Below are 112,737 nucleotides of genomic sequence, written 5' to 3' on the forward strand. Positions count from 1 at the left end.
ATCTGAGCCGGCTGGGGCTGCTTGACGGTCAGCGCGTTCGGGTTCGCTCGCGGGTCGGCATGATCGAAGTTGAAGTGGCTGTCAGCGACGAGATGATGCCCGGTGTGGTCAGCCTGCCGCACGGCTGGGGCCATGGTCGTCCCGGTGCGCAGCTGGAGATTGCCAATCGCCAGCCGGGTGCCAGTGCCAACGACCTCACCGACGAGCGCCAGCTCGATGCCTTGTCGGGAAACGCAGCACTCAATGGCGTACCGGTGGAGGTAGAGGCGGCATAACTGCAGATGCGGGGATGGCGAGTGGTTTGCCATCCCCCAAGCTTCCAATATTTCCGAACAAGACCGAGCTGGGATAGCGATCTGCTATTTGCGTGGACGCTCCTTGTACGCAGAAGGTCATGTCGGCGGTCGATCAATGTTGGCTCACGCCGGTGTGCAACACCCGGTCACCGAATTCTCGGTAAACACCATCCAGGCCGAGCAAAGTCACCGAAACAGTCTGTACTGAAGGATGTCCAAAAACGCATCCCCTGCAGTCGAGGTTTCCATGACCCAGCTCTTCCAGCCGCTCACCTTGCGCCAGCTGACCCTGCCCAATCGCATTGCCGTATCGCCCATGTGTCAGTACTCGGCCAAGGCCGGTATGGCCAACGATTGGCATCTGGTGCACCTGGGTAGCCGCGCAGTGGGCGGGGCAGGGCTGGTGATCATCGAGGCGACCGCTGTTTCGGCCAATGGACGGATTTCGCCTGAGGACCTGGGGATATGGTCTGACGAACATATCGAGCCGCTTCGGCGAATCACACGCTTCATCGAGGCTCAGGGCTCCGTCGCTGGGATTCAGCTGGCTCATGCCGGCCGCAAGGCGAGCACCTGGCAGCCCTGGCTTGGGCGGCATGGCAGCGTCCCCATCGCTGCCGGAGGCTGGACGCCGGTAGGTCCGTCGACTATTGCCTTCGACCCGGAACATGCGGTTCCAACCGCGCTCGACGAGGCGGGAATTCAGGATGTCATTCAGGCGTTTATTCGCGCCGCCGAGCGGTCACTCGCGGCTGGCTTCAAGATTGCCGAAATACACGCCGCCCACGGCTACTTGCTGCATCAGTTCCTTTCACCGCTGTCCAACCAGCGCCAGGATGCCTATGGCGGCTCGTTTGAAAACCGCATCCGGCTGCTTTTGGAAGTGACCGAGGCGGTACGGGCGGTATGGCCGGAAGAGTTGCCGCTGTTCGTTCGCCTGTCCGCAACCGACTGGGTCCAGGACGGATGGAACTCGGAAGAAACCGTCGAACTGGCGCGCCGGCTGAAGACGCTGGGCGTCGACATGATCGATGTCTCGTCGGGCGGCACGGCGGTCAACGCGGAGATCCCGGTTGGACCGGGCTACCAGACCCAGTTCGCCGAGCAGGTCCGGCGCGAGGCGGGTATCGCCACCGGCACCGTCGGCATGATCACCGAGGCGGTTCAGGCCGAACACATTCTGCGTACCGGCCAGGCCGACCTGATCCTGCTGGCCCGTGAGCTGTTGCGTGATCCGTACTGGCCGCTACATGCCGCCGAAGATCTTCGTGACTGCTCGGTGCCCTGGCCTGCCCAGTATGTGCGTGCGGCCCACCGCAATACGCCGATCCGACAGGTTCCCGATTCGCTTGATTAATCCATCACTTCGTATACAGGTATTTTCATGAAAACCTCCGGTTTGCTCGATCAACTGCTCAAATCCGGGCAGGATCTTCTACAGAAGCAGCAGGGCTCGGTTACGCGCCCCGGTAATACCAATAGCAGCAGCGGCGGCTCGCTCGGCGACATGCTCTCCGGCGCAGGTGGGCCTCTGGGTAGCCTGCTTGGAGGCGCTGGCGGGCGTGGAAAGGGTGCGCTGGCGACCGGCGCGCTCGGCATGTTGCTGGGCAGCCGAAGCGGACGTCGCATGGGTGGCAAGGCTGTCACCTATGGTGGTCTGGCCGCACTCGGCATGCTGGCCTACAAAGCCTATGGCAACTGGCAGGCGCAGCAGGCTCAACAGGGTGCCGCAGCAGCTGCGAGCGCACCGCGCACTGAGCCGAAGACGGTCGACCGGCTTCCGCCAGACCAGGTTGAAGAGCACAGTCGTGGCATCCTCAAGGCGCTAGTCGCTGCGGCTAAAGCCGACGGTCATGTCGACGATCAGGAGCGCAAGATGATCGAGGCCGAGCTGGCCCAGCTCACCGACGATCCTGAATTGCAGCATTGGCTGGAGGCGGAGCTGAACAAGCCGCTCGATCCAGTAGATGTGGCCGCGGCTGCCACTACGCCGGAAATGGCTTCGGAGATGTACCTCGCCAGTGTCTTGATGGTGGACGAGGAGCAGTTCATGGAGCGCGCCTACCTGGACGAGCTGGCTCGCCAGCTGAAGCTCGATCCGCAGTTGAAGGCCGAACTGGAAAGCCAGGTGCGCGGCGTTTCCGCCTGACCTCAAATGGGGCGGCGAGCACGCCGCCTTTCCAACGAGCCCTGGTCAATCTGCTTGACATTCGCCGCGCCGACGGTCCCGCGTGGGCTGTCAGTCACGGTCAGCTGCGCTATAATCGCCGGCTTTTCGCAACGTCCGATTGAGAGCTGCCGACCTATGGAAATCAACCCGATCCTCAACAGCATCAAGGACCTGTCCGACCGCACCCAGTCAATTCGGGGGTATCTTTGACTACGATCAGAAGCATGATCGTCTGGTTGAAGTAAACCGCGAACTCGAAGACCCGAACGTCTGGAACAAGCCTGAGTACGCCCAGAACCTGGGCCGCGAGCGAGCCACCCTGGCGCAGATCGTCGAAACCATCGACGATCTCGAAGGTGGACTGGCCGACTCCCGCGACCTGCTCGACATGGCTGTCGAAGAAGACGACCAGAGCGCCGTAGACGACGTCGCGGCCGAGCTGGAGCGTCTGCGTGGCATCCTCGAGGGGCTGGAATTCCGCCGCATGTTCAGCGGCGAAATGGACCCCAACAACGCCTACCTCGACATCCAAGCCGGTTCCGGCGGCACCGAGGCGCAGGACTGGGCCAACATACTCCTGCGCATGTACCTGCGCTGGGCCGACAAGCGCGGTTTCAGCGCTGAGATCGTCGAGCTGTCCGAGGGCGAAGTCGCCGGCATCAAGGGCGCTACCGTCCACATCAAGGGCGAATACGCCTTCGGCTGGTTGCGCACCGAGATCGGAGTGCACCGCCTGGTGCGCAAGAGTCCGTTCGACTCTGGAGCGCGCCGCCACACCTCGTTCTCGGCAGTGTTCGTCTCGCCCGAGATCGACGACAGGGTCGAGATCGACATCAATCCGGCCGACCTGCGCATCGACACCTACCGCTCTTCCGGTGCCGGTGGTCAGCACGTCAATACCACCGACTCGGCGGTACGTATTACCCACGTACCAACCAACACGGTGGTGGCCTGCCAGAACGAGCGTTCCCAGCACGCCAACAAGGACACCGCCATGAAAATGCTGCGGGCCCGGTTGTACGAGCAGGAAATGCAGAAGCGCAACGCGGCCTCCCAGGCCCTGGAAGACACCAAGTCCGATATCGGTTGGGGTCATCAGATTCGCTCCTATGTGCTCGACGACTCGCGCATCAAGGATTTACGTACCGGCGTGGAACGTAGCGACTGCCAGAAGGTGCTGGACGGCGACATCGACCAGTACCTCGAAGCCAGTCTGAAGCAAGGGCTTTAACGCGACTGACCTTGGCCAGCGTGGGTGGGCTGAAGCGGAACGCCGCCCGGCTCACCCAGCTCGAGTTCCAAGTGTCCAGATGTAGGGTGGGATTCAGCCCACCAAAACAGGGGCAGGTCACGGTGGGCTGAAGTGAAACGCCTGCCAACACACCCTCCCCGGGATTCATTCATTCGATCCAGGCATTTTTAAACCATGAGCGAACAACCGCTGAACCAGCACGCCATCCACGAGGAAGAAAACAGCCTGATCCTTCAGCGCAAGGAAAAACTGGCTGCTGAACGCGCCAAGGGCGACGTTTTCCCCAATGACTTCCGTCGCGACAGCTACTGCAACGACCTGCAGCTGAAATACGTCGACAAGACCAAGGAAGAGCTGGCAGAAGCGGCGATCCCGGTGAAGGTGGCTGGACGCATCATGCTTAACCGTGGCGCTTTCATGGTCCTGCAGGACATGACCGGGCGCATCCAGGTCTACGTCAACCGCAAGACGTTGCCGGCCGAGACGCTGGAAGCCATCAAGCATTGGGATCTGGGCGACATCATTGCCGCTGAGGGCACGCTGGCCCGTTCCGGCAAGGGCGACCTGTATGTCGAGATGACCGACGTACGGCTACTGACCAAGTCGCTGCGTCCGCTGCCGGACAAGCACCACGGCCTGACCGACACCGAGCAGCGTTATCGCCAGCGCTACGTCGACCTGATCGTCAACGAGGAAACCCGCCACACCTTCCGTGTGCGTTCGCAGGTGATCGGCCACATCCGCAAATTCCTCAACGAGCGCGACTTCCTCGAAGTGGAAACGCCGATGCTGCAGACCATCCCCGGTGGCGCCGCGGCCAAGCCGTTCGAGACCCACCACAACGCGCTGGACCTGCCGATGTTCCTGCGCATCGCCCCTGAGCTGTACCTCAAGCGCCTGGTGGTCGGTGGCTTCGAGCGCGTCTTTGAGATCAACCGTAACTTCCGTAACGAAGGCGTTTCGACCCGGCACAACCCCGAGTTCACCATGCTCGAGTTCTACCAGGCCTACGCTGACTACGAAGACAACATGGATCTGACTGAAGAACTGTTCCGCGAGCTGGCGCAGTTGGTCCTGGGCAGCACCGACGTGCCGTACGGCGACAAGCTGTTCCACTTCGGCGAACCCTTTGCACGTCTGTCTGTGTTCGACGCGATCCTCAAGTTCAACCCGGAGATCAGCGCTGCCGACCTGCAAGACGTCGACACCGCCCGCGCCATCGCCAAGAAGGCCGGCGCCAAGGTGCTCGGCTTTGAAGGGCTGGGCAAGTTGCAGGTGATGATTTTCGAGGAGTTGGTCGAGCACAAGCTGGAGCAGCCAACCTTCATCACCCGCTATCCGTTCGAAGTCTCGCCGCTGGCGCGTCGTAGCAACGACGATCCGAACGTCACTGATCGCTTCGAGCTGTTCATCGGCGGCCGCGAGATCGCCAACGCCTATTCCGAGTTGAACGATGCCGAGGATCAGGCCGAGCGCTTCCACGCGCAGGTTCGTGACAAGGATGCCGGTGATGATGAAGCCATGCATTTCGATGCCGACTTCGTCCGCGCGCTGGAATACGGCATGCCGCCGACAGCCGGTGAAGGTATCGGCATCGACCGTCTGGTCATGCTGCTGACCAACTCGCCATCGATTCGCGACGTGATCCTGTTCCCGCACATGCGTCCCGAGATCTGATCAAGGCGCCCAGCCGCCCGGCGAATTGGTCGAGCGGCTGTCATCCCCACGCTGCGATGTGACTGCGGCGAAGGGCAGGCGCGGGACCCCGCCGTGGCCATGCCCAGGCTGATGTGCCAAGGCTTGGGTAAGCCAGTTCGCGGTTTCGGCTGGGTACAGATTGCTTGATGCCGGCCGACACACTTCTATACGCACAGCAGGCAGTTCGCGAACCGGGCACGGAATGCCACGGTCCGCTGGTGTATAAGTTGAAAGCTATGGCTCATCACTGACGAGGTACGGATGAATACCCGCAACAACCTGGATGAATACCAGCTTACGGTGCGCGGTCTGTCCGAACGTATCGTCGAAGCGCAGACCCCGCTGCGTGTGCTTGATGCGGTGAAATGGGACGACAGCATTCGCCAAGGTTTTTATGCCGCTGGCGCCCGTGAGCTGCCTCAGGTCGACCGCGCTTACTACGAAGGCCGTCCGCTTGGCTTTGATTCCAGCGCCAAGAAGGAAGAGTTCCAGAACATCGAACGCGACATCACCCGTCAACTGGGCCAATTCAACCCGGTCGGGCAGATCATGCGGCGCATGTGCAAGGAATACCGGATGGTGATCCGCATGCTCGAAGCACGCGGCACCGCCGATTTCGGCCTGATTTCCCAGGAGCTTTACGGCGCTGCTTCTGACGCCTTTCATGCTGGTGATCCGACGCTCGCCGACCTCGGTCTGATGCTTTCCGACTACCTGAACAACATTGCTGACCGCGGCGACCTCAAGGACGAAGCCAAAGTGCTTACCGCACCGCAGGCAGTGGACTTGTTGCAGCGCCGGCTGGATCTGGTGTTTGGCGAGGGTGAAGGCGTGATTCGCGTATTCGAATCTGATGGCATTCTTGCCGATGCCGCCGCCGGCGCTGATTACATCAAGATCCGCAGTGATGCGATGTTCAACGAACGCGACGTACGAGCGCTGGAAGTCCACGAGGGGCTGGTCCATGTCGGCACCACGCTTAACGGGCAGAACCAGCCGATATGCACCTTCCTCGCCAAGGGCCCGCCGTCCTCAACCGTGACTCAGGAAGGCTTGGCGATCCTGATGGAGGTCATCGCTTTCGCCTCTTACCCGACGCGCCTGCGTAAACTCACCAACCGTACCCGTGCCATTCACATGGCGGAAGAGGGTGCGGATTTTCTCGACGTCTTCGGCTTTTTCCGCGAGCAGGGCTATTCCGACGACGACAGCTACGGCAATGCCAGTCGCGTATTTCGCGGCTCGTCTCCCGATGGCTTGCCCTTCACCAAGGACCTGTCCTACCTGAAGGGTTTCATCATGATCTACAACTACATCCAGCTGGCGGTGCGTAAGGGCAAGCTGGAACAGATCCCGCTGCTGTTCTGCGGCAAGACCACGCTGGAAGACATGCGCACCCTGCGCCAACTGGTCGAGGAGGGCATGGTGGTGCCGCCGAAGTACCTGCCGCAGCAGTTCCAGGACCTCAATGCGCTGTCGGCCTGGATGTGCTTCTCCAACTTCCTCAACCACCTGAGCCTGGACCGCATCGAAGCGGACTACGCGAACATCATCTGATAGACACATGAAAAAGCCGGAGCATCTGCTCCGGCTTTTTTGTTCCCACGCGCTTGATCAGAACAGCGTGTTCGGCAGATAGGTCGCGATCTCGGGGAACAGCATGATGATGCCCATGCCGATGATGTTGACGATCACGAAGGGAATTACCGACCAGTAGATGTCCTTCATAGTGATGCCGGGCGGGACGATGCCTTTCAGGTAGAACAGGTTGAACCCGAACGGCGGCGTCATATAACCGATCTCCATGTTGATCACGAACAGCACGCCGAACCAGATCGGATCGAAGCCGAGTGAAGCGACGATCGGCAGGAACACCGGCAGGGTGATCAGCATGATGCCGACGGGATCGAGCAACATGCCCATGACGAAGACGATCGCCATCATGACGATGATGATTGCCCAACGGCCGCCGGGCAGGTCCATCATCAGGCCCTCGATCAGCGACTGCGCCCCCATGCCCTGATAGGCCGAGCTGAACGCGTGAGCCGCGAACAGGATCCAGGCGATCATGCCGGTCAGCTTGAAGGTGCGGATAGCGGCTTCCTGCAGGACTGGCCAGTTCAGCTTGCGATAGACGGCGGCGGAGATCAGTGCACCGAACACGCCCATGGCGGCCGCCTCGGTCGGGGTCGTCAAACCACCGATGATCGATCCGAGCACCATGACAACGATGCCGATCGGAAGCAGCACTGCACGTATCGCGCGTAGCTTGTCGCCCCAACTGCCTCGCTCTTCCTTGGGTAGTGCAGGTGCCAGATGGGGCTGCAGAAACGAGCGCACCAGCACGTAGGTAACGGTCAGCGCGACCAGTAGCAGACCCGGCAAGACACCTGCCGCGAACATCTTGCCGACCGACTGACCGCTGATCATCGCGTAGAGAATCATCATGATGCTCGGCGGAATCAGAATGCCCCAACCGCCACCGGTGTTGATGCAGCCGAGCACCATGCGCTTGTCATAGCCGCGTTCGAGCATGGCCGGCAAGGCAATGGTGCCCATCGCCACGACCGCCGCGCCGCTGATTCCGACCATGGCGCCGAACACCGCACAGATCCCCAGCGTGCCGATCGCCAGCCCGCCCCGCATGCCGCCGCACCACAGGTGCATCATGCGATAGAGGTCGCGCGCGACCCCAGTTCGTTCGAGCAGCATGGCCATGAACACGAACAGCGGGATGGCCACCAGGGTGAAGCTTTCCATGGTGCCCCACATCTGCGAAGCGACCATGTAGAAGGCGTCAACGCCCCAGGTGAAATAGAGGAACAGCACCGAGACACCGCCCAGCACGAAGGCCAGCGGCAGCCCGAGTACAAGAAAGAAGACCAGCGTCAGGAAGAACAGCAAGGTGGTGATTTCGATGCTCATGGCGCATCCCCCGCGTGGCGGGTATCGCTGACCGATTCACGGCCCAGCGCAATGAGGATGTCCTGCAACAGCTTGGCAATACCCTGCAGCAACAACAGCAAGGTGCCGAGTGGAATCATCGCCTTGATCGGCCAGATCGGCGGATTCCAGGCGGAGTAGGAGGTTTCCATGCCTTGAACCGACTCCCAGGCCATGGAGCTGCCGAAATACAACAGCGCGGCCATAAACAGGAAAAACATGCTGGAGGTGAAGATGTCGACCCAGGCGCGTGTGCGGGGGCTGAACGAGGCGTAGAGCAGGTCGACGTTGACGTGGTCGCGGTGTGCCATTACGTAGCCGCCGGATAGCACCACATAAGCGCCGAACAACATCTGTCCGAATTCGTTGGTCCAGGAGGTCGGGCTCGAGAACAGGTAGCGCATGAACACTTCGAGCAGCAGCAGCGCGAAGATAAGAAAGATCAGGTAGGCCACCCAGCGGCCGATGAATTCGTTGAGCCGGGTGATGCCGTTGATGTAGGCATGGATCAGGCGCATGACGGGCCCCACGAGCAAGGATTGAGCGAATCGCACCCCCGACGCATGACCGCGTCGGGAGTGGGTCAGGCGAGGGGGTTACTGGTAACCGAGGTCACTGAGGAAGGTCTTGAGCTTTTGCAAGGCTTCGGCCGACTTGTCGCTACGCTTGCCTTCTTCTTCCCAGGTCTTTTTCGCGACTTCACGAAGCCGCGCCTGGACGTCATCCGGCAGTACGTTGACCTTCACGCCCTGTTCCTTGATGGCTTTCTGCAAGGCGATCTGTTCCTGATACAGGTACTCGTTGGTGCGGTACCAGAACTGCTCATCGAGAATCTGCTTGACTATTTCCTGGTCGCGCTCGGACAGCTTGTCCAGCGCCTTCTGGCTGATGATGATCACATCGGTGCCGGCGATGTTCAGTGCGGGTCGCACATGATTCTTCGCCACTTCGTAGAAGCTCATGCTTGCAGCACCCTGGACCGCGCCCCAGTGGGCACCATCAACCACGCCAGTATCGAGCGCCGGGTAGAGCTCGCCACCAGGCAGATAGGTGGTAGAGGCGCCAGCCTCGTCGAGAAACTTCTGCAGCGCACCGGATGAGCGGATCTTCAGCTTGGTGAAGTCTTCCCAGCTGTTGATTGGCTTCTTCACCACCATCTCGGTTGGGTAGACCTTATCGGTCGACCAGTAGACGCCGTGTTGCGCGGCTTCTTCACGGAGCATGTCTTCGAAGCCCATCTGCTTATGGAAGTACGCAGCCTCCCAGACATTCTGGAAGGCGAAGGGCAGGCCGGAAGCGATACCGGCGAGGGTCATCTTGTCCTGCGCGTAGCCGGGAGAGATGGTGCCCATCTGGACGATGCCGCGGCTGACGGCATTGAAGGTTTCTTGCGGTTTGAACAGCGCGCCGGATTCGAACAACTGCAACTGCAGCCGCCCGTCGGTGCGCCGCTCGATTTCATTCTTGAGTCTGACAAGGCTGTCCTGGTAGGAGCTGCTGGCGCTCGGCCAATGCGATTGCACGCGCCATTTGGTGACGTCCTGTGCGGCAGCCATCTGCGGAGCCATGGCGGAGACCGCCATCGCTAACAAACCGGCGGGAACGAGTAGCTTTTTGAGCATGGATTTCATAACGCGTCCTCTTGTTGTAATTGTCTGGCTGAGGCCATCTTTGTATCACGTGCGTCGCATGCTTGTTTCGCACAGCAGAACTGACTTTTGCAAAGCTGCTCGAAAGCTAACATAGCGCGGAGCTTTTTCAAGCGCTAGCAGAAGGCTATCGCTACCTTTCTCGATAACAGGTCCGGTGTGCAGCGACTGATTGATCGTGGTCTGTCCAGCAAAGGTTGAGCTTAGACGGTTCTGTTTGTGGGGCATCATAATTCTGCCTGATGGAACTGGATTCCGAATTGACTCAGCGTTTCCTGCATGCCAGCTTCGAAAAGAAGAGGACTCCCCCACAAAAACAATCGAGAGGACTCGTCATGCGCCTCGACGCAAGAGACACCCAGACGCAAGGTCCACGCTCCGGTTCTGCAGCTGCCCGTGGCTATGCGGTAGTGACGCGATGAACGGGCAGAAAACGGAGCTGCCGGTCGATGACAGCCGGACCAATCATTTGCCCATCAGTGGAGGCAGCGACCTGCCTGGCTTTCATCAGGTGCTTGGCTATCGTCAGGTGTCCTGGACCGAAGACGAAGCCGTGATCGAGCTCGATGTGCAGGCCTGTCATCTGAATATGGCCGGCGTGCTTCATGGCGGCGTGATGACTGCGCTGCTGGATGTGGTGCTCGCGGAGGCTGGCACCTATTGCCCTTATCCGGGACGCGTTCGCAAGGCCGTCACCCTGGTGCTCAACACCACCTTCACCGGCCAATGCTCGGGCGGTGTGATACGCGCCATTGGTCGTCGACGGGCCGGTGGGACACGCATTTTCAATAGCTCGGGTGAGGTGCGCGACGCGGACGATCGCCTTCTGGCGATTGGCGAGGCGACCTTCCGGCTACGCTCTGGCAGCGAACAGGCGCAAGGCGTGCCTGTGGATTTCCTCGTGCCCAACAACAAGAAGGAAGACGGCGATGTATGAACTGACCGGCAAGGCGCTGGAACTCCAGCAGCAACTCACGGCGTTCATGGATGAACATATCTACCCGAACGAACACGTCTTTCACGAGCAGGTCGCCACCGCCAGCAACCGCTGGGCACCACCGCCGATCCTCGAGGAATTGAAGCTCAAGGCCCGAGCGCAAGGTTTGTGGAATCTGTTCCTGCCGGAAAGCGAACACGGCGCCGGACTGACCAATTTCGAGTACGCGCACCTCTGCGAAATCATGGGCCGCTCCCATGTCGCCGCCGAGGTGTTCAACTGCTCAGCGCCGGATACCGGCAACATGGAAGTCCTGGCGCGCTACGGCACGCCCGAGCAGCAGGAACAGTGGCTCAAGCCGTTGCTTAATGGCGAGATTCGCTCCTGCTTCTCCATGACCGAACCCGAGGTTGCGTCATCCGATGCGACCAACATCGCCTGCGAGATTCGTCGCGAAGGCGACGAGTATGTGATCAACGGGCAGAAGTGGTGGTCGTCGGGCGCAATGACCACCACCTGCAAGATCGCCATCGTCATGGGCAAGACCGATCCCTCGGCCGAGCGGCATCGGCAACAGTCGATGATCCTCGTGCCGCTGGATGCACCTGGCGTCGAGATCGTCCGTGCGCTCCACGTGTTCGGTTACGACCACGCGCCTCATGGCCATGCCGAGATCCATTACAACAACGTCCGCGTGCCTGCCAGCAACATGCTGCTTGGCGAGGGCCGCGGCTTCGAGATCGCCCAGGGGCGGCTCGGCCCAGGGCGCATCCACCATTGCATGCGCACCATCGGCGTGGCCGAGCGTGCCCTGCAAGCCATGTGCGAGCGAGTGCATTCGCGTGTCGCGTTTGGGAAGCCGCTGGCTGACTTCGACTCGATCCGCAAGGACATCGCCCGGTCCCGTATCGAAATCGAACAGACCCGCCTGCTGACGCTGAAGGCCGCACGCATGATGGACACCGTTGGCAACAAGGTGGCACGTCAGGAGATCGCGATGATCAAGGCCGCCGCACCGAGCATGGCGCTGCGGGTGCTGGACCGTGCGATTCAGGTCCATGGCGCCAAGGGTGTCAGCCAGGACAGCTTCCTGGCGGCAGCCTGGGCGCACCAGCGGACCCTGCGGCTGGCCGACGGCCCGGACGAGGTGCATCTGGACACCATCGCCAAGCTGGAACTGAAGAATCACGCCAGCAAGCGCTGAGCCTCCACCAAAACAACAAGAAGGATGCCGTCCGATGACCAATCCCTTATTCGACCTGTCTGGAAAGGTGGCGCTGATCACGGGTTCCACTCGCGGTATCGGTCGCTCCATCGCCGAAGAAATGGCCCGTTGCGGCGCACGGGTGGTGATTTCCAGCCGCAAGGTCGACGCCTGCGAGGCCGTTGCTGCCGAGCTGAACGCGGCTGGCTTCGAGGCCATCGCCGTGCCCTGCCACGTGGGGCGCAAGGAAGACCTGCAACGGCTGGTCAACACCACCTTGCAGACCTGGGGGCGCATCGACGTGCTGGTCTGCAATGCGGCCACCAACCCGGTTTATGGTCCCACCAGCGAGCTGACCGACGACGCCTGGGACAAGATCATGGACACCAACGTCAAGGGCACCTTCTGGCTGTCCAACATGGTGCTGCCGCAAATGGCCGAGCGTGGCGAAGGCGCGGTCATTATGCTTTCCAGCATTGCGGGATTGCGCGGCAACACCGTGATCGGCACCTATGGCGTTTCCAAGGCCGCCGAAGCGGCACTGGCGCGTAATCTGGCGGCGGAGTGGGGGCCAAAGGGCATCCGCGTCAACGCCATCGCGCCGGGGCTGGTGCGTACCGATTTCGCCAAGGCATTGCTCGATGATCCGGAGCGGGTTCGCCGCGCCGCCGAAAAGACACCGCTGCGCCGTATCGGTGAGCCGGTGGACATCGCCGGTCTCGCGGTCTTCCTGGCAGCGCCCGCCAGTGCCTATATCACTGGCCAGGTGATCGTCGCCGATGGTGGCGAAACCGCATGTTGAGGACCCGTCGATGAACGAACCCGAGCTGATCGACGTTCTGCCCGCGCATCGATTCGACGAGGCGGCCCTGGCTCGATACCTGCGCGAGCATCTGCCGCAGATGGGTGGCGATCTGCTGGTCCGCCAGTTTCAGGGCGGCCAGTCCAACCCCACCTACCTTCTGGAAAGCGCCGGGCGCCGTTACGTGCTGCGCAAGAAACCGCCGGGCAAGGTGCTGCCGTCGGCGCACATGGTCGAACGCGAGTACAAGGTGATCCGTGCGCTCTCCGAACACAGCAGCGTGCCGGTGCCCTCGGTGTACCTGCTGTGCGAAGACGAAAGCATCATCGGCACCGCGTTCTACGTAATGGACCATATTGAAGGACGAATCTTTAGTCACCCGGCCCTGGACGAATTGCCGGTCGCCGAACGCCAATCGATCCACCTGGCCGCTATCGATACGCTGGCCGCGCTGCATCAGGTAGACGTCGAAGCGGCGGGGTTGAGCGATTTCGGCAAGGCTCAGGGCTATTTCGCCCGTCAGGTGAAACGCTGGTCCGGTCAGTATCAGGCGTCTCGCACCGGCGACATGCCGGCGATGGAAAGTCTGATGCAATGGCTGCCGGAGCAGGTCCCGCAGCATGACGAATGCGCCATTGCCCACGGTGACTACCGCCTCGGCAATCTGATCTTCGCGCCGGGCGAGGCGAAGGTCGCGGCGATTCTGGATTGGGAGCTGTCCACCATCGGCCATCCGCTGGCGGATCTCGCCTACTTCTGCCTGCCGTATCACCTGCCGGCTGGCGTCGACGGTTTGCGTGGTCTGATCGGCATCGATCTGCACGCGCAGGGCATTCCGTCAGAGCACGAGGTGCTGCAACGGTATTGCCTGAAGAGCGGGCGTGACGGCATCGACGACTGGCATGTGTTCGTGGCGTTTTCACTGTTCCGGCTCGCAGCAATTCTGCAGGGCGTGTACGCGCGAGCCCTGCAGGGCAATGCCAGCAATGCCGATGCGTTGCAGGTTGGCCAGCGTGCCGGTCTCTTGGCTGAGGCGGGCTGGCGGATCGCCCAGCGTGGCAACAGCGGGGTGGTGGCATGAGCAAACCATTATTACGGCGCGTCCTTCTGACCAATGACGACGGTATCGCCGCGCCGGGGTTGGCACTGCTCGAGCGAATTGCCGCGCAACTGGCCGAGGAAGTCTGGGTGGTGGCGCCCGAGCATGACCAGAGCGGCACGGGCCAGGGCATTTCGGTGCATGCGCCGTTGCGGGTGTACCACCACGGTGAACGCCGCTTCGCCGTCTCCGGCACGCCGTCGGATTGCGTCATGTTTGCCATGGCCGAATGGCTGGAGGACGCGCCGCCTGATCTGGTGCTGTCCGGCGTAAACAGTGGGGCGAACATCGGTGACTCGGTGCCTTATTCCGGCACCCTTGGCGCGGTGCTCAGTGCTGATCTGCTGGGCGTGCCGGCTATCGGTCTGAGCCAGGCGTTCCTTGATCGAACCGCCATCGACTGGTCAAGCGTTGAGCGCTACGCCGCGGCCACCATCCGTGCGCTGTGGGCACGTCGCGATGAGAACGGCTGCTGCTGGAATGTGAATTTCCCGGCGTGCTCGGCTGACCTTGTCAGCCATCTGCGAATGAGCCGTCAGTCCCATGGCTCGATCACCCGGCCGCGTTTGCAGGCGGGCCATGACGGGCGCGGGCTGCCGTATTGGTGGCTTGGCTTCGAGCACTCATCGGCTCACCTCACGGACCCCGAACTCGACGTCGCAGCGCTACGCGAGAAGCGCATCGCCATTACCCCGCTGCGCGATACCCGTGCCTGGCTCAAGTGGGGCGAAGAATGGGCCGTGGCCGATCTGGCCAACAATTGCGATTCAGGAGTTCTGTAATGTTCACTCGTCATCATGCGGTCTGGCCTGACGATCTGCCCAAGCACCTGAGCGTGCCGGAAACCAGCCTGTTCACCAATCTCGAGATCTCGGCGCGGCGTTTTCCCGACAAGCCAGCCATCGTCTATTACGACACCCTGATCACCTATACCGAACTCCTGCGCGAGGTGGAGGCGCTGGCCGGTTACCTTCAGCATCTGGGCGTGGAAAAAGGCGATCGGGTACTGCTGTACATGCAGAACTCCCCGCAATTCACCGTTGCCTATTACGCGATTCTGCGCGCCGATGCCGTGGTGATTCCGGTCAACCCGATGAACCACAGCGCCGAGCTGGAGCATTATCTGCACGACACCGGCGCCTCCGTGTGCCTCTGTGGGCAGGAGCTGACCGGCTTCATTGCTCCGCTGGTCGGAACCGCGAACCTAGCGCATGTCGTGGTTGCCGCGTATTCGGATTACGTGCGAGTGCCCACCGACCTGGCGCTGCCGGCTGAAGTGCAGGCTGCGGCGGTAACCCCGAGTTTCACGGGGGGCATCGGCTGGCGTGATGCCCTCAAAGCAGGCCACAGACCCGGCCCGCACTCGGCCGGGCCGGACGATCTCTGCGTGTTCCCCTACAGCTCCGGCACCACCGGCGCGCCAAAAGGCTGCATGCACACCCATCGCTCGGCCATGGCGACCATCATTCATCGGGTGGTCTGGACCAACAGCACCAGCGAATCGGTGATCCTCGCAACCCTGCCGTATTTCCATGTGACCGGCATGCAGGGCGCCATGAGCGGGCCGATCTACAACGGTGGCACCGCCGTGATCATGACCCGCTGGGACCGCAAGGTTGCCGCGCAGCTGATCGAGCGCCACCGGGTGACCGGCTGGGTCAACATCGCCACCATGGCCATCGATTTTCTCTCCGATCCGGATCTGGAGCGCTACGACCTGTCCAGCTTGGTCAGCGTCGGCGGTGGCGGTGCGGCGATGCCCAAGGCCGTGGAGGAGAAACTGCATCGGCTCACCGGCCTGCGCTACATCGAAGGCTATGGTCTTTCCGAGACCATCGCCGCCACCCACATCAACCCGGTGCCGCGGCCCAAGGCGCAGTGCCTCGGGATTCCGGTCTTCGATGTCGACAGCCGCGTCATCGACCTGAACACCGGGCAGGAGCTTGGCCCGGATGAAGTGGGCGAGATCGTCAGCCGCGGGCCGCAACTGTTCCAGGGCTACTGGAACCGTCCTGAAGAAACCGAGCGTGCATTCATCGAACTGGACGGCCACCGATTTTTCCGCACCGGCGACATGGGCTACTACGATGAAGAGGGCTATTTCTTCCTGGTCGACCGGGTCAAGCGGATGATCAATGCCTCCGGATTCAAGGTCTGGCCGTCGGAAGTGGAAAGTCTGATGTATCGCCACCCGGCCATTCAGGAGTGCTGCGTTATCTCGCGGCCCGACCCCAAGCGCGGCGAGACGGTGAAGGCTTGCATTGTGCTGCGTGAGGGCCAGCCCGGACAGGTCAGCGAGCAGGACATCATCGACTGGTGCAAGGCCGAGATGGCCGCCTACAAGGCACCGGTCTACGTGGAGTTCGTCGCCTCGTTGCCTCGCTCCTCCACTGGCAAGCTGATGTGGCGTGCGCTGCAGGAAGAAGAAAACCGCAAACACGCCGTCGGCGCCGAACAGGCCTGAGGGGCGACAAGCAATTGCAAGGGCCCGCGCCGGCTGGCGCCTTCCAAATCAACGGAGCAGATGCGATGCAAGATTCAACCGCTACGAATCGGGAAGCCGAATGGCAGGTGCGCAAGGATCTGGCGGCCGCCTATCGACTGGTCGCGCACTTTGGCTGGGATGATCTGGTGTTCACCCATCTCTCCGCCCGCGTGCCGGGGCCGGAACATCATTTCCTGATCAATCCGTACGGGCTGTTGTTCCAGGAGATCACCGCCTCGTCGTTGGTGAAGGTGGATCAGGAAGGGCAAATTGTTCAGAGCGGCAGCCTGCATCGGGTCAACCCGGCCGGCTTCACCATCCACAGCGCCGTGCACATGGGGCGTGAGGACGCTGGTGCGGTGATGCATCTTCACGCCGCCGACGGTGTGGCAGTCTCGGCGCATCGCGATGGGCTGCTGCCGCTGAGCCAGACGGCGATGCTCTGCCTCGATCACCTCTGCTATCACGAGTACGAAGGCGTGGCGTTGGACTTGAGCGAACGCGAGCGGCTGATCCGCGACCTCGGCGACAAGCGCATGATGATGCTGCGCAACCACGGCGTGCTGACGGCGGGCGGCACCGTCGCCGAAGCCTTCACCTACCTCTACTTCCTGATGAAGGCCTGCGAGATTCAGGTGCGCGCTCAGGCCTGTGGCCCGACCCATATGCCTTCAGCGGCAGCCATCGAGACGACGCGCCAGCAATCGGCTGAGCTGGGCAGCGCCGCCAAGCTGACCTGGCCTGCGTTGTTGCGCCTGCTGGAAGCCAATGGGCACGTCTATGCGATTTAGCAGTACGCTTTGCGCGTTGCAGATGTCTTCCAAGGAATAAAACTGAGTGAGCATGAAAATCCTCTTCGTCGCCGCCGATCCCAAACCCGAGCGCTGGACCAGCCTGATTCAGCAACAGTTGCCAGACGCCGATATCCAGGTCTGGCAGCCGGACAGTCCGAGTTGCGGTGCCGATTACGCCATCGTCTGGCATCCACCCGCTGCGCTGTTCGATAAAGAGCCGCAGCTGAAGGCCGTGTTCAACCTCGGCGCTGGCGTGGATGCGCTGGTACGCATGCCGAATCTGCCGCGCGACATTCCGATTGTTCGCCTGGAAGACGCGGGCATGGCAGTGCAAATGGCTGAATACGTGGCCTATCACGTGATCGGCATCAGCCGTGACATGGACGCCTATCGTGAACAGCAGGCGGCCGGTCAGTGGAAGCTTCGGCGGCCCATCGAACGCAGCGAGTGGCCGATTGGCGTGCTCGGGCTCGGGCATATCGGCCAGCGTGTCGCCAAAACGCTGGCGACGCTGGAGTACCCCGTTATGGGATGGTCGCGCTCCGAGCACCGCCTCGACGGCGTGCGCTGCTTTGCTGGCGAGGCAGGGTTGAATGATTTTCTTGGTGAAACTCGCGTGCTGGTCAATACGCTGCCCTTGACTGACAGCACCCGCGATCTGATCGACTACTCGCTGCTGTCACGGCTGCGGCCTGACGCGGTAGTCGTAAACGTGGGCCGCGGCGAGCATCTGGTCGATGAGGATCTCTGCCGTGCCATCGAAGAGGGCAAGGTGACTCGCGCTGTGCTGGACGTGTTCCGTGAGGAACCGCTGCCGTCTTCGCATCCGTTCTGGCAGATGCCGCAGGTGACGCTCACCCCGCATGTCTCCGCGCGAACGCTGCGCGAGGCGACCATCGTTCAGATCGCCGAGAAGATCGTCGCGCTGGAAGACGGCCGGACCATTAGCGGCGTGATTGATATCCAGCGCGGTTATTGATCCGCACCAGGCACGTTGCGGTCGGCCGCTGTGGTCGATGAGCCGCCCCGGCCGCGGTGCCAGCGCCCAGGGGCGCTGGCTGGTTCTCTTCAGTCAGCTGCGCCGTGCTCAACCTGGTATTGATCGCGTAGTTCACGCTTGAGCACTTTGCCGATGGCACTGCGCGGCAGCTCGTCCGTCAGCACCAGTTGCGCCAGGCGTTGCGTCTTGCCCACGCGGCTGTTGAACCCGTCCAACAGCGCCTCGGGGGTCGCCATCTCGCCCTTGGCGAGCACCACGAAGGCGACCGGCGTTTCACCCCAGCGCGTCGAGGGCACGCCGACCACAGCGACATCGGCGATGGCCGGATGCTCACGCAGAATCGCCTCGAGATCACTAGGGTAGAGATTGAAACCGCCGGAAATGATCATGTCCTTTTTGCGGTCAACCAGCGTCAGGAAGCCGTGCGCATCGAAGCGACCAATGTCGCCGGTACGGATGAAGCGTTTACCGCTGGGGTCGAACCATTCGGCTTCGGCCGTTTTCTCGGGCTTGTTCAGGTAGCCGGTCATCATTGCGGGGGAATGCCCGACGATTTCTCCAATCGAGCCGACAGGCAGCTCGTGGCCCTCATCGTCAATCACACGAATGTCATGCCCCTCGGCCGGACGGCCGACCGTGTGCAATTTATCCGGGTACTCGTGCGCAGCCAGAATGCAGGTGCCGCCGCCTTCGGTCATGCCGTAGGTGTCGATCAGCCCGCCGGGCCAGCGCGCCAGGACTTCGGCTTTCAGTGCGGCAGCGAACGGCGCGCTGGTGCACATCTTGTAGCGGAAGTGGCTGAGATCGTATTGCTCGAAGTCCTCGCGCGCCATGAGCCGCTGGTACTGCACCGGCACCAGCATCGTATGGGTCACCGCGTGCCGCTGGGCGAGGCGCAGGTATTCGCCCGCGCCGAACTTGCTCATCAGCACCACGCAGCTGCCCAGAGCCAGGGTTGGGAGAAACGCTACCAGCGTGGTGTTGGAGTACAGCGGCGTGGAGATGAGCGTGGTGGCCTCATCGCCGTATCCGTAGGCGGCACTGCGTCGAACATGGGCCCAACGCATCGCGTGCGATTGCACGATGCCCTTGGGCTCGCCGGTGGTGCCGGACGAATAGATGATATTGAACGCCCATTCCGGCTGGATCGCTACAGGCTCCGGCGTGGCATCACTCAGCCAGCCGGACAGTCCATTCGCCGCCGTCTGGTCAAGGCGCAGGGTTGGACAGGGCAAGCGTGCTGCTACCGGCTCCAGGTGTTGCGCCGCATGAGCGTCAATAAATAGCAGGCGGGGCGCAGCGTCAGCGAGCATGGTCAGCAGGCTTTCGGCACTGGCCGAGGGCGCCAGGGGTGCCACGGCTACGCCGGCACGCAACGCGCCGAGAAACACGACGGCGTATTCGATTGAGTTGTAGGCACAGATCGCCAGCGAGTCGCCGGGCTGCAGACCGTCACGCTGCAGCGCGGCGGCGATGCTGCTGATCAAGGTGTCGAGTTCTGCGTAACTCAGGCGGCGCCCATCTTGAAGTAGCGCCGATTGGTCTGGCCGATGCCTGGCCCAATAAGCGATCAGGTCTGGGACCGCAGCGAAGGCTTGGTTCAGGTCGGGGGCGTCGGGGCTGGCGGATAGGACCATGTCGGGCTCGTTCTATTGAAGGCAGGTGGACGCTCGCGTGCAACGGCAAGCATGGCAGCGCAGCAGTTGAACAACCTTCGATGGTTAGCGTGTGAGCGGGAAGAGCTATTCGTCTTGGCAATGGTGGACGATTACTGCCAAACAAGTTTGCTGGCACTTTCGCGGCAAGCCGGCGCTGGCGGAAGGGCTCCACGTCGAATGATCGGGGCGGGCAACGAGCGGGTTTCGCGCTCAAGCCGTTATTTTTGCGACAATACCGGCCCTTTGATCAGGCGACCCCGTCATGTCCGAACGCAACCCCATTCCGCTGATTCTCACCGCCATCGGCAGCGTCATAGGCACCGTTGCGGTGCTCTCCTTCTATGGTTACGTGCACATCGCCAAGCCGGAGGACGCCCTGTTGCTGGCCGACTACACGATGCTCAAGACCATTCCCGGTGAAGACTATCGGGTCTCGCTCAAGCCCGCGCCCCAGGTCGCGGAGTGCATCGACGGTGTGCTGGTGCTTTTCGATACCGAGCAGAAAGGCCTGACCGGTGTGCTGGTGGATAACCGCAAGCGCGCGATTCGCTGCATGGGTCAGCAGGTCCCGACCGAGCAGGCTCCGGCAACCAAGCCGTAGCGTTGCACTGTTCGAAGTCATGAAAACAAGAAGCCCGCCATAAGGCGGGCTTCGGTACTGCCGACGCGTTTCCGAGCGACTATTGCTGCATCGAAGAGCGCGGTGCTACGCGCTTGTTATCGTTGGAGATCGTCACTTCGACGCGACGATTCATCGCCCGGCTTGCTGGCGAGTCGTTGCTTGCGACCGGATACGCTTCACCGTAACCGACGGTCTGGATTCGATCGATTTCCACACCGGAACGGACCAGCGCACGGCGCACCGCTTCAGCTCGACGCTCGGACAGCTGCTGGTTATAGGAGTCGGAGCCGGTGCTATCGGTATAGCCTTCGACCATGACCTTGCGCTCCGGATTTTCGTTTAGAAATTCAGCCAGCTTCTGTACATCACGCATGCCGGCTGACTTGAGCTCGGCCTTGTTCAGGTCGAACAGCACGTCGCCAAAGGTCACCAGAGTGCCGCGCTCGGTCTGCTTGGCCTGCAGGTCCTGCTGCAGCTGGCGGATCTCGTCCTGCTGACGCTTGAGCATGGCCTCGCGAGATTCAAGCCGCGCCTGCGCCCGCTTGGTGGAAGCCTGCTCGATCTGTTGCTCAGCCTTGCGCAATTCGATGGTCTGCTCGGCCAGGTCAATCCGGCGGTTGGCCAGATAGGCAAGCTGGTCGACGCGCTCTTCATCCGCGTCGCTCAGATAGGCCTTGTTGGCTTCGTCGAGTTGCTTGGAGGCGTCCTGGGTTTCCAGGGCGGCGTATTTTTGTGACAGCGGATTGCTCTGCAGTGATGCGAACTCGCTGCGTGCCGTTTCCAGATTCTGGTTGGGCTGCGACGAGCAGGCAGCAAGACCGATGCTCATGGCGATCGCTGTGGGGATGGCTACTAGCTTATGCATGTCGATTCATCCTCTGCTAAAGGGAGTGCGGAAGGGATAGGGTTACTGCTGAAGGCCGCGCATGCTTTCTTCGCGCAGCTCCTGAATTCCCTTCTGGGCGTCCTCAACGGCCTTTTGGGCCTTGGCAGCTTGTGCCTTGCGCTCCGCAACGCGTGCGTCCCATTCGGCCTGCTGTGCAAGTCGACGGGCTTCGTCATAGTTTTCTTTCTGCATGGCAAGTTCAGCTTGCTTCCACTTTTCCTGAGCGGCACGCATGTCCACTGGAGCGTACTGGGTAGCCCCAGCGCTGACGGCGCTACGGACGGCCGATTCGGTTACAGCGAACTGCTCGTTGGGTGGATTGCCGGCACAGCCAACCAGCAACAGGCCCCCAAGTGCAACGGCTGCCAGCTTGGGTAGCTGGAATCGCGATAGCGGGCTTTCGATGGTGTTCATTTTCATGGCCAGTCTCCATTGGGATATCGATGGGATATCGAAAACAGTGCCCGTTACGCTGTGGCTTGCACTTGTTAAAAATGGTCAGCAATCAGAACGGGCATGTTTTTGTGAGGCCAGCTGGCTGTAATCGTTCCAGTAAAAAACAAACGCAACGATGAGAAGGCAGCGATCTAGAGCCATCGGACAAGGCGCGAGGTGGCGAGAAAACGCTACCTCGATACGCCACGGACGGCTGTTTCCAGCGTCTCAGGACCGATCAGGATGCTCAGCCCGTTCGGCAAGCAAACGCTCTAGATGCTTGCGCGCGAGCGCCAGGAAGCGCGGCGTTGGTCCGATGTCTTCGTAGATCGGGTCGCCTTGCTCGTCCGTCGAAATCACCTTGGAACCCTGCTCGTAGGGAAGGCTGGTCTCGATTCCTTCGAGGGCTGCGCCGACCAGCTCACCGAGCAGCTCTTCAGTGCTGCGCTTCGGATACATCTCGGCCAGGGCTGCCAGCCTTGCCGCGCTTTCGACATCCAATGGGATGGTGTACTGGGCGGCGCTCATGCGGCCCTTGGCACTGCTTTCCCATTCACGGACCAGTTCAGAAATTTTCATCTAGCTCCATCCTTAGCTCGCCTCGCGAGCAATATTGGCGGGTATTGCGAGCCAGCATCGACAGGCTTGTTCTGCTATGCCTTGTCTTCGTCGTAGACGCTGTGCACTCTGTTTGGACGGTTCCTACAGCGTAGCCGTTCAGCATCGTGAGCATTCGTTTACGAACTTCCGATGCGGCGGCCTGTAAAGAGAGGCGAACATGGCGAAGATTGACGCGCGTCTGCGTGAAAACGTTCATCTGCTTGGCGAGCTGCTGGGCAATGCAATTCGCGAGCAACACGGCGATGCCTTCTTCGACAAGATCGAGCGCATCCGCAAGGGCGCCAAGGGCGCGCGCCGCGGCTCGGCAGACGGGGCCCGACTCCTGCAGGAAACGCTCGATGGGCTGGGCGACGACGAGATGCTGCCGATGACCCGGGCCTTCAGTCAGTTTCTCAACCTGGCCAATATTGCCGAGCAATATCATCAGGTGCGCAGACGGCGGCCCGACGAGCCGGCTCCTTCCGAAGCCGGCGCATTGGATGGCCTGCTCGAACGCCTTAAAGGCGAAGGATTTGGCCAGGCGTTCCTGGCACGCCAGGTTGGCCGACTCGATATCGAGCTGGTGCTGACCGCACACCCGACCGAAGTCTCGCGGCGCACCTTGATCCAGAAATACGACGCCATTGCCGCGCAGCTGGCGGCGCGGGATCACACTGACCTTGGCCAGGGTGAACTGGCCAAGATCGAGCTGCGTCTGCAGCGGCTTGTCGCCGAGGCCTGGCACACCGAAGAGATTCGTCGCAGCCGCCCAACACCGGTAGAGGAGGCGAAGTGGGGCTTTGCCGTGATCGAGAACTCGCTGTGGCAAGCGCTTCCGAATGTATTGCGGCAGACCGATCAGGCGCTTAAACGCTCCACCAGCCTGCATCTGCCGCTGGACGTCGCGCCGATCCGTTTTGCGTCCTGGATGGGCGGTGACCGCGACGGCAACCCCAATGTGACGGCGAAGGTAACCCGGGAAGTCCTGCTGCTGGCGCGCTGGGTTGCGGCAGACCTGTTCCTGCGCGATATCGACGGCTTGATCACGGCGCTATCGATGCAGACAGCCAGCGATGAACTGCTCAGCCGCAGCGGGCAGTCGGCCGAGCCGTACCGAGCCCTGCTCAAGACCCTGCGCGAACGTCTGCAGGCCACGCGCGACTGGGCCAGTGTGGCGATCGAGCATGACCAGTCTGCACCAGCAGACGTGTTGCTGGACAACCGCGATCTGTGCGAACCGCTGGAGCTCTGTTACCACTCGCTACACGCCTGCGGCATGGGCATGATCGCCGACGGCGACTTGCTCGACACCCTGCGCCGGGCCACTGCGTTTGGTCTGTTTCTGGTGCGTCTGGATGTCCGCCAGGACTCGTCCCGGCATGTCGCGGCGCTGGCGGAAATTACCGATTACCTGGGTATCGGCCATTACGATCAGTGGGATGAGCAGCAGCGTCTGGATTTCCTGCAATCGGAATTGAACAACCGTCGACCGTTGCTACCGCCGAACTTCCAGGCCTCGGCCGAAACGGCAGAAGTGCTGGATACCTGCCGCGTGGTGGCGCAGGCCCCTGGCGACTCGCTCGGCTCCTATGTCATCTCCATGGCCAAGGGTGCCTCGGATGTGCTGGCAGTACAGCTGCTGCTCAAGGAGGCCGGGCTGCAACGCCCGATGCGAGTCGTGCCGCTGTTCGAGACACTCGCTGATCTCGACAATGCCGGCCCGGCCATCGACAAGCTGCTCGGGTTGCCCGGCTATCGGCAGCGTCTGCACGGCCCCCAGGAAGTGATGATCGGCTATTCGGATTCTGCCAAGGATGCCGGCACCACCGCGGCGGCCTGGGCGCAGTACCGTGCGCAGGAAAGCCTGGTCGAGATCTGCCGTGACCATCAAGTTGAACTGCTGCTGTTCCACGGCCGTGGCGGCACGGTTGGACGTGGCGGCGGACCGGCGCACGCGGCCATTCTTTCGCAGCCCCCCGGATCGGTGGCTGGGCGATTCCGGACCACCGAGCAGGGGGAAATGATCCGTTTTAAGTTCGGCCTGCCGGATATCGCCGAACAAAACCTCAGCCTTTACCTGGCCGCTGTGCTCGAAGCGACCTTGCTGCCTCCGCCGATGCCCGAGCCGGACTGGCGTGAAACCATGGAAAAGCTCGCGGCAGACGGCGTGTCGACCTACCGCAGCGTGGTGCGCGACCATCCGCAGTTCGTCGAATATTTCCGCCAGGCGACGCCGGAACAGGAGCTTGGACGTCTGCCGCTGGGCAGCCGCCCCTCGAAGCGCCGGGAAGGCGGTGTCGAAAGTCTGCGCGCGATTCCCTGGATATTCGCCTGGACCCAGACGCGACTGATGCTGCCCGCCTGGCTGGGCTGGGAACAGGCACTGCGTAGCGCGCTGGAGCGGGGCGAACATGAACGGCTCAAGACGATGCGCGAGCACTGGCCGTTTTTCAGCACCCGCATCGACATGCTCGAGATGGTTCTGGCCAAGGCCGACGCGGAGATCGCCGAGCGCTACGACGCGCGTCTGGTCAGCGCAGAGCTGCTGCCGTTAGGGTGTGATCTGCGTGACAGATTGTCGCAGGCGGTTGCGGCGGTGCTCGAGTTGACCGGGCAGTCAGTGCTGCTGGCGCACAACCCTACCAGCCTTGAAGCGTTCAGCCTGCGCAATACCTATCTCGATCCGCTGCATCTGATGCAGACCGAACTGCTGGCACGTTCACGGCAACAGCAAAGCCCGGCGGAAAGCCCTCTGGAGCAAGCCTTGCTGGTCAGCGTGGCCGGCATTGCAGCTGGATTGCGCAACACCGGCTGACGTTCATAGGGGCTGCTCAGGTCGCGTTTGGGAAACGCTTTCATGAGCAGTCTGTGGCATTTTCTCGACCTATCAGGCCCGTCTTGACCAGCTTGTTGCGGCGCCACGGGCGCCGCTTGTCTGCATTCTGTGCGCTGTGTATCGTGTTCAACCTTTTGTCGCATGGCGGCAGACCAGATTTTTTGATTCGCCAGAGCTGAGAGTGCGTTGCATCGATCCTGGCGGCATCCATTTGCAAACTTGAGGACTTACTCCATGCGCATCATTCTGCTGGGAGCGCCGGGTGCCGGGAAAGGCACACAGGCCCGCTTCATCACCGAGAAGTTCACCGTTCCGCAGATCTCCACGGGCGACATGTTGCGTGCAGCGGTCAAGGCTGAATCGCCGCTGGGCCTGCAAGTCAAGGACGTCATGGACAGTGGTGGTCTGGTCTCCGACGAGATCATCATTGCGTTGATCCAGGAGCGGCTGCAGCAGCCTGATTGCGCCAACGGTTTCCTCTTTGATGGCTTCCCTCGCACCATTCCCCAGGCCGAAGCGCTGCGTGATGCGGGCGTTCACCTGGACCACGTGCTGGAGATTGCAGTAGACGACGAGGAAATCGTCGGTCGCCTGTCGGGTCGCCGCGTACACCCGGCTTCAGGACGCGTTTATCACACCGAGCACAACCCGCCGAAGGTCGCTGGAGTCGATGATCTGACCGGCGAAGAGCTGATTCAGCGCAAGGACGATCTCGAGGAAACCATCCGTCATCGTTTGAGCCTCTACCATTCCCAGACCAAGCCGCTGGTCGCCTTCTACCAGAACCTGGAAGCGGTGCAGGGCACGCCCAAGTGCAGCCGCGTCGAAGGCGTCGGCACTGTGGAAGAGATTACCGCCAAGGTGATGGCAGCGCTCAGCTGACACTTCTGGATGTCCGAAACGGCCCGCTTGCGGGCCGTTTTTTTTCTACCTATCTGCTTGTTGTGGAGGTCGTTCGATATTCAATCGACACAAGCGCAACTGCTACAAGCGCAACTGCTACAATCGCGACCCTTTTCGCTGCTGACCGGAACATCTGATGACCACGCTGCTGGCCCTGGATACCGCCACCGAAGCCTGCTCCGTCGCGCTGCTGCATGACGGTCGAGTGCTGAGCCATTACGAGGTGATTCCGCGGCTGCATGCCCAGCGTCTTCTACCCATGATCCAGACACTCCTGAGCGAGGCAGGTATCGCGCTATCGGCAGTCGATGCGCTGGCGTTTGGCCGTGGCCCCGGTGCTTTCACCGGAGTGCGTATTGCGGTTGGTGTGGTACAGGGGCTGGCGTTCGCGCTGGAGCGGCCGGTACTGCCTGTATCAACCCTGGCAACCATTGCCCAGCGGGCGCACCGAGAGCAGGGAGCAGAGCAGGTCGCGGTGGCGATCGACGCCCGCATGGACGAGGTCTACTGGGGTTGCTATCGGCTGCAGCAGGGTGAAATGCAGCTGGCGGGCAGCGAAGCGGTGTTGCCGCCGGAGCAGGTCAGCTTGCCTCGCGCAAGCGAAGGCCAATGGTTCGGTGCGGGCACCGGCTGGGGTTATGGCGCGCGGCTCGCCGTTCAGCCCTCTGCAAGCGACGCGACCCTGCTGCCGCATGCTTTGGATCTGCTCACGCTGGCCGGCTTTGCCTGGGCGCGCGGAGAAGCCGTAGAGGCCGATCAGGCCCAGCCGATCTACCTGCGTGACAATGTCGCCACGCCCAAGGCCCCGCGATGACCAGCGGCATTGCCAATTGCGGGTCGGCTCGCTAGAGTCGACGAACTTGAACAGGTGAATGATGCGCCTCAACGGTCTCGCCCCCTCAGCCTATCCCATCGAACGTCCTGCCCATCCTGGCAGTGCGCCGGTCCCTTATCGCGAAAGCGAAAGGGCTGCGGAACAGGCGCGCGGGTCCATTGTCACGCCGGCCAGCCAAGCCGATTCCACCTACGAACACCTCGCCCGAGGCAGTAAGAGCCAGTCGGCCGATTACGGTTCGGTTATCTCCGGCGACTTCATGCCGGCGCGCTTTGAAGCCATGATGGAACGTCCGCTCACCAGTCGTGCCACGCAGGCGCTGCAGAGCTATGGCACTACCGCCAGCTTCACGGCCGACCTTGACGCCCATGAAGTGCTCGGCCTTGATCTCTACGCCTGAGGCGTATTGAACGCGTTTGAACCTTCCCTATTTTCTTGGTTGCCCCTCGTGGAACGACGCCGGATGGCGCGGTTCGCTCTATCCGTCTGGGCTGCCCGCAAGCGAATATCTGGCACGCTATTGCTCGGTGTTCAACACGGTCGAGGGCAACACCACGCTTTATGCGTGGCCTTCTGAGCAGAAAATCGAGCGCTGGGCGGCCCTGATGCCGGAAGGCTTCCGCTTCTGCGCCAAGCTGCCGCGTGATATCAGTCAGGCGCCTGATTTACGTGAAGTCGAGGATCTGATCCGCTCGTTCCGCACCCTCCTGGCGCCCCTTGGGTCACGGGTGACGCCGTTCTGGTTGCAGCTGCCGGCGTCGTTCGGCCCGGCGCGTCTTGACGAGCTGGCGCAGCTGATCGAGACGCTGGATCGCCCGCTTGCCGTGGAGGTGCGGCATGCCGCGTTCTTTGCCAAAGGCGAAGAGGAGCGGGCCTTGAACCGGATGCTGCGTGAGCGAGGCGTCGAGCGGATCTGCATGGATACTCGTGCGCTGTTCAGCTGCCGGTCCAGCGATCCTGCGTTGCTGCACGCCCAGCGCAAGAAACCACGGTTACCGGTGCGGCCTGCGGCGTTCAGCGAATCTCCGCAGCTCAGATTCGTCGGGCATCCCGAATTGGAAGCGAACGATCGCTTTCTGGCCCCTTGGCTAAGCAAGGTCGTTGAGTGGATAGAGGCGGGCAAGCGCCCGCATGTTTACCTGCATACCCCTGACAATCAGCTGGCGCCGGACCTGGCCATGCGCTTCCATGACCTGCTCAGCGCACGGCTCCCAGGCTTGCCACCGTTGACCGCGCCGCCCATGCAAACCGATTCGCAGCTCTCACTGCTCGGCACGCCTGGGCAGCGCTGAAAGTCCAGAGCGCTAGCGGCTGCGCTGCAACCTTCAAGTCTCGGCGTTGCCGAAACGCCTATGACCTTCGGCCGTTTCTTCCTGTTGCTGCTCGTCGCGCTGGCTGGGTTCGCCTACGCCGTCTGGCGTGGGCATGTCGACGTCCCGGCGGAGTGGAACCCCTGGGCGCCACTGGATATCCGCGAGACGCCGAACCTGCTGACCTCGTTCAAACTGCAGCGGTTACAGCAGGATCGTGCACTGTGCGAGCAGGCATTGAAGACTTCAGATCTGAACTATGTAGCCGTGCCTGACAGCACGCCGCAGTCTGGCTGTCCGGTGGAGAATGCGGTACGTGTCAGTGGTTCGGCGGTTCGGTTCAACAATGCATTTTTAGCCACCTGCCCACTGGCTGCGGCCTATGCACTGTTCGAAAGGCATGGACTGCAGCCTGCCGCACAGCGGGTATTCGGCCAGCCTGTGGTTCGGGTCGATCATTTCGGCAGCTTCGCCTGCCGCAATATCGCGCGAAGCAACAGGCGAAGCCAGCACGCTTCGGCAAACGCGTTGGACCTGGCCGGCTTCAGGCTGGAGGACGGCACGCGCATTACCGTAGCGCGTGACTGGCAGGGGGATGACGACAAAGCGCGCTTCCTGCGCGAAGTAAAGGCAGCCGCCTGCAATGTTTTCAAAATCACCCTGAGCCCTGAGTACAACGCGGCCCATCACGATCATTTTCATGTGGATATGGGCGGTTTCGGCATGTGCCGCTGAGGCATCCGGGCGTTGCCTCTGGCAGAATGCGGCGTTTTTCCGACCCTGAGTTTCCCCTATGACCGCCTCATGCCCGTTGGTCCGTATCGAAGCCCTCGCACCGCAATTTGCGGAGCTGGTCGGTGCCTGGGCGTCGCGGCTGGGGTTGCCGATGCAAGCGGACGAGGCGGAGTTCGCCCTGCAGCTCGGGGAGGCCGGCCTGCAACTGCAGCTGCTCGGCCCTCACGCGCCAGGGCCGGTGCGGGTGGATTTCGTCGAAGGCGGCGCTGCGCATCGTCGTCAGTTCGGCGGTGGCAGCGGTCAGATGATCGCCAAGGCGGTAGGTATACAACCCGGCATCCGTCCCCGTGTGCTCGACGCCACGGCGGGCCTCGGCCGAGATGCTTTCGTGCTGGCGACGCTGGGCTGCGAAATGGTGATGTTCGAGCGTCAGCCATTGATTGCCGCACTGCTGGAGGATGGTTTGCGACGTGGTTTTGAGGATGTCGAGGTGCGCGCTATCGTCGAACGTATGCGTCTACAGCAGGGCAATGCCATCGAGCTGATGCGCCAGTGGCAGGGCGAACCGCCGCAGGTCATCTATCTCGATCCGATGTTTCCGCACCGGGAAAAAAGCGCATTGGTGAAAAAGGAAATGCGCCTGTTCCGGCCCTTTGTTGGCGACGATCTGGACGCTGGCGCCTTGCTCGAACAGGCTTTGGCGCTGGCCAGCCACCGGGTAGTGGTGAAGCGGCCACGCAAAGCGCCGACCATCGACGGACCCAAGCCGGGCTACAGCCTCGAGGGCAAGTCCAGCCGTTACGACATCTACCCGAAGAAGAAATTGTCAGCTGACAGCTGATTCGATTTCTCGATGTCACACCGCCCGAACCGGGCCATTGACCACAAGCGAAACGCGGCTTTCTTGGTCTTGCTTATTCTGCCCAATAGTGGCATTCCTAGATCAGGCCGTTTGTGGCTGAACGGTGGTTACCTGATCGCGTAGAAGGAAGAGCATATGCAGATCCAAGTTCATAGCGATAACCACATCGAAGGCAGCGCCCGTCTCGTTGAGTGGGTCAGTGGCAGTGTTGCCGACAAGCTGGATCGATTCGACGACGAAGTCACCCGCGTCGTGGTGCACCTGAACGACGAGAACGGCGTCAAGGCTGGCGCGCAGGACAAGCGCTGCCAGATCGAGGCTCGACCCAAAGGCCTGCAACCGGTATCGGTCACGCACAAGGCGGCCTCGCTGGAGCTGGCGGTCGATGGCGCCATCGACAAGCTCAACAATGCGTTGAATCATCAATTCGGCAAGCTGCGCAGCAAGCGTGCCTCAGCCCCGACGCCTCTCGAAGGCGAGACTCTGGAAGTCGAAGGCCGGGACGCCTTGCTTGAAGAAGACTTTCTTGCCGACGAGCAACTGCGCAGCTCCTGACTTCTGACGTCCTCTCGCCCCTGGCAGGCTTCACCCGCGAAGCCTGCCGCCCGCTAAAGACCTTCCATAGCCCGTTCTCGCACGGCCGCATCGATCCGATGACCGGCCCTGCGAGCATTTGTGCCTGTGCTATACACAATGGAGGAGCAGCACTGGATGCCGAGCCATTGCGCGCTCGAGATTCTGCGCAATTCAACGGAGACGAAGGGGGATTACCAGGCACGTAGGCGAGCTTCAGCGGCCAACCCGTGCCACCAGCAGGCGAGGTGACACCATGACCATGATGCAGTGTGAATACCGTGACCACGTCATTACCGCAGAGGTAATGGAACATCCAGGCACGCCGACCCCCTGGGCCGGTGGATGCCGTATCAGCAATCCCCAGGGCCAGACCACCCGACGCATGGCGCTTCCGGTTGGGCACGCCTTCATGGCGGAGCTCGAACAGGCACAGCGGGCATCCATCGCCCATGGCAAGTGGCTGGTCGATCAATGCCTCGATCAGGGACGGCAGCTGTTCGACAAGGCCGCTTGACCCTTTCCAACCTGTCGCAGCCCCAAGGCTGCGGCGGGTTTTTTGTTTCCGCTTGATACGCAAAACGAACAGGCCTTGGACCCGAGCCCGATTCCGGTTGAACTGTGCAGCGCTCCACCGCCTCTATCTAGAAGAGGATTGCCGGCGAGGCGGTCCAGACTTCCTGCATAGCCTGACGGAGCCCGTTCATGGAATTACCTAACAAAGACCTCGGTACACTTTTCGAACAACTCGGCCTGCCTTCGGACCCGGCCAGTATTGACGCCTTCATCGCCAGCCACCGCCCGATCCCGAACCATATGAAGGTCTCCGAAGCGCCGTTTTGGAGCGAAGCCCAAGGCTCGTTTCTCAAGGAGCAGCTGATGGACGACGCCGAATGGGCGCCGGTGGTCGATGAGCTCAATGTGCGCCTGCACGAGCAGGGCGACGAATAGCGCTGAGCATGGTGAGCGGCTCCGCCTGGTCAGCCGCGCCAGGTGGACCCCTTGTCAGCGCGCTCCCGCGCGTGAGACGCATCGTCCGGTATGCCCATCGTCACCAATTCTCTAGAATCCGCCTTCCGCGCGGCAGCCGCGCAATCGCTTCACAGGACGGTCATGACTTCCGAGCAATTCCTCGATATCGACGCGCGCTATGCCAGCGCCAAATCCCTTGCCCTTGAGGCCGCGCAGCTGGGCATGGACTTCTATCGCAAGCGTGAGGCACTGACCGTCGAACACAAGGGCGACGATCTGCAGGACGTGGTCAGCATTGCCGACAAGCAGATCGAAGCCTTTATCCGTGAGCGCTTGACGCGGCTCTTCCCTGAGGACGGTTTCCTCGGAGAAGAGAGTGGCTCGGCTGATCTGGACGCACGCTGCGTCTGGGTCATCGACCCGATCGATGGCACCGCCTGCTTCGTCAATGGCCTGCACAACTGGTGCGTGTCGATCGGCCTGCTGATCGACGGCGAACCGCACCTGGGTGCTATCTCCGATCCCAACCACAACGAGCTGTTTCATGGTTGTCTGGGCAAAGGTGCATTCGTCAATGACACGCCGTTGAAGGTCAGCACGGCAACACACGTCGGGCAAGGCGTGACCGCCACCGGCACGTTCCATCCGCGGGGTAAAGAACACTTCATTCCGTTCATGGAAAAGCTGCTGGCCGAAGGTGGCATGTTCTTCCGAAACGGCTCAGGCGCACTGATGACCGCCTACGTGGCCGCCGGAAGACTGCTCGGTTACTACGAAACGGAGCTGAAAAGTTGGGACTGCATGGCCGGGCTGGTGCTGGTGAAAGAGGCGGGCGGTCAGGTCAACGACTTCTTCCGCAATGATGGGTTGCTGCTCGGCAATCCTTATCTTGTCGCCTGTCCGGGCGTGTATCCGCAGCTGGCCGAGATGATCGGGCCGTCGCTGGACGATTGAACGGTGGCACTAGCTAATTACGTCTAGCCAGCGTGGATCCTGGGTTCGCACGAACAACTGGTGGAACGAGGCGTCTCAGCCAGTTCGCGAGCAAGCTCGCTCCTACATGGCGTGCACACCTATTTTTCTAGGAGCCAGCCTGCTGCAAGTCGGTACTTGCCGGGTGACCAGCACCCGGCGAAGCGCGGAGGTCTATCAGGTGCGCAGTTCAGGCGGAACGGTGCCACCATGCTCGGCGAGCTTGTGCATAACGGTGCGGTGTAGCCAGGTATTCATCTGGGCTGAATCGCCCATCTTGTCCTGCGGGCAACCCAGTTCAGTGGCGAGTTCTTTGCGCGATTCCAGGCTGCTGTCCAGACCCAACAGCTTGAGCAGATCGACGATGGAGGTGCGCCAGTTCAGCTGTTCCGGATGATTGGCGGCCATGGCGTCGAGCTTTGCTGGAACGTCCACTGCGCTGGTTGAGGAGCCCGCTGAGTGAGCCACGCCTTCGGGGCTGGGCGTCGCACCGGGCGGCGTGGTGGTGGCGTTGTGTGCAGCGGTAGGCCGCTCCGAATCAACAACCGTATCCGGCGCATGCTGGTTCGGTGTGTTGTTCCGATCGACCGGCTTGTGTGCTTCGTTGCTCACGCCGCCCATGCCGAGTTTGTCTTTGATCTTGTCGAACAGTCCCATTTCATTTCCTCAGGTCGTTATGTGGTGATTTTTGGACCATCACGCCCGGTTGAGGATTCGTCGCCGTAGGTCGGGAAAGGCGCTGTTCCGCGGCTTAGCGATTCGAGGTCGTGTCCCGCTGCGTTGAACCGGTTGGTGCTGACGGAGCACGGGTTCCGCCGCCCAGCGCGATGTACAGGCTCACCAGATTCTGCACCTGAGCACGCTTGACCTCTACGAACGCCTGTTCGGCGTCGAACAGGTTGCGCTCGGCATCGAGCACCTGCAGGTAGTTCACCACGCCTTCGGCATAGCGTTCACGTGCGAGATCGGCAATGCGTCGCAGCGTGGCGACGTTTTCGGCCTGCGCGGCGACCTGTTCGGCCAGATAGCGGCGGCCGGCGAGGGCATCAGCCACTTCCCTGAAGGCGGTTTCGATGGTGCTTTCGTATTCGGCTACAGCCACGTTCTCACGGGCCTCAGCGACGGTCAGGTTGCCGCGGTTGCGGCCGAAGTCGAACAGTGGCAGGTAGAGACTGGGCCCGATGCTCCAGGTGCGGTTGTCACGGCTGACCAGATTGTCCAACTCGTTGGAGATATAGCCGAAGCTGCCGGTCAGCGAGATCTGCGGGAAAAACGCAGCCCTCGCCACGCCGATGTTGGCGCGCGCCGCACGCAGGTCCAGCTCGGCACCTAGAATGTCCGGCCTTACCAGAAGCAGTTCAGATGGCAGCCCGGCATCCAGCCGCAGCGGTTCAATCTGTTCGGCCAGCGGTAGCGGCGCCGGCAATGGCTGCTGCAGCGGCCCGCCTAGCAGCTGGGTGAGATAGTTACTCTGCTCGGCACGAATCAGGTGCAGGCTGGCCAGCTCGGTCTTGGCCTGGGTCAGCAACGCCTGCGCCTGGTTCAGATCCAGCGCCGAGGTGATCCCCGCCTCAAAGCGCACGCGAGCGATACGCAGGCCATCGCGGCGACTCTGCAGCGTCGCTTCGGCCAGATCGATGCGCGCCTCAGCGCCGCGGACGGCGAGGTAGGTCGAGGCCACATCTGCAATCAATGACAACCGGAAGGCGCGTTGCGCCTCGACCGTCGCGAGGTATTGAGTACGCGCAGCCTCGGTGAGGTTGCGTACCCGCCCCCAGAAGTCGAGTTCGAACGCGGAGATGCCCAGCCCTACCGAGAATTGCTCGGTGATCTGGCTGCTCGAACTACCGGCGGCTCTCGAGGAAGCGCCGCCTGCCGCACCAGCGCTGCCGATGGGAAAGCGGCCGCGGCTGGCATCGGCCGTTGCAGCCAGCGTCGGGTAGCGGTCGGCACCTTGCACGCCGAACTGGCCGCGGGCTTCTTCGATTCGGGCCACGGCGATCTGCAGGTCGCGATTCCGCTGCAGGGCCGTTTCGATGTACAGCTCAAGGCGTGGATCTTCCAGGAACTCGCGCCAGCCGATCTCGCTGGCTAGCACCTCACCGTCCATCGGTCGGTATTCAGCCGGATACTGCGCAGCGTTGGGGGAGGGCGGCTGTTCATGGGGCGGCGCGAGCTGGCAGCCAGCAAGCAAACCGGCCATGAGTAGGGGCGCAAATTTCAACCGCGGGTCAGGCATTGTCCGGCGCCTCCTTTTCCTCGACTGGGTGCGCCTTGTCTTCAGCACTCGGTGGTCGACGCTTGGTCAGCCAGCGACGCACAGACAGATAAAACAGAGGGATGTAGAACAACCCGAGCAGGGTGGCGACGATCATGCCACCCATCACGCCGGTACCCACCGCAACCCGACCCGCCGCGCCGGCGCCGGTCGACAGGACCAGCGGCAGCATGCCGAGAATGAAGGTCAGCGAAGTCATCAGGATTGGACGGAAACGCAGGCGCACTGCGTTCATCACAGCATCGGTCAGGTTCTTGCCGTGCCCTTCTTCTTCGATGGCGAACTCCACGATGAGAATCGCGTTCTTCGCCGACAGGCCGATGATGGTCACCAGGCCGACGTTGAAGTAGACATCCGCCGGCAGGTCGCGAATCATCGCAAACAGCACGGCGCCCAGCGCGCCGAATGGCACCACCAGCAACACCGCGATGGGCACCGTCCAGCTTTCATACAGCGCGGCCAGGACCATCAGCACCACCAGCAGCGACAGCCCCAGCAACAGACCGACCTGCCCGGAGGCCTGCTGTTCCTCCAGCGATGCGCCGGTCCACTCATAGCTGAAGCTGCCTGGCAGCTCGGATGCCAGCCGCTCCATCTCGGTCATCGCTTCACCGGTAGTCGACCCGGGCGCGGCGCTGCCGGACAGGGTCAGTGCCGGGTAGCCGTTGTAACGCTGCAACTGGGTCGGCCCTTCGGTCCAGTCCACCGTAGTGAAGGCGCCAAATGGCACGCTCTCGCCCTGATCGTTGATCACTTTCAGATCGAGCACATCCTGTGGCGTCATGCGATAGGGCGCCTCGGCCTGCAATAGCACCTGCAGGACGCGACCGTCACGGTTGAAGTCGTTGGCATAGGCACTGCCGAAGGCGATCGCCAGCGTTGCATTGACCTCATTGATCGAAAGCCCCAGCGCCCGTGCCTTGATGCGGTCGATGTTGACCCGCAGGCGCGGCGCGTCATCGGCGCCTTCAGGTCGCACGTTCTGGAGCACAGGGCTTTCGCTGGCCTTGCCCAGTAACTGATTGCGGGCGTTGAGCAGCGCCTGGTAACCCGCGCCGCCACGGTCTTCGAGCTTGAAGGTAAAGCCACCGGCCACACCCAGTCCGGGGATCGAGGGGGGATTCAGGGCGAACACCCGGGCTTCCTTGATCTGCGAGAAGCGCCCCATGGCTTCGCGCACCAGCGCCTGGGCAGAGCTGCCGTCTTCGGTGCGCTGGTCCCAGGGGATCAGCCGTACAAAGGACATCGCGTGCGCCTGGCCCTGGCCGAAAAAGCTGAAGCCGTAGACCGTGATCGCGTCCTCGACCAATGGATGTTCGGCGTAGAACGCCTTGACCTGCTCGACGGCTTCCTCGGTGCGCTCGATCGTCGCGCCGGCTGGCGCTTGGATCACCGTCATCAAAGATCCCTGGTCTTCGTCGGGCAGGAAGGCGCTGGGCATCCGCAGGTAAAGAAAGGCCGTCAGCGCCAGCAAGCCGACAAATGCCAATAGAAACCAGAGGGGCCGGGCGAGCATGCCGCCGACTGCATGGTGGTAACGGTCGGTGGTGCGTTCCATCCAGCGGTTGAACGGACCGAAGATCCGCTGACTCAGACCGGGCTTGCCGTCATCCGGTTGGCTCGGTTTGAGCAGCGCTGCGCAGAGCGCAGGGGTCAGCACCAGCGCCAGCACCGTCGAGGTGGCCACGGCAATCGACAGCGTCACGGCGAACTGGCGGTAGATGCCGCCGGTTGAACCCGGAAAGAACGCCAGCGGCACAAACACGGCGATCAGCGCCAGGGTCGTGCCGATGATCGGCGCGGTGACCTGCTCCATGGCTTTCACCGTGGCCTGATAGGGCGGCAGCTGCTCTTCGTCCATGAGCCGTTTGACGTTCTCCACCACCACGATGGCATCGTCCACCAGGGTGCCGATCGCCAAAACCATGCCGAACAGGCTCAGCAGGTTGATCGAAAATCCGGCTATCCAGAGTCCGAGGCAGGTGCCTGCCAGGGTGATTGGAATGACGATGGTGGGAATCACCGTGGTGCGCCAGTTCTGCAGGAACAGCAGCATCACCAGCACCACCAGCGCCATCGCCTGGAGCAGGGTGACCACCACCTGCTGGATCGAAGATGAGATGAACGGCGTCGAGTCGAATGGCACCGTCCAGGCGATGTCTTCGGGAAAGCCTTCGGCCAGTTCGCGCATCCGCTGTTTGACTGCTGCCGCCGTGTCCAGCGCGTTCGCGCCGGGGGACAGCTGCACGGCGAGCCCCGCGGCAGGCTGGCCATTGAGCTCGCTACGCGAGGTGTAGTTCTGTGCGCCGAGCTCGACCCGAGCCACATCTCGCAGCCGTATCGCCGAGCCGTCCGGCGTCGCGCGCAGGATGATCGAGGCAAACTCCTCCGGCGTACTGAAGCGACCACGGGTTTCCAGCGGTGCGTTGATCTCGATGCCTTCAGCCAGTGGCAGATCGCCGAGGGCGCCGCCGGCCGATTGGCTGTTCTGCTCCTGAACCGCAGCCAGCACGTCGGCGGCGGATAGGCCGAAGCTGGCGAGGCGGTCCGGATTGAGCCAGATGCGCATGGCATAGGCTGTGTAGAACTCGCGGATATCGCCGACGCCCTGCACGCGGCGCAATTCGTCGAGCACGCGGGTGGTGGCGAAGTGGCCCAGCTCCAGCGTGCTCATGGTGCCGTTCTCGGAGAACAGCGAGATGATAAGCAGGAAGTCCCGCGATGCCTGGAACACCTGGATACCCTGCCGGCGAACCTCCTCCGGCAGGCGCTGCTCGACCCGGCTCAGGCGGTTCTGCACTTCCATCTGGGCGATATCGATGTCGGTGCCGGCCTCGAACGTCAGCTCGATCGAGGCGCTACCGTTGGAGCGGCTCGAGGAATCCATGTAGAGGAAACCCTCGACGCCGTTCAGCTCTTGTTCGATCACCTGGGTCACGTTGGTTTCGAGCACCGACGCGTCAGCACCGGGATAGGTAACGCCGATGCGCAGCGCTGGTGGCGCGATGCTCGGGTACTGCTCGACGGGCAGCGAACGCAGGGCCAGCACACCGCCTAGCAAGATTCCCAGCGCGATGACCCAGGCAAATACCGGCCGACGGATGAAGAACGCAGGCGTCATCGTGCGGACTCTGAGGTGGTCGACGGCTCGGTTGGTTCCGGCGGCTCCTCACGTTGGAAGGGGGTGGTTCGCACAGCTGCGCCGTTGCGGACGCTGCCACCGCCTTCGACGATCACTGTGTCTCCAGCCTTGAGGCCATCACGAATGACCCAGTCGCTGCCCTGCAGCTCGCCCAGTTCGACTTCGCGCGAGGCGACCTTGTCGTCCTCACCCACCAGCAGCACCCGCGCCGCCTGGTCATTGACCATGACGGCGCGCTGCGGAATCAGTACGCCGTTCGGACGGGTGCCGGCATTCATCCGGGCCCGGACGAACTGACCGGGCAGGAGCAGGCGGTCCGGGTTAGGGAATTCGGCACGCACGGCCACGGTGCCGGTGGTTTCGTCGATGCTCATGGCGTAGAAGTTGACGTAACCGGGATGCGGGTATTCGGCGCCATTTTCGAGGATCAGCTTTACCTCGACACGGCCGTCGTCAGGCAGCTTCAGCGCGCCGGAGGCAAGCCGTGCACGAATCTGCAGCAGATCGGAGCTGGACTGGGCAAAGTTCACATACACCGGATCGAACTGCTCCACGGTGGTCAGCAGGGTGCCCTCGCTGGCGCTGACTAGCGCGCCTTCGGTGACCTGGGCGCGGCCTGCCCGGCCTTCAATGGGGGACTCGACCGTGGTGTATTCCAGATCGAGCTCAGCCGACTGGACGTTAGCCTCGGCTTGAGACACGTCCGCCTTGGCGGTGCGCAAGGTGGCCTGCGCGGTGTCATATTCCTGCTGGCTGATGGCCTGCTTGGCGACCAGGCCTTTGTAGCGCCTGACATCCTGAGCGGCGTTCAGGGCTGTTGCTTCAGCGCGCTCCAACGCGGCTTTGGCGGCCTTCAAACTGGCGCGCATTTCTCGCGGATCGATCTGGAACAGCGGCGTGCCGACCTCGACGTCGGTGCCTTCCTCATACAACCGCTTCTGGATGATGCCGTTGACCCGGGCGCGGATCTCAGCAATGCGCACAGCCTGGACCCGCCCTGGAAGCTCGATGATGTTGGGGATCGGCCGAGGGTCGACCGTCATGACTTCCACCTCGGGCGGTGGTGGTGCCGGTTGTTGGCCTTGTTCGTCATCGGAGCAGGCCGCCAGTAACAGCGACAGGGCGCCTACCAGCACCGCGTTTTGCAGGAACTGCCTCATTCAGTTTGACCTTTTGGCTCGTGCACCGTCTGCGCCGCGGTATAGCGCGCCGACCTACACTCGACCGCGGTTAGCTGATGCGGTTCCGGTTCATCGCCCGTTTCGGTTCGTGCCTGTAACGAAATCAGGTCTTGGCGGCGCTCGGGAGCGCGAGCGCCTGGGGCTGCGCCTGCCATGTCTTCAAGCGGTTATGCAGCAGCGCTCGACGGCACGAGGAGCCGCGATCAGCTTTTCGGCGTATGTACCACGATGTGCTGCCTCGCCTGATCTGGCAACGTGATTCCCGCGTTGAGCAGCTCTGCGACCAGGGCCTTGCGTACCTCCGAGGCGGTGGTCACGAAATCCGAGCGGCGCGAGTCGCACCAGAACAGCACATCGAAGACCAGCTGGCTGTCGCCCAGATCGATCAGCAGGACTTCGGCGTGCGGAGTCGCCAGTACACCGGGCGTCTGCTGGGCGGCGTCACGCATCACGGCGCTGATGGCTTCGATGTCGATGCCGTAATACAGCTTGCAGACCACCTTTCCGCGGCGGACTGGCGCCGCCGTGTTGTTGGTGACACGCGAGGTGAAGGTCTCGGCGTTGGGGACCAGTACGCGGCGTCCGTCATAGGTGCGGATCTGGGTGGCGCGCAGCTCGATGCGCTCCACGCTGCCCTCGGTCTCGCCGATGATGATCTGATCGCCCAGCTGGAACGGCCGCAGCGTCAGGATCAGCAGCCCACTGACGAAGTTGGAGAGAATGTCCTTGAGCGCAAAACCCAGCGCCAGACTGGTCAGGCCAAGGCCGGTGGCCAGGGTGCTGGGCTCCAGGCCAAAAGCACTCGCTGCGACGATGATGCCGAGCACCCAGACCGCGTAGTAGCTCACCTGCCGGACTAAATTCTCGACGGTCAGATCATTCGCCAGGCGACGCACGATTTTCTTCATCAGCGCGCGTACGCCGGTGGCCAGCCCCCAGAACAACAGCAGGACCAGCAGGGCGGCCAGTACCCGCGGAATGATATTGACCGCGGATTCGACCAGACGAGCAAAGGCGTTTTCGACGCTGGACTGCACCGAGGTCAAGAACCGCCCACGGTCCGAGTCCCGGCGTTTGGCAGCCGTTGCCAGAGCCCGGTCGAATATCGCTGCCCAGTCGCGGGCCAGTCGGTCGAGCGGCTGGCCGTTGGCTTCGGCATCGGCCGGCGAGACCACCATCAGCGGTCGTCCGGCTACGCTGATCTGCAGCCCCTCATCCTCCTCGGATTCAGTTGGCTCGATACGCGCCCGTGTGATGCCTTTGGGCGTTTCCAGCACGGCTGCCAGTTGCCGTTCGATTTGCCGTGCCCGTGGTCGCGCTTCGAGTTCTTCACTGGGGCCGATACGGAACAGCGCGCGGCCATCCAGGCGCACCGTCGCCACGCCCTCCTGCGCCCATACGTGAATCGTCGGCAGCATAGACATGCAGAGCAGCATCAGCAGGGCGAGCGGACGTAGCAGGGCAGGAAACGGGTTAGCGAGGCGAGAAGACATGGCGATCATCAGCATTCGAAGGGCAGGGGCCGGATACGAACAGGCCGCCGGGTGACGGCGGCCTGTCAGTGAATCTTGCAACGTGCCGTTGTGCGTACCGAGGCACCGTGGTTGCAATGCAATCGTCTTTCGTTGGCGTTAGAAAATCAGCGCGAACAAGCCGATCACGACCAACAGACCGATCAGAAAGATGATGCCTACTGTGCTGCCCAGAAACTTCAGCATGAGGATGACTCCTTTGCAGTGGGTTCACTAAATCCGACTGGGCAGTGGTGCGAACGTTCAGAAAACCGGGCGGCCGGTCGTGCCTGGTGCGCGTTTCAGAGGCTTTTGTAGATCAACTGCAACCCGGCCAGGAGCATCCCAAGGCGAGCGATCCGGTAGAACAATTTGTGGTCGATGCGCTTGTGTAGCCAAAGCCCGGCCCAGACGCCGAACGGCACTACCGGCGCCAGCGTCAGGCTGAGCAGCAGGTTTTCGCGGCTGAACTGGCCGAGCGCGGCGTAGGGAATCAGCTTGATCGCATTGGTCATCAGGAAGAAAAGGTTGATGGTTGCCACGTAGCGCAGCTTGTCCAGCTGCTGCGGCAGCAGGTGCATCATGATCGGCGGCCCGCCGGCGTGTGCGACGAAACTGGTGAAGCCGGCAATAGAGGAAAGCAGCGTGCCGCGACCGCGTTGCAGCGGTCGCGGCTTGTCGTTATTGGTGATCAGCCCCAGCAGTACGAAGCCAACAGCGATTGCGCCCATCATCAGGCCGATCATGCGTTCGTCGAGCATGCCGAAGGTCAGCGAGCCCAGCGCAATGCCAATCAACGCGCCCGGCATCATCACCTTCAGGTTCGCCTTGTCCCAGTGGCCGACGTAAGCCTTGAGGCCCATGACATCAGCCAGACAGAGAATCGGCAGCATTACTGCGGCAGCTTGTTTCGGCGATATCGCCAGCGCCAGCAGCGGTACGGCGATGCCGCCCAGGGCGCCACCGAAGCCGCCTTTGGACAGGCCGGTGAGGAAGATCGCCGGCAGGGCAAACAGCAGGAAATCAGAAAGGGTCATGAGTGTGGTCAGGGGGCGGGTCGGGGTTGGGCAGCGCTGTGCATCATCGCATCTTCGCCGCCTGGTTGTGGTCTTAGACGACCTTACAAGTTTGGCGGTGTGCCGGAGCGGATCGCCCGCGACGGATCGTGGTCAGCATCTTTAATCGCAGACAGACAGGTGACCCATGACCCCGCTTATCAAGACTCCAACCACATCCTCAGCAGGCGGTGCGCCAACCCGTGTGGCGGCTGGCGCCCTGCTGATCCTGGCAACGAGCCTGGCGTGCCCGGCGCATGCGCAGGAATCCGGCCCCTTGATCGGCTTGATCAATGAATTTCGTGAGGCCGAGGAAGCCTGCGGAAGTGGCGAAGCCCAGGCGGTCGGGCCACTGGCGCCCAATGCTGCGCTGGCCGTGGCACCCGCCACCAGCGGGGCGCAGTTGCAGCAAGCGTTGCAGGATGGCGGTTATAGGCCATCCAAACTGCAAGCCATCTCGGTCTCAGGGCCGGGGGATGCACAAAGCGCCATGCAAGCCCTCAAGCAGCGATATTGCGCACCCCTGCGTAGCCATGAGTTTGCCGAAATCGGGGTGTCGCGCCAGGGCAACACCTGGCAGGTGCTGCTGGCCAAGCCACTGCTTTCGCCCGACCTTGGCGACTGGCAACAGGTTGGCAAGAACATTCTGCAGAGGGTCAATGAAGCGAGGGCGCAGCCGCGCAACTGCGGTAGTCGGGCCTTCGAGGCGGCACCGGCGTTGAGCTGGAACGGCGAGCTGGCCGATGCTGCCCTGGCGCACAGCCGCGATATGGCCAAACAGGACTTCTTCAGCCATCGGGCGCCGGATGGCAGCATGGTCAGTGACCGCGCCAACCGTGCCGGGTACAGCTGGGAGCGTATCGGCGAGAACATCGCGGCGGGGCAGGGGGCGGCAGATCAGGTCATGGCGGGTTGGTTGGCCAGCCCCGGGCATTGCAGCAACATTATGAACCCGGATTTCACCGAGATGGGCGCGGCCTACGCTATCGACAAGTCCAGCGCCGCCGGCAGCTACTGGACCCAGGTGTTTGGTACGCCCCGCTAGCGGGCTGTCGGGAAAGCGTGGTCAGTTCTGGCTCTCAAGCCAGTTATGCGCTTCGGTGTTCTGGTTCTCGTCGAAGGCCTTGATGGCCAGGCCGGGGAACAGCGCACCCTCGATCTCGCTGGCTCTGCGCAGCCAGTCCTTGTTGGACACCACCGCGCAGCGATCGAAGCGGCGGATGAAGCGAAACAGTTGGGGGATTCGCGCCAGTTCGACACCCATCGCGCCCAGGGTCGGTATATCGAAATCACCAATGCGATAGAGCATTTGGCCGTGGCTGATGCCCTCTGATTTTCGCATCAGTTCGTCGAGTGCGAAGCGCATCTCGCTGCTGTCGAGTTTGCCGGAGAAATCCACGTCGATGCGATTGTCACCAATGCGGGTTACATGAAACATGACGAGTCCTCAATGAAGAAAATGGGTGCCAGACAAGTCGCCCTGCCATTACCTGACCATAGTCGTTATACGGCGTTCGGTCGGCCAAAAATGTGTCTATTTGAAGCTGTTTAATTGATCTGGATCAGTGCGTGGGGACTTGTCTCATGAGTGTCCTGAAATGGATCAAACGCCCGTATGACGGGACTTTCAGAAAGGTGATCGACGGCTATCAAGTTGCCTCTGTTACAGCCGAGAAGTGGGTAACTGCGACGCCGTCGAGTGATGGCAGCGCTTTACCTTCCCTGTAGTTGGATACACCTATGACCAGCACTTTGGCGAACGTCATCCAGTCTGTATTGCGCGGATTGGGTCTGCGTACCATCAACCACCAGTTCTTCTTTTCCTACAGCCTGATCTTTCTTTGCGCGGCCCTGACCGCTGGGGTGCTGTTCATGTCCAGCAAGGACGCCAGCCAGATCGACATGGCCGGCGCCCAGCGCATGCTCAGCCAGAAAATGATGAAAGAGGCGTTGTTGGCTTCCCAGGGCATCGGTGGGCCTGCAGACGTGGAGAAGACCATTCAGCGCTTCGAACAGTCGCACCGTTTGCTGCTCAACGGCGACGGCAGCCAGGGCGTCGCCCCGGTAGAACTGGCCAGTGCCAAGCCCCATCTGCAGCGTGTTGACCAGATATGGCAACGCTATCGTCCCGCCGTGCAGGCGCTGGCGGCCGGCCAGAGCGCTGATCTGAAAGCGGTCGCCGCAGATGCCAACGAAATTCTCGCAGCGTCCAACGAGGTGGTGTCGCTGATTTCCGCCGAGGCCAATCGCAGTGCTTCACAGCAACTTTGGGTCGCCATGGCCTCGACGCTGTGCATTCTGTTTCTGGTAATTCTCGGAAGAATCGCCGGCATGAACTGGCTGATGCTGCAGGTCGATGAGCTCCGCAGTCGGTTGGAAAAGGTCAGTCAGGGTGACTTCTCCGCCCCGCTGCAGGTGCGCCATGCTGACGACGAAATTGGCATGATCACCCTTGCGTATAACCGCCTGCTGGTGCAGGTCGGCGAGATGATTCGTGGCGTGCGTCAGGCCGCCGATGAAGCCGATGGACAGTGCGTGCGTATGGCAAATCTGGCAGGCGACAGTGCGCGCAACGTCGAGGCGCAGCAGGCCGAGATTGATCAAGTCGCCACCGCCATGAACGAGATGCTCGCCACCTCGCAGGAAGTGGCGCGAAGCACCGTCGAAGCGGCCAGTGCGGCGGATCTCGCCGAGCAGGAAACCAGCGCTGGTAATGCGGTGATGAACGAATCGGTCACTGCCATCCGCGCCTTGACCGGCCATGTCGACGGGTTGGCCGGTGTGATGCAGCAGCTGGTGCAGGACAGCCACGAGATCGGCAAGGTGCTCAACGTGATCAGCGGCATCGCCGAGCAGACCAATCTGCTGGCGCTCAACGCCGCCATCGAAGCAGCGCGGGCAGGCGAACAGGGCCGCGGCTTTGCCGTGGTTGCAGACGAGGTACGCAGTCTGGCCAGTCGCACTCAGGATTCGGCCAAGGAGGTCAGCGTCCTGGTCGAGCGTCTGCAGAGCCAGGCCACCCGTGCCGGCGATGCCATGGATGCTTCACGCCAGAGCAGCTCGACGACGCTTACCCAGATCGAAGCGGCGCAGCATGCCTTGGGCGAGATCGTTGGTGCGGTGCAGACCATTCGCGGCATGACCAACCAGATCGCGACGGCGGCCGAGGAGCAGTCACAGGTTGCCGAGGACATGAACCAGTCGCTGACCCGTATCGCTCAGGTAGCCGATCAGGCGGCCAGCGCCACCCACGACACCGCGGCTTCTGGCAACACCATCATGCAGAGCATGAACGGGCTCAAAGCTCTGACTGGTCGTTTCCGTCTGGAGGCGTGATCGGACTCACGATGAAGCGGGGAGGTACGGCTTGGAAGAGGGTCGCTCGGCGCATCGATGGCTGAGCGGCCTGGGCGTCCCCGCGCAAGATGCGCGGGGACAGCAGGATCAGTCCTGGCGGCTGGTCACTTCCAGCAGGTGATAACCGAACTGGGTCTTCACCGGACCTTGCACTTGGTTCAGCGGGGCGCTGAACACAACGGTGTCGAATTCCTTGACCATCTGGCCAGGTCCGAACGAACCCAGGTCACCGCCCTGGCGGCTCGACGGGCAGGTGGAATTGTCCTTGGCAACCTGAGCGAAATCGGCGCCACCTTCGATGGCAGCTTTCAGCTCGTTGCACTTTTCTTCAGTGGGAACCAGGATGTGGCGGGCAGTGGCTCGGGCCATGGGGTGTTACTCCGTCTTGAGAAGTCGCTGAGCCTACCGCAATCGGCGGCGATCCGAAACGTCGCGGCCGTCAGGCCGCGTCTACGTCGGTCGTCCTGCTCACGTGCGCTTGCAAGTAGTGCTGCAGGCAGGTCAGTTCATCCGCGGTGAATGCCAGGCCAAGTTTGCTCCGGCGCCAGAGGATATCGTCGACCTGAGTGGCCCACTCTTCGCGGCGCAAATAATCAACTTCCTGTGCATATAGATGCTGGCCGAAGTTCTCTCCTAGCGCATCGAGCGAGCGGGCATCGCCGAGCATGCGCCAAACCCGATTGCCATAGAGGGTTGCCCAGCGTTTGGCGAGCGGTCGATCAATGCCTCTGATCTCGGCCATCAGCTTTGCAGCGAGCGCCTCGGCCGTGCTCATGCCTTCGCCGCCGGGCAGCGGGACACTGGCAGTCCAACTTTCGCCCATGCGGGGGAAGTAGGGCTTGAGTTGAGCCATCGCCGACTCGGCCAGCTTGCGGTAGGTGGTCAATTTGCCGCCGAAAACCGAAAGCAGCGGCGCCTGCTTTTCTTCTGCCGACAGCGACAATGTGTAGTCACGGGTGACGGCGGAGGGGTTGTCCGATTCGTCATCACACAGGGGCCTGACCCCTGCAAAACTGTGCAGGATGTCCTTGGCCTCAAGCTGCTTGCGAAAGTGCGTGTTGGCGACACCCAGCAAATAGGCGATTTCTTCTTCGCTGATGCTGACTGTGGCAGGGTCGCCACGGTACTCGCGATCGGTCGTGCCAATCATGGTGTAACGGTCGAGATACGGGATGGCAAAGACGATGCGCCGATCCTCGTTCTGCATGATGTACGCCTGCTCGCCTTCGTACAGTTTGGGCACGATGATGTGGCTGCCCTGAATCAGCCGGATGCCGTAGGGCGAACGCTGCTGCAGCTTGTCACCGATGAACTGCGCTACCCAAGGACCTGCCGCATTGACCAGTGCCTTGGCGCGTAAGGAAAAACGTGTGCCGTCCTGTCGCTGCAACTCGACGTGCCAGATGCCGGCGGCACGCTTGGCGCTCAGGCACTGGGTCCGGGTGTGGATGTGCGCGCCTTTCTCGCGCGCGGCCATGGCGTTCAGCACCACCAGTCGCGCATCGTCGACCCAGCAATCGGAATATTCGAAACCGCGCTTGATCTCGGCTTTGAGCGGGCTCTCCGGGCCGAAGCGCAACCCCCGCGACGCCGGGAGCTTTTCGCGCTTACCCAGGTTGTCGTACAGGAACAGTCCGGCCCGGATCATCCAGGCCGGACGCAGGTGAGGGCGATGCGGCAGTACGAAACGCATCGGTTTAACGATGTGGGGCGCTTTGGCCAAAAGCACTTCGCGTTCGGCGAGTGCCTCACGAACCAGGCGAAATTCATAATGCTCAAGGTAGCGCAGGCCGCCGTGGATGAGCTTGCTGCTAGCTGAGGACGTATGACTGGCCAGGTCGTCGCGCTCGCAGAGGAACACCGACAAGCCCCGACCGGCTGCATCCGCAGCGATACCCACACCATTGATCCCACCGCCTATCACGGCAATGTCGTACAGCTCGGAGACGGTTTCGCTCACGGCATCCTCCTCAAGAACGAACATTTATTTTCGAATATGAACATCCTAGCGCAGATGGGCTTGCCTCTCTACAGTGGAAGTTCATTTCTTATATCAAAAGAAAATAATCGAACCTATACGAACTGCTAATTGGTGCTGGCATTCCATCATTGACCAGCAGTTTCAGCTGGCATGCGCCCCTTTGACCGCAGCGACTGCGGGAGGTGATTGTGATTCACGAAGGTAGGGTGGGCTTCAGCCCACCGTGAAGGAGGCGCTGTTTGCAGGTGTTAGCGAATGCTCAGCGCTAGGTGAAATTGTCGTCTAGCTTGAGTTCGGGCCTGGGGATGCGGGGCGCAGGCGAGGCGTGAACATTGCTGGCCGGGGGCACGGCGGGTTTCGGTACTGCACCGGCCCGCCCTTGAAGAGTGGCTCAGTTAGTGACTTCCAGCTTCACATCATGCTGCGCCAGCAAGGCCAGAAAGGCTTCCGGTGGTTGAGCTTCAGTAAACAACATATCGATCTGTTCAAGCGAGCCGAGGCGGGTCATGGCGCTGCGGCCGAACTTGCTCGAATCTGCAGCGAGAAAGACTTTCCGCGCGTTGTGAATGATGGCTTGTGAGACCCGGACCTCCTGGTAATCGAAGTCCAGGAGGGTACCGTCTTCATCGATTCCGCTGATGCCGATCAGCGCATAGTCGACCTTGAACTGCCCGATGAAGTCCGCGGTGGCCTGACCGACCACGCCGCCGTCGCTGCGCACGTTGCCGCCGGCGATCAGCACGTCGAAGTCTTCCTTGGGGCTGAGAATGCTCGCCACGTGCAGGTTGTTGGTGATCACCTTGAGGTCGCGGTGGTTGAGCAGGGCGTGAGCAATGGCTTCGGTGGTGGTGCCGATGTTGATGAACAGCGACGCCTGGTCAGGGATGTGTGCGGCCATGGCGTCGGCGATGCGCCGTTTCTCGTCGCGCATCTGCCGGGCTCGCTGGGTATAGGCGGTGTTCTGTACGCTGGAGTCGTGGGCGGCACCACCGTGGTAGCGGCGCAGCAGGCCTGCCTCACCGAGCTGGTTGATGTCACGGCGAATGGTCTGGGGCGTCACCGCAAACTGTTGCGCCAGCTCTTCGATGCTGACGTAGCCGCGCTCGCGGACCAGGTCGAGAATGCTCTGCTGTCGTGGGGCCAGACTCATGGAGGCTTCCTTCTTATCGATATGCCGTGAAGGATGCCGCAGTCTGGGGTTTGATTAAAGAATTGTTCGTTTGCGAATAAGCGCGCCCGGCGCGGTTCAGGACCGGGCCGGGCGCGATGACAGGGGGGCTTGTGCGTTGGGGCTTATTCCTCTTCCCAGTCGCGGGTGCGTCCAACCGCCTTCTTCCAGCCCTTGTAGAGGGCTTCACGCTTCTCGTCGTCGCAGGCGGGTTCGAACACGCGCTCGATAGTGGCCTTGCTGCGCAACTCATCCAGGCTGCTCCAGAATCCAGTCGCCAGACCGGCTAGGTAGGCGGCACCAAGGGCGGTGGTTTCCTTCATTTCCGGGCGCTCGACCTGGGTGCCGAGCAGGTCGGCCTGGAACTGCATGAGGAAGTTGTTCGCCACTGCGCCGCCATCCACGCGCAGTGAGCGCAGGCGCTCGCCGGCATCCTGCTGCATGGCATCGAGTACGTCGCGGGTCTGGTAGGCGATGGATTCGAGCGCGGCGCGGATGATGTGGTCGACCTTTACACCCCGCGTCAGACCGAACAGTGCGCCACGGGCGCGTGGGTCCCAGTAGGGCGCGCCAAGGCCGGTGAATGCCGGTACGAGGTAGACGCCATTGCTGTCCTGAACCTTGGTGGCGAAGTATTCCGAATCCAGCGAATCGTTGATCACCTTCAACTCGTCGCGCAGCCACTGCACCGTGGAGCCGCCGTTGAAGATGGCGCCTTCCAGTGCATAGTTCACTTCGCCTTTCGGTCCGCAGGCAATGGTGGTGAGCAAGCCATGTTCGGACTGCACGGCCTTGGTCCCGGTGTTCATCAGTAGGAAGCAGCCGGTGCCGTAGGTGTTCTTCGCCTGGCCCGGCTCGACGCACATCTGGCCGAACAGCGCCGCTTGCTGGTCACCTGCGATGCCGGCAATGGGGATGCCGGTGCTTTGGCCGGAACCTAGATAGGCGTGGCCATAGACCTCGGACGAGGACCGCACCTCCGGCAGCATTTCACGCGGGATATCCAGCGTTTCCAGCATTACCGGGTCCCAGTCCAGCTTGTGGATGTTGTAGAGCATGGTGCGCGAAGCGTTGGTGTAATCGGTCACGTGTGCCTTGCCCTGGGTCATCTTCCAGATCAGCCAGCAGTCGACGGTGCCGAACAAGAGTTCGCCACGACGGGCGCGTTCACGGCTGCCTTCGACATGGTCCAGGATCCACTTGATCTTGGTGCCGGAGAAGTAAGGGTCGATGACCAGGCCGGTGGTCTTGCGAATGTGATCCTGCATGCCGTCACGCTTGAGCTGGTCGCAGATAGGCGTGCTCTGGCGGCTCTGCCAGACGATGGCGTTGTAGATCGGCCGGCCTGTGATCTTGTCCCAGACGATGGTGGTTTCGCGCTGGTTAGTGATGCCGATGGCGGCAACTTGTTCATTGGTGATCCCGGCCTGGGCCAGCGCTTCGACGAACACGCCGCTCTGGGTCGCCCAGATTTCCATGGGATCATGCTCGACCCAGCTTGGTTGCGGGTAGATCTGTGCAAATTCGCGCTGAGCGATGGTCACCACGTTGGCGTTGCGGTCGAGCACGATGGCGCGGGAGCTGGTGGTGCCCTGGTCAAGGGCGACGATGAATTGCTTGTTGTTCTGATTGCTCATGGTGTCGATTCCTTAACGAGCTTCGTGGGCAGTGACATCGTGTTTGGTGAAGGACTCGGCCTCGGGCTTAGTCTCGGGGACGGCGCAGGCAGCGCCTCCCAGCCCTGGCAGATGTTTGCAGATCAGCGCCTTGTAACCGGCCGCACCAATGCAGGCACCCAGCACCGGGGCGAGCAGCGGGACCAGGAAATACGGAATGTCGCGTCCGCCAGTAAATGCGACTTCGCCCCAACCGGCGAAATATGTCATCAGCTTCGGTCCGAAATCCCGCGCTGGATTCATCGCAAAGCCGGTCAGCGGACCCATCGCGCCGCCAATCACGGCAATTAGCAGACCGATCAGCAGGGGCGCCAGGGGGCCGCGGGGCAGGCCGTTACCGTCATCGGTGAGTGCCATGATCATCCCCAGCAGGATAGCGGTAATCACCACTTCCACCAGAAACGCCTGGCCGATGGATAGCGACGGGTGCGGGTAGGTGGAAAACACCGATGCGAGCTGCAGGCTGGCGACGCTGCCGCGGGTTATGTGCTGCGCCTGTTCGAAATCGAAAAACAGGCTGCTGTAAAGACCATAAACCAACGCAGCGGCGCAGAAGGCGCCCGCCGTCTGGGCGAGGATGTAGGCGGGGACCTTGTTACGTTCGAAGGTGCCGAACAGCCAGAGTGCAATGGAGACTGCAGGGTTCAGATGCGCACCTGATACACCGGCGGCAAGGTACACACCCATGCTGACGCCGACACCCCAAATAATGCTTATTTCCCAGAGACCTAGGTCTGCACCGCCGAGCTTGAGCGCAGCTACGCAGCCGGTACCGAAGAAGATCAAAAGAGCGGTGCCGAGAAACTCGGCGATGCATTGCCCCCGAAGCGTCGGGGTGGACGGGTTACTCATGCACTGAACCTCTTTGTAGGGCTGTTGTTTTTATGATCCGAATACTGCGCTGGGTTCGGAAATGTTCGGAATCGAAAACTTAAAGTCAAAATCTCGGGCTGTCAAAGTAAAAAGCTGAACATTTCAGCGGAAAACTGACAAAAGCACGCCGAGCCTGTCATGAGTGGCAGGATTCTGGCGGGTGATGGTCTTGGCGGCGCCCTGGCCGATTAGAGCGCGCTGGTAGGTGGCGCCTCGCAGCCAATGCATCGCGCGGTCATCGATGCCGTTAGCTCGCAACAAACTGGGAGGCTGGCGGTGACGCCGGTTGGAGGGGTTAGCTGATCAGTGGCTCATCGACCTGCGCTGCGCCACGGTCGGTTTTTTGCGGCATGGCTTCGAAACTGTCGGCCTGGGCCATGCTCCAGATTCTGGCGAAGAATTCGCTGTCGATCTTTTTCGCCAGCAGCGCACCGGGCTGAACGAAATAGTAGAGCTGCGAGAACAACTTGATTTCGGTCGAGCTGATTCGCCGGATCAGGTGGTGCGGGCCCAGTTCACCCGGGTGTGAGAGGCCGGCCGCTGCCAGCAGTTCGGCCAGGGCGTGCACGGTGTTGCGGTGAAAACTGAACACCCGTTCAGCCTTGTCGGGTACGACAAGCGCGCGTTGACGCAGCGGGTCCTGGGTGGCGACACCGGTGGGGCACCGATTGGTGTGGCAGTGCTGCGACTGGATGCAGCCAATCGCGAACATAAACCCGCGGGCAGAGTTGACCCAGTCGGCGCCCATCGCCAGGACGCTGGTGATGTCGAAAGCGCTGACGATCTTGCCGCTAGCACCGATGCGGATGTGCTCGCGCAGGTTGCAGCCGACCAGCACGTTATGCACGAACAACAGGCTTTCGCGCAGCGGCATACCGATATGGTTGGTGAACTCCACCGGCGCCGCGCCCGTACCGCCTTCCTTGCCGTCAACCACGATGAAATCCGGATAGATACCGCTCTGTAGCATCGCCTTGACGATACCGACGAACTCCCATGGATGACCGATGCACAGCTTGAAACCGACTGGCTTGCCACCGGACAGCTCGCGCAGCCGGGAGATGAAATCCATCAGCTCCAAGGGAGTGCCGAAAGCGCTATGGCTTGCGGGGGAGATGCAATCAATGCCTTCCGGCACGCCGCGAGTGGAAGCGATTTCAGCATTGACCTTGCGCCCTGGCAGAATGCCGCCATGCCCGGGTTTGGCGCCTTGCGAGAGTTTGATCTCGATCATCTTGACCTGCGGGTCCCGTGCCTGAACGGCAAAGCGTTCCGGATCGAATGCGCCGCCCTCGGTGCGGCAGCCGAAATATCCGCTGCCCAGTTCCCAGACCAGATCACCGCCGTGCTGGCGGTGATAGGTGCTGATGCTGCCCTCGCCCGTGTCGTGATAGAAGCCGCCGAGCTTGGCACCACGGTTCAGTGCCTGAATGGCATTGCCGCTGAGCGAGCCGAAGCTCATCGCTGAAATATTGAACACCGATGCGGAGTAGGGCTGCTTGCACTGTGGCCCGCCGATGGACACGCGAAAGGTTTCGGGGTCGCTGACCGCTGCGGTGCGGATCGAATGGCCGATGCATTCGTATCCAGGTTCATAAACATCGATAAGGGTGCCGAAGGGCTTGTCATCTACCTGATTCTTCGCTCGCGCATAGACCAGTGAGCGCTGTGCGCGGGAAAACGGTACGCGTTCCTGATCGCTCTCGAGCAAATACTGACGAATCTCCGGACGGATGCCTTCGACCATGTAGCGGATGTTGCCGAGAATCGGGTAATTGCGCCGCACCGCATGTTCGCACTGGCGCAGATCGCGGACGCCAATGAGTGAGAGCAGTGCGGTGACGATGAACAACGGCCACACCCAGGGGTGATTCAGAAAGGGCAGGCAAAACACGGCAGTGGCGACGCAGAAGACAAGAAAAGCGTAACGGCTGAACAGCGAGAGATTCATCTGGGCACCTGTTTGAGGGCGGAGGACCTGCCAGAAAGGGGGAAGCCTACCGCACTGGCTGCGCTCCATCTAACGACGCCTGGTCTCCGCGCGTGCTCAACGTTGCAGACGCGACAGCGTGGCTGGGTCGGGATCGGCCGCGAAGAAAGCGTCGAGCACCGCCTGGAATACGGTTGGCTCAGGCGCGACGGCGGCGAACAGCGTCATGCTCGAGCGCAGCTTCATATCATCAGGCGAGCCGAGAATCTGCCGTGCCGGACGCTCCGCATGGGCGAGCAGCGCTTCTGCGCATTCTTCCAGGCGAGGCCCGAGCAGCGGGTGCTGTGCATAAGCCGTGGCTTCGTTCGCATCCTTGATCGCGTAGCGACGCGCCATGTCGCTGTGCCCGAGGCCCGCAATCTGCGGAAAGATGAACCACATCCAGTGGCTTTGTTTGTGGCCGGCCTTCAGTTCCGCCAGCGCGCGGTCGTAAACCGATTGCTGGGCGTCGACGAATCGTTGCAGATCGTGTGGGTCGCTCATGGTGCCTCCCGATTGCTCAGACTGTATAAATCAGAGCCGGGATGGCGTGGTTGATTCCCGAGAAGATCGAGACCGAGGGAGCCGGGCTCGGCGATAACCGAACGGGTGAGTCAGCGTGGGCAGGTCCAGATTCGTTGGGTCTACAGGATGACCGTGATGCTCAGCTCGTTGTGGTGAAAGGCGAGCACCGCTGGTTCTACCGGCGCAGGCCTGTTCGGCGCTGCGCCATTCTCAGCTGGCGTCTCCCAGCCCTGCGAGGCGGGCATCGGCGATGTAGAACAGCTCGCCGCCGCGCACTGAGACGTCATTGCCCGGGTTGATGATTGGTTGGGTCTGGTCCTTGGCGCGATAGCCGATCAGCGTTGCGTTGTGACGGTCTTTCAATTGCTTGTATAGCGCGCCGACGGTGCTTTCGAAGCTCTCGGGTAGCAGCAGCCGATACTGTGTCGCGCCCTGGCCAACGCTCAGCAACTCGTTGATGATCACCGAGGAGCCTGGGTCCTGCGACGAACGCACCAGCATTTCGATGGCCATGCTGGAGGTGCACTCCAGTTTTGGCGCGTAGCTGCGGGCAAGACGGGCCGTCTCGCTGCTGCTGAAATGCGCAACCACATGGCCGACCGGGTTGAGCTGATTGATGGTCAGCACCACTGCAAGTGTCAGGTCATCCGAGCCGGTGCGCACCAGCGTGCGTTCGGCCCCTTTCACCCCGGCGCGCTGTAACAGCGCCAGGGACGACAGGCTCTCGCCGTGGATGAACTCGGTCTTGCCTGGCATCGGGTTTTCTTCGAGCTGGGTGTCGCAGATGACGATCAGGTGGTCATTCGAGGTTTCGTCCTCGTGCAGCAGCTCGACGACGCGCTCGCTGATTTCGCCTTCCCAACCGATCACCACGGTATGGCCCGTGCAGGTGGCGAACGTCCCTTTGCCTTTCATGCCTTTCCTCCAGACTGCGATTATGGAATTGGTGGTTTTGCCGATGATGGCAGTCAGCAGCGCAATGCCGCCGACCATCAGCCAGGTGGAAACAAAGATGCGTCCGCCAGCGGTTTGTGGCGAAAAGTCACCGTAACCGACGGTCAATGCCGTGGTGAGATAGAAATAGACAAAGGTCTTCAACTCGGTGAGCGGCGCTTCGGCAAACAGGCGCAAACCGAGATAGGACACGCCGGCGTGCACCAAGAGTGCGAGTAACAGTGCGGCCCAGCCAAATTTGCTGGTGGCCGCGGCCAGTTGCCTGCGCAACTGAAGGATGATCGACATCGGCCCTGACTCCATGGCTTGCGGTGATCGCTGTCGTAACGAGGCGCTGGAGAGCCCGGTCACGCTATAGATTGCGGCATCCTAAGGGCCGAAATCGCTGCTGGCCAGCCTCGATGCCCGCAACGGGCAGGCATCGAGTTGTGAGGAGGGCGCTGAGTTGCCGTGCCGCCGTGCCGCCGTGCTCCACGAACCGCTTAGCGCTGCTCGCGAAAACAGCTCTGACACAGCCTGAATTTGCGCGCAGCCATCGGCATGGCTTTGCCACAGCCCTTGCAATTGCGGTTATCGCCGGATCCGCGCCGGCGGTCCGAACTGCGTGGCTTGCGCTGGCGCGACAGCTCGCGGGTGATGGCGCCATTGAGCAGACTGCGATGCTCCTCGGCCTGCTCCAGCGCCGGGAAGTACGCCGGCAGCGTACGCGCCAGGTGCAGGTAGGTTTCGATGACGTGAAGCGAACTCTCCAGGGTGGCGAGATCCGCATCGATGATCAGTCGAGGCAATGGAATCTCTTTGTCCTGCGCGACCTTTTTCAGCCATTGCTGGGCGAAAACGGCGGCCGGGCTGTCGAGACCGCCGCGGATTGGCGTGCAGGCAAATATCCAGCGCAACGGCAGATCGATAGTGGGGTCGTCGATCAGCTTGATCCACTCCGCCAGTTCGTCGGGCAAGATCGAAATGAATTCGTCGCCGTAGTTGATGTTGCGGTTGAAGGTCAACCAGGCCCGCAGCAGGCTAGGTTCGTTCATCAGCTCGGCGATGGCCTGCAAGTGTTCGATGGACGGCCGCACCTGGAATTGAGAGAGGTCGACCGGTTGGTCGGCGCTGTGGAACAGCTGCTTGATCGACTGCAGCGTTTGCCCGTCGAGGGCGGTGATGACCCCGCTGGCGTGATGGCCGAAGCGTCCGGCGCGGCCGCCGATCTGCTTGACCTCCTGGACCTTGAGCTGACGATTCTGGACGCCGTCGTACTTTTCATCGGTGTAGAAACACAGCGTATGTGCTGGCATGTTCAGGCCCATGCCCACGGCGTCGGTCGCGACCATGATGTCCGCCTCGCCTTCGCGAAAGCGGCGCGCCTGCTCGCGGCGCACTTCAGGCGACAACGCACCGTAGACCACCGAGACGCTTTTGCCGGTCATCTCCAGCATCGCCTTGAGTTCCAGTACCGTCCTGCGGCTGAAGGCGACGAGCATCGAGCCGGCGTCCAGCTGCTTTAGGTTGGTCGCGCGGCGGGCCACATCGACTGGCGACAGGCGTTTGGTGCGCTTGATTACCAGCTGGTCTTCGCACAGGTCGCACAGGGTCTTCAGCGACGGCTGGATAAGCTCCGGGCCGGTCATGATCAGGTCCTGGGTGTACGCACTGACCAGTGCATCGACCCAGGCCCAGCCGCGTTGCGAGTCGGCCATCATCTGTACTTCGTCGATCACCACCACGTCCCATGACTCGTGCCGGAAGCGGGCGAATTCCTCTACGGTGCAGCAGTAGTGGGTGGCGCCCTCGCGGATGATCTCTTCCTCGCCGGTGACCAGCGAGCAGGGCACGCCCATGGATTCGATACGCTCCTGATTTTCCAGCGCCATCAGCCGCAGTGGTGAGAGGTAGATGGCGTGGGTCACGCCGGTCATGGCCTGGATCGCCTGGTAGGTCTTGCCGCTGTTGGTCGGACCGAGCAGGGCGGTCCAGGTGCGGGTGATGCGCCTGGCAGCGTAGAGCTTGTGGTAATGGACGAAGCGCGGGTTGTTCTCCAGCAGCACGGCGAAGGCCATCTTCTCGCGGTTGTCCTCGCGGGCGAAACGGATGGTCCGGCGCAGCTTTTTCGGCTCCATCATGAAGACTTCGGTCAGTCGCTTCTCACCGAGGAGCTGCAGGTCGAAGTCCTGCGCCTCCTCAATCATCATCTCGAACTTGGCGTTCATCGCCGCGCGGTCTTCGTCTTTGAGCTCGGCGACTTCCCGGTCGCTGAGCACATGGCCCTGGCCGCCCGGAATGCGCCGCTGCATGTCCAGCGCTACCTCGCCGTGGCGCAACTCGACGACATAGCGCAGCTCATGCTTGACCTCGTTGACGATATCGACGGCGCGCGCCGCGAAATCATCCAGGCGTGCCAGCCGGACGGGCAGGCGCTCCAAACATTGCGCCTTCTGTTCGTCGCTGAGCTCAGCGAAGGGCTTTTCCAGCACATGCAGGCGATCTCGGACCAGGGCCTCCACTGCGGCGCAGACATGGCGTTCAAACTCATCGACAGAGCGGCTTTCGTCGATGCGCAACGCGAACTCGGGCTCCAGCAGGTTCTGCACTGGGCCGCAATCCAGCGTTTTTTCAACGCCGAAAATATCCACCGTACAGCTGAAGTCGTTCACGTCCCGGTTCAGCAGGCGTCCGATCAGGCTCGCTGGTTCAGCGTTCTCGAGGTTCGCCTCGACGGTTACCGGGTCCAGCCCGAGCCAATACAACCGCGCCGCACGGCCGATCTCCGGCGGTTGGTGGCCGAGGTAGGTGCTGAACCACTTTTCCTGATGATTTTTCTTCGGTGTGAAGTCGGGATGACGTTCCGTAGCCCAGCCAAGGAAGCGTTGCAGCCTTTCAAGGCTGGAGCTGTGGCGATGTTTGGCTTCGGCCTTGCGCATGATCGACGCCTCTCTGATCAGGTGTGCTGCAAGTTTGGACAATCGAGCCGCGCAATACGAGCGGTACGGAAGAGTGCCATGTGTCGGGCGCACAGGCGCAGCGCTTCGGGTTCTGGCATTTACATGGTGCGGTCACTGTAGCAACGGATCGTAAGGTCGCACTGCGTGGTCTTTTCAAGAGACCGTCGTTTCACAGAAAGGCCAGCCTATGGCAATCAGTAGTCCCATTTTGCTTGGCACCGCCGGCTGGAGTCTGCCGCGCGAGCAATGGCCGGCGTTTCCGGCAGGGGGAACACATCTAGTGCGTTACGCGGGTCGTTTGCCCGGCGTGGAGATCAACAGTTCGTTCTATCGCTCCCACCGACCCGCGACCTATGCCAAGTGGGCCGAAAGCGTGCCGAACGGGTTTCGTTTCTGCGTCAAGGTCCCCAAGCAGATCACCCATGAACGGCGTCTGCTTGAGTGCGAAGGCTTGCTCAAACAGTTTCTGCACGAGTGCAGCCACCTGGGAGAGAAGCTCGGCTGCCTGCTGGTGCAATTGCCGCCGTCGCTGGATTACGAACCGGCCAGTGCCGCTGCGTTTATCGACGCTCTGAGAAAGGATTACGCGGGGCCGGTGGCAATCGAGCCTCGCCATCCGAGCTGGATCGATGCTGAGCCGCTGCTTCACGAGGCACGGATAGCTAGGGTGGCGGCCGATCCGGCGCCCTTTGCGGAAGCAGCTGAACCGGGCGGCTGGCAGGGTTTCCGTTATTACCGCCTGCATGGCTCGCCGCGCATGTACTACTCGTCCTATGGCGATGACTGGCTCGACCGCTTGGCCGTGCGTCTGGAGACGCAGGCAAGTACGACTAACTGGTGCATTTTCGATAACACCGCCAGCGGTGCGGCGATTGCTAATGCTCTGGCGCTGCAGGGTCGGCTCTCCCCCGGCCGGGAATCTGTTCCGCCAACGTGAGCCGGCGTTGCGGTCAGCCTTGCCAGGTCAGCGCGGTGCTTGGAAAGGATGAGGCTGACCCGCGCATTGCCGCTCCGCTCTCAGCGCGGCACAATCCGGACCCGGCCGGCCGTGTTGTCGCGCCGTCCAGCCTTGTCGTTTTCCGCACGGCCGGGAATCGAGCCGTTTGCGGCGCCACGATCTCCGCTGGCCGTCCCGTCCACTTCGCGTTCATCGACGCTGAGGGATGTGGCGTCGGGGTAGCCGGTGGTCAGAGTTTCGGTGCTGGCAGTGACTGGAGTCGCTTCTTCTTCACCCCAGTTGGCGCTGCGCTCGTCGATATCGATGGCGCCGTTTCGCTCCATCAGGTCCTCAACCATGGCGACCTCGGCATCGGTATCCAGCGTGACAGTCACGACTGTCGAGCCACGCCGGGCAGCTTCCGGATAGCGGCCTGCGTGCTTGCTGGAATCGTCACCAAAAATCTTGTGGAAGAAACTTCCCAGCTTCTCGGCAGCCGTGGCGTCATCGCCCGGCTCTTCGCCCACCACTTCCACGCGGCTGCTGTCGACGCTATCCGGGTTGAAGGAAGCTGAAATCTGGATGGCGTCGCCGGCGATACCTTTGCTCAGGAGTTCGGTCTTGACTTGCTCGGCTTCGGCGTAGCGGTCGAACGCCGCGAGAAGGATCTGGGGCATGACTTCACCTTTGTGTGCAGCTCTGGCTGCGGTTCGTGATTGTGGCGCGCGGCTCGACCGGTGCGGTGATCGCGTACCGTTCTGCATTGGGCGGGCGAAGCGGGAGGATGGTTCCGTAGCGGGTCATAACCCGATGCTTCGGATGGCCGCAGCATGGGCCGGCCGCGGTGATAGCGCGGCACGGCACGATGGGCAGGTCGAGAGTGAGCTCAGCCGTTCAGCACCTTGCCACCATTGATATGGATGGTCTGGCCACTGACATAGGACGAGTCTTCGCACGCCAAGTACACGTACGCCGGACCCAGCTCAGAAGGTTGGCCGCAGCGGCCCATGGGCATCTGACTGCCGAAGTCCTCGAGCAACTCGGGGTCGTGCTTGCCGAGGGTGGCGGGTTGCAGTGGTGTCCAGATCGGACCGGGCGCGATCTGGTTCACGCGGATGTCGCGCTCGATCAGTTGCTGCGACAGGGCACGGGTGAAGCCGTCGATGGCGCCCTTGGTCGAGGTGTAGTCCACCAGCATCGGGTTGCCGATAAAGGAGTTGATCGAGGTGGTGTTGATGATCGCCGCACCGGCTTTCAGGTGCGCCAGTGCAGCACGGGTTAGGTAGAAGTAGCTGTGGATGTTGGTGGCAAAGGTCTTTTCCCACTGCTCATCGGTGATGTCTTCGAGCCGTGTCTGCACTTCCTGACGGCCGGCATTGTTTACCAGCACGTCCAGCTGGCCGAATGTCTTCACCGTCTGTTCGACCGCATCAGTGCAGTGGCTGCTATCGCGGATGTCGCCGGGCAACAGCAGGCAACGCTTACCTTCGGCTTCGATCATGCGCTTGGCATCTTGGGCGTCTTCATGTTCGTCGAGATACATGATCGCCACATCGGCACCTTCACGGGCAAAGTGCACCGCTGCCGCGCGACCGATGCCGCTGTCACCACCGCTGACCAAGGCGACCTTGCCGGCCAGCTTCCCGCTGCCCTTGTAGCTGTCGCGGATGAACTCCGCCGGCGGCTGCATCTCGCTTTCCAGCCCCGGCAAACGGTCTTGTTTCTGCGCGTGAATCTTCGGATAAGCCATACATGCTCCAGACGTGAAAATGGGGTCTGTAAGTACGGCTGATGCCTGGCCTGAAAGTTTCGGCGGATTGCCGAGTGGTGCTTCGAGGTGACCGGCGATTGGGAAATGGCTCTGCCTCGGTAGATGGCGCAGGCCTACTTCGCTAAGTGACAACGCACCGAGACGAGCTCAGGTCAGAAAGCAATCTGTGGTGCCTGGAATTCCTGTCTCCCGCCGGCTGTCGGCAGGTCGATGGGATGCGGGCGGTACTCAAGCGAAGGACCAGGGGGCGCAGGGACCACGCTGCGCATCCCGGTCTTCTAGCCGAAGCGATTAATTCAATTCGTTGGCAAAGCGCCCGACTGCGCTGACGACCTGCTTGGCCCCGTCCTGAATCTCGACGATCACGGCGCCGGCCTGGTTGGCCAGGGACAGGCCTTGTGCTGCCTGCTCACGGCTGTTGGCCATCTCTCGTACCGCTTCGTCCACCAGTGCCTGGTTCTTCTGCACCACGCTGACGATTTCTTCGGTGGCGGCGCTGGTGCGGCCGGCCAGCTGGCGAACTTCGTCGGCGACCACGGCAAAACCGCGTCCCTGTTCACCGGCGCGTGCCGCTTCGATGGCGGCGTTGAGTGCCAGCAGGTTGGTTTGTGCAGCGATGCCGCCAATGGTCTGGACGATGGAGCTGATCAGATGCGATTGCTGACCTAGCGCCTCGATACCCTGAGTCGCCGACTCGACCTCCTCGGCGATGCGCTGCATGGTTGCCACCGTATCCTTGACCACCACAGCGCCGCGCTCGGCGCTGGTGTCGGTCTTGCGGGACACGTCATAAGCGATGCTCGCGGCCTCGCGCACCTCCTCTTCACGGGCAACCTGGTCGCTGACCACACTGGCGAACTTGACGACTTTGCACAGCTTGCCTTCGGTGTCATACACGGGGTTGTAGGTCGCTTCCAACCAGACGTCCCGGCCCATGCTGTCGATGCGCTTGAAGCGGTTCGCAACGAACTCGCCCCGGTTGAGCGTCTGCCAGAAGGTCTTGTACTGCTGGGAAGAGGCTTCTTCCGGAGTGCAGAACATGCTGTGGTGCTTGCCCACGATTTGCTTGAGCGAATAGCCCATGCCTTGCAGGAACTGGTCGTTGGCCGAAACCACAGTGCCGTCCAGATTGAACTGGATGACCGCGGTAGAACGCAGCAGTGCGTTGATAAACGCTTCGTTCTCCTTGGCGAGCTGCAGCTCTTTGGTCACTTCCCGGGCGTAGCCGCTCATGTGAAGCAGCTTGCCGTGGGCATCCAGGATCGGATACCAGTCGATGTGCAGCCAGGCGAGGCTGCCATCGGTGCGCAGAAACCGGTAGTCGTCGCTGACGGGTGCAAGCTGGGACACGGCGGCTCGAAAATTATGAAAGCAGGGCAGGTTTTTTACATAGGCCGGCACGATGTCCGCCATAAGGCGGCCCTGCAGTTGCTCGACGTTGTAGCCGAGCGTCTTGGCGAACTTCTGATTGACCGCCACCATCCGAAACTCGGTGTCGAGGGTGATCGACAGCATCGTGGCACCCATCTGATCACGAAGCTGTCGTAGCAGAGACAGTTCTGCAGCCTGTTCTTCGAGTTGTTTTTTTAGTTGGCCGTTGAACATGAAAGCACCAGATGGTGGATGGACGTACCTCTCTATCGGCACGCCGCTTTCATACTTGATGCTCAACAAAACGTTCGTGGCGTGCAGATCAGTCGATCTGCTCCAGGCGCACACGGATCACGCCGGCGCGGGTGCTGGCGATGCGCTCAAAGGCTGCTTTAGACAGGTCGATGATTCGCCCTCGCACGAACGGCCCGCGGTCGTTTATGCGTACCACCACGCTTTTGCCGTTGCGGGTGTTGATCACCCGAACCTTGGTGCCGAAGGGCAGGGTGCGGTGCGCCGCTGTTAGCGCATTTTGGTCGAAACGTTCGCCGCTGGCGGTCAGTTTGTTGTGGGGCTGGTTACCGTAATACGAGGCTTTGCCCGAGCCGATCAGTGTGCCCGTCTCGGTGGGTGCTTCCTGCGGCGCAGGCATCTTCGGACGCGGAGTGGTACAGCCTGCAAGTGCAACGACCGTTAGCAGGGTGAACAACCAAACGGCTGGCCTGATGAGCATCGTCGATCCTTGTCTTCGTCATGAGGGAACCGTGCAGCGCCGTACGGAACGGCAAGGCTCGGTGCCCATTAAGAGTGTATTGGTGCCAGTAAGTTTTCGAGGTCAATCGTGCTTCAGTGATCAGCGCTCGCGCACCGGGGATGATGCAATCCGAGCGGCGTCCCGCATAGCGGACCCGATCGCTCGGATCCGCCCCTATGCGCTTACTCGCTTGGTTTGGCCAACCAGGAGTCAGCGATGCGTTGGTATTCTCCAGTGGCCTTGGTCAGGTGCAGCCACTGATCGACGTAGGCCTTGAATGCCACATCACCGCGCGGAAGCAGGAAAGCCTTTTCGCTGTACTGCAGGGGGTTGTCGGGGTTAACCGCACATAGAGTTGGATAGTTGCGCTGTTGATATTGCGCCTCCGACGAGTCGGTGATCATCACGTCGGCATTGTTATTGGCAACGGATTTGAAGATCACGGTGTTGTCGGGGAACAGCTCCAGCTGCGCCTTGGGCAGCTCGCGACGCACGAAGGCTTCGTTGGTGCCGCCTGGCGGCTCGATCAGGCGCACTGAAGGCTGGTTGAGCTGCTCGATGGTCTGGTACTTCTCGACCTCATCACAGCGGACGAAGGGGATCTTGCCGTCTACCGTGATCGGATTGCTGAAGAAGGCCTTCTTTTGTCGCTCGAGTGAAATGGAGACACCGCCCACGGCCATGTCGCATTGAGCGAGGAAGTCTGGCATCAACGTCTTCCAGGTAGTCGGCACCCACTCGATCTTGACGCTCAGGGACTTCGCCAGCGACTCAGCGAGTGCGATGTCGATGCCCTCGTAGCTCTTGTCGTCGCGCAGAAAGGTGTAGGGCTTGTAGTCGCCAGTCGTGCAGACCTTCAGCGTACCGCGCTGTTGGACTTCATCGAGCACTGAGGAGGAGGACGCGGCGAAGGCCGCGCCGCTGGCCAGCAAGATGCCAGCCGCAATCAGAGATCTCATGGTATTTCCTTGCAAGGGCATGCCTGGGTGGCCGCGGTTATTGTTCTGGCCCGTCCGTTGGAGCGGGCATGTCGAACGTACCGGACTGCAGACCGGCCTCACAAGGTTTAACTGAGTGAAGAGTTGCTGCGGCTGCACTTCGGCAACCGCGGACTATCTATCTCAGGCGTGGGGCTTGCTGCGGATCGTTTTCATCAGATCAGCCGGGGTGATGTGGCCGACTACATTGCTGCCGCTGCCTGGCTGCGGCAGGTTGAGGATGTTGTCCTTGATCTTGCCGATCACATGCATCTCGCATGGTTTGCAATCGAATTTCAGGGTCAGCACTTCGTCGCCATGTACCAGCTGCATCGGGGCGACCTTGGTGCGCACGCCGGTCACGCCTTTGGCCTGTTTCGGACAGAGGTTGAAGGAGAAGCGCAGGCAGTGTTTGGTGATCATCACCGGCACTTCGCCGGTTTCCTCGTGGGCCTCGTAGGCTGCGTCGATCAGCTGCACGCCGTAACGGTGGTAGAAGGCGCGGGCTTTCTCGTTGTAGACGTTGTAGAGGAAGGACAAGTGAGCTTCCGGGTAAACCGGCGGCGGCACGCTGACGGCCTTGCGGCTGCCCAGTGGACGAATCGCTTCGCGGGCTTCGGTCAGCGCCTCGATGGCTTCGCGGCGCAGCGCCTTGAGCTGGGAGTTGGGAATGAAAAACGCCTGTGGCGCGTCTACGTCCACTTCTTCAGCATGGTAGATCGTGGTGCCCAGCTGGCTCAGCAAATCAGCGATCTGGCTGGGCACCTGCTCCGGCTTCTTCGCTTCGCCAAAGGGGCCGGCCAGCGAAACCGTGGCATAGGCGCCTTCTTCGCTGGTGACGTGTAGCTCCAGCTCATCGGCGCGCAGCTTGGCCAGCCAGCGCACGCCGATACGGCGCTCGGCGGAGGTTTTGAGCAGCGCGTTCTGCCAGTTGTGGTCCAGGTTGCGGTTCAGCGGATGGTTCGGCCGCAGCTGGCGTATCGCAGTGGGCATTTCGTTGGGCTCGACGCGGTACTGCCAGAACTGCTGACCGTCTTCTTCGAATTGCTTGAGCTGTTCGACCACGCTGGCGCGGAAACCCACTACCTCGCGCTTGATCAGCACGTTCAGACCATCGCCGTTGGACAGCGGCTCGCGGGTCTGCACGGTCAGGTCTTGCTTGCCGACCTTGAGCACTTCGCCCACAGCGAGGCCGGTGAAGGTCGGTGAATCGAAGGCACCAATGTCGATCTTGCGGTCGGTGACAAAATAGTCGGTGCTGCCGCGGTGAAAGGTCTTGTCCGGGTCCGGCACGAAGAAATGGTCGGTACGGCCGCTGGACGCGCGCGCCAGATCGGGGCGGTCCAAGAGGATTTCGTCGAGGCGCTGGCGGTAGTAAGCGGTGATGTTCTTCACATAGCTCACATCCTTGTAGCGCCCTTCGATCTTGAACGAACGCACGCCGGCATCGACCAGCGCGCGCAGGTTGGCGCTCTGGTTGTTGTCCTTCATCGATAACAGGTGCTTGTCGAAGGCGACCACTCGGCCCTGATCATCTTTCAGGGTGTAGGGCAGGCGGCAGGCCTGGGAGCAGTCGCCGCGATTGGCACTGCGGCCGTTCTGCGCGTGGGAGATGTTGCACTGCCCGGAAAACGCCACGCACAGCGCGCCGTGGATGAAGAATTCGATGGCGGCATCCGTCTCGTCGCTGATCGCGCGGATTTCCTGCAGGTTCAGTTCGCGGGCCAACACCAGCTGCGAGAAGCCAGCCTGATCCAGAAACTTGGCGCGCTCCAGGGTACGGATATCGGTCTGGGTACTGGCGTGCAGCTCGATCGGCGGGATGTCCATTTCCATCACGCCCATGTCCTGCACGATCAGCGCATCCACACCGATTTCGTAGAGCTGCCAGATCAGTGCACGAGCAGCTTCGAGCTCGTCGTCATGCAGGATCGTGTTGATGGTGACGAACACCCGCGCATGGAACAGATGGGCAAATTTCACCAGCTCGGCAATGTCCGCCACGCTGTTCTCGGCATTGTGCCGTGCCCCGAAACTCGGCCCGCCGATGTACACCGCATCGGCGCCATGCAGGATGGCCTCGCGGGCAATGGTGGTGTCCCGAGCAGGGGACAGCAGTTCGAGATGGTGCTTGGGCAAGGACATGGGCGCGGACCGGGTGTGAATCGAAAGTCGCGCATTGTAATGGCTTAAGGGGCTTTTGGGATTGGCCGCTGGGCGAGTAGAGAACGCCCGATGAAGTCTGGCGGCTTGGTCGTTCGTTTCATGAGGGGGCTTTCGGCAATTCTAATGCGAACATATAATGCGAAAGATTCTCATAATCGATCCCATTACATGGAAGCCAGAGATGCCGACCACCACGTTTGCCCAGCTCGACCCCGCCGCTGGACGCTCTAAGCTCGCCCTGAAGCCGCTCACATTGGTAGTTCACCTACTCGCTGTTGGTGCGATCTTTCCTGCCATGCCTGTTTACGCGCAGTCTGCCGCTGCAACTGAGGCAGACGAGGCAACCACCCTCGAAGCGGTCACCATCACCGGTGAGGCGGTACAAGACGTGACGGAAGGAACGGGCTCCTACACGACGGGCGCTGCACGCACGTCCACCCCGCTCAGCATGTCCCTTCGCGAAACGCCGCAGTCGATCAGCGTGATAACGCAGCAGCGCATTGAAGATCAGGACATGCAGACCATTCTCGATGTGGTGAATAACACCACCGGTGTTTCGGTGAACCGCTACGAAACCGATCGAGCGCAATTCAACGCCCGCGGGTTCGAGATCAACTCGCTGATGATCGACGGTGTGCCGACGATATGGGAGCAGCCTTGGAGCTCGGGCGAGATGTTCAGCAGCCTGGCAATGTATGACCGCGTTGAAGTGGTGCGCGGAGCAAACGGTCTTATGGCGGGGGCCGGAGATCCGTCTGCTTCGCTCAACCTGGTCCGCAAACGTGCGAGCAGCCGCGAGCTGACGGGTTCGGTCGAGGTCAGCGCTGGAAGCTGGGATACCTATGGCACGGAAGGCGACTTGTCGTTCGCTGTCAACGAGGCCGGTACGATACGTGCCAGGTTGGTGGGAGAGTTCAACGAAGGCGACAGCTGGATTGACCTGAAATCCAAACAGCGCGAAACCTTCTACGGAACCATGGATATTGACCTCACGCCAGACACCACCCTTTGGTTCGGTCTTAGCCGTCAGACAAACGACTCCGACTCGCCAATGTGGGGCGGCCTGCCGATCTGGTATGCCGATGGTAGCCGCACGGACTGGAGCCGTTCCAAGACGACCTCGGCCGAGTGGAGTAAATGGGACAGCACGTACGACACCTACTTCATCAATCTCGATCACCGCTTCGCCAACGATTGGGAGTTGAACCTGAGCTACAACCGCGGCGAACGTAGCTCCGACTCTTATCTGCTGTACCTGTCGGGTAACCCTGGCCGCGACGGCAGCGCACCGATGTCGTCCTTTCCTGGCTCCTACAAGACTGAAACCGTACAGGACGATTACAGCATCCGCTTTGGCGGGCCTGTGATGCTGTTGGGGCGCGAACACGAAGTCGCTTTCGGCTACATCTATAGTCAGCAGGACTTTGATGCCGATAATCGTGTCGCGCAGAGCGGCTTCGGTGGCGTCGCCAATTTCGATGCCTATGACGGCGACTTTCCTGCGCCGACTTGGGGAGGGTTGACGCCTTACAGCTACGGCGATCTGACCCAAAAAGGGCTGTACGCCGTGACTCGACTGAGCGTGACGGACGACCTGAAGGTGATTCTTGGCGCGCGTGACAACCGCTACGAGAAAACCAGTGACGACACTCCGTTCACCTCACCCTCCCGCCTGGACGAGCACGAACTGACACCCTATGCCGGCATCGTTTACGACCTCACGGAGAACCTGTCGGCCTATGCTAGCTACACCGATATCTTTCAGCCCCAGGCGCGGCGGGATATTACCGGTCAGCAGTTGGACTCGGTTATCGGTGAAAGCTACGAGACGGGCTTGAAAGCCGAGTTCTTCGAAGGCCGGCTAAACGCATCCGCAGCCATTTTCAAGATCAAGCAGGATGGCCTGGCCGAGAGCACGGGTATTGCTGTTCCCGGCGGCATGGTGGGAGAGTTTGCCTACGAGCCTATCGACGTGACCAGCGAGGGCTTTGAGCTGGAGGTTTCCGGCGAGCTGGCACCGGATTGGAATCTCATGGCGGGCTATACCCAATTTGAGGTCGAGGACCCGGAAGGTAACGCCCGCAGCACGCGCTTCCCTACCAAATTGGTGCGCACTTTCACGACCTATCGTCTACCAGGTGCGTTCAATAAGCTGACCATTGGCGGGGGCGTGAACTGGCAGGACAGCATCTACACCTATGCCACCAATCCAGCCGGCAATCGGGAGAAAATCGAACAGGAAGCATATGCCCTGGTGAACCTGATGGCGCGCTATGAAGTGACCGACAATCTCACCGCTCAGTTGAACGTGGACAATCTGACCGACGAAGAATACTTCGATATGTTCGAAGCCTATGGTGCGCTGACATACGGTGCGCCGCGCAGCGTCACTGCATCCGCGAAGTATCGCTTCTGACGGATGCGCTTGGCTGAACGGTGTCCCCTAAAGGCTCACGTAAAGCTGTAATCAAAAGCCCCGACCGCAAGGCCGGGGCTTTTTCGTTATCAATGCGCGGGCGTCTGCAAATTAAGAGCTGCGGCGCGGATAGGGCAGACCCCTGAGTTCTGGGGCTAAAGAATAGCGCTGCGCGACATGTGTTCGTGCCGCCGATTTGTAGCGTGGACGTCTATGAACAAGCTGTGCCGCACTGGCCAGAACACTTTGTGCGCGAGCTTATGCGGCCAGCCGCTTCATGCCCTACAGCAACGCCACTACCACCCAAATCGATGAGCCAAGCATTGGCAACGATGTCGCCACGCGCGGCGCATAGGGGATGAGCATCAACAACGCGAAGCCCGCCAGCGAGATCAGGCCGAACCAACCAACCACGGCCATGCCGCCCGGCCAGACCTGGCAGGACGCATACACGGCGAGCCCGAGCAGAACACTACCGACCGGTACACATACGCGACGAAGTTTGGTCGGTACGCGCGGATTGACCAGCTGCTTCCAGTGGCGCTCCTTGTTCAGGCAGAAACCCAGCATGCCGGCGTAGGCCAGTACCAGGCTGGCGAATAGGGCTGAATCGTTCATGACGATGCTCCGTGAACTGGGCGGTTCGGGCGAGGCGAGCGGGCGTTTCGGGCGGCGATGACCGACGGTATTTTCCACACGGCCCAGCCCAACAGCAGTCCCATCAGAGCCACGCTCGCCAGCAGGGACAGCCGCAGGCTGTCTTGAGTGATAGGTGCAGTCCACAGGTCCAGCAACGGCAGGGTGAAGGCCATCAGTGCTGTGGCTGATAGCTGTTCGCGCCAGGCCGCCAGCGGATTGCGCAGCCAGCCGTGCAGCCAGCTCAGCGCCCAGACGCCGAAGAACACGCGCAGCTCCCAGTCCTGACGGTCAGCCAGCGCGGCCGGCAGCAGCCGGTTACTCCACAGCAGCGTCGTACAGGCCAGCAAAAGCCCGGCAACGATTGCCACGTTGAGGCTCTCCACCACGCGCAGAAAGTGTGGGTTGGCCTTGGCCTGTTTGCGTTGTTTGACGGCATAGAGCACCAGTCCCGTACCGATCATGGCGCAGCTGATCAGGCCGCAGATGAAATACAGCCAACGCATCGGATAGCCGCCGAACTGCGCGAAGTGCAGGCCCGCCATCACCCGTTGGGTCAGCTGGCTGGTGCGTGACGGCTCGGGCGCCTGAATCAGCTCGCCAGTGACGCCGTTGAAGACCATGCCTTCGCCCTTGGTCAGCTCGATTCGGTTGCCTAGTACCGGTCGCGCCGTGACCTGGGCGTTGGTCTTGCCAGGGTTGCTGACGGCCAGACCGCCGATCATGCCCTTGCCATAGTGCGCTTCGGCGCGGCTGACGATTTGACCCAATGCCAGCATAGGTGCCGCTGGTGCCGCGACGGGCTTGCTGTCGCGTCCCTCGCCGCGCGGCGCCTGCTCGACAGCGCGCCCTGACTGCGCATCGCGAAAATAGGCCTGGCGATCGCCATCATAAAGGGCATCCACCGCTGCCGGCATGTAGAGCAGAAAAAAGATGGCCAGCCCGGTGTAGGTGATCATCAAGTGAAACGGCAGCAGCAGGACGGCACTGGCGTTATGGGCGTCCAGCCAGGAGCGCTGCCCTTTGGCGGGCCGAAAGGTAAAGAACTCCTTGAAGATCTTCTTGTGGATGATGATGCCGCTGATCAGCGCCACCAGCATCGCCATGGCCGCAAACCCCACCACCCATACCCCCAGCGTGCGCGGCAGATGCAGCGTGTAGTGAAAATGGAAGAAGAAGTTGCCGCCGATGGTTTCGCGCGGCTCGATGGTCGCCCCGGAAACCGGATCCAGCTGAGTGCTCACCGCACCGCGGCGACGTTCGCCGACGGATACGCTGAGAGCGGGCGTGCGCTCAGTCGGCAGGCTGATGTTCCAGTTCGATTGGTCTGCATGGTTGTCCATCAACCAGCGCTGCGCCACATTGGCCGCAGCGGCTGGTGACTGCGCCCTATCGACCAGCTCCGGCTGCATCCACCAATTGATCTCCTTGTCGAACACCGCGAGGGTGCCGGTGAGAAAGATGGCGAACAGCATCCAGCCGAGCAGCAGCCCGCACCAGGTATGCAGCCAGGACATCGATTGCGTCAGGCTGCCTTTCATTGCCACATCTCCAGCAGCTGCGGCCAGAAGCCGATGACTGCCAAGGGAATTGCGAGCCCGGCACCGATCAGTACCCGCCGCAGCGATGCTGCCGCGAAGGTCCAGAGCACGAACGTCAGGTACACCACGAACGACAGCAACGACGACGCGGTAACCGCGTCGACCGGATCGAGCGGCAGCCACTGTGCGAGCGCGGCAGTGAAGGCGTAGGTGAAGGCATAACCGCCCAGGAGGGCCAGCAGGGTGCGGGCCGCGATGGCAGGCCAGGCACTTCTCGATTGAGTGGCAGAACGGGTCACGACGTGCTTCTCAGTGAGAGTCTTACGAAAAATGCCCAACCGTCGTAAACGCCGGCCGGGCATCGGTCTTGTGATGAACCGGGAGGGAGACGCCCATGCGCCCCATCCAAACTGATGATCGCTACCCCAGTCTTACGGATCGAAGCGAGACGCCAGCTGGCAAAGACGTCTCCCTCACGACACCTCAGAACGAAGCGCTCACCCCCAGCGTGTAGCGACGCCCGTCGAGCACGGTTTCGTAGCTGTCATAGTCGATCTGCTCGTTGAAGACGTTGTACACACCCGCCAGCAGCTTGATGTTCCGGTTCAGCGCATAGGTGCCGCCCAGGTCGACCAGGGTGTACGCCGGGGTGCTTTCCGCCATGCTGGTGCGCGACAGGTATTCCGAGGTTTCGCTGCGGTAATTGAGCCGCGCCCAGGTGCCGAGGTGGTCGCTGGCCTGCCAATCCAGCATGGTGTTGAACATGTGCTTGGGCATCTTGTTCAGCGGCTCGCCGCGGAAGTCACCGCTGCGCTGCTCCGAGTCGGTGTAGGTGTAGTTGGCACCCAGGGAGAGGGTCTCGGTGATCGCCCAGTCGAAGGTCGCCTCGACGCCGCGCATGCGCGCTTCATCGACGTTCACCCGATCACTGATGAAACGGTACGCCTCACCATTGACGACGCACTGGCCGGAGGCATTGCCGGTGGTATCCGTGCAGCGGCGAAGCTCGGTGATCTTGTCTTCGAAGTCGGTGTTAAACAGGGTCAAGCCCGCCGAGACACCGTTCAAACTGTCCCACAACACGCCGATTTCCTGGCTCAGGCTTTCCTCGGGTTTGAGTGCCGAGTTGCCGACAATGACCGCGGGGTCGCCCCGTCCGCCGCCGGTGATCTGTCCCCAGTTATCCACTGCCGCACGAATGTCCGGCGAGCGGTAGCCACTGGAGACGCCGCCCTTGACCGTCCATTGCTCGGCCGCCTGCCACACGCCATAGATGCGCGGGGACCAATGGGTGCCGTAGTTCTCATCGCGATCCATACGCAGGCCGGTGGTCAGCGCGAAGCTGTCGGTGAGGCTCCACTCGTCTTCGGCGAACAGCGCCCAGGACCAGCGCGTCAGGCGGGTCAGGTCCTCGGCACCGGCCAGCTGGTTACCCTTGTCCGAAAGATCTTCGTACTTGTATTGGCCGCCGAGCGTGGCGATGTGGTCACCCAGAAACAGCGAGCTCTGCGTGTTGAACACACTGTTCTCCAGCTCCATCTCACGCCCGGGGTTCTCGATGCGCTCCTGCTGCAGATAGGTTTCCGACTGGCCCGAAGTCCAGCGGCCGGTGTGGCTGATGGAGTAATGCGTGCGGTCGTAGTCGGACAGCGAATCGCTGTTGCCCGTGCCGGAACGGCCCACGCTGGAGTTGCGTTCCTGCTCGGTCTTACCCGCTTCCAGCACGATGTCATTGGACTCGTTTGGCGTGAACGACAACTTGGCCGTTCCGCTGACGGTCTTTTGCTCATTGAATCCGCGAGGGATGTCGTCCTCGTCTCGTCGAGCTGTCTGTCCGTATACCTGCAGCCCCAGAAGGCCGTCGACCAATGGCCCGGAGAGGTAGCCGTTCAACGTATGGTAGTCACCTGAGTCGGACCGGTCCTGGAAAGTTTTTTCGGTGCGTAGCCCACCGTGCCAGGTATCGGCCACCTTGCGGGTGATGATATTGATCACGCCGCCCATGGCATCGGAGCCATACAGTGAGGACATCGGGCCGCGCACGACCTCGATGCGTTCGATGGCTTCCAGCGGCGGCGTCCAGCCTTGCTCGATGCCCGGGCCGTCGCTGTTGGGGCGCGTCGCGCGCGACTCCATGCGCTTGCCGTCGATGAGGATCAGGGTGTACTTGGAGGCCATGCCGCGAATGCTGATATCGCTGGAACTGGCGCCGCCGGTGACCACGACGCCCGGAATGTCACGCAGGGCATCGGTGACATCACGGTAGGATTTGTTTTCCAGCTCCTCGCGAGTGACCACGGAGATGGAGGCGGGGGCCTGCTTGATCTGCTGCTCGAATCCCGACGCGGTCACGACGACGTTCTTTAGTTCGACCGGCTCTGCGGCACTGACCGGCGTGCTCATCCAGGTTGCTACAGCGATTGCGCAAGCCAGCCGATGTCGATTGAAAGTCACCATGTACTGCCATCTCCCTGAGAAAACCTACGTCTGCAGCCATTAACGATATGGCGCATGCATGTGAGCTGCGGTGCGATCCGCTAGTCGCTCGCAATGCTAAGTATTCTCATTTGAGAGTAAAGCGCATTTACAATCTATACACTTCGCAGGCGGATGATCATGCGTAACCCGGACGCGCCGTTCTCGGCCCAGATCGCGCCGCCCTGCATTACCACCATGCTGCGGGCGATGGCCAGGCCCAAACCGAAGCCGTCGCCACCGGGTCGGGCTGCGCTGAGCCTAGCGAAAGGCCTGAAGATCACCGGCAGTTTCGCCTCCGGTACACCGGGGCCCTGGTCCTCGATGCGCAGCTGCCAGCTGTCACTGTCTCGATTGGCCGTGAGCCATACCACGCCTTGCGCCGGGGAGTAGCGAATGGCGTTGCGCAGGATATTTTCCATGGCCTGCGCCAGCGCGTTGAGATTGCCGAGCACCTGACAGCCTTCCGGTATCTGCGCCTGGATGCGTTCACGCGGCCAGCCGGCCTCGAAACAGGCGTTTTCGCATAGCAGGTCCCAGAGCGCCGCTACGTCCACAGGCTCGCACTCGAAGCGGGGCTGCTCGCTGTCCAGCCAGGCGAACTCCAGGGTGTTATCGACCAGTTGCTGCATGCTGTTGATTTCACGCTCGGTGCGGTTGCGCATGTCTCCGGCGCTCAGCTCGCTCTCGCAGGCGACACGCAGCCGGCTTAGTGGTGTGCGCAGCTCGTGGGACAGATCGCGTAACAGCTGTTGCTGCTGGGCGACCGAATCGCGCAGCCGCTGCGTGAGGTACTCCAGTGAACGGCCCAGTTCTCCCAGCTCATCGTTGCGCCGCGCAATGGAGGGCGGAAGCAACGAGTCTAGGCGGTTGCCGCGTAATGCGTTGGCCTGCCGGCGCAGGCGGTCCAACGGTGAAACCAGCATCCGATAAAGCAGCCAACAAAACAGCAGTGACAGCAACACCAGTGGCAGATACACACCGCCCGCAGTCAGCAACGCATGGTTACGCCAGGGGCGGAATCGTTCCGGCAGCTGGATGATCAGCTTGGCACCGGTGCTCTCCAGCGGTACGGATACCAGGGGCAGGCCGTCATAGCGTCTGCTCATAGGCCAGTCGTAATGCCGCACAAACGTGAGCCTCTGCCGTTCCTCGTCGCTCAAGGACTGGCCGCCGAGAGGTTGCAGCTGTTCGTCCACCACCACCAGCCAAGTCGGCTCACGCTCCTTCATCACTGTCAGCCATTGCGCCATCGCCTCTGGGCCCGCTTGCAGAGCGGCTTGAGCTTCGCTCGCATAGCCGGTGAGGGTATCGCGCGCCTGTTCAGACAGAAATGAACTGGTCCTGTCGATATAACGGCTCACGTAGCCGCTGGCCCAGATCATCGACAGACAGAACCCAGCAACCAGCACCACCAGGCGCCAGAACAACGAATGACGATTGGGCATCAGCTCGCCTGCAGTTCCAGCACGTAGCCTTTGCCCCACACGGACTCCAGGCGCAGGGTTGCCACCTGTTCGCGCGCCAGCTTGCGGCGGATATTGCTGATATGCATGTCCAGGCTGCGATCATGCCGTGAATAGCCGCGTCGCAGCGCCTGCTGGTAGAGAAACGGCTTGCTCAGCACCTCGCCAGCGGCGTCGTGCAGGACCTTCATCAATCGATATTCAGTGGCCGTCAGGCCGACCCATCGCCCTTCGTACTGCAGGTCGCTGCGTTGGTCATCGAAGCGCACCGCATCCTGATTCGGCGCTGCCGGTACGCTGCGCTCATAGGCCACCCGCCGCAGGATCGCCGCGATGCGCACCTGCAACTCCTCGATGCTGAAGGGCTTGGGCAGGTAGTCGTCGGCGCCGCTGTCGAAGCCCTGGATGCGGTGCGCTTCGTTGCCCAACGCGGACATCATCAGCACAGGTGTGCGGCGTTGCTCGCGCAACCGGGTCAGCAACTCCATGCCGCTGAGTTCAGGCAGCATCACATCCAGCAGGATCAGGTCATACGTTGCTTCGCTGGCCAATGCGAGGCCGGTCGGGCCGTCATCGGCGAGGGTGACGTGAAAGCCACGATGTTCCAGAGAGGTTTTCAGGTGAGGGCCGAGGATCGGGTCGTCTTCGATCGCCAGTATCTGACGAGCTGCGCAGGAGGACATGCAGGGTTCCGGTGCAAATAAGAACGATTATAGATTGCAGTAGGGGCGGAACGGCAAGCGTAGTCCCTGGTTCAAGGGCTGGTTCGCCACATGGGCTCGACTTCCGGGGCGTGCCCGGTGCATCTTCAGCGTTCGCATCCGTGCTATCTGGAGATCTTCATGCGCCTGCTTTCCCTCTCACTGCTTCTGGTAACGCTCACCGGCAGCGCTATGGCGATTGCGGCCAGCGCAGCGGAGGAGGCGCAATTGATCGAGACGATCAACGCCTACCGCAGCGAAGTGCAGCGTTGCGAAGACCGGGCGAGTGAGGAGCTGACGGCCCTTTCGTCCGACCCGCGCCTGGTGTTGCCTGCCACTGGCGCCGGTGATCTGCAGGGCTCATTGGCCCGCAACGGTTATCCGATGGCCAATGTTCAGGCCGTCAGCCTGTCGGGGCCGCGTGATGCACAAGCCGCGATGCAGGCGCTGCGCGAAAGCTTCTGTCGCGTGGTGCTCGATCCGCAATACGCCGACATCGGCGTCAGTCGCGAGGGGCGCGACTGGCGCATCGTGCTGGCGCGGCCGATGCTCGGCGGGCATTTGAAAGACGCGCAGGCAGAAGGGCAGGCGCTACTCGACGAAATCAATCGCGTGCGTGCCAGCGCGCGCCAGTGTGCTGGCAAACCCTTCGCTGCAGCCGCTCCGCTTAACTGGAACACTACGCTTGCCGGCCTCTCCGAGGCCCACAGCCGAGCTATGGCCAACGGCAACTTCTTCAGCCACCTGGATCGGGATGGACGTACGCCGGGCGACAGGGCGGAGCTGGCCGGTTATCCCGGTGCGCCGGTCGCCCAGAACATCGCTGCCGCGCTGGATCGACCCCGCGAGATCGTTGAAGGCTGGCTGGCGAACCCAGGACACTGCGCCAATCTGATGAACCGGCAATTCAGTGAGCTGGGTGCAGCCTATGCGGTGGATCCGCAGAGCGATGCGGGCATCTACTGGGTCGCACTCTTCGGTGCGCCCTAACCGGTGCCGCACGAACGCAACGCCTGACCTAAACGATGGCGAGTATTTTCGGATCCTGATCGGTCGCCTGCGAACATTTCGTAGAGAGGAGCGTTCGAACAACTGAGCTGTTCATCTTTCACGTAACAGATCAGGACCACTGACATGACCGACCCTAACGATCCACTCAAGGATGGCCTGACCCCACCGGACTATGACGAGTATGGCGACGCGCCTGATTCGGGCGAAAACGACCCGGAGGAAACGGTAGAGCCCAAAGACGAGCCGAATGCTGGAGAGAGCCCGCTCGGATAGCCGGCGGCACCTGTTCCATTGGTTGCAGAGGACCCTGCGCCAAGCAGCGTACTGGACAATTCGATCGGCCCAGCCTAAAAAGACGCGCCTCAAGCTCGGTAGCAACGTGCTAGTCAGCAGTCGTGTTTTTTTCAAAAGCAGGTAGATCGTGAGAAAGAAAAAGCCAGTAGACCCTGTTCGGCAAGCAGAAAAGAACCGTGCGCATCGGATCGGCTGGGCAATTGCCGTGGCCGGCATCGTCGCCGGCTTCATTCTGGTGATGATGAAGCCGGCATGATCGCGCTGTACTGCTGTTCGGGCTCTATTTGCAGGCGTCGACGACGGACATCGGCTGGGTCTCGCGCAATACGGTAATCGGTGCGTCGGCCATGAGTGTTCCGGGCTAGGCCGACGCCGCTACCGCGCGAGGTGGCCTGTGCTACACGCGAAAACGACTAACCATCGCCTGCAGTTCGTTGCCTAGGCGCGCCAGCTCGATAGTCGATGCCGCGGTTTCATCACTGGCCGTTGCGGTCTGTTCGGAAATGTCGCGCACGTTCACTACGCTACGGCTGATTTCCTCGGCTACCGCGCTCTGCTGTTCGGCCGCGGCGGCAATTTGTTGGTTCATCGCCTGGATGTTTGAAACCTTGGCGGTGATCCCGCTCAGTGCCAGACCGGCCTGGCGGGTTAGGTCAACGCCGCTTTCGGTCAGACTGTGACTGTTGCGCATCGCGGCTGCGGCCTGTTGGGTGCCCTGTTGCAGGCCGGCTACCAGTTGCTCGATCTCTTCGGTCGATTTCTGCGTGCGCTGCGCCAGGCTACGAACTTCATCAGCGACCACGGCGAAGCCACGACCCGCCTCACCGGCACGTGCGGCTTCGATGGCTGCATTGAGGGCCAGCAGGTTGGTCTGGTCTGCCACGGCCTTGATTACGTCCATGACGCTGCCGATCCGGTTGCTTTCCGACTCCAGCTCGGCCATCGCCCCGCTCGAGCGGAGCATCTCCTCGGACAGCAGCTCGATCTGAGCGATCGCCTCGGATACCACGGCGTCACCGGCACGCGCCTCACGATCAGCGTCCGTCGCGGCCATCGAAGCGTCCTCGGCATTACGCGCGACTTCCTGCACCGTGGCGGCCATCTCATGCATCGCAGTGGCGACCTGATCGGTTTCGATCTTCTGGCTGTTCATTCCCACGCTGGTCTGCTCGGTGATGGCCGACAGCTGCTCCGCAGCGCTGGCCATTTGTGTAACGCTGTCGCGGATCCCGCCGATGAGCTCACGCAGGGTCGCCGCCATGCCCATCACGCCCTGTTGCAGCGCGCCTATCTCGTCCTGTCGGTCGATGTGGTGGTGGTCGGTCAGGTCGCCCGCGGCGATGTTCCTGACCACCGCAAGAGTCTCGGCCAGGGGGCGGGTGATCTGCCGGGTGATCACCCAGGCGGCCAACAAGCCGATGAGCAACGCCAGCATGGTGACGGTGAGTTGGGTGACCTGAGCCTGCACGGTTTCCGCGTCGCGTTGAGCATCCTGGGTTTGGGTCAAACTCATGCCGAGATGGTTGATCTCATCTGTCTGGCTTGTCATTTGCTGGCGTGCCGCTGCGATGGCTTCGGTCTGGGCAACGACGGCATTGAGGGCGGCGAGATAGCCATCGAGCGCCTGTTCGGTGACGGCTATCTGTGCGGCGAAGCCGTTTCCGAGCACTGCCTGTAGGCGTGCCGCGGAGCGCCGGGCCTGGGCGATCTGCTGCTCGACCAGCTCAGCCACCTCGGCTGTGGGCGTCGTGTTGTAGCCTCGCATCTGGTAGCGCACCAGTTGCCAGTTCATGCGCAGGTCTGAGATGGCCTTGAAGGCTGCGTAGCGGTTGGGCGCGTCGTCCGGCATTTGCTCTACAGCCTTGCCCATGGCGTCGATTGGCTCGCTGGCGAGCTTGGCCTGCCTGCCCATCTCCGTGCGTGCAGCGTTGCCGGCGGCGTAGGCGTCACGCATCGTGTTCAGGGATTCGCCATAGCGCTGAATCAGTTCGCCTTGCTTGTGCAGGAGCGCCAGGTTCTCGGGCTGGGAGAAGCTTTTCGAGACCGCCTCGAGGCGAGACGAGAACCCGTCTATAGCCTGGTCGACCGCCTCGCCCGCTTGTGGATCACCATTTTCAAGCATGTAGTGCAGGCGCGCCACTTTCAGGTTGCTCAGCGATTCGTTCAGCGAAGCGATTTGCTCCATCAAGGCGCTGCGGTGCGTGACCCCCTTTAAGCCGAGCCAGCCGGAGGCGGCCAAGCCTGCGGTCAGTAGCAGCACCGAGCCGAAGCCGATCGCCAGCTTTCTGGTCATGCTGATATTGGCGAACCAATCCTTCATTTGATTTTCCCCTTACCTCAAAAGGGCGGCCGGGCCGAAGTGCCCGGCCGCCGCTGACGACTCGTGTGGCGTCTCCGCCCATGACCCGCTGTTCGGGCCATGGCAACGCCGTCAGTAGCCGAAAGTCAGCAACGAGTTGAAAACCAGGGCGGCAACGAAGCCCAGGGGCGCCGCTCGAAACAAGAGTTGCGGGAACAGTGAAGTGCGGCTCTGCTCCGTGGGACATGAGCCGAGAATCAGGCTGCCGCCAGAGGAGAACGGCGAGATCGAGGTGGCCTGCGCGCCGACCACAATGGCAACGAAAAGCACCATCGGGTCGATCCCGAGCGCCGCGGCAATCGGTGGCACCATCGGGAACAGCGCCGGTGTCACCACGCCCAGCGTGCTGGAGAACAGCGACATGAAGGCTGCGACGATACCGAAGACGACCGGCACCATGATCGGCGGAATGCTGTTGCCCATCCAGGAGGCGAGCAGGTCGATGGTCCCGGCCTTGATCGCGACCGAGATGAGCATGCCCACGCCGCAGATCATGATCAGCGTTGCCCAGGGCACCGAGGCCATGGCCTTGCGCTCGTCGCCCAGCTTGAGCAATAGGGCAATCACGGAGAACAGGCTGGCGATCAGGCCGATGTCCATTTTCGAGTTGATGAAGCTGACCGTCGCGTTATCCGGGAAGGCGATCTGGGTGATGGGCGCTGCCAGAACGATGGCCATCATCGTCAGCGTCAGCCACAGGGTTATCTTCTGTTCGCGGTTCAGCGGTGTCGGCTCGGCCGCCACGTACGCCGTGGCCTTCATCGCCTTGCCGTGTCCCGAGAAGAACACCAGCATGGAGATCACCACCAACGGGACCACCAGGGTGCTGACGAAGATCGCCGCGGCGTTGATGAAGGCCTCGTTTTCGGGAATGCCGGCGTTGACCATCAGGCCGCGGAAAATGATGCCGCTCTGGCTGGAGACGAAGTTCGCCCCGCTCAAGGCCCCGTAGTTCACCGCCATGCCTCCAGTGATCAGGCTCATGCCGGTTCGCTCGCACAGCAGCAGGGTGATCGGCGCCATGAATGCCAGCACCGTGTAATAACCCGCGCCCATTGCTGAAATCACCGTGGCGGTGAAAAAGACTGCGAATGGCAGCAGCTGGGGCATGGTTCGGCAGCGGTAGATCAGATGCTCGGCCAGCTTTTCCAGCGTGCCGTTGACGGTGGCGAAACTGTAGAACAGGCATACCGCGAAGATGATGAAGAAGATCTTCAGCGGCCACATGCTGATGACTTCGGAAGGGCTGAGGCCCATTCCGAAACAGCCGATCAGATAGGCAAATGCGATGGCGAACAGACCGATGTTGATCTTGGTCTTGTAGCCAAGGGCGACGGCAACCACGATTGCCGCGACGACGAGCAGGCTCATCATGAGAGAAGTCCTATTGTTGTTATGGATCGTTTAGCGGGAAACGCCGAAGCCGAAAAGCTTCGCCGGGCTATCCACCAGTACCTGGGCGCGTTCGTTCACGTCCGGTAACAGCGCAGCGATGAAGGCGACCTGTCGGTCGTAGTCGGTCTGATCCTCGAACTGGGTGTTGGGCCAGTCGCTGCCCCAGAGGAAACGCGAGAGGCCACCGCCGGCCTCGCGCACTTGCGCCAGAACCCGCAGTGCCTGAGCCAGGTCCGACTGGCTGCGGTAGGGCGCAGACAGCTTGAGCCATAAGCGCTCGTTGCCGAGCAACGAGAGAAAGGCCACATGGTTGGGCTTGGTGCTGTCGATGCCGCCAGTGGGCAGGCCGAAGTGATCGATCACCACGTCGACGCCGCAGGCCAGGATGGCCGGAACGATCAATGCCACGTCATCGATGCCGCGCTGAATCTCGACCTGCCAGCCACGCTGGGCCAATCGCTGGAACAAGGAGCTCCAGGCGTAGCCACGGTAATCGGCCAATTTCTTGCCGATGAGGTTCAGACGAACACCCACGACGCCGGCCTCACCCAGTTCGTCCAGCTGCGCCTCGCTGACGTCCGGCTCGACTACCGCCACGGCACGTAGCCGCTGCGGATAACGGCGTAGCGCCTCGAGCAGGTGGCTGTTGTCGGTACCGAGAAAACTGGGCTGGATCAGCACGCCGTGGGCCAGGCCATGACGGTCGAGGTGTGCGAGGTAGTGCTCGATCAGCGCATCGTAGTGCGGGCTGTAGCGGCGCCCTGGCACCATTGGCAGATCCTGGCGGAAGATGTGCGCGTGTGCATCTATGCCGTGCAGTCCGGGCGAAAGGAGGCGATCCATAAGCAAAGACCCTGGTCGATTGTTGATGTGACTGACGTAGACGGCAGGCCAAGACGCGAGCCTAATCAGCGCTGACACTCAAGCTGGATAACTAGTCATATATATGAATGTATGACCATATCTGCAATGCTGGATATCTGTCAATCTACACCGCAGTGATAAAGTGGCTGCGCCTCGGATATGGACTGATCAATAGATGAACACCTCGACACTCGGATATGACGAGCGCCTGCCGCTCTATCAGCGCCTGAGAGAAGAAATGCTGGCCAAGATCGCAGCTGGGGAATGGACGCCCGGCGCACCCATTCCCACCGAAGCTGAGCTGACCCGGCATTACGGCGTAGCCATCGGCACGGTGCGCAAGGCGGTGGATACGCTGGTCAACGAGGGGCTGCTGTTGCGCAGTCAAGGCCGTGGCACCTTCGTGCGCCGCCCGAACTTCGATGCCTCGCTGGCGCGCTTCTTTCGTCAGGTAGATGCCAGTGGCGGACGGGAAATCCCCACCAGCCGCATCCTCTCCAAGACGCTGCAAAAGCCGTCGCAGGGGGTCACCAACGCTTTGGAATTGGGCAAGGGCGAGCAGGTCGTGCACATGGAGCGCCTGCGCATGATCGAAGGCCGCACGCTGTTTCACGAAGATATCTGGCTTCCGGCCAATCGTTTCGGTGCGCTGATGGATGTCGACCCCGAGGACTTTGGAGAGCTGCTCTATCCGTTCTACGAGCGGCAATGTGGCCAGTGCATAGCCTCGGCTAAGGAAACCCTCACCGTTGGCGCGGCCGACGGCGACATGGCTGCAACCCTTTCGATCGAAGAGGGCGCCCCGGTCGTCACCATCGAGCGCATCGCCTTGGGCTACGACCGATCACCGTTGGAATACCGCCTCACCCGTGCCGCGGCCGAGGGGTTTCGGTATCAGATCGATATCTCCTGAAACGCCAAGCGAGTGCGGGCTTCTCTATCTGGGAGTGAATCTTCGGCAGCGGATCAACAGGGTTTACGCGCCGCTCCAAAACCGGGGCCGGAGCGGGTGTTGTTGCCCTTGGCCAGGCGGTCGTAGAGCACCACGTTGACCGTCGCCGCCAAATTCATGCAGCCGTTGGTGGGGATGTAGACCACGTCCTCGCACCAGTCACGGATCTCTTTGCTCAGCGAGCCATCTTCGGCGCCGAAGATGTACAGCGCGCGATCCGGATGGGTGTATTCAGGAAGGGCTCGCGCACCTTCGACCAATTCCACGGCGACCGGCACGCAGCCGAGCGGCAAGATCTTGCGCAGATCATCGATGTTGATCAGCGGAATGTCCTGATGGACTTTCTTGGTGTCGGTGATGAAATCTTTGGCTCGGTCGTAGCGAGTGCCTGTGTAGAACACCGACGCCGCGCCATAGCAGCCTGCTGCCCGCATGATTGCGCCGACATTGGAAGGCGACTTCGGATTGCTCAAGCCGATGCAGGCGTAACGTTTGTTGCTCACTGGAAAAGACTCGCGTGGAAAACGCGCGAGTATACGGGACAGTCTCGCCTCCAGCCGGTTGCCTTGTCGCGATCAGGGAATGAGCTTGCTCGCACGCAGTTTGGCAAAAACCTCGTAGAAGGCATCGTCACTCGCCTGGTAATCCAGAAAGCCAAGCTTTCGACTCTTCGACATGTCTGTCACCACCTCGATAGGCCGACCCAGGTCGGCATCGGTGTGCCACGGCGAAATCAGTTTGCCTATGTCCGCTTCGGCCAGTTCGAACTGTCTAGCCATCTCAGCCCATATCGGCGCATCGCCCGCCATCTGTTGTTCCAGCGGAGCGGGCTGGCCATCGAATGGCGCCGCTTCGATGCCAAACCATTCGGCAATGCGAGACCACATCCACTTCCAGCGGAACACGTCACCGTTGACGATGTTGAAGGCCTGGTTGGCGGCGGCCGGTGTAGTCGAAGCCCAGTGCAGGTGCCGGGCCAGCTGGCCTGCATCGGTCATGTCAGTCAGGCTGTTCCACTGGACTTCCGAGCCCGGAAAGCGGAAGGGCCGACCGGTCTGACGGCAGATCGAGGCGTATACGGCCAGCGTCGTTGCCATGTTCATAGCGTTGCCGACTGCGATTCCGGTGACGGTATGCGGGCGGTGAACGCTCCAACTGAAGCCATCGCGTTCGGCCGCCGCAAATACTTCGTCTTCCTGGGCATAGTAGAAATTCTCGACGTCGAGCCGCCCTTGTTCTTCACGAAACGGCGTCTGCGGCAGCGAGCCTTTGCCGTAGGCTTCGAACGGGCCAAGGTAGTGCTTGAGGCCGGTGACCAGCGCGACGTGGCGAACCGAGTTGGCGCTGCGGACGGCTTCGAGTACGTTTCGAATCATCTGCGCATTGACGCGTATGTTCTCCGCCTCGGTGGCCTGGCGAGCCCAGGTGGTCAGAAAGAGGTGAGTGGGCGAAACGTCGGCCAGCGCCGAAGACAGGGCCGCCGGATCCAGCAGGTCTGCGCTGATCGGAGAAACCCCGGATTCCTGACTCGGCCGACGCGCGAGCCCGGCGACCGCCCAGCCTTCTTTGGCCAGCAGGCTAGACACCGCGCTTCCCACGATTCCACTCGCGCCGACCACCAGTGCTTGATTTGTCATCTTCAGACCCCAAAAACGAAACAGGCCTGCACCTTACCCACTCGAAAATGCCGATCCAAGTCGGCACCAAATGGTAACCATCCCCCATGCAACCCGGCTCTGACGAAGAACAATGGCGCGAAGACTGCGCCCCAAGACGCGTGCTCGAGATCTTCTCGACCAAGTGGACCAGCATGATTCTGCACACCCTGCATGCTCGCCACGACGGCACCGCGCGCAGCGGCGCGTTGCATCGAAGCCTGCCGGGTATATCCAAGAAAATGCTGATCCAGACGCTGCGTGAGCTGGAGGGCAGCGGGCTGATCGAACGACATACGCTCGATACAGTACCGCCTGCCGTGAGCTATGCACTCTCGCCACTGGGCAAGCTTATGGTCCAACCCATCGAGATGATCTACGACTGGGCGAGGCAGAACTCAGGCGCGCTGGACCAGCTGCAGCCGAGACGTACGTCGCGCAGGCGGGGGAGTAAGTGAACTCATGCGTATCCTCAGGCGGGTTTTGTTTTCGCCATCTGGAAACCGATAAAACAAAAAAACAGGCCCAGCCCTGCCCAGAGGCAAAACGCCGCAAATCGTGCGACTGACTCACCAAACAATTGAATAGCGAGAAGAATGAGACCGCAAATAGATCCGCATCGGCCGCTTCCGTCCGGCAGTGATTGCCTGTCAGCAAGAAAGCCCATCCCATAAAACACGCCAAATGCACCCAGTAGGATCAAGACCATCCCTATTGGTCTCAGGCTGGGCTCGCAATCTGAATTTAACCGTTTTTCGGTATGCCCTTTCAGCACCATGGTCAAGGCGAGTAGAAAGGTTACGAATCCCAAGAAAACGGCGATGTCAGAGAATCGGGCCGTTGGGTTTGACATGAGCGCTGCAAGCGTAATCCCTCCCGCACCCAAGATGATTAATTGTAAAAGCCTGCGTAGTGCTTTCATTGAAACAGCCTTTGGATCAATTCACCCAAGCCCGCAGGTGGACGTCAGGAATGGGCATTTTGGGGGTGCAACGGGATGGTAGCTTTGGCTGCTTGCTTCTCGCGCTTTGTTTTATGGTGCATCGCGTCACACTTCCATCACTCCACGCCGCCGCTTTTGACCTTTGCAAGGTTAGAGAAAGGTAGCGCGAATCCAATAGCGCTCTGAGCGGTGCATCAACGCGATTGTTTGCGGCGGGCTCAGACGCTGGTCGCAGATGCGGCCTGTGCTCATCTTCAAAGCCAGAAAGGATTTACCGTGTTGATCAAGAAATCTCTGCGCGCGCTGCTATTGGGTTGCAGTCTGCTGAGTGCGACGTGCTGGGCGGATATAGCACCTTTGGAAATCATGAACATGGCCGGTCTGCAGCGCAGCCTGGGGCAGATCGTCGCCAAGGATTACCTCATGATCGGAGCCGGCGTGAAAGTGGACGAAGCCACTAAACAACGTGCCGCAAGCCTGGCCTTGTTCGAAGATCACCATGCCCAGCTCAAGGCAGCTGCGCCGAGTGACGCCATTCGCGTTGCGTTGAACGACGTGGAGCGCACCTGGGCCGATTACCGCGCTCTGGCGGCCAGTACGCCGGACAAGGCCCAGGCTCCGCTCGTACTGGCGAAGGCCGAAGAGCTGGTTCGCCAGACGCAGCAAGTCACCGACCTGTTCGAACAACACAATGGCGACGTGGCCTCGCATTCAATCAACCGCAGTGGCTGGAACCGCGTACTGACGCAGCGCACCGCCATGTTCTACATGGCCCGTGCCTGGGGAGTGCAGGACCCGGCCCTGGAAAAAGACTTTGCTACTTCGGTGGAGGAGTTCGGCGCCATCATGGCCGAGCTGCAAGCCAGCGACGCACCTAACCAGGAAATCGCTGAAGCCCTGCGCAAGACCGACGCCCGTTGGAAGTTCGCGAGCAAGGCCTTCACCTCCAAGCAGTTCGTGCCCACCATCGTCGCTGTGAATGCTGAGTCGATGTTCCGTCAGCTCAACGAGATGACCCGCCTCTACGCCGGCTTGCACGACAACCGACTGTAACCACGCGCTCGTGCATCTATCGGACAGGTGTACGGACTCACAAGCAGTTCAAACAAGCGATGTTGCCTAGTACGTATTGCTGATCTCGTCGCCGGTCATCGTCGATGCCTGGTATGAGTTCGACAGTGACGCTGCGAGTGGCTCGGGATTCGCCAGCCGCAGCAGCATGCTGCAGCCGGCTGGCACGGCATCATGCCAGCCGCATGTGCTTAGTCGAGGACCACAGCGTGGCCTTCCAGCGGGTTGATATCGCCTTTTATCAGGGCTTCGGCCAGCGTTTGTGCGGCTTCGAGACCTTCGTGTTCGTTGACTTGCATCCAGGGCTGCTGCGCATCGCTTACCCGGGCGATGAAGGCCAGTTGCGCCTCGTTGAAGCGACGGGTTACCTCGGCGGCGCCCCAGTCAGCGTTGCGCTTCTTGATCTGATAGGGCGCGAAATAGGGCTGTGGTTGCGGCCCGGCCAGCGCCTGATCAGGCTCGCTGTATTCATGGTTCTGGGCTGAGCCGGCGTAGCAGTCGTACACCAGGGCGTCTTTGAAATGGCTATGGATCTGCTGGCGAAGACTGGCGCTGCCGGAAAAGTCGACATAGAGGGTGGGCACGCCGGGGTCCAGCGAAGCTACCTGGTCGTAGCCAACGGCTTGGCGATAGCAGCCTAGCTGCTTCACGAAGCGGGTATTGCCCGAGGATGTCAGGCCAATGACCTGCACGGCCGGGTTGTCCTGCAGGCAGAACGCCGTGCCATACGCGGTCTTGCTCGAGGCGCTGGACATCACGATCTGACGCGCACCAAAGAAGGCGTTGTCGTCGAGGAAGTCGGCCAGCATGAACGACGTGATGAACAGCGGGCGCAACAGCATCTGGTAGTTCTCGCTCTCTGCGCGATACGCGTCGTCGCTGCTGATGCGCTGGTACTGATTGTAAGCAGAGGTCAGTTCGAGCCGGTGTTCGGCGCCGTCATAGAAGCCCCGATCAGTGACCCGCACCGGCTGCATGACCAGATGGCTGGCGATCGGCCAAAAACCATAGAAGCGCTCGCCCTTTGCCAGGCCATCGACAGTGCTCTCCACGACCTCGGCGAAGCCCCAGGCCGGCATGTGAAACCACTCGGCATCGCCAGTCGGAAAGAAGTCCCAGTAACGCAGGTGAGGGGTTTCGCCAAAGGCTGCATAGGTGACGTTATTGGTGGTCAGCGCCAGTCGGCTGATCCGCAGCAGGGCTTCGCCGGGTTTCAGCTCCGGCATCGGCTGGGTCTGGATGCGGCTCTGCTCCATGTCTTTCTTGTTGTTTTGCAACTGGCGAATGACGCTCATCGATGGCACCTTGGGCTCGTAAATGGACGGCATTGACTGTAGCCCTTTCGTTTAACCGCCGGGTTCGGATTCCATGAAGACACCATCGCCGAGCGCCAAGCCGCTCAAACGGCCTACCCAGGAGCGGGCCAAGGTCACCGTTCAGGCGATTTTCGACAGCTATGTTCGGATATGGCAGCGCGATGGCTGGTCTCGATTGACGACCCGCGCGGTCGCTCTGGAAGCCGGCGTGGCCATTGGAACCCTGTACGACTACTTCCCCAGCAAGCACGCGTTGCACTCGGGCTATGTGCGCTATTGCGTTGAGCAGATGCTCGAGACCATCGACGCGCAAGCGGTAGCGCCCATGGCGCTTGCCTGGCCCGAGCGAATTCGACAGCTGGTACGTACGCTGGCCGGCGTCGAACCACAGCTGCCCTGGTTTCACCCGGACATGCTTGAATTGGAAACGCTGGTGGCCGAGCCCAAGCATCAGCGCCGGGTTTATGAGGACTTGTTGGGCGCCTGGCACCGAGTCATCGACGCCGCGACCGACCTACCGCTGCGCCCCTCGGCTGCGACCCTGGAAGCGCTTCATCTTTCGGTATGGGGCGGACGTCGTTACGCGATGCTGGTGCAGCTCGAAGCGGATCGAATGACCGAGTGGGCTGAGTGCATGGAGCAGCTGTGCCTACGCACGCTTGAGTCGAATCAGGGCCGCAGCAGTAACTGAAGATACTGCTGCGGCCCCGATGATCAAGAGGCTGATTAGCCCTTGGTTGGCGTGGTCAGGTTCTGCAGGATGTCAGCCAAGGTCGACACGTTGTCGTGGATGACCACGTGGAAACGGTCGGATTCGAGATAGCTGCGCCAATCGGCATCGGACATCATCAGAGGTTGATCAATGTCCTTCGACAGCTTCTCCAGGCGATCTCGCGCCTGCTTGAACTGCTTCGGATCGGCTGTCCACCCATAGTTATTACCCGCTCGCTCCATGGAGTTGAGCAGATCACTGGTGGTCTCGCGCAGATCGCGCAACTGCTCCAGCACGTTATTGCCAGTCAGCACCTGAATGCCCTTGGTTTGCCAGTTCTCAGCGAGAATACCGGAGACCTGCTCAAGGTGAGCGCCGAGGCTCTTGACCTGCTTGGTGACCGTCACGCTGTACTCTGGGCCACCCATCCAGTCCAGCCATTCCTGGTCCGTGGCTTCCGCTTTTTCGTCCAGCACGGTTTCCATCTGCTGCAACTGTTCTTCGATTTTAGACAGCCGCTGTTCCTGCTGCTCCCAGTTGCCCAGGCCCAGGCCTTCTTCTGCCATAAGCAGCGCGCCAACGAAGTCAACCGCGGTCTCGCGTACATCATCCACCGCATCTACCACGTTATGACCGACCGAGATGGTTTGCATACCAGCGCCGGCCTTTTGGCCTGCTTGAGCCGTCTGGTTTGCCTGCTGGGCGACCGCCGCGGTGGGCAGTCCCATGGCGAGGGATGCGGCCAATACTGCTGCCGATAGGGAAGTCGATTGCTTGAAGTTCATCTATGTCTCCTCCGCTTGCGATTTCGGGGAAACGAACTGCATTTCGCTTGAAACTATCCAGCTCGCTTACAAGTTTGGGCGTGCGGTGGACTTGGGAGTTCCTCAAAAAACTCGTCGATCTACCCGCCGGTCGTTGCATCTTGCATGCGGGCATTGTTCGACCGCTTGCGCGCCCATCCACGCGTCGAGGCGGAACCTGCTGGTCTTTTCGGATGCTTACACGCGGTGATGGAGAGAAGCCTGCTGTCGGCAGTGGTGGGCGCTCGCTGGGCTAACGTCTTCATTGTGCTCGCTGCCGTCATCGACAGCGTCATGCCCGGCGCGACGCCGGTTTCAACTGGCGATATGATGCGCGCCCGCCAACGCTCCACGCCTACCTCATTCAGGTCATCATGCCCGGTACCGCCATCTATACCGACCTGTCGGATTACTACGATCTCATGTGCGCCGATATCGACTACCGTGCGCAAAGCCACTGTGTCCAGCGTCTGCAAAAGCTGCTCGGCAATGGCGGCAGCCGGCACCTGGATCTCGCCTGTGGCACCGGTCCTCATGTGCGGTATTTCATCGACGCGGGATTTGAAAGCGGCGGGCTCGACATCAACCAGCCGATGCTGGACAGGGCAGCTATTCGCTGTCCGGAAGCTCGGTTCTCCCGGCAAGACATGTGTGGCTTCGCAGTCAGCCAGCCGGTCGATCTGATCACCTGCTTCCTGTATTCCATCCACTACAGCGGCCAAGTCGAACGATTGAAGGCCTGCATCGCCAGCGTGCACGATGGATTGGCGACCGGTGGGCTGTTCTGCTTCAACGCTGTCGACAAACATGCCATCGACAATGATTCATTCGTATCGCACGACGCGAGCCACCCCGATGGCTTATTCAACTTCAGTTCTAGCTGGTACTACCCGGGCACCGGTGATCGGCAACTGTTGAGGCTGCGGATTGAAAAACAGGCAGCAGGGCACAGTCAGCAATGGAACGACGAACATCCCATGGCGGCAGTGAGTTTCACCGATTTGAGCGAGCTGTTGCGGCCGTACTTCGAGGTCCACGTCCTTGAGCATGATTACGAAAAGATCCTGCCCTGGAACGGGACGTCCGGGAACGCAATCTTTGCTTGTGTGAAGACCTAACGGGCTTGGCGTTGACGCGAGGTTTTACCGTTTAACACCCAAGTCAGGCTTTGCAACGGTAGAACAGTCTATCTCGTTTTGGGAACGCGCAATGCCTGTATATACACAATAAAAGGCCCCGCATTTGCGGGGCCTTTTACATCTGCTTTCATCGATTGTTTAAGTTGAAAACCGGATCAGCAGCGTATTGTTCATAGGGTCTATCAGCGAGCGAGTTCGGTGTTCGCTACGGCTTTCTGGCCTTCGCTTTCAGCTACTTCGGTCAGCTTGGCACCGCCGACGAATACTCCCATTTTGATTGACTGACGAACATAGTGGTTTTTGCCGCCTTGTGCGTTCAGCTCCAGCAGGTTGTCACTGAATTCCGATTCGGTGGCAAGCGTGTGCGGGCCCGGCGAGACGAGGCGGTAGAAGTAAGTGTTTGCTGCGGTTTCGCCGATGACTTCCCCGTCTATCTTCACCGACTTCTTGAGCGCGGCTCCGAGCATCGAGTCGCGGAATATATACAGACCGGCCTGATCTTTCGGTGGTGCTGGGAAGGATTTGAACGCCTGGTCCTTCTCAGGAGATTCCATCGGTACCGACGCGCAGCCGGTCAGTACGGCGAAGCTCAGCGCTGCGGCGCTCATCATGAAGTGCTTGAACATATGTACTCGTTCCTGAGTGTAAGGCTGAAGCTGGTTAGCTATTAAATTGCCAGCACGCGCACATTAACCTTGGAAATTATACGGACAAGGCTTGCAAATCGATTTGGTGCTGTGGATCACGTTTTGCCAGAGAGATCGGATAGGCGGTGAACCGGTCAGCGAAGGGATGCACAGCGACCGCGGCCGAATTGTTTCCTCGCCTCTAAAAAGCACCTGTCAGGCATCGGATGGAAAGCAAACGGCCGAACGGCACGTGGGTCTGTACGCACAAACAAATCAATGCAGCCGATTGGCCGTCGAGGACGTCTGCGTCAGATGAATTGCCTGTTGAGCCAGCTCATCGAGTAGCTGATCGCGACTTTTTTCCGCGTCGCTCATGGCTTGCGAGCCGTGTTGTTTGACCAGGTAGCTATGAATCTGGCGAACTTCCTGTGACTTGAAGATGGGCTCCAGGTCCTGCACTGCCACCAGGCCGCTGGACGCCTGGCTTCGGGTGTTCATGACGACCTGAGGGCCGCGAGCCGCCAATGGCTGAAAGCCCAGCGATTGAAAATACGGCACCTTGCTGGCCACGCACGCCACTTCCCCATGCGGATAGCGCGCCAGCATCGCTTCGACCATGGCGCGCCCTGTGCCCTGCCGGCGATGGCTGGCCTGCACCGCCAGATAGAGCAACGCACAGGCATCGGGATCGTCCACGTAAGGCAGATACAGGGCAAAACCGAGCAGGCGTGCCGGGTCTTCGGCGTCCAGCGCCATGATCAGCTCCGGCTTGCCGTTCTGTGCGCCGTCCATGCTGTCCAGGTAGCGGTGTACCTCGAAACCCACAACGTACTGATACAGCTGGTACAGCGGGTTGCTGGGCGCAAGCGATACAGGGCTGACGTCGCTGAGATAGTCCACCACCATCTGCAACAGCTGGCTCTCCATCGATTCCGGCGGTGGGGAATCCAGGTGCGCGAGGGTGAACATTGGCAGGGCTCCAAGTAGGTCAATCGCTGCATTGTACCGGGCGGTAGACGCGAGCGACGCAGAAGAAGACTTCCCGCTTACACGCGGTAGGAGAGGGTGAGCCTATCGTGGCGATAGGCAAATTTGCTGTTCAGCGCTTTGCATGCCTTTGGCATACGGAAAGCTGATTTATGGCGAAGTTTAAAGAGAGATTTGACGACGTTGGCGACAAACTGCCGCTAGATGGGGAGCTCAGGCAGCCTCGGGCCGAGTGCTAAGTTCTATTCGCGGCGCGTCAACGCGTCAACGACAACCCTAAGGAGCAGAATATGAACGCTGAAACTGGAGAAAACGCGGGCGGTGGATGCCCGTTCGGCCACGGCGCGGGTGCGCCGCGCAAGCGTCCGAGTAATAAAGACTGGTGGCCCGAAGCGCTGAGCCTCACTTCACTCAACCAGCACTCGCCGCGCTCCAATCCCTACGGCGGTGATTTCGACTACGCCGCTGCGTTTGAATCCCTTGATCTCGACGCGGTGATCGCCGACTTGCACGCCCTGATGACCGATTCCCAGGACTGGTGGCCGGCCGACTTTGGCCACTACGGCGGCCTGTTCATCCGGCTCGCCTGGCACAGCGCCGGGACCTACCGCATCACCGATGGCCGCGGCGGTGCCGGCGGCGGTCAGCAGCGCTTCGCTCCACTTAACAGCTGGCCGGACAACGCCTCGCTGGACAAGGCCCGCCGTCTGCTGTGGCCGATCAAGCAGAAATACGGGCGCAACCTCTCGTGGGCCGACCTCTATGTGCTCACCGGCAACGTGGCGCTGGAGTCCATGGGCTTCAAAACCTTCGGCTTCGCTGGCGGGCGTGCCGACACCTGGGAACCGGAAGAACTGTTCTGGGGCCCTGAAGGCACGTGGCTGGGTGATGAGCGCTACAGTGGCGAACGCCAGCTGCACCCCGGCCTCGGCGCCGTGCAGATGGGCCTGATCTACGTGAATCCGGAAGGCCCGAACGGCAACCCGGACCCGAAAGCCTCCGCCATCGACATTCGTGAAACCTTCGCTCGCATGGCGATGGATGACTACGAAACCGTTGCGCTGATCGCCGGTGGCCACACCTTCGGCAAGACCCACGGTGCAGGCGATCCCTCGCTGCTGGGCCCGGACCCCGAAGGCGCCGTGATCGAAGATCAGGGCCTGGGCTGGCGCAGCCGGTTCCAGACCGGAGCGGGCGCGGACGCCATCACCTCCGGCCTCGAAGTCATCTGGAGTCAGACACCGACCCAGTGGTCCAACTACTTCTTCGAAAACCTGTTCAACTTCGAGTGGGAGCTGACCAAGAGCCCGGCCGGAGCGCACCAATGGGTCGCCAAGGACGCGCCGGACGTCATGCCGGATCCCTTCGATCCAGGCAAGAAGCGCAAGCCGACCATGCTCACTTCTGACTTGGCGCTGCGCTTCGATCCAATCTACGAACCGATCTCACGGCGCTTCCTGGAGAACCCGGACGAGTTCGCCGATGCGTTCGCGAAAGCCTGGTTTAAGCTGACCCACCGCGACATGGGGCCTGTTGGTCGTTACCTCGGGCCGCTGGTGCCACAGGAAACGCAGATCTGGCAGGACCCGATCCCCGAGTGTGACCATCCGTTGATTGATGAGGCTGATATCTCCGCGCTGAAGCAGAAGATTCTGGGCATGGGCTTTTCAGTGTCCGAGTTGGTGTCAGTGGCCTGGGCTTCGGCTTCGACCTATCGTGGTTCGGACAAGCGCGGCGGTGCCAACGGTGCGCGTATCCGCTTCGCGCCGCAGAAGGATTGGGAAACCAACAATCCGGCGCTGCTGGCTCGCGTGTTGGAAAAACTGACCGAGCTCCAGAGCGAGTTCAACGCCTCGGCCACCGGCGGCAAGAAGGTCTCCATGGCCGACCTGATCGTCCTGGCCGGCTGTGCCGCGATCGAGAAAGCGGCACAGGAGGGTGGGGTGAACGTTACCGTGCCGTTTACACCGGGCCGGATGGATGCCGAGGAAGAGTGGACTGATGTGCAATCCTTCGAGGCGCTGCGGCCGGTTGCCGACGGCTTCCGCAATTACTACCACGAGTCGCACTTCATGGCGCCAGAGGAAGCGCTGGTCGACAAGGCGCACCTGCTTCGCCTCAGCGCGCCGGAAATGACCGTGCTGGTGGGTGGTATGCGCGTGCTGGGCACCAACGCGGACGGTGGCCAGGACGGCGTCTTCACCAAGCGCGTGGGCACCTTGTCGAACGACTTCTTCGTCAACCTGCTGAGCATGCAGAACGAGTGGGTCGCGACCGAGCACAAGAACCGCTACCAGGGGCTCGACCGCAAGACCCGTCAGCCCACCTGGACCGCCACCCGTGTGGACCTGATCTTCGGTGCGCAATCGGAGCTGCGTGCCCAAGCCGAGGTCTACGGCATGGCAGATGGCAACGAGAAGTTCGTCCAGGACTTCGTCAAAGCCTGGGACAAGGTGATGAACGCGGATCGGCTCGATATCGGCAAACCGGCCGATAATTTCAGCCAGAAGCTTTCCGCTTGAGCCTCGCGGCGGCGCCTCTGGGCGCCGCCGACGCTTTCATGCACCGCGACGCAGAGCGGGCGGCCATAACGGTTGCCCGCGGCGAGCGGCTTCGATGATCCTTCCGGCGGTCCAGTGCTGGCCTGCCTATCGTGTAACTGGCGGACGGCTCAGCTGTTCGGCCGACGGTGCCGTAGCACCGATTCGATGCGCGTCCTGCGCAATGCCATTCAGGCAAACACGAAGTACTTGCGGACGGTCTCGACGACTTCCCAGGTGCCGGTCATGCCGGGTTCCACCACGAAGATGTCACCCGCCTTGAGGTGGATGGGCGCCATGCCGTCGGGTGTGATGATGCAGTAGCCTTCCTGGAAGTGGCAGTACTCCCATTTGACGTATTCCACGCGCCATTTGCCGGGTGTGCAGATCCAGGTCCCCATGATCTTGCTGCCGTCATCGGAGGTGTAGGCGTTGAGGTTGACGGTGTGCGGTTCGCCTTCGATTCGCTCCCATTTGCAGGCATCGACGACAGGCATGGGCTGGGTATCGCGCAGTACGGTGATCGGTGGGTTGGCCATGGGCGCTCCGGTTAAGACGTGATCGGGCGCTTACCATAGGGCGCTGCTGCCTTGGCCAATTGTCTGGGGTCGACGCCGGGATGCCCATCAGCGCAAGGAGCGTCGTTGAGCACGCGGTCGTCGTCCGCCAACGCTTAAACCAGTCTCAGCCGAGCGGGGCAGCCCCGAAGGGCTGGCCGCTGCAAACATTACTGCGTGCGGAAGCGCCCGACCAACTGCCGGAGTGCGCTGCTGAGTTGCCGCTGCTCCTGAGAGTAGCTTTCGACTTCCGAGGCCTGGCTAGACACCTGAGCAACCGCGTCGCTGATGGCCACCACGTTGCGGTTGATGTCCTCGGTAACCAGGTGCTGTTCCTCGGTGGCAGTGGCGACCTGGGTGGTCATGTCACGGATCATCTGGACGGCATTTTCGATCTCTTCGAACGCTCCCATGACCTCACCGGACAATTCGATGGCTTTGCTCGATTCGGTCAGGCTGCGATCCATGCTCGCGGTCACCTCGCTGATGCGGCTGACCAGCAGGTTGAGGATCTTGTTGATCTCGCCGGTTGAATCTTGGGTGCGCCTGGCCAGATTGCGCACCTCATCGGCCACCACGGCGAAGCCGCGTCCTTGTTCGCCAGCACGTGCCGCTTCGATGGCCGCGTTGAGCGCCAGCAGGTTGGTCTGTTCGGCGATCTGCTGGATGCTCGACAGGATGGTGTTGATGCTCACCGTTTCGCGTTCGAGTTCTCGAATCACCTTGCTCGAACCCTGGATGCTGGCGCCAAGATCGTTCACCCCGGCGGTACTGCGGGCGATCACCTCCTTGCCAACGCGCGTCGCTTCCAGACCCTGTGCGGAGACTTCCGCCGTCCTGACGCAGTTGTGCGCCACCTCGTTGGCCGCCGAGGCCATCTCGGTGACGGCGGTGACGATCTGCTCCACCGCGCTCGACTGGCGCTGCAGGCTGTCCGACATGGCGGTGGTGCGCTCGTTGGTCTGGCTAGAGACGCTGTCGATGCTGACGGCGTTGTCCTTGATGACGGTGATCATCGACTGCGTCGACTCGATGAACTGGTTGAACCACTTGGCCAGTTCGCCGGTTTCATCCCGGGCCAGCACGGGGAGGCGATGGGTCAGGTCACCCTCGCCCTGGGCAATCGTGCGCAGCCCGTCCTTGACCAGATTGATCGGGGTGACGATGCGGTTGGCAAATATGACCCCGGCGATACCGAACAGCACCACCAGCACTGCGCAGGCGACCAGCGTCATCCACGCCAGCCTGTGTGCGCCAGCCAGGATTTCGTCGACCTGCATGAAGCCGACAAACTTCCAGCCCAGAGTCGGCGAGGTGAAGACGTTGGCCAGATAGTCGACGCCATCGATGTTTACCTCGATCAGGCCGTTCTCTGTGTTCGCGATGTTCGTGACGTAATCGCCCGGCAGCTCGCTGAGCTTCTTGAAGTTGTTTTCGGGTTGGTGGCCGTCAACCAGCAAGGTTCCGCTGTTCTCGACCAGCATGAAGAAACCGGTCTCGCCGAAGCGGGTTTTCTGGACCATGTCGGTCAGCGCCTTGAGCGACACGTCAGTCGCCACCACCCCGGCGAAGTTGCCGGCCTGGTCCTTGAAGGCTTTGATCACCGAGACGTAGACGGCGTCGTCCGGTTCCCAGTAATAGCCATCCAGGCGCGTCAGCTGGAAATTGGCGTCTTTGCCCAGGGTAAACCAGGGACGCCCGCGCGGGTCCCAGTCGCCGTAATCTCCGGTGCCCGGCCACTCCACGTAGCCGCCCTGGGCATCGCCCATGTAGACGTAACCGAAGTTCGGGTTGTTGTTACCGATACCCGAGAAGTAATCGAAGATCTGTTTCTCGCGGCCCCCATTGGCCGTGGCGGTGGCGCCGGGTTTGCCGGGCGCCCCGAAGTAGGTGGTCAGCTCGCCAGCCTCGGTATCCCGGACGGCGGCAAAGTCGGCCATCGCCGACACGGTATGGCTGACCGAATCGAACAGGGTCACAAAGGTGTTGTTCACCAGCTGAACATCCAGGCTGCTGCTTTCCTGAAACTGAAGCTTGGCCTCCTCGGTTACGTTGCGGATGGTGAACAGGGCCACGACAAGGACGGGAACAAGCGTCGCGACCAGAAAGCTTGCTAGCAGTTTGTGTTTTATTTTCATTGTTCAACGGCCTCTGGCCAGTTCATCAAGACGTCCACGCCGACCTGCGCTTCGTTCTTCGGGGAACCCTCGCGCAATCCAGTGCGCTTCGCGGCCGCGAAGCGCCCGATTCCTCAATCGAATCGATCGCTGGCGAGTCGCGGCCGGCAAGACGTTATCGGCACGGGTCTGTCAAGCCTTGAGGTGGCCCCGTATTTTTCCGACCAATGCACTTTATGGCGCAAGGACGGGGCTTACAGGGACACCGGGTGTTTCGATGCACGTCACCTCACGGGCGATCAGCCACGCGCCGTTGGCAGTTCGCCAGGGCCGGTATCGGTCTGTGAAGTGTTTACTCGCTGCCTTCGCTGTTAAGCCTGACGCGCTTCGGCGCTAATCTCGGCGGCTGATCTGCTGCCGCAGCGACTTAACGGAGGCTCCCGGCGCTTATGGCGTCTCCCTTGCGATTCACTTGTCTGCCACCAGACAGGGTTTCGCACCGGGGCCGGACGCGCCGTGCGATGCGGGGCGCCGACGCAGGCTCAGTCCGGCGTGAACCACCAGTGTCGCGATGACCAGCGCGCCGCCATAAAGCGTTGACGTTGCGGGTGTCTCGTTCAGGAAATACCAGGCCCACAGCGACCCCAGCACGCTTTCCAATAGATAGAAGAGCGCGACTTCCGCAGAGGGCAGATAGCGGGTCGCGTTATTGATCAACAACGTGGCCAGCGGCATCTGGATCAGGCCCATGATTGCCAGCGCCCAGTAGCTTGTCATCTCCAGGCCCAACGGCTCGGCCTTGGGCCAGGCGATCAGCGCAGCCGCCAGGCCGCCGAGCGCGATGAGGGGCATCCGTTCGATGGCGGGGTGGCGGCGCAGCAGGGTGAGATTGGCGCCCACTGCTGCCGAGGACAACAGCGCATAACCGTTGCCAGCCAGATCGGTAGCGGTGAAGGCTCCGGCGAAGACCACCATGATCCCCAGCGCTGCCACGCCGATGGCCAGCCAGGTGTGCAACGCCACCGACTCGCCCAGGAAAAAGCGTGTGAACAGGGCGGCGAACAGGGGCGCCGTGCTGAGCACGACCACCACGTTGGCCACCGTTGTATGAATGACCGCGAGCACGAAAAAGATCGAAGTAAAGGCCAACAGCAAAGCCGAGGCGGCGCTGATCAGCGGTTGTGCCTTGAGACTCGCCCGGCTTTTCGCAGACAGCGAGAACGCACCCAGCGCCAGGAACATCAACAGCCCCCGCCAGAACACGATGCTCCAGCCATCGGCGTGTGCCAGGCGCACCAACAGGCCATCGAAACTGAGTACGACGATGCCGCTGCTTACCAGAAGCAGGCCGCGCGCTGAATCGTTCAATCGTGGGTCCTCCGTTACCGCTGCCGGCGCCTGTCGTTGCCCTGGCGCGGCCTCGCTCTAAGCCGCGTCCGGACGCTGCGGCCATGATGGCGGCTTAGTTCGCCAAGCACCTGCCCAGAAGCGCCCCGGCGCACTGCAGTTCGCGACTTCAGCGGCTGCTATTGCTTGCCCCGCGGCGTGGGAGCTGATCCGTAAGCGGCCGTTTTGGCCGGAGCATGTCACGCCGTCAGATCTCTCCCCACAAGCGCCTCGAAGGTCAAGTTATCCGTTTTTGCGGCTGATAAAGATTCGCATATACGAGCCGTTTCGCATGGCCCTATAATCCGCGACTTCTTTTTTGAGGCGGCCAGACATGGGCGTTCTTGAATCCCTCCATCACTACCTTGCCGAACCGCTGATCGAGCAGTTTCTTGGCGTTTTCGACCTGAACGGCCGCCTTGGCGTGCTGTTTCTTGCCATCTCCTACGCCACCGCTTATGGCCTGTTTCGCTACCGATCACGCCGCGGCCTGACTGACGCACCCTCGTTCTGGCAGTTCATCGGTGGGAATAGGGTGCACCTGCACCGTTCGGCCTTGCTCGATTACCGCTATTACTTCGTGCGTGGCGTCATCAAGGTATTGCTGGTGGTGCCCATCGTGGGCCTGGTCGACCCCTATATCCTCCGCTCAGGCGACTACATCAGCTTCTTCACCAACCTGTGGGGCGAGCGGCCCCAGGTCGGGCACAACCTGTCGCTGGCGCTGCTGTATGGGCTCGGCGTATTCCTGATCAGCGACTTCACCCACTACTGGGTTCATCGCGCCTTTCACTGCAGTTGGCTGTGGGAGTTTCACAAGGTCCATCACTCGGCGCCGGTGATGGTTCCGCTGACAGCGAGCCGCGTCCATTTTCTGGAAAAAGTAGTCGGCAGGCTCGTCGATCTGGTTTTCCTTGGCGCCTATGCCGGTGCGTTCTGGTATGCCTGCGGCGGGGAGATCAGCCGCTACACCCTGTTCGGCGTGACCTATCTGGTATTCATCTTCAACGGCCTGGCCTCGAACCTGCGGCACAGTCATGTGTGGCTATCATTCGGGCCGCGACTCGAACACATCTTCAACAGCCCAGCCCAGCATCAGATTCACCACAGCGATGCGCCGCGGCATTTCCACAAGAACTTCAGCACCAACCTGTCGTTGTGGGACTGGATGTTCGGCACCCTTTACGTCACCAGCCCAGTGCCGGAACGAATCGAATTCGGCACCGCCGAACGCGACTCGCACCGCTACCTGACGCTCTACAGCCTGATCGTGATGCCCTTTGTGGATACAGCACGCAAGCTCGTATCCAGCCGCCGTCCCTTCACCACGCCAGACAGCGCACCCGACGCCTGAGACTGGCGTTGGCTTCTGTCCATCGCGGGGCGAACGGCGCGGCTGGGTGGCTAGACGGATTCGACCTGCCTCTGCTGATGGGAGCTCACCGGCGCCCTGAAAAGCGCCGATTGCAGTTCCGCAACCAACACATCCACCTCGCGTTGCGCCTGCTCTACCGAGGCCGCCAACACCTCGCCCCCGGTTTCCTGCCCTTCAATCGCGATCTGATGGATGCGGGTGATGCCGATGAAGTTGAGCGCCGTCACCAGGTTCGGCTCCAGATTGTTCATCTGCGCCATCTCGCCACCAGGACCGTAGCCGATGCCCCCGCGGGCGGTGAGGATGACCGCGTGCCGTGGCCGGTCGGCCAGCAGCGGTACGTAGGGTTCGGGTAGTTTGGTTTCGTCGATCTCAACCGTCCTTCCTGGGCGCACGATGAGGTCGACCCACGCCTTGAGCGCGGCCGGCATGCCGAAATTGTAGAAAGGCGTCCCGATGACCAGTACATCGGCCGCGATCAGCTCATCGACCAGCCGGTCGCTCTCGGCCAACGTCTCCTTCATCCATGCTTCACGATGATCTTCAGGCGTGAAGGAGGAGGCGATCCAGTCGTGGCTGATGAAGGAGGGCGGGTTCTGGCCGATGTCCCGATAGGTCAGGCTGTCCTGCGCGCGATGGGCGCGCCATTGGCTGACGAAGCGGTGGCTGAGATGACGGCTGTGGGAGCCGTGCTCGTCCTTGCCGGCAAAACCGGGGCGGGCGCTGGCGTCGAGGTGCAGAAGGTGTGTCATGGTGGGTCTCCTGGGTGACTGAATTCATCTGTCATTCGCGGTAGACCCAGACTAGGTCTAGGCTCTGTGGGCGACAAACGACCATTTCTTCCAGTTACAGGTGAGGAAAACTCAGCCATGGCGCACCGCTGGTTACCCTCCCTTTCCGCCTTGCGCGCCTTCGAAGCGGCGGCACGGCACGAAAGCGCCAAGCAGGCTGCCGAGGAATTGAACGTTACCGCCACGGCCATCAGCCACCAGATTCGCTCGCTTGAAGAATCCCTCGGCGTGGCGCTGTTTCTACGCAAACCCAGGCAGCTGGAATTGACCGCTCAGGGGCGTGAGCTGCAACAGACGCTGGAGACCGCGTTCGACAGCATCAGCGCCACGGTCGACCGCCTCAGCGCCGGGCCCTGCCGGCAGGCGATCACCCTCAGCACCACGCCGGCCATCGCCGTGCGCTGGCTGGTGCCCTGGGTCTGCCTGCTGCGCGATTCCCATCCGGATATCGACCTGCGCTTCCATACCTCGCACGAGCCGGTGGCGCTGGATGGCCTTACGGCAGACATGGCCATCCGCTACGGTGACGGCCGCTGGCCCGGGCTGGTGGCGGAGAAGCTGATCGACAACACCTTCGTCCCTGTCTGCAGCCCATTGCTCGGCCTGCGTGACGCCGTCGACCTGCCCAACCATCCGCTGATCCACTTTCACGCACGGGGTGCCGCCTCCGCGCCGATACATTGGGCGGCGTGGCAAAAGCTCGCCAAGGTGTCGGGGCTGGACGTCAGCGCCGGGCTGGTTTTCTCCGACGAAACCCACGCCATCTCCGCCGCCATCGGTGCCCAAGGCGTAGCTTTGATGAGCCGGCAGTTGGTCGAGGATGAAGTGAAAGCAGGGCGGTTGGTGCAGCCGTTTGGGCCGGAGATGGCGGGCAAGCCGTTTCATCTGGTCTATCCGGAGAGCCGTCGGGACGATCCGACGGTTCTGGCGGTAAGGGAGTGGGTGATGAAGGTGCCGGGTGGGTTGTGTGAGGTAGGGCGCTGATACCGGCAACGCCGAGCCACGCTACCCGAGGCTCAACCGTAGGGTGGAATACGGCGAAGCCTTTTCCACGCGTATCTTCCAGGCCACTTGCTAGCTGCCCACCTTCCGCCTCGCTAACGAGCAATGAGGCGGAGGAAGACGCGGCGCGGTGTTATCGCGCCTTCACGACCGTTGGGCGCGGTACCCTGAGCTCGCTCCGCAGGCCGATGACGATGCTGACGCACATCAGCAGCAGCACGAAGGTGAATGGGAAGCCGGTTGTCACCACCATGGACTGCAACGCCTTGAGGCCTCCGCCCAACAGCAGGGCGATGGCGACCAGACCTTCGAAAATGCACCAGAACACGCGCTGAGGGATGGGCCCGTCGTCCTTGCCGCCAGACGTGATGGTATCGATGACCAGTGAGCCGCTGTCCGATGAGGTGATGAAGAACACCGCCACCAGAACGATGCCCAACAGGGACATAGCCTGAGTGAATGGCATCACGTCGAACATGGCGAAAAGTTTGACCTCCAGCGCCGCATCCGCCACAGCGCGATAGCCGTCATTGATGTACTGGTCGAACGCGACCCCGGAAAAGATCGACATCCAGAGAATGCAGACGGCTGACGGGACGATCAGCACGCAGATCATGAACTCGCGCACCGTGCGGCCGCGACTGACCCGGGCAATGAACATCCCCACGAAGGGCGACCACGACACCCACCATGCCCAGTAGAACGAGGACCAGCCTTGTGCGTAGTTCTCGTCTTCACGGCCAAAGGGCTGCGACAGCGCCGGCAGATAGGCGAAATAGCTGACCACTGAGTCCGCGACTCGCTCCACGATTGCGCCAGTCGGGCCAAACACGCACACGGCGATCAGCAGTACGAACGCCATGATCATGTTTATTTCGGAAGCCTTCTTGACGCCCCCCTCAAGCCCGCGCAGAACAGAAACGGTCGCGATGCCCGTAATCAGCGTGATCAACACGATCTTCGTCGTGGCAGACACGGGCACGCCGTAGAGGAAGAACAGCCCAGCATTGATCTGTTCGGCGCCAAGCCCAAGCGAGGTCGCAAGACCGAAGAGGGTCGCCAGCACCGCCAGTATGTCGATGGCATGGCCGACCCAGCCCCAAACCCGCTCTTTGAAGATGGGATAGAACGTAGACCTAATGGCCAGCGGCAGGCCTTTGTTGAAGGCAAAGAGCGCCAGCGCCAGCCCCACGACAGCATAGATCGCCCACGCCTGGAGCCCCCAGTGATAGAGCGTGGCGGCCAGCCCGAGCCTGGCCGAGCCCTCGACATCGCCGGGCACCCCCCCGAGCGGTGCCCAGCTGTCAGGGCTCCCGGCATCCGGCGCGACCGAGCTTACAAAGTGCGTCATCGGCTCACCGACGCTCCAGAACAGGAGCCCGATGCCCATGCCCGCCGCAAACAGCATGCAGAGCCATGCCAACAGCGAAAAGTCCGGCTTCGAATCAGGCCCACCGAGCCTGACCTTGCCGTAGGGCGAGAGCGCAATAGCGACGGCGAACACCAGAAAGATGTTGGAGGCCAGGATGAAAAGCCAGTCGAAGCGGACCGTTACCCAGCTCATCGCAGCGGTGAATATGCCGGTTGCGAGTTCCGGGAACGCCAGCGTGAAGATGACGAACACAATCGTCATCAGCCCGGAGATCGCAAAAACAGGGTTATGGATGTCGACCTCAATGGGGCCGATGGTCGTGACCAGATTGTCCTGACCAATCTGGTAGTCGGTATCGATCAGGTTCCCGCCTGCCGCCGGGCTTTCACTGCTATCGGCCATGCTTTACCTCCACTGATGATCACAGCTATCCATGCGCGCTTTCCATCCCTCGGGCTGCCTCTTACTGCTGCGGCCCGGATTGACGAGGCGGCGACTGTCGAGACCCAAGGATAGTCACGATTCTGGCGATCCGTGGTTTCGCCTGCTTCTCCAGATCCTCATGGGTGCCTCGGGGCCACTTGTCAGCAGATCGAGACAGAGGGCTTCGCATGCTCCCAGGGTGCCTCCCAGAAGCGGCTCGGGTGCTGCGGTTCGCGAGGTTAATGTCTGCGCGGCTTAGGTGGTGAGCTAGGAGGAAACGTGAATAACCTGCAGAGAGGGCCTCGCAAAAGTCTGTCCCCTTTGTTCAACGTGCCGGGGCCGGACGTCAGCGCCGGGCTGGTCTTTTCTGACGAGATCCATGCCATCTCCGCTGCCATCGGCGCGCAGGGCTTGGCGCTGATGAACCGTCAGTTGATCGAGGACGAGGTGAGGGCAGGGCGGCTGATGCAGCCGTTTGGGCCGGAGATGGGAGGCAAGCCGTTTCATCTCGTATACCCCGGAAAGCCGTCGGGATGATCCGACGGTTCGGGCGGTGAGGGTGGTGCCAGGTGGGTCGTGTGAGGTGATGCTGTTGTAAGCGGCGCCAGAGGCGCTGTTACTAGCCTAAACGGGCGGCTCTAATCTGACATCCCAGCCGTCGCTCAAAGAAAATCTCCAACGCCGCTACCCAGTGAACATCTTCCCGATCCTTTGCTGAGAAAAGCATCAGCCTTGCTGATTCGTCATGTACCAACGCGGCCATTAACCCCGCTGTGTTGTCTCTTATATGTTCAAGAGCGCGCTTACGTGCATTTGTCAGGTGTCGTCCTACTTTGATTGCAGCACCGGGTCGCCAGAATACATAGACGCCTGGATTGGAGATATACGGTTCGGCCGATTGCTTTGCTTCTGAGAGAGCTACGTCAGTCACTTGGAATTTGTTAGCTATAGAGCCGAATTCCTGGTGAAACAGATCAGTGATGGTCGTAATTTGCATATGTCCTTCCTCAGATGAACAAAAGGGTAAGCATGGTTGGATAGGCAAACGGCTGCTCGACAAAAACCAATCTGCAGAATGTATCTATTGATGGCAATAATGACTCAAGCAACGCACCGCTACGTGAAACGGAACCACAATCGAGCGGAGCGCAAAGAAGCAATCCGTCCACTCCTTTGAGCTGCGGGAGGCTACTGCACCACCGCTGCATGGGACGCCATTCTGGCGTTTCTAAGATGATGGCTTTCATTGATCTTTGATTGTCAGAGCAGAGCTGATCAAACCATCGCCCAGCAGCGTGGGTATCTAAACTAGTAGAAACGAGCCATAGCCCGTCGGGTTGTAATTGAAGGCATCGCGCGTCGTAAAGACGGGCTTCGGATCGCAGGTTCAGTTCGGGACGCATCTTGAGTACCTCTGATGGATTCTCAAGAACTGGCTCGGTTGTTTTCTAAGCGCCCCGGTACAGTTTGACCTGGCATCAGCGAAGCGAAGCTGCGCTGTTTTCTAAACCGCAGCTTTGCCTCGCACTATCATCGGACGGCCTGCGCGAGTTCAGACTTCCAACGCCGCTGGCCATAGGAAGTACGGACCAAATTTTGGGCTCATGCGAAACTCGCCTCCAGCTTCCTTACCTTTTTCGGTCAGGTAGTTCTTGCCGTCGCGAAGCTCAAGCAGCCCTTGGCTTAACAGCTTTTCGAGAAATTCGGGCGTCTTCAGCCCTAGCTTTTGCGCCATTTTTGAACTGGTCAGCTTGTTCACGCTGTCGTCTGTTTCAGCGGCTGGCTCACTGTCCTTGGCCACGACCTCTAAGGAGATACGTACTTCATCGCTGATGCGGATAATCCGTTGGGCTTCTTCGTAGGCGTCACGGTAAAGGTCAGTGTCGTTCTGCCGGTCGATGAAGATACCCATCTCGTTGTTGTTCACCTGGCTGAACTCGTAGAGGTTGAGGCTGGTGATGATGCAGCTCTCTTCGTTCAGGTAGCACTTCGCGTGCAGGTTCTTGCAGAAGCTCGTGCGGATGTAGCTAAGTCCTTTGAGCCAGTTGACCTCTTCGGGTTGCAGCTCGCTTTTTCCATACACAATCCGAACATCGATTTTCAGCCGATCCTTGTCTTCCAACAGCTCCTTGATCCGCTCATTGAGCCGCAGGAACGGACTGATCAATATCAGGCGGTCTTTGGCCGTCTTGATCATCTCTTCCAAGTAGTAGTTTGTTGCGCTGGTATTCAGGAACTTGGCCACAAGGCCCTCCATGGTGGTGGCTAGCGAGCGGGCGATTTCACACGCTTTATCTGGAGCGTGCAAGGCAGGGATATTCAGGCAGTGCCATGCGCGCTTGTAAGAACTTCGTTAAGTGGGCATCTCGTTTCGTGTGGTCCTGCACTTCGGAAATTGCGAGCAGCCCCAGAACTGGTTGCCGACATCCCTTCCTCGTTTTGCTACGCGCTGAACCATCGGTGCCTGACAGGTGGGGCAGCTAGGTTGTGCTGCGCGACGGGGTTGGACGAGTGGGTCTGATGAGACCGATGTAGCCTGGTAAGGCGTTTTGATAGTTGTGGGTTGCGAGTTTCGACGCGCCGCAGTCGCTCGGCTTTGACGAATCATGTCGTTCAGTTCGGCGCCTTCGATCAGTTGTAGATTCTTGCCCTGGGCGAACGCCTTGGCATCCTCGGTGAACCGACCGGAAACCACGACGAATCCGCCTTTTGCCCCCTCGGCTGCCATGACGCCGAACAGTTCACGCACTACGTTCACCTGAACCAGCTGGCGGCGCCATTGTTTGCATTGCACCAGGTACTTTTCGCCGTCTTTTAACAGCACCAGATCGATACCGCCATCGGCTCCGCCTTGGCCAGTTTCCTGAACGGTAAAACCCTTACGGCGGAATGCTTCACCAACGAGTAACTCGAACTCGTGCCAGCTGATGGATTCGAGGGTGTTTTCGTTGGTTGCTACGGAGTTGAAGAGCTTCTTGCGCCGTATGCGGCCGAAGACCGAAGCGATGGCTCCAATCACCAGCGCAGCGGGGAGCAAGTACTGCGCGGGCGCCGCTAATCCGCGCAGCATCATGCCGGGTAACTGGCTATTGAATTCGGCAGGATTCGCGAGTGTCGGCATTGGAGATGTGGCGACGCTGTGGAGCCACAGGTACGCAATGAGCGCCAGCGGCAGGGTGACCCACCAAGGCAACAGAGCAGCAAGATCAATCAAATCTTCAAAAGGGGTTTGCTTGCGGCGGCGTGCCATATCGCGTCCTTGTGATGGCTAAATGATTGCGCCGAGCAATGTGCCGGTGGACGGGGTGATCGGCAAGCGGTTTGTGCGCTTGGGTGACCGTCGGCGGTTTGGCTAACGTAGGGTGGAAAACGGCGAAGCCTTTTCCACGCGTGCCTTCCAGGCTACCTCGCTGTCTGGATATTCGTCATCTGAGTCTTTTTTTGTTTATCCAGAAATAGTTGTTATCAAGCTCGGTTTGAAACACTTTTGCGTGTGGGACTAGCGTGGAAGCTGCTTGGATTAATGATTCTTTATTTTTCGGTGTTATCCGGGCTCCAAGAAATATGCTTCGGATTGAGCTTTTGTCGAAGCTGTAGGTGCCAGGTCCTCCGTTTTGCTCAATCGTTTCTGCTATCTCGTCTAGTCGATCTGGGTTGGTTTTGAACGTTTGATGATAAAAATCCAATTCGTCGGGTTCTATTGTTCTTTTTAGAATTCTCCATTCTTTTTCGTATTGCCAGTGCTGTGATTTTGTAAGTAGTACTCGGTCAACTAACTTTTCTGGATCTGAGTTGAACTCTGCTTTTGGTCTTTCCCCGTTGTAGGTGACTTTTTTGGTGCTGTTGAATGGCGAAGCCTCTGTGTCGAAGCCGATGCATATTCCAGTGTGGTTATTGGCGTAGTGCGACCACATAAGTATGTTTAGCGGGTCTTCTGTTAAACAGAGAATGCCGATTTTTTCTCGCCATTCGGCGGATACAGGGGGCCTGAGGCGAAATATTCGCTCCACTGCTTCTTTTTCCTTCAGGCTAAGGGATTTTAGGAGCGGTGATGTGGATATATTTACTTTTGCGGATAGCTCGAAGGGGTCGTTGAATTTTGATGGTGCGGAAAAATATATTCTTCCGTTAAGTGTCTCTATAGCTCTGGAGAGTTGGGTTTCTGTCGCTGTTGAGTAGTATTTGTATAGTGTCTGTTTCAAGGCGTAACCCTAGCCCAATGAAAAAGCCCCGCACAAGGCGGGACTTCTGTTCTTACTCGCTGCCCCAATATCCATTCAGGTAAAGCGCTCTTAACTCTTCGGCGAGTAGGCCAGTATCAATCCCAGCTCAACGCCCCACCAGTCTGATACTCAATCACCCGCGTCTCAAAGAAATTCTTCTCTTTCTTCAAGTCCATGATCTCGCTCATCCACGGGAACGGGTTAGTCGTACCCGGATACTCTTCCTTCAAGCCAATCTGCGTCAGGCGGCGGTTGGCGATGAACTTGAGGTAGTCCTCCATCATCGAGGCGTTCATGCCGAGGACGCCGCGGGGCATGGTGTCGCGGGCGTATTCGATTTCGAGCTGCGTGCCCTGGAGGATCATCTGGGTCGCTTCGTCTTTCATGGCGGCGTCCCACAGGTGTGGGTTTTCGATCTTGATCTGGTTGATTACGTCGATGCCGAAGTTCAGGTGCATGGACTCGTCGCGCAGGATGTATTGGAACTGCTCGGCGGTACCGGTCATCTTGTTGCGGCGGCCCATGGAGAGGATCTGGGTGAAGCCGCAGTAGAAGAAGATGCCTTCCAGTACGCAGTAATAGGCGATGAGGTTGCGCAGGAATTCTTTGTCCGTCTCGACGGTGCCGGTCTGGAAGGTTGGGTCGGAGATGGAGCGGGTGTACTTGAGGCCCCAGGAGGCTTTCTTCGCGACGCTCGGGATCTCGTGGTACATGTTGAAGATCTCGCCTTCATCCATGCCCAGTGACTCGATGCAGTACTGGTAGGCGTGGGTGTGGATCGCCTCTTCGAAGGCCTGGCGCAGGATGTACTGGCGGCACTCGGGGTTGGTGATCAGGCGGTACACGGCCAGCACGAGGTTGTTGGCGACCAGACTGTCGGCGGTGGAGAAGAAGCCGAGGTTGCGCTTGACGATGCGCCGCTCGTCCTCGGAGAGGCCGTCCGGCGTCTTCCACAGGGCAATGTCGGCGTTCATGTTCACTTCCTGCGGCATCCAGTGGTTGGCGCAACCATCCAGATACTTCTGCCAGGCCCAGTCGTACTTGAAAGGTACGAGCTGGTTGAGGTCGGCGCGGGCGTTGATCATCTGCTTGTCGCCGACGTGAACGCGGGCGGATTCGCCTTCGAGTTCGTCCAGGCCTTCCTGGATGTCGAGGTCGTCCAGGGCCTTCTTGGCGCGGGCGACGGCCGCGGAGTCGTCAGAGGCAACGGCGCGGGCTTCCTCGACGGAGCCTGCGGCGTCCTTGTCGAGCTTGGCCGGTGCGTCGTTTGCGGCGGCAGCGGCTTGCGGGGCGGCCGGCGCGGCAGTGGTGGTGGTTTCTTCTTCGTCGAATTCGTCCCAGCTCAGCATGGCGGTTTTCCTGATTGGGGACCGGCGCGGCCGGTCGGGAATGTTTTGGGCTCTTGTGTGTGCACGCAAAAGCAGAAATTGGTGGGCGGTAGGGCCCGATGTCACCGTATTTCCGAGAGGTCGGAGCGGGAGCGGATCGCGAGCAAGAACTAGGCGTCCTCCTCGCTCCTACAGGGTCCGTGTTGCCCTCAAACCCCAGAGCAGCGCTTTTCAGCAGCAGCTCGGTGTGAGCGGTTTCCAGAGCGAGGCAGCGCTAGGCGCCTGGCATGTCGGAGCCCCTGAGCGTACGCATGTACGTGATGGGGGCCGACCTGCCGGGCAAACAGCGCGCGGTCCGCTCTGGGGACCGCGACTTTCAACTACTTATTGGCAGGCTTCGCAGTCTGGTTCATCAATCGCACACGCCTTTGGCACCGGTGCCGGACCGGCTGCCATTTCTGGCGCTGGCGCAGCCTTGGCCGGAGCAGCGCTGGCGCTGCCGTTGCCACCGCTGGAGACGGCGTTGAGCTTGCCGGTGTTGACGGTGGACTTCTCGGTGCTGGTCGCGGCCAGGGCACGGAGGTAGTAGGTGGTTTTCAGACCACGGTACCAGGCCATGCGGTAGGTCACGTCCAGCTTCTTGCCGCTGGCGCCGGCGATGTAGAGGTTCAGCGACTGAGCCTGGTCGATCCACTTCTGGCGGCGGCTGGCGGCGTCGACGATCCACTTGGTTTCCACTTCGAAAGCGGTCGCGTAGAGGTCTTTCAACTCCTGCGGGATACGCTCGATCTGCTGCACCGAACCGTCGTAGTACTTGAGGTCGTTGATCATGACCGCGTCCCACAGGCCGCGCGCCTTGAGGTCGCGAACCAGGTAGGGGTTGATCACGGTGAATTCGCCCGAGAGGTTCGATTTCACGTACAGGTTCTGGTAGGTCGGCTCGATGGACTGCGACACGCCGGTGATGTTGGCGATGGTCGCGGTCGGCGCGATGGCCATGATGTTCGAGTTACGGATGCCGTTCTTGACGCGGGCACGTACCGGGGCCCAGTCCAGGGACTCGGTCAGGTCGACGTCGATGTACTTCTGGCCACGCGCTTCGATAAGGATCTGCTGCGAATCCAGCGGCAGGATGCCCTGGCTCCACAACGAACCCTGGAAGGTTTCGTAGGCACCGCGCTCGTCGGCCAGGTCACAGGAGGCCTGAATGGCGTAGTAGCTGACCGCTTCCATGGACTTGTCGGCGAAGTCGATGGCGGCGTCGGAACCGTATGGGATGTGCTGCAGGTACAGCGCGTCCTGGAAGCCCATGATGCCCAGGCCCACCGGGCGGTGCTTGAAGTTGGAGTTCTTCGCCTGCGGCACGGAGTAGTAGTTGATGTCGATGACGTTATCGAGCATCCGCACAGCGGTGCGCACGGTGCGCTCGAGCTTGGCGGTGTCCAGCTTGCCGTCGACGATGTGGCGCGGCAGGTTGATCGAGCCCAGGTTGCAGACGGCGATCTCGTCCTTGTTGGTGTTCAGCGTGATTTCGGTGCAGAGGTTGGAGCTGTGCACCACGCCGACGTGCTGCTGCGGGCTGCGCAGGTTGCACGGGTCCTTGAAGGTCAGCCATGGGTGGCCGGTTTCGAACAGCATGGAAAGCATCTTGCGCCACAGGTCTTTGGCCTGCAGGGTCTTGTAGTTCTTGATCTTGCCGTATTCGATCAGGGCTTCGTAGTACTCGTAGCGCTCCTCGAAGGCCTTGCCGGTGAGGTCGTGCAGATCCGGTACTTCGCTCGGCGAGAACAGGGTCCACTTGCCGTCGTCGAAGACGCGCTTCATGAACAGGTCCGGAATCCAGTTGGCGGTGTTCATGTCGTGGGTACGGCGACGGTCGTCGCCGGTGTTCTTGCGCAGCTCGAGGAATTCCTCGATGTCCAGGTGCCAGGTTTCCAGGTAGGCGCAGACCGCGCCCTTGCGCTTGCCGCCCTGGTTGACTGCCACCGCGGTGTCGTTGACCACTTTCAGGAAGGGCACGACGCCCTGGGATTTGCCGTTGGTGCCCTTGATGTAGGCGCCCAGTGCACGGACCGGGGTCCAGTCGTTGCCCAGGCCGCCGGCGAACTTGGAGAGCAGGGCGTTATCGCGGATGGCATCGTAAATGCCGCCGAGGTCGTCCGGCACGGTGGTCAGGTAGCAGGAAGACAGCTGCGGACGCAGGGTGCCGGCGTTGAACAGGGTCGGCGTGGAGGCCATGTAGTCGAAGGACGACAGCAGGTTGTAGAACTCGACGGCACGGGCTTCGCGGTTTTCTTCCTCGATGGCCAGGCCCATGGCGACGCGCATGAAGAAGATCTGCGGCAGCTCGAAACGAACGCCATCCTTGTGGATGAAGTAGCGGTCGTAAAGGGTCTGCAGGCCGAGGTAGGTGAACTGCTGGTCCTGCTCGTGGTTGATCGCGGCGCCCAGCTTGGCCAGGTCGTATTCCTTCAGGCGCGGGTCGAGCAGTTCGAACTGCACGCCTTTGTCCACGTAGGCCGGCAGCGCCTTGGCGTACAGGTCGGCCATTTCGTGATGGGTGGCGGATTCGGCGACTTCCAGGAAGCTCAGGGCTTCGGCGCGCAGGGTGTCCATCAGCAGGCGGGCGGTGACGTAGGAGTAGTTCGGCTCACGCTCGACCAGCGTACGGGCGGTCATCACCAGGGCGGTGTTGACGTCGGTCTGCTCGACACCGTCGTACAGGTTCTTCAGGGTTTCTTTCTGAATCAGCGCGCCATCGACTTCTTCGAGGCCTTCGCAGGCTTCGGTGATGATGGTGTTCAGGCGGCCCAGGTCCAGCGGCGACAGGCTGCCGTCGGCACGCTTGATGCGGATGCTCGGGTGGGCTTCGACCGGTGCGTCGACGGCGCCGCGCTTGCGCTCCTGGCTACGGGATTCGCGATAGATCACGTAGTCGCGGGCAACTTTCTGCTCGCCGGAACGCATCAGGGCCAGTTCGACCTGGTCCTGGATCTCTTCAATGTGGATGGTGCCGCCGGAAGGCATGCGACGCTTGAAGGTGGCGGTGACCTGTTCGGTCAGGCGGGCGACGGTGTCATGGATGCGCGACGAGGCGGAGGCGCTGTTGCCTTCCACTGCGAGAAACGCCTTGGTGATGGCGACGGTGATCTTGTCGTCGGTGTAGGGGACGACTGTACCGTTGCGCTTGATCACGCGCAGCTGGCCCGGCGCGGTAGCGGCCAGGTCCAGCGAGCTGTTGTCGGCGTGCGGGTTCTCGCGAGTGGACTCGTTCTGCATGGGGTCTCCGGATTCTCTCTGTCTCGGTAGCACGTTAGGTGTCAGGCCTGCTTTGTGGGCGGCCTTGATCGGGTCTTGCGTGTCTCGTATTGCATGAACCATGCCCCGGCGAACCGGCTCATGGGTGACTCAAAACTGGAAACGATCCGGCACCGGGGGTGGCGAATCGTGTGTGCCGAAGCATAGTCAGGCGTTGTGAAGATCACAACCTCAAAACACAACATGTAGTGTGACGCGCTTGGCGCATGCGCTACTGCTGGGCTTGAGCAAAATCAACGTTGGGCTGTGCAGGATCGCGGTCTGCGGCGACGATCTATCGCGCCCGTGGGGGAGCGAGCCGGGTAAAAATCAGAGCGAATTTATTTTGCTTGCTTTTTTCGGCGTTTGTGTCTGTTTGGCCTTGGACACCCAATATGTGGGGTAAAAGGCGCTTGGAGCGACACGATAGTGGGGGTTCAGGCCCAGTGCAAGGCACCTGAAATGAACAACCTGTGGATAACATGTGGGTGAGCTGTGCGCGATAAGGGCGCAGCCCGCGCCGTTTCCGGCGTGCAAAGGCTTCGGATGAAATGCGGGCCCATACAGCGCTTTCGGACGCCCGGAGGTGCCTTGCGCAAAACACTATATGTGGTGTTTTGTCAAAGGCGGATTTAGCGCCATTTACGCTCAGCGAGACGGTGATTTGACGGAACTGGCTGCGCTAATGGCCTTTTGCCTGGCATAGGGCCGGCGCGGCGCTGTGGCGGTTCTGCGAAGCGGGCATCAAGGGCGTCGCTTCGACCGGTCTTTCAGGCCGCTCCGTCGTGGAGGTGCATGTCAACCGCTGCCATCTGGCGGTGCCCTGACGCTACAATGCCGGCCGGTGTATCGGGAGGGCGCGTGGTGGAGCAAGAGTCTTGGAACATCCTGATTGTCGAAGATGACCAGCGGTTGGCCGAACTGACCCGCGAGTATCTTGAAGGCAATGGCATGCAGGTCTCGATTGAGGCGGACGGCGCCCAGGCGGCCGAACGCATCATCAACGAGCGTCCCGATCTGGTGGTGCTCGATCTGATGCTGCCCGGCGAAGACGGATTGTCGATCTGCCGCAAGGTGCGTGACCGCTATGACGGGCCGATCCTGATGCTGACCGCGCGTGCCGACGACCTCGATCAGGTGCTGGGCCTGGAGATCGGTGCCGATGACTATGTGTGCAAACCGGTGCGGCCGCGGTTGCTGCTGGCCCGTATTCGCGCCTTGCTGCGGCGCCGGGAAGGTACAGAGGTGGCGGCAACTGCAGGCGGCAAGCGCGTCCAGTACGGCCCGCTGGTGGTCGACAATGCGCTGCGCGAGGCCTGGCTGCGCGGTGAGGGCATCGAGCTGACCGGTGCAGAGTTCGATCTGCTGTGGCTGCTGACCTCCAATCCGGGACGGATCATGTCCCGGGAACAGATCTTCTCTGAATTGCGCGGTATCGAGTACGACGGCCAGGATCGCTCCATCGATGTGCGTATTTCGCGCATCCGCCCCAAGATCGGTGACGACCCCGACCACCCGCGCCTGATCAAGACGGTGCGTGGCAAGGGCTACCTGTTCGTTTCCGAAGCGGCTGAAGCGCTGCAGTGAATTCGATCTTCCTGCGCATCTACGGCGGCATGCTCGCCGTACTGGTGCTGGTTGGACTGCTGGGCGTGGGCGGTCTGCATCTGCTCAACCAGGTACGGGCCGATCAGCATCGCGAAGCGTTGGCGGCCGGTACCTTTCGCCTGATGGCGCACAACATGAGCAACATGACGCCCATCGAACGGCGTCAGGCGGCGAACCTCTGGGGGCGGCTGCTGGGGATTCCGTTGCGGGTGCGCACTCTGGAAGACATCCGGCTGGAAA

At 61.1% G+C, this 112,737-nt stretch carries 99 protein-coding genes and 6 pseudogenes (2 of these 105 only partly in view); 45 read left to right on the plus strand and 60 right to left on the minus strand.

The window, feature by feature from the left end:
* The 6 genes from ALTERO38_RS05195 to ALTERO38_RS05220 all read left to right on the plus strand — a co-directional run.
* A protein-coding gene (locus ALTERO38_RS05195; RefSeq protein ID WP_159967518.1) for a molybdopterin oxidoreductase family protein crosses the window boundary here: on the plus strand, window positions 1-275 show its end. It extends 1,822 nt beyond the left edge of the window; the window shows 275 of its 2,097 coding nt (coding positions 1,823-2,097); its start codon lies beyond the left edge, outside the window; the stop codon is at window positions 273-275.
* Between the two features lie 268 nt (window positions 276-543).
* Window positions 544-1,653 (plus strand): NADH:flavin oxidoreductase/NADH oxidase, encoded by a 1,110-nt coding sequence (locus tag ALTERO38_RS05200; protein WP_159967519.1) that lies wholly within the window; start codon window positions 544-546, stop codon window positions 1,651-1,653.
* A 27-nt stretch (window positions 1,654-1,680) separates the two neighbouring features.
* Window positions 1,681-2,445: a tellurite resistance TerB family protein gene (locus tag ALTERO38_RS05205; RefSeq protein WP_159967520.1), complete on the plus strand. Its 765-nt coding sequence runs from the start codon at window positions 1,681-1,683 to the stop codon at window positions 2,443-2,445.
* A gap of 156 nt (window positions 2,446-2,601) precedes the next feature.
* Window positions 2,602-3,697, plus strand: a protein-coding gene (gene prfB, locus ALTERO38_RS05210) for a peptide chain release factor 2 (protein ID WP_148926453.1) whose coding sequence is annotated in 2 segments (ribosomal slippage) — window positions 2,602-2,673 and window positions 2,675-3,697 — 1,095 coding nt in all. Because the reading frame shifts where the segments join, the coding sequence is not laid out codon by codon here.
* Between the two features lie 195 nt (window positions 3,698-3,892).
* The gene (gene lysS, locus ALTERO38_RS05215) at window positions 3,893-5,395 is read left to right on the plus strand and encodes a lysine--tRNA ligase (RefSeq protein WP_102835949.1); all 1,503 of its coding nucleotides are present in this window, start codon (window positions 3,893-3,895) and stop codon (window positions 5,393-5,395) included.
* Window positions 5,396-5,677: 282 nt separating this feature from the next.
* Window positions 5,678-6,973 carry a flavohemoglobin expression-modulating QEGLA motif protein gene (locus ALTERO38_RS05220; RefSeq protein WP_159967521.1) on the plus strand — a complete coding sequence of 432 codons (1,296 nt, stop codon included), beginning with the start codon at window positions 5,678-5,680 and terminating at the stop codon, window positions 6,971-6,973.
* 57 nt (window positions 6,974-7,030) lie between these two features.
* Here ALTERO38_RS05220 and ALTERO38_RS05225 read toward each other — a convergent pair whose 3' ends face one another.
* From ALTERO38_RS05225 to dctP, 3 genes are all read right to left on the minus strand, one after another.
* Window positions 7,031-8,341, minus strand: a complete 1,311-nt coding sequence (locus tag ALTERO38_RS05225; protein WP_045425356.1) for a TRAP transporter large permease subunit — start codon at window positions 8,339-8,341, stop codon at window positions 7,031-7,033.
* Window positions 8,338-8,877, minus strand: a complete 540-nt coding sequence (locus ALTERO38_RS05230) for a TRAP transporter small permease subunit (protein ID WP_102835952.1) — start codon at window positions 8,875-8,877, stop codon at window positions 8,338-8,340. Before ALTERO38_RS05230 ends, ALTERO38_RS05225 begins: the two co-directional genes overlap by 4 nt.
* Before the next feature lie 78 nt (window positions 8,878-8,955).
* Window positions 8,956-9,990 carry a TRAP transporter substrate-binding protein DctP gene (gene dctP / locus ALTERO38_RS05235; RefSeq protein ID WP_102835953.1) on the minus strand — a complete coding sequence of 345 codons (1,035 nt, stop codon included), beginning with the start codon at window positions 9,988-9,990 and terminating at the stop codon, window positions 8,956-8,958.
* A 436-nt stretch (window positions 9,991-10,426) separates the two neighbouring features.
* On the opposite strand from dctP, the gene ALTERO38_RS05240 reads away from it, so the two are divergent.
* The 8 genes from ALTERO38_RS05240 (at window position 10,427) to ALTERO38_RS05275 (ending at window position 18,308) form a co-directional block, all read left to right on the plus strand.
* Entirely contained in the window at window positions 10,427-10,945 is a 519-nt protein-coding gene (locus ALTERO38_RS05240) for a PaaI family thioesterase (RefSeq protein ID WP_159967522.1), read from the plus strand.
* On the plus strand, window positions 10,938-12,149 hold the full coding sequence (locus ALTERO38_RS05245; RefSeq protein ID WP_159967523.1) for an acyl-CoA dehydrogenase family protein: 1,212 nt from the start codon (window positions 10,938-10,940) through the stop codon (window positions 12,147-12,149). The genes ALTERO38_RS05240 and ALTERO38_RS05245 overlap by 8 nt, the downstream gene beginning before the upstream one ends.
* 34 nt (window positions 12,150-12,183) lie before the next feature.
* Window positions 12,184-12,951, plus strand: a complete 768-nt coding sequence (locus ALTERO38_RS05250) for an SDR family NAD(P)-dependent oxidoreductase (RefSeq protein ID WP_159967524.1) — start codon at window positions 12,184-12,186, stop codon at window positions 12,949-12,951.
* Window positions 12,952-12,961: 10 nt separating this feature from the next.
* Window positions 12,962-14,032, plus strand: a complete 1,071-nt coding sequence (locus ALTERO38_RS05255) for a phosphotransferase (RefSeq protein WP_159967525.1) — start codon at window positions 12,962-12,964, stop codon at window positions 14,030-14,032.
* Complete coding sequence (gene surE / locus ALTERO38_RS05260) at window positions 14,029-14,832, plus strand: 5'/3'-nucleotidase SurE (RefSeq protein ID WP_159967526.1); 804 nt, start codon at window positions 14,029-14,031, stop codon at window positions 14,830-14,832. Before ALTERO38_RS05255 ends, surE begins: the two co-directional genes overlap by 4 nt.
* Window positions 14,832-16,514 (plus strand): long-chain fatty acid--CoA ligase, encoded by a 1,683-nt coding sequence (locus ALTERO38_RS05265; RefSeq protein ID WP_159967527.1) that lies wholly within the window; start codon window positions 14,832-14,834, stop codon window positions 16,512-16,514. Before surE ends, ALTERO38_RS05265 begins: the two co-directional genes overlap by 1 nt.
* Window positions 16,515-16,579: 65 nt before the next feature.
* Window positions 16,580-17,326 (plus strand): class II aldolase/adducin family protein, encoded by a 747-nt coding sequence (locus tag ALTERO38_RS05270; RefSeq protein WP_045425379.1) that lies wholly within the window; start codon window positions 16,580-16,582, stop codon window positions 17,324-17,326.
* Between the two features lie 52 nt (window positions 17,327-17,378).
* Complete coding sequence (locus ALTERO38_RS05275; protein ID WP_159969635.1) at window positions 17,379-18,308, plus strand: glyoxylate/hydroxypyruvate reductase A; 930 nt, start codon at window positions 17,379-17,381, stop codon at window positions 18,306-18,308.
* An 89-nt stretch (window positions 18,309-18,397) separates the two neighbouring features.
* Here the strand turns inward: ALTERO38_RS05275 and ALTERO38_RS05280 are convergent, their stop codons facing one another.
* Window positions 18,398-19,966: a class I adenylate-forming enzyme family protein gene (locus ALTERO38_RS05280; protein WP_159967528.1), complete on the minus strand. Its 1,569-nt coding sequence runs from the start codon at window positions 19,964-19,966 to the stop codon at window positions 18,398-18,400.
* Between the two features lie 283 nt (window positions 19,967-20,249).
* Here ALTERO38_RS05280 and ALTERO38_RS05285 point away from each other — a divergent pair, with 283 nt between their 5' ends.
* Window positions 20,250-20,588 carry a hypothetical protein gene (locus ALTERO38_RS05285; RefSeq protein ID WP_159967529.1) on the plus strand — a complete coding sequence of 113 codons (339 nt, stop codon included), beginning with the start codon at window positions 20,250-20,252 and terminating at the stop codon, window positions 20,586-20,588.
* Window positions 20,589-20,667: 79 nt separating this feature from the next.
* Here the strand turns inward: ALTERO38_RS05285 and ALTERO38_RS05290 are convergent, their stop codons facing one another.
* From ALTERO38_RS05290 to ALTERO38_RS05300, 3 genes are all read right to left on the minus strand, one after another.
* Entirely contained in the window at window positions 20,668-21,474 is an 807-nt protein-coding gene (locus ALTERO38_RS05290; protein WP_064480277.1) for an OmpA family protein, read from the minus strand.
* 42 nt (window positions 21,475-21,516) lie between these two features.
* Complete coding sequence (locus ALTERO38_RS05295; RefSeq protein WP_064480276.1) at window positions 21,517-21,915, minus strand: DUF4398 domain-containing protein; 399 nt, start codon at window positions 21,913-21,915, stop codon at window positions 21,517-21,519.
* A 243-nt stretch (window positions 21,916-22,158) separates the two neighbouring features.
* Window positions 22,159-22,509, minus strand: coding sequence for a pilin assembly protein (locus ALTERO38_RS05300; protein ID WP_159967530.1), 351 nt, complete (start codon window positions 22,507-22,509; stop codon window positions 22,159-22,161).
* Between the two features lie 199 nt (window positions 22,510-22,708).
* Between ALTERO38_RS05300 and ppc the strand changes: the two genes are divergently transcribed.
* The 11 genes from ppc (at window position 22,709) to ALTERO38_RS05355 (ending at window position 32,510) form a co-directional block, all read left to right on the plus strand.
* Window positions 22,709-25,345, plus strand: coding sequence for a phosphoenolpyruvate carboxylase (ppc, locus tag ALTERO38_RS05305; RefSeq protein ID WP_159967531.1), 2,637 nt, complete (start codon window positions 22,709-22,711; stop codon window positions 25,343-25,345).
* Window positions 25,346-25,600: 255 nt separating this feature from the next.
* Window positions 25,601-26,248, plus strand: coding sequence for an adenylate kinase (gene adk / locus ALTERO38_RS05310; RefSeq protein WP_102835965.1), 648 nt, complete (start codon window positions 25,601-25,603; stop codon window positions 26,246-26,248).
* Between the two features lie 157 nt (window positions 26,249-26,405).
* Entirely contained in the window at window positions 26,406-27,083 is a 678-nt protein-coding gene (gene tsaB / locus ALTERO38_RS05315) for a tRNA (adenosine(37)-N6)-threonylcarbamoyltransferase complex dimerization subunit type 1 TsaB (protein WP_159967532.1), read from the plus strand.
* 58 nt (window positions 27,084-27,141) lie between these two features.
* Window positions 27,142-27,504 (plus strand): hypothetical protein, encoded by a 363-nt coding sequence (locus ALTERO38_RS05320; protein ID WP_256663781.1) that lies wholly within the window; start codon window positions 27,142-27,144, stop codon window positions 27,502-27,504.
* Between the two features lie 16 nt (window positions 27,505-27,520).
* The gene (locus tag ALTERO38_RS05325) at window positions 27,521-28,396 is read left to right on the plus strand and encodes a DUF72 domain-containing protein (RefSeq protein WP_159967533.1); all 876 of its coding nucleotides are present in this window, start codon (window positions 27,521-27,523) and stop codon (window positions 28,394-28,396) included.
* A gap of 60 nt (window positions 28,397-28,456) precedes the next feature.
* On the plus strand, window positions 28,457-29,149 hold the full coding sequence (locus ALTERO38_RS05330; protein ID WP_159967534.1) for an extensin family protein: 693 nt from the start codon (window positions 28,457-28,459) through the stop codon (window positions 29,147-29,149).
* Window positions 29,150-29,207: 58 nt separating this feature from the next.
* Complete coding sequence (locus tag ALTERO38_RS05335) at window positions 29,208-29,990, plus strand: class I SAM-dependent methyltransferase (protein ID WP_159967535.1); 783 nt, start codon at window positions 29,208-29,210, stop codon at window positions 29,988-29,990.
* Between the two features lie 156 nt (window positions 29,991-30,146).
* Window positions 30,147-30,566 (plus strand): HPF/RaiA family ribosome-associated protein, encoded by a 420-nt coding sequence (locus tag ALTERO38_RS05340; protein WP_102835970.1) that lies wholly within the window; start codon window positions 30,147-30,149, stop codon window positions 30,564-30,566.
* Between the two features lie 274 nt (window positions 30,567-30,840).
* Window positions 30,841-31,101, plus strand: a complete 261-nt coding sequence (locus tag ALTERO38_RS05345) for a hypothetical protein (protein WP_102835971.1) — start codon at window positions 30,841-30,843, stop codon at window positions 31,099-31,101.
* Window positions 31,102-31,289: 188 nt separating this feature from the next.
* Complete coding sequence (locus tag ALTERO38_RS05350; protein ID WP_102835972.1) at window positions 31,290-31,535, plus strand: DUF2789 domain-containing protein; 246 nt, start codon at window positions 31,290-31,292, stop codon at window positions 31,533-31,535.
* A gap of 162 nt (window positions 31,536-31,697) precedes the next feature.
* Window positions 31,698-32,510 carry an inositol monophosphatase gene (locus ALTERO38_RS05355; RefSeq protein WP_159967536.1) on the plus strand — a complete coding sequence of 271 codons (813 nt, stop codon included), beginning with the start codon at window positions 31,698-31,700 and terminating at the stop codon, window positions 32,508-32,510.
* A 195-nt stretch (window positions 32,511-32,705) separates the two neighbouring features.
* Here the strand turns inward: ALTERO38_RS05355 and ALTERO38_RS05360 are convergent, their stop codons facing one another.
* From ALTERO38_RS05360 to ALTERO38_RS05385, 6 genes are all read right to left on the minus strand, one after another.
* Window positions 32,706-33,185 (minus strand): DUF3597 domain-containing protein, encoded by a 480-nt coding sequence (locus tag ALTERO38_RS05360; RefSeq protein ID WP_159967537.1) that lies wholly within the window; start codon window positions 33,183-33,185, stop codon window positions 32,706-32,708.
* Window positions 33,186-33,279: 94 nt separating this feature from the next.
* Window positions 33,280-34,767: an efflux transporter outer membrane subunit gene (locus ALTERO38_RS05365; RefSeq protein ID WP_159967538.1), complete on the minus strand. Its 1,488-nt coding sequence runs from the start codon at window positions 34,765-34,767 to the stop codon at window positions 33,280-33,282.
* Window positions 34,760-37,927, minus strand: coding sequence for a multidrug efflux RND transporter permease subunit (locus ALTERO38_RS05370; RefSeq protein ID WP_102838145.1), 3,168 nt, complete (start codon window positions 37,925-37,927; stop codon window positions 34,760-34,762). Before ALTERO38_RS05370 ends, ALTERO38_RS05365 begins: the two co-directional genes overlap by 8 nt.
* Window positions 37,924-39,108 carry an efflux RND transporter periplasmic adaptor subunit gene (locus ALTERO38_RS05375; RefSeq protein ID WP_159967539.1) on the minus strand — a complete coding sequence of 395 codons (1,185 nt, stop codon included), beginning with the start codon at window positions 39,106-39,108 and terminating at the stop codon, window positions 37,924-37,926. Before ALTERO38_RS05375 ends, ALTERO38_RS05370 begins: the two co-directional genes overlap by 4 nt.
* A 224-nt stretch (window positions 39,109-39,332) precedes the next feature.
* The gene (locus ALTERO38_RS05380; RefSeq protein ID WP_256663782.1) at window positions 39,333-40,622 is read right to left on the minus strand and encodes a mechanosensitive ion channel family protein; all 1,290 of its coding nucleotides are present in this window, start codon (window positions 40,620-40,622) and stop codon (window positions 39,333-39,335) included.
* 320 nt (window positions 40,623-40,942) lie between these two features.
* Entirely contained in the window at window positions 40,943-41,677 is a 735-nt protein-coding gene (locus tag ALTERO38_RS05385) for a sulfite exporter TauE/SafE family protein (protein WP_159967541.1), read from the minus strand.
* A gap of 166 nt (window positions 41,678-41,843) precedes the next feature.
* Here ALTERO38_RS05385 and ALTERO38_RS05390 point away from each other — a divergent pair, with 166 nt between their 5' ends.
* Window positions 41,844-42,740, plus strand: a complete 897-nt coding sequence (locus tag ALTERO38_RS05390) for a CAP domain-containing protein (protein ID WP_256663784.1) — start codon at window positions 41,844-41,846, stop codon at window positions 42,738-42,740.
* Window positions 42,741-42,761: 21 nt separating this feature from the next.
* Here ALTERO38_RS05390 and ALTERO38_RS05395 read toward each other — a convergent pair whose 3' ends face one another.
* Window positions 42,762-43,133, minus strand: a complete 372-nt coding sequence (locus ALTERO38_RS05395) for an STAS/SEC14 domain-containing protein (RefSeq protein WP_019340982.1) — start codon at window positions 43,131-43,133, stop codon at window positions 42,762-42,764.
* 482 nt (window positions 43,134-43,615) lie between these two features.
* Between ALTERO38_RS05395 and ALTERO38_RS21710 the strand changes: the two are divergent.
* Together ALTERO38_RS21710 and ALTERO38_RS21715 are read left to right on the plus strand one after the other, a co-directional pair.
* Window positions 43,616-44,107, plus strand: a pseudogene (locus ALTERO38_RS21710) (type IV pili methyl-accepting chemotaxis transducer N-terminal domain-containing protein); the annotation flags it as partial.
* Between the two features lie 324 nt (window positions 44,108-44,431).
* A pseudogene (locus ALTERO38_RS21715) lies at window positions 44,432-45,031 on the plus strand (methyl-accepting chemotaxis protein); the annotation flags it as partial.
* Window positions 45,032-45,139: 108 nt separating this feature from the next.
* Here the strand turns inward: ALTERO38_RS21715 and ALTERO38_RS05405 are convergent.
* From ALTERO38_RS05405 to ALTERO38_RS05445, 9 genes are all read right to left on the minus strand, one after another.
* The gene (locus tag ALTERO38_RS05405; protein ID WP_019340980.1) at window positions 45,140-45,421 is read right to left on the minus strand and encodes a peptidylprolyl isomerase; all 282 of its coding nucleotides are present in this window, start codon (window positions 45,419-45,421) and stop codon (window positions 45,140-45,142) included.
* Between the two features lie 70 nt (window positions 45,422-45,491).
* On the minus strand, window positions 45,492-47,036 hold the full coding sequence (glpD, locus tag ALTERO38_RS05410; protein ID WP_159967542.1) for a glycerol-3-phosphate dehydrogenase: 1,545 nt from the start codon (window positions 47,034-47,036) through the stop codon (window positions 45,492-45,494).
* 388 nt (window positions 47,037-47,424) lie between these two features.
* Window positions 47,425-48,183 carry a DeoR/GlpR family transcriptional regulator gene (locus ALTERO38_RS05415; protein WP_102838151.1) on the minus strand — a complete coding sequence of 253 codons (759 nt, stop codon included), beginning with the start codon at window positions 48,181-48,183 and terminating at the stop codon, window positions 47,425-47,427.
* 143 nt (window positions 48,184-48,326) lie between these two features.
* Window positions 48,327-49,838: a glycerol kinase GlpK gene (gene glpK / locus ALTERO38_RS05420; protein ID WP_159967543.1), complete on the minus strand. Its 1,512-nt coding sequence runs from the start codon at window positions 49,836-49,838 to the stop codon at window positions 48,327-48,329.
* 12 nt (window positions 49,839-49,850) lie between these two features.
* A complete protein-coding gene (locus ALTERO38_RS05425) occupies window positions 49,851-50,729 on the minus strand; it encodes an MIP/aquaporin family protein (protein WP_159967544.1) in 879 nt (292 codons plus the stop codon).
* A 316-nt stretch (window positions 50,730-51,045) separates the two neighbouring features.
* Window positions 51,046-52,701, minus strand: coding sequence for an FMN-binding glutamate synthase family protein (locus tag ALTERO38_RS05430; RefSeq protein WP_159967545.1), 1,656 nt, complete (start codon window positions 52,699-52,701; stop codon window positions 51,046-51,048).
* Between the two features lie 96 nt (window positions 52,702-52,797).
* Entirely contained in the window at window positions 52,798-53,223 is a 426-nt protein-coding gene (locus ALTERO38_RS05435) for a DUF1810 domain-containing protein (RefSeq protein WP_159967546.1), read from the minus strand.
* 231 nt (window positions 53,224-53,454) lie between these two features.
* Complete coding sequence (locus ALTERO38_RS05440) at window positions 53,455-54,486, minus strand: ion channel (protein WP_159967547.1); 1,032 nt, start codon at window positions 54,484-54,486, stop codon at window positions 53,455-53,457.
* Window positions 54,487-54,680: 194 nt separating this feature from the next.
* The gene (locus ALTERO38_RS05445; RefSeq protein ID WP_159967548.1) at window positions 54,681-57,116 is read right to left on the minus strand and encodes a helicase-related protein; all 2,436 of its coding nucleotides are present in this window, start codon (window positions 57,114-57,116) and stop codon (window positions 54,681-54,683) included.
* Between the two features lie 208 nt (window positions 57,117-57,324).
* Here ALTERO38_RS05445 and ALTERO38_RS05450 point away from each other — a divergent pair, with 208 nt between their 5' ends.
* Entirely contained in the window at window positions 57,325-58,074 is a 750-nt protein-coding gene (locus ALTERO38_RS05450; RefSeq protein ID WP_159967549.1) for a DUF72 domain-containing protein, read from the plus strand.
* An 80-nt stretch (window positions 58,075-58,154) separates the two neighbouring features.
* Here ALTERO38_RS05450 and ALTERO38_RS05455 read toward each other — a convergent pair whose 3' ends face one another.
* The 7 genes and pseudogenes from ALTERO38_RS05455 to ALTERO38_RS05480 all read right to left on the minus strand — a co-directional run bounded on the left by ALTERO38_RS05455 (window position 58,155) and on the right by ALTERO38_RS05480 (window position 65,092).
* Window positions 58,155-58,751: a hypothetical protein gene (locus tag ALTERO38_RS05455; protein WP_102838159.1), complete on the minus strand. Its 597-nt coding sequence runs from the start codon at window positions 58,749-58,751 to the stop codon at window positions 58,155-58,157.
* 209 nt (window positions 58,752-58,960) lie between these two features.
* The gene (locus tag ALTERO38_RS05460; protein WP_159967550.1) at window positions 58,961-59,824 is read right to left on the minus strand and encodes an SDR family oxidoreductase; all 864 of its coding nucleotides are present in this window, start codon (window positions 59,822-59,824) and stop codon (window positions 58,961-58,963) included.
* A 312-nt stretch (window positions 59,825-60,136) separates the two neighbouring features.
* Complete coding sequence (locus tag ALTERO38_RS21720; protein WP_372239401.1) at window positions 60,137-60,694, minus strand: methyl-accepting chemotaxis protein; 558 nt, start codon at window positions 60,692-60,694, stop codon at window positions 60,137-60,139.
* Window positions 60,674-61,450, minus strand: a pseudogene (locus tag ALTERO38_RS21725) (PAS domain-containing protein); the annotation flags it as partial. The gene ALTERO38_RS21720 and the pseudogene ALTERO38_RS21725, both read right to left, overlap by 21 nt.
* 88 nt (window positions 61,451-61,538) lie before the next feature.
* Window positions 61,539-61,868, minus strand: a complete 330-nt coding sequence (locus ALTERO38_RS05470; protein WP_256663935.1) for a septal ring lytic transglycosylase RlpA family protein — start codon at window positions 61,866-61,868, stop codon at window positions 61,539-61,541.
* 284 nt (window positions 61,869-62,152) lie between these two features.
* Window positions 62,153-62,929, minus strand: a complete 777-nt coding sequence (locus ALTERO38_RS05475) for a transporter substrate-binding domain-containing protein (RefSeq protein ID WP_159967552.1) — start codon at window positions 62,927-62,929, stop codon at window positions 62,153-62,155.
* Window positions 62,930-63,091: 162 nt separating this feature from the next.
* The gene (locus tag ALTERO38_RS05480) at window positions 63,092-65,092 is read right to left on the minus strand and encodes a U32 family peptidase (protein WP_159967553.1); all 2,001 of its coding nucleotides are present in this window, start codon (window positions 65,090-65,092) and stop codon (window positions 63,092-63,094) included.
* Window positions 65,093-65,294: 202 nt separating this feature from the next.
* Between ALTERO38_RS05480 and ALTERO38_RS05485 the strand changes: the two genes are divergently transcribed.
* Complete coding sequence (locus ALTERO38_RS05485; RefSeq protein ID WP_159967554.1) at window positions 65,295-67,529, plus strand: TonB-dependent siderophore receptor; 2,235 nt, start codon at window positions 65,295-65,297, stop codon at window positions 67,527-67,529.
* 282 nt (window positions 67,530-67,811) lie between these two features.
* Here ALTERO38_RS05485 and ALTERO38_RS05490 read toward each other — a convergent pair whose 3' ends face one another.
* From ALTERO38_RS05490 to ALTERO38_RS05515, 6 genes are all read right to left on the minus strand, one after another.
* Window positions 67,812-68,147: a DUF3325 domain-containing protein gene (locus ALTERO38_RS05490; RefSeq protein ID WP_159967555.1), complete on the minus strand. Its 336-nt coding sequence runs from the start codon at window positions 68,145-68,147 to the stop codon at window positions 67,812-67,814.
* Window positions 68,144-69,706 (minus strand): PepSY domain-containing protein, encoded by a 1,563-nt coding sequence (locus ALTERO38_RS05495; protein WP_159967556.1) that lies wholly within the window; start codon window positions 69,704-69,706, stop codon window positions 68,144-68,146. Before ALTERO38_RS05495 ends, ALTERO38_RS05490 begins: the two co-directional genes overlap by 4 nt.
* Complete coding sequence (locus tag ALTERO38_RS05500) at window positions 69,703-70,005, minus strand: iron transporter (protein ID WP_159967557.1); 303 nt, start codon at window positions 70,003-70,005, stop codon at window positions 69,703-69,705. Before ALTERO38_RS05500 ends, ALTERO38_RS05495 begins: the two co-directional genes overlap by 4 nt.
* Before the next feature lie 184 nt (window positions 70,006-70,189).
* Complete coding sequence (locus ALTERO38_RS05505) at window positions 70,190-72,163, minus strand: ligand-gated channel protein (RefSeq protein ID WP_159967558.1); 1,974 nt, start codon at window positions 72,161-72,163, stop codon at window positions 70,190-70,192.
* Between the two features lie 134 nt (window positions 72,164-72,297).
* Window positions 72,298-73,629 (minus strand): sensor histidine kinase, encoded by a 1,332-nt coding sequence (locus ALTERO38_RS05510; protein ID WP_159967559.1) that lies wholly within the window; start codon window positions 73,627-73,629, stop codon window positions 72,298-72,300.
* Window positions 73,629-74,330 (minus strand): response regulator transcription factor, encoded by a 702-nt coding sequence (locus tag ALTERO38_RS05515; RefSeq protein WP_159967560.1) that lies wholly within the window; start codon window positions 74,328-74,330, stop codon window positions 73,629-73,631. Before ALTERO38_RS05515 ends, ALTERO38_RS05510 begins: the two co-directional genes overlap by 1 nt.
* Window positions 74,331-74,489: 159 nt before the next feature.
* Here ALTERO38_RS05515 and ALTERO38_RS05520 point away from each other — a divergent pair, with 159 nt between their 5' ends.
* The 3 genes from ALTERO38_RS05520 to ALTERO38_RS21460 all read left to right on the plus strand — a co-directional run bounded on the left by ALTERO38_RS05520 (window position 74,490) and on the right by ALTERO38_RS21460 (window position 75,909).
* Window positions 74,490-75,338, plus strand: coding sequence for a CAP domain-containing protein (locus ALTERO38_RS05520; protein ID WP_159967561.1), 849 nt, complete (start codon window positions 74,490-74,492; stop codon window positions 75,336-75,338).
* A gap of 144 nt (window positions 75,339-75,482) precedes the next feature.
* Window positions 75,483-75,632, plus strand: coding sequence for a hypothetical protein (locus ALTERO38_RS05525; protein WP_164863223.1), 150 nt, complete (start codon window positions 75,483-75,485; stop codon window positions 75,630-75,632).
* A gap of 148 nt (window positions 75,633-75,780) precedes the next feature.
* Window positions 75,781-75,909 (plus strand): hypothetical protein, encoded by a 129-nt coding sequence (locus tag ALTERO38_RS21460; RefSeq protein WP_254981026.1) that lies wholly within the window; start codon window positions 75,781-75,783, stop codon window positions 75,907-75,909.
* Between the two features lie 141 nt (window positions 75,910-76,050).
* Here ALTERO38_RS21460 and ALTERO38_RS21730 read toward each other — a convergent pair whose 3' ends face one another.
* The 4 genes and pseudogenes from ALTERO38_RS21730 to ALTERO38_RS05540 form a co-directional block, all read right to left on the minus strand.
* On the minus strand, window positions 76,051-76,920 hold the full coding sequence (locus tag ALTERO38_RS21730; RefSeq protein ID WP_372239402.1) for a methyl-accepting chemotaxis protein: 870 nt from the start codon (window positions 76,918-76,920) through the stop codon (window positions 76,051-76,053).
* A pseudogene (locus tag ALTERO38_RS21735) lies at window positions 76,906-77,973 on the minus strand (methyl-accepting chemotaxis protein); the annotation flags it as partial. The pseudogene ALTERO38_RS21735 and the gene ALTERO38_RS21730, both read right to left, overlap by 15 nt.
* A gap of 111 nt (window positions 77,974-78,084) precedes the next feature.
* On the minus strand, window positions 78,085-79,386 hold the full coding sequence (locus tag ALTERO38_RS05535) for an SLC13 family permease (protein WP_159967563.1): 1,302 nt from the start codon (window positions 79,384-79,386) through the stop codon (window positions 78,085-78,087).
* A 30-nt stretch (window positions 79,387-79,416) separates the two neighbouring features.
* Window positions 79,417-80,250 (minus strand): amidohydrolase, encoded by an 834-nt coding sequence (locus ALTERO38_RS05540; protein ID WP_159967564.1) that lies wholly within the window; start codon window positions 80,248-80,250, stop codon window positions 79,417-79,419.
* A gap of 196 nt (window positions 80,251-80,446) precedes the next feature.
* Here ALTERO38_RS05540 and ALTERO38_RS05545 point away from each other — a divergent pair, with 196 nt between their 5' ends.
* Window positions 80,447-81,184, plus strand: coding sequence for a GntR family transcriptional regulator (locus ALTERO38_RS05545; protein ID WP_159967565.1), 738 nt, complete (start codon window positions 80,447-80,449; stop codon window positions 81,182-81,184).
* 53 nt (window positions 81,185-81,237) lie between these two features.
* On the opposite strand, the gene ALTERO38_RS05550 is transcribed toward ALTERO38_RS05545, so the two are convergent.
* Both ALTERO38_RS05550 and ALTERO38_RS05555 read right to left on the minus strand, forming a co-directional pair.
* Window positions 81,238-81,726, minus strand: a complete 489-nt coding sequence (locus tag ALTERO38_RS05550) for an RNA methyltransferase (RefSeq protein ID WP_102838173.1) — start codon at window positions 81,724-81,726, stop codon at window positions 81,238-81,240.
* Window positions 81,727-81,798: 72 nt separating this feature from the next.
* A complete protein-coding gene (locus ALTERO38_RS05555; protein WP_159967566.1) occupies window positions 81,799-82,860 on the minus strand; it encodes an SDR family oxidoreductase in 1,062 nt (353 codons plus the stop codon).
* 86 nt (window positions 82,861-82,946) lie between these two features.
* Between ALTERO38_RS05555 and ALTERO38_RS05560 the strand changes: the two genes are divergently transcribed.
* A complete protein-coding gene (locus ALTERO38_RS05560; RefSeq protein WP_159967567.1) occupies window positions 82,947-83,336 on the plus strand; it encodes a helix-turn-helix domain-containing protein in 390 nt (129 codons plus the stop codon).
* Window positions 83,337-83,350: 14 nt separating this feature from the next.
* On the opposite strand, the gene ALTERO38_RS05565 is transcribed toward ALTERO38_RS05560, so the two are convergent.
* Entirely contained in the window at window positions 83,351-83,800 is a 450-nt protein-coding gene (locus tag ALTERO38_RS05565) for a hypothetical protein (protein WP_159967568.1), read from the minus strand.
* Between the two features lie 297 nt (window positions 83,801-84,097).
* Between ALTERO38_RS05565 and ALTERO38_RS05570 the strand changes: the two genes are divergently transcribed.
* The gene (locus ALTERO38_RS05570) at window positions 84,098-84,874 is read left to right on the plus strand and encodes a hypothetical protein (protein WP_256663785.1); all 777 of its coding nucleotides are present in this window, start codon (window positions 84,098-84,100) and stop codon (window positions 84,872-84,874) included.
* Window positions 84,875-85,083: 209 nt separating this feature from the next.
* Here the strand turns inward: ALTERO38_RS05570 and ALTERO38_RS05575 are convergent, their stop codons facing one another.
* Window positions 85,084-86,187: a DUF2855 family protein gene (locus ALTERO38_RS05575; protein ID WP_159967570.1), complete on the minus strand. Its 1,104-nt coding sequence runs from the start codon at window positions 86,185-86,187 to the stop codon at window positions 85,084-85,086.
* A 73-nt stretch (window positions 86,188-86,260) separates the two neighbouring features.
* On the opposite strand from ALTERO38_RS05575, the gene ALTERO38_RS05580 reads away from it, so the two are divergent.
* Window positions 86,261-86,899: a TetR/AcrR family transcriptional regulator gene (locus tag ALTERO38_RS05580; RefSeq protein ID WP_159967571.1), complete on the plus strand. Its 639-nt coding sequence runs from the start codon at window positions 86,261-86,263 to the stop codon at window positions 86,897-86,899.
* A gap of 35 nt (window positions 86,900-86,934) precedes the next feature.
* On the opposite strand, the gene ALTERO38_RS05585 is transcribed toward ALTERO38_RS05580, so the two are convergent.
* Window positions 86,935-87,705 carry a hypothetical protein gene (locus tag ALTERO38_RS05585; protein ID WP_159967572.1) on the minus strand — a complete coding sequence of 257 codons (771 nt, stop codon included), beginning with the start codon at window positions 87,703-87,705 and terminating at the stop codon, window positions 86,935-86,937.
* Window positions 87,706-88,097: 392 nt separating this feature from the next.
* Between ALTERO38_RS05585 and ALTERO38_RS05590 the strand changes: the two genes are divergently transcribed.
* Window positions 88,098-88,841 (plus strand): class I SAM-dependent methyltransferase, encoded by a 744-nt coding sequence (locus ALTERO38_RS05590; protein ID WP_159967573.1) that lies wholly within the window; start codon window positions 88,098-88,100, stop codon window positions 88,839-88,841.
* A 203-nt stretch (window positions 88,842-89,044) separates the two neighbouring features.
* Here the strand turns inward: ALTERO38_RS05590 and ALTERO38_RS05595 are convergent, their stop codons facing one another.
* A complete protein-coding gene (locus ALTERO38_RS05595) occupies window positions 89,045-89,488 on the minus strand; it encodes a DUF2846 domain-containing protein (protein ID WP_045425536.1) in 444 nt (147 codons plus the stop codon).
* Window positions 89,489-89,764: 276 nt separating this feature from the next.
* Complete coding sequence (locus ALTERO38_RS05600; protein WP_159967574.1) at window positions 89,765-90,460, minus strand: GNAT family N-acetyltransferase; 696 nt, start codon at window positions 90,458-90,460, stop codon at window positions 89,765-89,767.
* Window positions 90,461-90,768: 308 nt separating this feature from the next.
* Between ALTERO38_RS05600 and katG the strand changes: the two genes are divergently transcribed.
* On the plus strand, window positions 90,769-93,000 hold the full coding sequence (gene katG / locus ALTERO38_RS05605) for a catalase/peroxidase HPI (RefSeq protein WP_159967575.1): 2,232 nt from the start codon (window positions 90,769-90,771) through the stop codon (window positions 92,998-93,000).
* A gap of 209 nt (window positions 93,001-93,209) precedes the next feature.
* Here the strand turns inward: katG and ALTERO38_RS05610 are convergent, their stop codons facing one another.
* The 4 genes and pseudogenes from ALTERO38_RS05610 to ALTERO38_RS05620 form a co-directional block, all read right to left on the minus strand.
* The gene (locus tag ALTERO38_RS05610; protein WP_045425545.1) at window positions 93,210-93,557 is read right to left on the minus strand and encodes a cupin domain-containing protein; all 348 of its coding nucleotides are present in this window, start codon (window positions 93,555-93,557) and stop codon (window positions 93,210-93,212) included.
* Window positions 93,558-93,745: 188 nt separating this feature from the next.
* On the minus strand, window positions 93,746-94,591 hold the full coding sequence (locus tag ALTERO38_RS21740; RefSeq protein WP_372239403.1) for a methyl-accepting chemotaxis protein: 846 nt from the start codon (window positions 94,589-94,591) through the stop codon (window positions 93,746-93,748).
* An 18-nt stretch (window positions 94,592-94,609) separates the two neighbouring features.
* Window positions 94,610-95,713: pseudogene (locus ALTERO38_RS21745) on the minus strand (cache domain-containing protein); the annotation flags it as partial.
* Between the two features lie 447 nt (window positions 95,714-96,160).
* Entirely contained in the window at window positions 96,161-97,060 is a 900-nt protein-coding gene (locus tag ALTERO38_RS05620; protein ID WP_148926396.1) for a DMT family transporter, read from the minus strand.
* 352 nt (window positions 97,061-97,412) lie between these two features.
* Between ALTERO38_RS05620 and ALTERO38_RS05625 the strand changes: the two genes are divergently transcribed.
* Complete coding sequence (locus ALTERO38_RS05625; RefSeq protein ID WP_159967577.1) at window positions 97,413-98,432, plus strand: sterol desaturase family protein; 1,020 nt, start codon at window positions 97,413-97,415, stop codon at window positions 98,430-98,432.
* Window positions 98,433-98,482: 50 nt separating this feature from the next.
* On the opposite strand, the gene ALTERO38_RS05630 is transcribed toward ALTERO38_RS05625, so the two are convergent.
* Window positions 98,483-99,205, minus strand: a complete 723-nt coding sequence (locus tag ALTERO38_RS05630) for an FMN-dependent NADH-azoreductase (RefSeq protein ID WP_159967578.1) — start codon at window positions 99,203-99,205, stop codon at window positions 98,483-98,485.
* A gap of 117 nt (window positions 99,206-99,322) precedes the next feature.
* Here ALTERO38_RS05630 and ALTERO38_RS05635 point away from each other — a divergent pair, with 117 nt between their 5' ends.
* Window positions 99,323-100,228 (plus strand): LysR substrate-binding domain-containing protein, encoded by a 906-nt coding sequence (locus ALTERO38_RS05635; RefSeq protein WP_159967579.1) that lies wholly within the window; start codon window positions 99,323-99,325, stop codon window positions 100,226-100,228.
* 151 nt (window positions 100,229-100,379) lie between these two features.
* On the opposite strand, the gene ALTERO38_RS05640 is transcribed toward ALTERO38_RS05635, so the two are convergent.
* The gene (locus tag ALTERO38_RS05640) at window positions 100,380-102,020 is read right to left on the minus strand and encodes a BCCT family transporter (protein ID WP_159967580.1); all 1,641 of its coding nucleotides are present in this window, start codon (window positions 102,018-102,020) and stop codon (window positions 100,380-100,382) included.
* Between the two features lie 330 nt (window positions 102,021-102,350).
* Between ALTERO38_RS05640 and ALTERO38_RS05645 the strand changes: the two are divergent.
* A pseudogene (locus ALTERO38_RS05645) lies at window positions 102,351-102,639 on the plus strand (LysR substrate-binding domain-containing protein); the annotation flags it as partial.
* 21 nt (window positions 102,640-102,660) lie between these two features.
* Here the strand turns inward: ALTERO38_RS05645 and ALTERO38_RS05650 are convergent.
* The 7 genes from ALTERO38_RS05650 to ALTERO38_RS05680 all read right to left on the minus strand — a co-directional run bounded on the left by ALTERO38_RS05650 (window position 102,661) and on the right by ALTERO38_RS05680 (window position 110,871).
* Complete coding sequence (locus ALTERO38_RS05650; protein WP_159967581.1) at window positions 102,661-103,038, minus strand: hypothetical protein; 378 nt, start codon at window positions 103,036-103,038, stop codon at window positions 102,661-102,663.
* A 10-nt stretch (window positions 103,039-103,048) separates the two neighbouring features.
* Window positions 103,049-103,444, minus strand: a complete 396-nt coding sequence (locus ALTERO38_RS05655; protein WP_159967582.1) for a hypothetical protein — start codon at window positions 103,442-103,444, stop codon at window positions 103,049-103,051.
* Between the two features lie 149 nt (window positions 103,445-103,593).
* On the minus strand, window positions 103,594-104,286 hold the full coding sequence (locus tag ALTERO38_RS05660) for a phospholipase D family protein (protein WP_159967583.1): 693 nt from the start codon (window positions 104,284-104,286) through the stop codon (window positions 103,594-103,596).
* Between the two features lie 108 nt (window positions 104,287-104,394).
* A complete protein-coding gene (locus ALTERO38_RS05665) occupies window positions 104,395-105,291 on the minus strand; it encodes a restriction endonuclease (RefSeq protein ID WP_159967584.1) in 897 nt (298 codons plus the stop codon).
* 175 nt (window positions 105,292-105,466) lie between these two features.
* Window positions 105,467-106,243: a DUF2971 domain-containing protein gene (locus tag ALTERO38_RS05670; protein WP_159967585.1), complete on the minus strand. Its 777-nt coding sequence runs from the start codon at window positions 106,241-106,243 to the stop codon at window positions 105,467-105,469.
* Between the two features lie 116 nt (window positions 106,244-106,359).
* Complete coding sequence (locus ALTERO38_RS05675; RefSeq protein WP_159967586.1) at window positions 106,360-107,613, minus strand: ribonucleotide-diphosphate reductase subunit beta; 1,254 nt, start codon at window positions 107,611-107,613, stop codon at window positions 106,360-106,362.
* Between the two features lie 363 nt (window positions 107,614-107,976).
* Window positions 107,977-110,871 carry a ribonucleoside-diphosphate reductase subunit alpha gene (locus tag ALTERO38_RS05680; RefSeq protein ID WP_159967587.1) on the minus strand — a complete coding sequence of 965 codons (2,895 nt, stop codon included), beginning with the start codon at window positions 110,869-110,871 and terminating at the stop codon, window positions 107,977-107,979.
* Between the two features lie 882 nt (window positions 110,872-111,753).
* Here ALTERO38_RS05680 and ALTERO38_RS05685 point away from each other — a divergent pair.
* A complete protein-coding gene (locus tag ALTERO38_RS05685; RefSeq protein ID WP_159967588.1) occupies window positions 111,754-112,476 on the plus strand; it encodes a winged helix-turn-helix domain-containing protein in 723 nt (240 codons plus the stop codon).
* Window positions 112,473-112,737, plus strand: partial view of an ATP-binding protein gene (locus ALTERO38_RS05690; protein ID WP_159967589.1) — the 5' end (the start) only. The gene runs 1,337 nt beyond the window's last position; the window shows 265 of its 1,602 coding nt (coding positions 1-265); the start codon lies at window positions 112,473-112,475; its stop codon lies beyond the right edge, outside the window. The genes ALTERO38_RS05685 and ALTERO38_RS05690 overlap by 4 nt, the downstream gene beginning before the upstream one ends.

The sequence above is a fragment of the Pseudomonas sp. 9Ag genome (assembly GCF_902506445.1).
GTDB classification, from domain to species: domain Bacteria; phylum Pseudomonadota; class Gammaproteobacteria; order Pseudomonadales; family Pseudomonadaceae; genus Stutzerimonas; species Stutzerimonas stutzeri_AB.

What these genes read in the sequence shown, in the direction of transcription:
- ALTERO38_RS05200 (WP_159967519.1), top strand. Translation starts at nt 544, where the DNA reads ATGACCCAGCTCTTCCAGCCGCTCACCTTGCGCCAGCTGACCCTGCCC.
- ALTERO38_RS05205 (WP_159967520.1), top strand. Translation starts at nt 1,681, where the DNA reads ATGAAAACCTCCGGTTTGCTCGATCAACTGCTCAAATCCGGGCAGGAT.
- lysS (WP_102835949.1), top strand. Translation starts at nt 3,893, where the DNA reads ATGAGCGAACAACCGCTGAACCAGCACGCCATCCACGAGGAAGAAAAC.
- ALTERO38_RS05220 (WP_159967521.1), top strand. Translation starts at nt 5,678, where the DNA reads ATGAATACCCGCAACAACCTGGATGAATACCAGCTTACGGTGCGCGGT.
- ALTERO38_RS05225 (WP_045425356.1), bottom strand. Translation starts at nt 8,341, where the DNA reads ATGAGCATCGAAATCACCACCTTGCTGTTCTTCCTGACGCTGGTCTTC.
- ALTERO38_RS05230 (WP_102835952.1), bottom strand. Translation starts at nt 8,877, where the DNA reads ATGCGCCTGATCCATGCCTACATCAACGGCATCACCCGGCTCAACGAA.
- dctP (WP_102835953.1), bottom strand. Translation starts at nt 9,990, where the DNA reads ATGAAATCCATGCTCAAAAAGCTACTCGTTCCCGCCGGTTTGTTAGCG.
- ALTERO38_RS05240 (WP_159967522.1), top strand. Translation starts at nt 10,427, where the DNA reads ATGAACGGGCAGAAAACGGAGCTGCCGGTCGATGACAGCCGGACCAAT.
- ALTERO38_RS05245 (WP_159967523.1), top strand. Translation starts at nt 10,938, where the DNA reads ATGTATGAACTGACCGGCAAGGCGCTGGAACTCCAGCAGCAACTCACG.
- ALTERO38_RS05250 (WP_159967524.1), top strand. Translation starts at nt 12,184, where the DNA reads ATGACCAATCCCTTATTCGACCTGTCTGGAAAGGTGGCGCTGATCACG.
- ALTERO38_RS05255 (WP_159967525.1), top strand. Translation starts at nt 12,962, where the DNA reads ATGAACGAACCCGAGCTGATCGACGTTCTGCCCGCGCATCGATTCGAC.
- surE (WP_159967526.1), top strand. Translation starts at nt 14,029, where the DNA reads ATGAGCAAACCATTATTACGGCGCGTCCTTCTGACCAATGACGACGGT.
- ALTERO38_RS05265 (WP_159967527.1), top strand. Translation starts at nt 14,832, where the DNA reads ATGTTCACTCGTCATCATGCGGTCTGGCCTGACGATCTGCCCAAGCAC.
- ALTERO38_RS05270 (WP_045425379.1), top strand. Translation starts at nt 16,580, where the DNA reads ATGCAAGATTCAACCGCTACGAATCGGGAAGCCGAATGGCAGGTGCGC.
- ALTERO38_RS05275 (WP_159969635.1), top strand. Translation starts at nt 17,379, where the DNA reads ATGAAAATCCTCTTCGTCGCCGCCGATCCCAAACCCGAGCGCTGGACC.
- ALTERO38_RS05280 (WP_159967528.1), bottom strand. Translation starts at nt 19,966, where the DNA reads ATGGTCCTATCCGCCAGCCCCGACGCCCCCGACCTGAACCAAGCCTTC.
- ALTERO38_RS05285 (WP_159967529.1), top strand. Translation starts at nt 20,250, where the DNA reads ATGTCCGAACGCAACCCCATTCCGCTGATTCTCACCGCCATCGGCAGC.
- ALTERO38_RS05290 (WP_064480277.1), bottom strand. Translation starts at nt 21,474, where the DNA reads ATGCATAAGCTAGTAGCCATCCCCACAGCGATCGCCATGAGCATCGGT.
- ALTERO38_RS05295 (WP_064480276.1), bottom strand. Translation starts at nt 21,915, where the DNA reads ATGAAAATGAACACCATCGAAAGCCCGCTATCGCGATTCCAGCTACCC.
- ALTERO38_RS05300 (WP_159967530.1), bottom strand. Translation starts at nt 22,509, where the DNA reads ATGAAAATTTCTGAACTGGTCCGTGAATGGGAAAGCAGTGCCAAGGGC.
- ppc (WP_159967531.1), top strand. Translation starts at nt 22,709, where the DNA reads ATGGCGAAGATTGACGCGCGTCTGCGTGAAAACGTTCATCTGCTTGGC.
- adk (WP_102835965.1), top strand. Translation starts at nt 25,601, where the DNA reads ATGCGCATCATTCTGCTGGGAGCGCCGGGTGCCGGGAAAGGCACACAG.
- tsaB (WP_159967532.1), top strand. Translation starts at nt 26,406, where the DNA reads ATGACCACGCTGCTGGCCCTGGATACCGCCACCGAAGCCTGCTCCGTC.
- ALTERO38_RS05320 (WP_256663781.1), top strand. Translation starts at nt 27,142, where the DNA reads ATGATGCGCCTCAACGGTCTCGCCCCCTCAGCCTATCCCATCGAACGT.
- ALTERO38_RS05330 (WP_159967534.1), top strand. Translation starts at nt 28,457, where the DNA reads ATGACCTTCGGCCGTTTCTTCCTGTTGCTGCTCGTCGCGCTGGCTGGG.
- ALTERO38_RS05335 (WP_159967535.1), top strand. Translation starts at nt 29,208, where the DNA reads ATGACCGCCTCATGCCCGTTGGTCCGTATCGAAGCCCTCGCACCGCAA.
- ALTERO38_RS05340 (WP_102835970.1), top strand. Translation starts at nt 30,147, where the DNA reads ATGCAGATCCAAGTTCATAGCGATAACCACATCGAAGGCAGCGCCCGT.
- ALTERO38_RS05345 (WP_102835971.1), top strand. Translation starts at nt 30,841, where the DNA reads ATGACCATGATGCAGTGTGAATACCGTGACCACGTCATTACCGCAGAG.
- ALTERO38_RS05350 (WP_102835972.1), top strand. Translation starts at nt 31,290, where the DNA reads ATGGAATTACCTAACAAAGACCTCGGTACACTTTTCGAACAACTCGGC.
- ALTERO38_RS05355 (WP_159967536.1), top strand. Translation starts at nt 31,698, where the DNA reads ATGACTTCCGAGCAATTCCTCGATATCGACGCGCGCTATGCCAGCGCC.
- ALTERO38_RS05360 (WP_159967537.1), bottom strand. Translation starts at nt 33,185, where the DNA reads ATGGGACTGTTCGACAAGATCAAAGACAAACTCGGCATGGGCGGCGTG.
- ALTERO38_RS05365 (WP_159967538.1), bottom strand. Translation starts at nt 34,767, where the DNA reads ATGCCTGACCCGCGGTTGAAATTTGCGCCCCTACTCATGGCCGGTTTG.
- ALTERO38_RS05370 (WP_102838145.1), bottom strand. Translation starts at nt 37,927, where the DNA reads ATGACGCCTGCGTTCTTCATCCGTCGGCCGGTATTTGCCTGGGTCATC.
- ALTERO38_RS05375 (WP_159967539.1), bottom strand. Translation starts at nt 39,108, where the DNA reads ATGAGGCAGTTCCTGCAAAACGCGGTGCTGGTAGGCGCCCTGTCGCTG.
- ALTERO38_RS05380 (WP_256663782.1), bottom strand. Translation starts at nt 40,622, where the DNA reads ATGTCTTCTCGCCTCGCTAACCCGTTTCCTGCCCTGCTACGTCCGCTC.
- ALTERO38_RS05385 (WP_159967541.1), bottom strand. Translation starts at nt 41,677, where the DNA reads ATGACCCTTTCTGATTTCCTGCTGTTTGCCCTGCCGGCGATCTTCCTC.
- ALTERO38_RS05390 (WP_256663784.1), top strand. Translation starts at nt 41,844, where the DNA reads ATGACCCCGCTTATCAAGACTCCAACCACATCCTCAGCAGGCGGTGCG.
- ALTERO38_RS05395 (WP_019340982.1), bottom strand. Translation starts at nt 43,133, where the DNA reads ATGTTTCATGTAACCCGCATTGGTGACAATCGCATCGACGTGGATTTC.
- ALTERO38_RS05405 (WP_019340980.1), bottom strand. Translation starts at nt 45,421, where the DNA reads ATGGCCCGAGCCACTGCCCGCCACATCCTGGTTCCCACTGAAGAAAAG.
- glpD (WP_159967542.1), bottom strand. Translation starts at nt 47,036, where the DNA reads ATGTTCGTTCTTGAGGAGGATGCCGTGAGCGAAACCGTCTCCGAGCTG.
- ALTERO38_RS05415 (WP_102838151.1), bottom strand. Translation starts at nt 48,183, where the DNA reads ATGAGTCTGGCCCCACGACAGCAGAGCATTCTCGACCTGGTCCGCGAG.
- glpK (WP_159967543.1), bottom strand. Translation starts at nt 49,838, where the DNA reads ATGAGCAATCAGAACAACAAGCAATTCATCGTCGCCCTTGACCAGGGC.
- ALTERO38_RS05425 (WP_159967544.1), bottom strand. Translation starts at nt 50,729, where the DNA reads ATGAGTAACCCGTCCACCCCGACGCTTCGGGGGCAATGCATCGCCGAG.
- ALTERO38_RS05430 (WP_159967545.1), bottom strand. Translation starts at nt 52,701, where the DNA reads ATGAATCTCTCGCTGTTCAGCCGTTACGCTTTTCTTGTCTTCTGCGTC.
- ALTERO38_RS05435 (WP_159967546.1), bottom strand. Translation starts at nt 53,223, where the DNA reads ATGAGCGACCCACACGATCTGCAACGATTCGTCGACGCCCAGCAATCG.
- ALTERO38_RS05440 (WP_159967547.1), bottom strand. Translation starts at nt 54,486, where the DNA reads ATGTCGATCATCCTTCAGTTGCGCAGGCAACTGGCCGCGGCCACCAGC.
- ALTERO38_RS05445 (WP_159967548.1), bottom strand. Translation starts at nt 57,116, where the DNA reads ATGCGCAAGGCCGAAGCCAAACATCGCCACAGCTCCAGCCTTGAAAGG.
- ALTERO38_RS05450 (WP_159967549.1), top strand. Translation starts at nt 57,325, where the DNA reads ATGGCAATCAGTAGTCCCATTTTGCTTGGCACCGCCGGCTGGAGTCTG.
- ALTERO38_RS05455 (WP_102838159.1), bottom strand. Translation starts at nt 58,751, where the DNA reads ATGCCCCAGATCCTTCTCGCGGCGTTCGACCGCTACGCCGAAGCCGAG.
- ALTERO38_RS05460 (WP_159967550.1), bottom strand. Translation starts at nt 59,824, where the DNA reads ATGGCTTATCCGAAGATTCACGCGCAGAAACAAGACCGTTTGCCGGGG.
- ALTERO38_RS05470 (WP_256663935.1), bottom strand. Translation starts at nt 61,868, where the DNA reads ATGCCTGCGCCGCAGGAAGCACCCACCGAGACGGGCACACTGATCGGC.
- ALTERO38_RS05475 (WP_159967552.1), bottom strand. Translation starts at nt 62,929, where the DNA reads ATGAGATCTCTGATTGCGGCTGGCATCTTGCTGGCCAGCGGCGCGGCC.
- ALTERO38_RS05480 (WP_159967553.1), bottom strand. Translation starts at nt 65,092, where the DNA reads ATGTCCTTGCCCAAGCACCATCTCGAACTGCTGTCCCCTGCTCGGGAC.
- ALTERO38_RS05485 (WP_159967554.1), top strand. Translation starts at nt 65,295, where the DNA reads ATGCCGACCACCACGTTTGCCCAGCTCGACCCCGCCGCTGGACGCTCT.
- ALTERO38_RS05490 (WP_159967555.1), bottom strand. Translation starts at nt 68,147, where the DNA reads ATGAACGATTCAGCCCTATTCGCCAGCCTGGTACTGGCCTACGCCGGC.
- ALTERO38_RS05495 (WP_159967556.1), bottom strand. Translation starts at nt 69,706, where the DNA reads ATGAAAGGCAGCCTGACGCAATCGATGTCCTGGCTGCATACCTGGTGC.
- ALTERO38_RS05505 (WP_159967558.1), bottom strand. Translation starts at nt 72,163, where the DNA reads ATGGTGACTTTCAATCGACATCGGCTGGCTTGCGCAATCGCTGTAGCA.
- ALTERO38_RS05510 (WP_159967559.1), bottom strand. Translation starts at nt 73,629, where the DNA reads ATGCCCAATCGTCATTCGTTGTTCTGGCGCCTGGTGGTGCTGGTTGCT.
- ALTERO38_RS05515 (WP_159967560.1), bottom strand. Translation starts at nt 74,330, where the DNA reads ATGTCCTCCTGCGCAGCTCGTCAGATACTGGCGATCGAAGACGACCCG.
- ALTERO38_RS05520 (WP_159967561.1), top strand. Translation starts at nt 74,490, where the DNA reads ATGCGCCTGCTTTCCCTCTCACTGCTTCTGGTAACGCTCACCGGCAGC.
- ALTERO38_RS05525 (WP_164863223.1), top strand. Translation starts at nt 75,483, where the DNA reads ATGACCGACCCTAACGATCCACTCAAGGATGGCCTGACCCCACCGGAC.
- ALTERO38_RS21730 (WP_372239402.1), bottom strand. Translation starts at nt 76,920, where the DNA reads ATGGGCATGGCGGCGACCCTGCGTGAGCTCATCGGCGGGATCCGCGAC.
- ALTERO38_RS05535 (WP_159967563.1), bottom strand. Translation starts at nt 79,386, where the DNA reads ATGATGAGCCTGCTCGTCGTCGCGGCAATCGTGGTTGCCGTCGCCCTT.
- ALTERO38_RS05540 (WP_159967564.1), bottom strand. Translation starts at nt 80,250, where the DNA reads ATGGATCGCCTCCTTTCGCCCGGACTGCACGGCATAGATGCACACGCG.
- ALTERO38_RS05545 (WP_159967565.1), top strand. Translation starts at nt 80,447, where the DNA reads ATGAACACCTCGACACTCGGATATGACGAGCGCCTGCCGCTCTATCAG.
- ALTERO38_RS05555 (WP_159967566.1), bottom strand. Translation starts at nt 82,860, where the DNA reads ATGACAAATCAAGCACTGGTGGTCGGCGCGAGTGGAATCGTGGGAAGC.
- ALTERO38_RS05560 (WP_159967567.1), top strand. Translation starts at nt 82,947, where the DNA reads ATGCAACCCGGCTCTGACGAAGAACAATGGCGCGAAGACTGCGCCCCA.
- ALTERO38_RS05565 (WP_159967568.1), bottom strand. Translation starts at nt 83,800, where the DNA reads ATGAAAGCACTACGCAGGCTTTTACAATTAATCATCTTGGGTGCGGGA.
- ALTERO38_RS05575 (WP_159967570.1), bottom strand. Translation starts at nt 86,187, where the DNA reads ATGAGCGTCATTCGCCAGTTGCAAAACAACAAGAAAGACATGGAGCAG.
- ALTERO38_RS05580 (WP_159967571.1), top strand. Translation starts at nt 86,261, where the DNA reads ATGAAGACACCATCGCCGAGCGCCAAGCCGCTCAAACGGCCTACCCAG.
- ALTERO38_RS05585 (WP_159967572.1), bottom strand. Translation starts at nt 87,705, where the DNA reads ATGAACTTCAAGCAATCGACTTCCCTATCGGCAGCAGTATTGGCCGCA.
- ALTERO38_RS05590 (WP_159967573.1), top strand. Translation starts at nt 88,098, where the DNA reads ATGCCCGGTACCGCCATCTATACCGACCTGTCGGATTACTACGATCTC.
- ALTERO38_RS05595 (WP_045425536.1), bottom strand. Translation starts at nt 89,488, where the DNA reads ATGTTCAAGCACTTCATGATGAGCGCCGCAGCGCTGAGCTTCGCCGTA.
- ALTERO38_RS05600 (WP_159967574.1), bottom strand. Translation starts at nt 90,460, where the DNA reads ATGTTCACCCTCGCGCACCTGGATTCCCCACCGCCGGAATCGATGGAG.
- katG (WP_159967575.1), top strand. Translation starts at nt 90,769, where the DNA reads ATGAACGCTGAAACTGGAGAAAACGCGGGCGGTGGATGCCCGTTCGGC.
- ALTERO38_RS05610 (WP_045425545.1), bottom strand. Translation starts at nt 93,557, where the DNA reads ATGGCCAACCCACCGATCACCGTACTGCGCGATACCCAGCCCATGCCT.
- ALTERO38_RS21740 (WP_372239403.1), bottom strand. Translation starts at nt 94,591, where the DNA reads ATGATCACCGTCATCAAGGACAACGCCGTCAGCATCGACAGCGTCTCT.
- ALTERO38_RS05625 (WP_159967577.1), top strand. Translation starts at nt 97,413, where the DNA reads ATGGGCGTTCTTGAATCCCTCCATCACTACCTTGCCGAACCGCTGATC.
- ALTERO38_RS05630 (WP_159967578.1), bottom strand. Translation starts at nt 99,205, where the DNA reads ATGACACACCTTCTGCACCTCGACGCCAGCGCCCGCCCCGGTTTTGCC.
- ALTERO38_RS05635 (WP_159967579.1), top strand. Translation starts at nt 99,323, where the DNA reads ATGGCGCACCGCTGGTTACCCTCCCTTTCCGCCTTGCGCGCCTTCGAA.
- ALTERO38_RS05640 (WP_159967580.1), bottom strand. Translation starts at nt 102,020, where the DNA reads ATGGCCGATAGCAGTGAAAGCCCGGCGGCAGGCGGGAACCTGATCGAT.
- ALTERO38_RS05650 (WP_159967581.1), bottom strand. Translation starts at nt 103,038, where the DNA reads ATGCAAATTACGACCATCACTGATCTGTTTCACCAGGAATTCGGCTCT.
- ALTERO38_RS05655 (WP_159967582.1), bottom strand. Translation starts at nt 103,444, where the DNA reads ATGCGTCCCGAACTGAACCTGCGATCCGAAGCCCGTCTTTACGACGCG.
- ALTERO38_RS05665 (WP_159967584.1), bottom strand. Translation starts at nt 105,291, where the DNA reads ATGGCACGCCGCCGCAAGCAAACCCCTTTTGAAGATTTGATTGATCTT.
- ALTERO38_RS05675 (WP_159967586.1), bottom strand. Translation starts at nt 107,613, where the DNA reads ATGCTGAGCTGGGACGAATTCGACGAAGAAGAAACCACCACCACTGCC.
- ALTERO38_RS05680 (WP_159967587.1), bottom strand. Translation starts at nt 110,871, where the DNA reads ATGCAGAACGAGTCCACTCGCGAGAACCCGCACGCCGACAACAGCTCG.